Below are 103,811 nucleotides of genomic sequence, written 5' to 3'. Positions count from 1 at the left end.
TTCTATCTAAAGCTTAAACAAGAAATTACTTAAAGCCTAAATATATTACTTAAACAGATTCCGCATCGCGGCTATCACCTTGCACGGAATGGGAGAAAAGATCTCTCGTCACTGCGTTTCCCTCGAGATGACAAGCTAATGGCTAAATACGCACTACAATAGTGCAAATTATTAAATAAACGCACTACCTAAGTGCAAATAATTTATATGAATAAATAACAATGGATAGCTTATTTTAATATTCAATTAGAATCATTCCCCTTAGCACCACATCGGGGATCACTCTCGACCATCTGACTACAGACTACCAACTTCCAACTATCCTACTACACCATTACACCACTAGACGAATACACGAATACACGAAAACACCACTCCACCATTACTCCACTCCACCATCACACGAATACACGAAAACATTTTAAATTTTGAGATAGTAAATTTGAGATTTGAATTTTGAAATAATTCCCCTTAGCAGCACATTGAGATCACCCTAGACCACTTGACTAATGACTCTTCGACTCTCCAACTACACCATTACACCACTCCACCATTACACCAATATACAATTACACGAAAAATAACTCCCAAAACCTTTGGTTTTATTTAAGAAACTCACCTACTTTGTAATTGCAAAATCTATGGATAGCCTTAACGAGAAAACTCATCCTATTTCCTCTATATCAATCCTGTGCTAAACTGCCTAAATTATTGGATGAGTAAACTCTTGTGAGCGTATCTTAGAGGTTTTAAAACGCGCTGCGGTGACCTTACTATGGGACTCACCACGGCGAAGCCGTTTCTAATCCTTAAGTTGGTTAGCGGGTTGTCGAGTTGGCGGGTTCTCATGTTGGCGGGTTGACGCGTTCCGCGTTGGCGAGTTGGCGAGTTCTCGAGTTGGCGAGTTGGCGAGTTCCGAGTTAGCGGGTTCCGAGTTGACGCGTTCCGAGTTAGCGGGTTCCGAGTTAGCGAGTTGACGGGTTCCGCGTTGACGGGTTCCGCGTTTGCGAGTTGGCGGGTTGGTGGGTTGGCGAGTTTCGAGTTAGCGGGTTCCACGTTAGCGAGTTGACAAACCCGGAATAAAATAACCCGTAACCCGGAATAACAAAACCCGAAATAACAAAACCCGAAACCCGAAATAGTACAACCCGAAATAAAAAAACCCGTAACCCGGAATAAAATAACCCGAAATAGAACAACCCGAAATAACAAACCCCGAAATGGTAAACCCGAAATAAAACAACCCGAAATAACAAAACCCAAAAGAAATGGCAACAATCACAACCTTCGAGGATCTTAAAGTTTGGCAGGCCAGTAGAAGTTTAAACAAAAGGATGTTTGAAATTTTATCAAAACGACAAGATCAGAACAGAGGCTTTCTTATAAATCACTTGTTTAAGACAAGCGGGAGTATTATGGATAATATTGCGGAAGGTTTTGAACGCGACGGGAACAAGGAGTTTAAAAATTTTCTATCCTATTCTAAAGGCAGTGCAGGTGAGCTCATTTCACAACTGTATCGCGCTTTAGATATCGAAATAATTAATCAAAATGAATTTAACGAGCTAAAAGAAAAGACCAATACAATAGCTAATCAACTAGGGGCTTTGATGAATTACTTGAAAACCTCGCCTTACAAAGGGAAAAAGTTCACTGAACCACCGAGTAAATATAGTTCTTAGGTTTGCGGGTTTGCGGGTTTGCGAGTTCAAAGTTGGCGGGTTCTGCGTTGGCGGGTTGACGCGTTCCGCGTTGGCGAGTTGGCGGGTTGGCGGGTTCCGAGCTGGCGGGTTGACGCGTTCCGAGTTTAGGGGTTCCGAGTTGGCGGGTTCCGAGTTGGCGGGTTCCGAGTTAGCGGGTTCCGAGTTGGCGGGTTCTCAAGTTGGCGGGTTGGCGGGTTCCACGTTGGCAAGTTGACAAACCCGAAATAAAAAACCCGAAACCCGGAATAATACAACCCGAAATGGTAAACCCGAAATAGAACAACTCGAAATAGAGAACCCGAAATAAAAAACCCGAAATAAAAAAACCCGCAACCCGAAATAACAAAACCCGAAATAAAACAACCCGAAATAAAAAAACCCGAAATAAAAAACCCGGAATAATACAACCCGGAATAAAAAACCCCGTAACCCGAAATAAAAAACCCGGAATAACAAAACCCGCAACCCGAAATAAAAAACCCGAAATAAAAAACCCCGTAACCCGAAATAGAACAACCCGAAATAAAAAAACCCGCAACCCGAAATGGTAAACCCAAAATAACAAAACCAAAACAATGAACATCACACTTATCGCTGGGGCGAGACCCAATTTCATGAAAATCGCGCCCATCCTTCATGCTATTCAAAAGTCAAAGAGTTCCATCACTTGTCGTTTAGTGCATACAGGTCAGCATTATGATGAGAAGATGAGTGAGACTTTTTTAGACAACTTAATATCCCGCATCCCGACGTTAACTTGGAGTGTGGAGGGGGTTCTCAAGCCGAGCAAACCGCTTCGATTATGTTGGCCTTCGAAAAGGAGTTACTAGCCCATCCTACCGATTTGGTGATGGTGGTGGGCGATGTCACCTCTACCATGGCTTGTAGTATTGTGGCCAAAAAGTTAGGCGTAAACGTAGCTCACGTCGAAGCCGGTATCCGGTCTTGGGATAGAAGCATGCCCGAGGAAATAAACCGCATGCTCACCGATAGCATTACCGACTATTTCTTTACGACCTCCACTTTGGCGGGAGATAACCTTTTACGAGAAGGACACCGCCAGGAACAGATTTTCTTTACGGGGAATGTGATGATCGATACCTTACGCGCTAACGAAAGCCGACTTCAACAACCCGAGGTTTGGAAGGAGCTGGGTTTAAAAGAAAAAAACTATCTGGTGATGACCATGCACCGACCAGCCAACGTAGATGAGGAACATAAACTAAAGGAATTTATCCAAAGCATAGACGATAACACGCAAGGGATGCCGGTGGTGTTTCCCATCCATCCCCGGACCAAGGGCATTTTGGAAAAAGCAGGAATCCTTATGAAAAACATTCATCTGGTAGAACCATTAGGCTACCTAGAATTTAATTACTTGGTAAAGCATGCCAAAGGCGTGTTAACCGACTCTGGCGGGATTACCGAAGAAACCACGGTGATGAACGTCCCCTGCATCACGCTACGGGACAACACCGAGCGCCCAGAAACGATAGATATAGGCACCAATGAGCTCATTGGCACGGCCCCTAAAAGGATAAAACCCGCTTTAGAAAAACTCTTCGCTGGTCATTGGAAGCAAGGCCAAATCCCCGAAAAATGGGATGGTAAAGCCGCTGAACGGATTGTGGAGGTGTTGAGTGGTATGCTCAAATAAACTCACATTAAAGCATTCTTATATAAACTTAAGTCTATGATTTATCCATAAAAAGATGGCAGAAACTGTTAAGCTAATAAATTTACCAAAAATTGAAGATGATAGAGGAAACTTGACTTTTCTTCAGGAGAATACGCATATTCCTTTTAAAGTTGAGCGTGTGTTTTGGACTTACGATGTGCCTGGAGGCCAACAAAGAGGTGGGCATGCCTATAAGACACAAGAAGAAATTATTATCGCTTTGTCTGGAAGTTTCGATGTGGTGATTACACATAAAGATGGTGAGAAAGAAACATATCAACTTAACCGATCTTACAATGCCATATATATATCTTCCAAAACATGGCGTCATATAGAAAATCACTCAACTAATGCAGTATCCTTACATCTTTCAAGCAAAAAATATGACGGCGATGACTACATTAGAAATATCGAAAGTTTAACATGAAAACCACGAAAACAAACGATTGCAAATTAATCACTATCGACCAAATTGGAGATAGACGAGGACATATCTCTGTTGTAGAAAATAATAAAGAAGTCCCATTTGAAGTCAAGCGTATCTATTATTTATACGATGTACCAAGTGGTGAAGAAAGAGGCGGCCATGCTCATAAAGATTTAAAACAATTAATTATCGCTGTATGCGGAAGTTTTGATGTTATTGTAGGTGATGGTGAAACCGAAAAAACGTTCTCACTTAATCGACCCAATAAAGGGTTGTATTTTACATCGGGTTTATGGAGAAAAATAAATAACTTTTCATCTGGAGCAATATGTTTGGTTTTAGCTTCTCATAAGTATGATGAAAAAGATTATATCAGAAATTATAATGAATTTTTAAGCTATAAAAAATGATACATAAGTTAGCCGAAGTAAAGTCTAAAACTATTGGCCATAATACTAATGTTTGGCAATTTACAATCATTTTAGAAAATGCTGTTCTTGGTGAAAATTGTAACATCAATTGTCACGTTTTTATTGAAAATGATGTTATCATAGGGGATCGAGTAACTATAAAGCCAGGGGTTCAAATTTGGGATGGTTTAAGAATTGCAAGCGACGTATTCGTTGGTCCAAATGTTACTTTTGTTAATGATAAAACGCCTCGATCCAAAGTTTATCCTAGTTCATTTCAAAAAACAATAGTCAAGAATTATGCGTCTATAGGTGCGAATGCAACTATATTAGGTGGAATAGAAATTGGGAAATATGCAATGATAGGCGCTGGAAGTGTCGTGACCAAAAATGTACCAGACCGAGCTTTAGTTATAGGAAGCCCTGCAAGAATTTCGTCGTGGTTAAATGATGATGGTTCTAAAATGGTGTTGATAGGTAAGAACAGCTATAGAGATAGCGAGAATAACTTATGGAAAATCAAGGAAAATAAATTAGTAAGAGATAATGAATAAAATACCTTTTCTAAATTTTCAACCTATGCACGAACAAATTCGTTCTGAAATGCATCAAGCTTTTAGCGATGTTTACGATAGCTATTGGTACATTATGGGAGAAAAGCTTCAAACTTTTGAAGCCAGTTATGCCAAATACAATCAAACCAAGTATTGCGTAGGGGTAAGTAATGGTTTAGACGCTTTAATTCTTGCTTTACAAGCATTGAATATTGGAAAAGGTGATGAAGTGATAGTACCTTCAAATACCTATATAGCCAGTGTAATAGCCATTACAACCGTTGGGGCAACCCCTGTATTTGTTGAGCCAAGAATAGATACTTACAATATCAACCCAGAACTTATAGAGCAAAAGATAACAAAAAGAACCAAGGCTATTATGCCTGTTCATTTATACGGTCAAGCTTGTGAAATGGACTATATTATGAAGCTCGCGGAAGCTTATGATTTGTATGTGGTAGAAGATAATGCGCAAGCCCATGGTTCTAGTTATAATGGAAAACTGACAGGAAGTTTTGGTCATGCCAATGGTGTTAGTTTCTACCCTGGAAAAAATTTAGGGGCGCTTGGAGATGCTGGTGCTGTTACCACAAATAAGGAAGAGATTGCTGAAAAGATTAAAGCCTTAAGGAATTATGGCAGCCACAAAAAATACCATAATAATTATGTGGGTCTCAATAGACGACTAGACGAGTTACAAGCTGCTCTTTTATCGGTTAAACTTCAATATCTCAACGACTGGACTCAAGAACGAAAGGAAATTGCTGAAACTTATAATGAAATTTTAGTAGGGTCTAATTTAATATTGCCAAAACTCGCATCCAATGCAGATCATGTCTATCATTTATATGTGGTAAGAACAAGCAAACGAGAGGAACTACAGGAACATTTAAACAATAAAGGGGTAGGGACTTTAATACATTATCCTATTCCACCACATCTACAAAAAGCTTACAAGTACCTTGGCTATAAAAAAGGAGATTTTCCCATTGCAGAAGAACTCGCCAATACATCAATTAGTTTACCATTGTGGGTTGGATTAAATACTAGACAAATAAATTCAATAACTTCTATAATTAATGAATAAACTCTACGTTCACATAGGTCCGCCAAAAACTGCTACTACTTCTTTTCAATATTATTTTATTGAAAATAAAATAGAAAATTTAACCTATCAAGGAGTAAAACAACCAAGGGTGACAAATGATGATTCGATATGTAAAATACTTTATAATGATGTTATAAATAAAACTTATGATATTGACGTTAATTTTATTGAAAAAACGTTGAAAAAAAGTAACGTTCTAATATCTGAAGAAATGTTTTTAGTTGAACAAAATCAACTTTCTTGGAAGGATAAACTAAAATATCTATCCAATTTATTAGGTCAATTCGATCCTGTGATTCTAATTGTTTTGAGAAATCCAATTGACTCGATTAGATCATATTATCAAGAATTGTTTTATAATCTTGATAAAAGTAAAATAAAATCTATAAATGATTTTGCCTTAAGTGAGTATTGTAGTATTTATGACTATTCTTATTTAATAAGCTTTATATACCAACAAGGGTTTAACAATATTGAATTATTAAAATATGAAAGGCTAATTAAAGGGAAGTATAAATTAAATGAAGTTTTTAATTTAGTGTCGGATGAAATTATGATATTGAGTCATCAAAACAAGTCCATAAAAAATAAAGGAAAATTTTATGCTAAAAATAATAATTTAAGAAAGACTTTAATCCATTACACTCCCTCCATATTTAGAAATAAATTTTCTGCTTCACTTAAAAAAAAGATAATTGGTTTTATCCCGAATTTAGATTTTAAAAAAGGAAAAGAAATTGATAAAGAGATTAATAGTGAAATTTCGATTGAATTTTTGAAAAAGTATAATTTTATTTTAAAATCTAAATATCTAGTTGAGTAGCTCTAAATCCATACTGAAGTCAACTTCTATCATTGGGGGGTCATCTGTAATTACAATACTATTAAATATAGCAAGATCTAAAGTGATTGCTTTACTCCTAGGGCCTTCAGGCACTGGTTTAATTGGTGCTTTGCAATCGTCAACTTCTTTTATTCAAAGTTTATCAAGTTTGGGTATAGATAACTCTGCGGTAAGAGATATTGCGCAAGCTAATTCAAAAGGTAATCAAGAAAAATTAAGCCTCGTTGTAAAGAGTCTTAGAAAAATTGTGGTTTTTACAGGGTTTGCAGGTTTATTACTCACCGTCATTTTTGCTCAACCTTTATCTCAATTTACCTTTGATACTTCAGAATATACGTTTGAAATAAGGTTACTCTCCATTGCTGTGTTTTTTAATTTAATTCAGGCTGGGCAAAGTGCTTTGATCCAAGGTATGCGGCGCATAAAAGATTTAGCTCGCATGTCTATTCTTTCTAGCTTAATGGGGACAATTTTAAGTTTGCCATTGATTTATTTCTTTAATTTTGATGGCATTAGTTATTATTTAGTAGTCTTAGCAACGGGACAGTTTCTGGTTTCGTTTTATTACGCTAGGAAAATTAAAATACAGAGTATAAAAGTCAGCTGGCAAGACGCTTTTGAGGAGTCTAGAGGCATGATTAAGCTCGGATTTTCGTTTATGGGAGGTGCTCTCGCTGCTATTCTTTCAGCATATTTGATTAGAGTTATCATAATTAGAGACCTTAGCTTGGCTGATGCAGGAATCTATCAGGCAGCTTTTGCCTTAAGCGGATTATATATAGGTGTCATTTTGCAGGCTATGGGAAAAGATTTTTACCCAAGACTTACCGCTGTAGCTTTTGATTCTAAAAAAGAAATTCAATTGATTAACGAACAGACTCAGGTGGGTATGATGCTGGCTGCACCTGGTCTTATGTTTACGATGGCAATTGCTCCATTAGCCATACGTCTATTGTATTCCCGAGAATACCTAGATGCCTTTCCCATTTTACAGTGGATGATTTTAGGAGTATTTTTAAGAACAATTTCCTGGCCAATGGGTTATCTATTTATTGCTAGAGCAAAAGGAAAAAAATTTCTTTTAACTCAAGTTTTATCAAATGTCATTCTACTTGTGTTTACTTATTTTTTTATCACTTACTTCGGACTGGAAGGTGCGGGTATTGCTTTTTTTGGTTTATATATTTTACATGTTATTTATATGTATTTTTTTATTAGAACAGAGAACAATTTTAAATGGAATGGTGGGGTGATCAAACGTATGATTTTGTTGTCCACATCTTTTATTATTGCTTTTACAGCAATCCAATACCTTTCCTCTTTTTGGGGAAGTATAACTTCTGCAGTTATTGGTGTTTTATTGAGTTTTTTTGCCTTAAAAGAAATTAGCAATATTTTAGAAATTAAAAGCTTAAAACAATTAATGGATTTAATTAAAAATAGAAAGAAGTGAAAGCAGAACAACCACTAGTGAGTATTGTAGTAATCACTTATAATTCCTCGAAGTATGTGCTAGAGACCCTAGAAAGTTGTAAAGCACAAACTTATAAAAATATAGAGTTGATCATCAGTGATGACGGCTCTACTGATGAAACCATAGTAATATGCCAAGAGTGGCTTGATAGAAGTCAAAGTGAATTTGTAAATACAAAATTAATAACTGTAAAAAATAACTCGGGGATTCCTGCCAATTGTAATCGTGGAGTTAAAGCTTCTGAGGGTGAATGGATAAAGTTGATTGCTGGGGACGATGTTTTATTAAAGGATTGTATAAAAATAAATACTGATGCTACTAAAAAATCAAATTTGCCGCTTTATTTTAGTAATATGGTTGTTTTTAATCAAAAAGGTGAATTAAATGAAATAACTAATAACTATAATATTGTCGCAAAATGGTTTGGTAGTAAAGATAAAAATTCTAAAAAAAAGAGCTATTTTAGATATCCAATTATGCTCAATATTCCTACTTTATTTATAAAAAAAAGTATTATAAAAAGTTTGGAAGGTTTTGACGAGAGATTTAAATTATTGGAAGATCAGCCCTTTTTGTTAAAACTTTTTAAAAATGATTATGATATTGAACATATCAATAAGGCTACAGTCAAGTACAGATCTCATTTTGAAAGTGTAATGAATAATCAATCTGAATTATTTAGTAACAATCTGCGTGACTCTTATCAACTTTTTTCTAGACCTTATTTGAGTAATTATAATTTAAAAGATTTAATATTTAAAACTTATAGAGACATAAGCTTTTATTTAATTTTAAAAAATTATCATACAAATCGTATTGCTAAATTTTTTTTAAGACTAAAAAATTTAATATATAAATTAAGTTAGTTATATGATACGAAAAATACTTTTCATTTCATGGGATGGCCCGCAAACAACATACTTGGAAAGTCTATTTTTTCCTATTTTTAACCAAATACAAAAGCATGGGGCATATGAATTTCATGTGATGCAATTTACTTGGGCAGATAAAGAAAAAAAAGAGGTAATTGAGGCTTCTGCTAAAAAAGCAGAGATTAAATACACATCAGAAAAAGTCTACCGTAAGCCCTTAACTAGTGCTGGCAGTTTGTTTACTATTTTTAAAGGTATTAAAATTTTAAAACATTATATAAATTTTCATAAGATTGATATCCTCATGCCTCGCAGTTCATTACCTGCAATGATGGTAAACCGTTTAAATATAAAAGGGTTGAAAGTAATTTTTGATGCTGACGGGATGCCATTAATGGAAAGGATAGAATTTTCTGGCCTACCCATATCAAGTATACAATACAAAATTCTAAAGAAAGAAGAATCTAAATTAATTAATTCTGCAAATGCAGTTATAGTTCGTTCTAATGAAGCGATAAATATGCATACTAAGCAACACCATTTAAAGACCAAGATTAATTTTTTTGTTGTTTTAAATGGAAGGGATCAATCAAAATTTATTTTTAATAAAAAGGATAGAGAACGTATTCGGAAAGATCTCGGTTATCAAGAAAATGAAAAAGTTTTTGTTTATTGTGGCTCTTTAGATGGAAATAAGTACGATTTAAAATTAATGATTAAGTTCTTTATTGCTTATAAAATCAAAAACTCTAGAGGTAAATTGTTGATTTTATCGTCGTCGTACATAAATAATGAAGACTTACCAGCTAATTATATTGAGGACATCAATATAATGGAAGTTAAGCCTTACGAAGTTCCTTTTTATTTATCGGCTGCAGATATTGCTTTAGGCTTTATAAAACCAACAAGAAGTATGAAAGCTGTATCTGCAATAAAACTAGGTGAATATCTATTAATGGGCTTACCAGTAATTTTTTCAAAGGGAATCGGCAATAGTGGGAAAATTCTAAATAATTTAACAACGGCTTATTTATATGATTATAAAAATCCTAATTCTATAAAAGAGGCTACTATATTTGCCGAAAACATTAAAGGCTACAATTTAGATACATTAAGGGACATAGGTATTAATTATTTTTCCCTTGAGAAAAGTTCAGAAAGTTACCTTAAAGTACTTGATCAATTGTGAAAATACTTTATTTTACAAAATACTCACGATTAGGCGCTAGTAGTCGATTGCGTAGTTTTCAATATTTTCCTTACTTAGAAGCAGCTGGTTACACTATTGAGGTTTATCCGTTATTTTCGGATACCTACTTGGAAAAATTGTATGATGGTCATTCTTCAAAATTTTTAATTCTTAGGTCTTATGTGAAGAGATTTTTTTATTTATTGAAAATTTCAAAGCATAACCACCTAATAATTGAAAAAGAACTCTTCCCCTATATGCCTGCTTGGGTAGAAATTATTCTATTCTATTTAGGTATAAAATACATAGTTGATTATGATGATGCTATATTTCATAATTATGATAAGCATCCAAATAAAATAATTCGCCAACTTTTAAAATATAAAATTGATAAAGTGATGAGATATAGTTCTTTTGTTGTCGCAGGTAACTCATATCTGGCTGAAAGAGCTATACAAGCTGGCGCAAAACATATAGATATTATTCCAACTGTAATTGATTTAAATAGATATAATAAATCGATAATTAAAAGAAACAAAAAGCAAGTAATAGGTTGGATTGGTTCACCTTCCACTTTTAGATATGTCAAAAATATTGAGAGTGTTTTAGAAAAAATTACTTTAAAATATGACGTTTATCTTCATATTATAGGTTCTGGAGCAGAAAGGCTAAGCTTTGAGAAAAATGTGAAATATATCAGCTGGCGTGAAGATTCAGAAGTTGATGAAATATTAAAATTTGATGTCGGGATAATGCCACTAGAAGATTCTGGGTGGGAAAAAGGAAAGTGTGCATATAAATTAATACAATATATGGGATGCAAAAAACCTGTGATTGCTTCTGCGGTAGGTATGAATATGCAAGTTGTAGAAGATAATGTTAATGGGTTTTTAGTTAATTCAATTAGAGGATGGTATGAAAAACTTTCTTTCTATTTAAATGATACTGGAATATCTCGTAAACATGGTTTAAACGGTTATGATAAAGTTATAGATACTTACAATGTAGAGAAAGCATCAGACCGATTAATTTCAATTATAAGGTCTTAAATGAATTTTTTTTACACGCTTTTATTAATAATAATTGGATTTATTTTTATAAATAGATTTAAAAATAATCTCTCAAAAACCGAACTATTAGTTTTAAGAAAAATCTGGATTTTTCACATTTTAGTATCTGTAGGTTTTTATTTTTTTACTAGAAATGGCGGCGGAGATGCATGGTATTATTTCATTACGTCCCAAAAAATGAACTTTATTGAGTTCTGGAATTACATATTAAATAAAAAAGGGACCTATTTCGTTTTTGCTTTAAATTATATGCCTTTAAAAATTTTAGATTTAAATTTTTTCAACAATACTTTACTTTTCAGTTTTGTAGGTTTTGTTGGTATGGTATATTTTTATTTGACAGCTTTAGAAACGATCCCCCACAATACTAAAATTGGAAAATTTTTCATTTTCCCTTTAATATTTTTTCTACCCAATTTGCATTTTTGGTCCTCTGGCGTGGGGAAAGATAGCTTGTTGTTCTTATGTATCGGGATGTTTACTTACGCTTTGTTATCTATAAAGAAGCGCTTATTTTTAATTGTCATTTCATTGGGGCTGTCTTTTTTTATAAGACCACATATGGTTTTATTTCTTTTAATTTCATTTGGCTTAGCCTACTTATTTCACACAAAAATTGGAGGTGTAAAGCGATTTTTTCTTGCTGGGATTCTTATTGTCGGAAGTATAATCATCTTACCTTCCGTATTAGAGTTTGTGAAAGTAGAAGAAATATCGACTGAAAGTATTGTGAAATTTTCTGAAGATAAATCAGCTTTATTAAGTAGAGAAGAAACTGGTTCTCGATTAAGCCAATCTTCCTCTTTTCCGGCAAAACTTTTTGCTTTTTATTTTCGTCCTTTCTTTTTTGATGTTAATGGATTACCTGCTCTAATCGCTTCCTTTGAAAATTTATTATTAGTCCTACTTAGTCTTAAAGTGTTAAGAAACAAACCTTATTTAGCATTTAAAAAAGCGCCCTTTGTAATAAAAGGACTTATTCTATTTATGCTTATTGGGTCTATAGCTTTTTCATTTAGTCTTGGCAATGTGGGAATCATGATTAGAATGAGAAATATGTTTTTACCTGGTTTTATAATTTTTATGATGTGGACGCTTTCTTATGCTCACGAAAGAAAACTTAAATCTCAAAATAAACATAGTTAACAATACAATTTGAAGTCAAGCTATTTTTTATTTTTATTTCACGTTATAGTAGGTTATTTTACTTATACATATGTTATTACTAATACTTCAGACTCCACGTTATACTGGTTTCTCAACTACGATATTCATCAATACAATTGGCTAGATTTTTTTAGGGTGGGTACACCCTTTATGCTTTTTCTAAACTATCCGTTCTTAAAGTTGGATTTACCTTTTTGGTTTGGGAATCTTATTTACGCTTGTATTGGTTTTTGGGGGATTTACCTTTTTAGTAAATGGGCTTATAAGGTCTTAAACATTAAGTCTTCTGGTAACCTCTTAATTTTTATACTACTAGGTTTTATTTTAATTCAACCTAATCTGCACGTGTGGAATTCTTTAATAAGTAAAGAAGTAATTGTCTTTTGGAGTATTTCTGCTATCTTTTATTCTAGTTTGTCTATTGCCAAGAGATGGTATCAAGGAAGTATTGGTGTTTTCTTACTCGTCATGTTACGTCCTCACGTGGCTTTTATGTTACTCACTTCTGCTATCATCGTTTTTATTTTAGATAGGAAATTATCACATAAGTTGAGACTTTTAGTCTTTAGTGGAGCAGTTTTGTCTTGCACTGGATTGTTTTTTCTAATGCTAAAAATATCTAAGATAAGATATTTTGATTGGTCCAGGATTCAACATTATAATGAGTTTTCGGTCCTATCCTTAAAGGAAACTTCCGGATATGTCCCTATGTTAGATTACAATTATGTTTATAAGCTATTCTCTCTCAACTTTAGACCCTTATTTTTTGATGCCTATAACGCTTTTACTCTGTTAGCAAGTTTAGAAAATATAATCAGCTTGCTGTTCGTGTTATTTGGTTTGTTACTAGTGTTCAAAAATTTCAAAACCCTTGCTTTTTCAAGGTGGATGAAGGTGTCTTTTTTATTTTTTATCATAGCCTCCGCGTTGTACATAGAACGATATTCCAACTTGGGTTTATTTATGAGAACCAAAATGATGTATATGCCGTTTCTGTTTGTAGCCATAACAGCTGTTATTTCTCAAAGCATGAAAATGAATTCTTTAAACCATAAACTCATTCGCCTTACCACCGTTCCGCTTTCTTTACAATACTTGTTAAAAGGTCAGCCAAGGTATATGAGTGCTTTTTTTGAAGTTTTATGTGTGTCTTCAGGATCAACTAAAGACTTGGAAGAGGTAGCTAATCGGGAAGGAGTCAAGGTGCAGGAGGTCGAGATGACACGCCAGATTACCCCCTTTAAAGATTTAAAATCAGTTTGGAAACTATACAAGCTATTTAAAAAGGAAAAACCGGCAATTGTCCATACTCATACGCCTAAAGCTGGTATTGTAGGGATGTTGGCGGCTAATCTTGCTGGGGTTCCTTTTCGCTTGCATACCGTAGCTGGATTGCCTCTGATGGAAGCTCAAGGGATTAAACGCTTTGTTCTCGATACGGTAGAGAAATTAACTTACTCCTTTGCCACCAAAGTTTATCCCAATAGTAAGGGCTTGGAAGAGTTTATACTTAGTCATCGCTTTACAAACAAATCCAAGGTGAAGATGATTGGCAATGGAAGTTCCAACGGTATCGACACTACTTTTTTTAACCCTAGCTTATATACAAAAAATTCAAAACAGGAACTTAGAGCTCAACTAGGCCTAGGCGAAAAAGACTTTGTGTTTGTGTTCGTCGGTCGCCTGGTTAGTGATAAAGGAGTTAATGAATTGGTAAATGCCTTTAAGGGGTTAACCAGTCAACTAGTTAACCAGTCAACTCACTACAAATTACTTCTCGTCGGTCCTTTAGAAACTGAACTCGACCCTTTACAAGACCAAACGCTCAACGAGATCGAAAGCAACCTCACTATTATCACCACAGGTTTTCAACCCGATGTCCGTCCTTATTTCGCCATCAGTAATGCCCTAGTCTTCCCAAGCTACCGGGAAGGCTTCCCTAATGTGGTTATGCAAGCGGGAGCCATGGGTTTGCCTTCTATTGTAACTGATATTAATGGGTGTAATGAAATCATTGAAGACGGTAAAAATGGATTAATTATCCCACCTAAAAACACAAAAGCCTTGCAAGAAAAAATGCTGAGATTGGTGGAAGATGAGCAATTGTATAAACACTTAGCCTCTAACTCCCGTGAAATGATCACCTCACGGTATGAGCAGAAATTGGTGTGGGAGGCTCTGTTGGAGGAGTATAAGCGGTTGCTAGTGAATAGTGGGCAGTGAATTGTGAGTAGTAATCAGTGAGCGGTGAATTGTGAATAGTAATGAGCTTTATATCATAAAAAAGATCCTGAACCAATTTTTGTCATCCTGAATTTATTTCAGGATCTAACACGCATCATCAGAAAATAAGCAATGCCTAAGCGAAACCACCATAACTATTCCGTTTACATTCTCACTAATAAACCTAAAGGTAGTTTATACATAGGTGTTACAGGTGGGCTGGATGATAGAATGGAGCGCCATCTTAAAGGCTGCGGCAGTAAATTTACGTCAACATATAAACTAAAACGGCTCGTTTATTTTGAAGAATTTCAATATATAGAAGATGCTATAACTAGAGAAAAACAATTAAAAAACTGGCATCGGCAATGGAAGATCAATTTGATAGAACAAGATAACCCTGAATGGGAAGATTTGTATAAACCATTAGACTAAGGCCTAGATCCTGAAACAAGTTCAGGATGACACTCGTTGCTTGTCATGCTATCCCGATAGCTCTCTGGATTAGCATTTTACAAGTAATCAACATATACAAAAAAAATGTATAAAACAACCATAAAACCCTTCCTAGATTTCCTCGCCGCTCTTATCGGTTTAATCCTGTTGAGCCCAATTTTTATTATAGTTACACTACTGTTAGCCATCGCCAATAACGGAAAGCCTTTTTTCTTTCAAACCCGTCCGGGGGAAAACGAGCGATTGTTTAGTATCATCAAGTTTAAAACGATGACTGATAATAAAGACAAAAACGGCAACTTACTGCCGGATGCAGAACGACTGACGGCAGTAGGGAGCTTTGTGCGTAAAACCTCGCTAGATGAAATTCCACAACTCTTGAATGTTTTAAAAGGGGATATGAGTTTAGTTGGGCCAAGACCCTTATTGCCCGAATACTTGCCTTTGTACACTCTAGAGCAAAAAAGGCGACATGAGGTAAAACCTGGAATCACAGGCTGGGCTCAGGTGAATGGAAGAAATGCGCTCTCTTGGAGCGATAAGTTTAAAAGGGATGTGGAGTATGTAGAGCAGCAAAGTTTTGTACTAGACTGTAAAATTCTATTTTTGACCCTTAAAAAAGTGCTGGTGTCTGAGGGGATTTCTCAAAACGGGCAAGTGGGCATGTCAAAATTTGAAGGAAATGAGTAAAGTGTCTTTATACGGAGCAAGCGGTCATGCTAAAGTTATTTTGGATATCATTAGATCCATAGAGGGCCTGGAGATAGGTTTTATTTTTGACGATAACCCATCAGTCACTCAGTTACTGAATCATAAGGTCTTAAAGCCTTCAGACTTTCCCGAACAATTTCAGCGCTATCCTTTATTCTTGAGTATTGGTAATAACTCCACACGCGAGCATTTAATGCAACGTCTCAATTCAAGTTCGTTTTCTAGAGCTCTAGTACATTCCTCTGCCCATATTTCAGAAGAAACAAAACTGCAGAAAGGAAGTGTCATTATGCCAATGGCTGTGGTGAATGCCTTTACTAAAATCGGTGAACACTGTATTGTGAATACAGGGGCGGTTATAGAACACGATTGCAGCCTCGAAGATTTTGTCCACGTGTCTCCCAATGCTACTGTTTGTGGTGGAGTGACTATTGGGAAAGGGACACATGTTGGGGCGGGTGCGATTATTATCCCTGAGATTAAAATTGGTGAGCACTGTGTAATTGGTGCGGGGACAGTGGTGATAGATCATATACCAAGTCATTCCAAAGTCGTTGGGAATCCAGGTCGTATCATTTAATGAGACTCAAACTATTTTTATTTTACCTTTTTTAAAGACGTCATGGCATTTTCTTAAAAAAACATAGCAATTTTATCCCAACTAAAGCAACTCAGAAACAAAAGTTAATATTTTTTAGATAATTAGCCTATAAAAGTGAATTTTCGATTAAATTCTACAAGCTATTTAACACGGAGACTATATATTTGTTTTTATAAAATCAATATTATGAAAAAAATTACTTTATTAGGCTTTGTTTTTGCAGCCTTCACGTTAAGTACCTACGCGCAAGAAAGCTCAAGTTTAATTCCAGACTATAACAGATTTTCTATTGATATAGGAGCTGGCGTTGCCAAAGCTTCTTCACCAATTACACCTGCCTCGGAAGGGGTGTTTTTTGATACAAAACTGCAGGATTTAGCCTTTGAAGTAGGGGCTAGATATATGTTCAATGATAAATTTGGTCTTAAAGTGAGTGGATTATACTTTGAAAGTACCAATACTGGCGATCCTGCTTTTGATATGGACACCGAATTTTTTCGGGCTAACTTAGAAGGGGTGGCTAACCTTGGTAATATTTTAGGCTTTAGAGAGTTCACACAACGTTTCAATCTTTTATTTCACGCTGGAGCGGGGATGAGTCATATTTCCTTACCAGAAAATGCAGTCTTAGCAAATGAAAGTGAAACACTAGTCAACTTTATGGCAGGAATTACACCACAAATCAAAATAACCGATCGTTTTTCTTTTAACTTAGACTTGTCTGTGATTGGGAATTTAGGTCAAGATTTAACTTATGATGGTCGTCAAAACAACCAAACTCGAAACTTTGATGGAATGGTCGTTTCAGCAACCGCAGGAGTATCCATCTACTTAGGTGATAATGAAAAGCATGCAGACTGGTTAGATAATTCACCTAAAAAGCTGTTTGGAGAACGCGTAGAAGAATTAGAAAACGAATTGGCTAAAATACAACGTGATATGCAAGACACCGATAAAGACGGCGTTGCAGATTACCTAGACAGAGAGCCAAATACAACCTCTGGAGTGGCGGTGAATACCAAAGGAGAGTCAATCGACTTAAACCAAAACGGGGTTCCAGACGAAATAGAAAAGTCTCTACAGAAAATGTACGTGACCAAAGAATTTGCTAGCGAAACCTATTTTGCAGGTGGTGTAGAAGGCGTTAAGCCAGATGCCAATGATGATCTTATCAATGTGTACTTTAGATTTGATAGTACTCAGCCAGAATATTACTCTCTAAATGCCATCAATCAAATCGTAAAATACATGAGAGCACATCCAGAAGCTGAGGCAATGTTAACAGGTTATGCAGATCAAATTGGAAATACAGAATACAACAATACACTCTCTGAAAACCGTGCTAAAAAAGTGTTTGACATTGTGATTGCTTCAGGTATTGAAGCATCTCGTTTAAGCTATAGAGGTGGAGGAGTAGATAGTTCAGTAGATAAAAATTCTGAAGAAGCTAGACAAATTGTAAGACGTGTGTCTTTCGAATTGAGATAAATCTAGTTTTAACTTATAAATTAAACTCCGCAAGAGCAATCTTGCGGAGTTTCTTCGTTCCTCCCATTCCGTGTAAGGCGATAGCCGCGATACGGAATCTCTCCATTCCGTGCAAGCGACAGCGGGATGCGGAATCTCTCCCATTCCGTGAAAGGCGATAGCCGCGATACGGAATCTGTTTAAGTGATGTATTTAGGCTTTAAGTAATTTCTTATTTAAGCTCTAGATAAAATTATTGCTTTCATTACTTTTTACCATCGCCGTAAAAAGTAACCAAAAAGGGCTAGGCTGTTTGAAAAAAACTAGAAAATCCTACGGAACCCCCAGCCACAGATGAAAAATAACTCATCACGCAAAAGCGTGACTCAAACAGATTTTCATCTCTTCTCCCAAGCTGCTTCCTTGATTTTCAAATTTTTTTCAATAGGCCGTTTTCTTTGTGTCGTGGAACTTGAAGCCTCGAGGCTGTCACTTCGAGTGATTTTCGATAGAAAATTGTATCTAGAAGTGCTTTGAAGTTATTAGCTTAGTCGAGTTCTCGATACAAATTTCACTTTTTTCAAAAGCAAAATTCACTCGAACTGACATATATTCAAACTCACCTTTCATCTCTCAAGACTATTCACTGTTCATCATTTGTTATTCAGTGTTCACTATTCGATAGTCTACCAGTCTACAAGTTCTAGGCTGTCACTTCGAGCCTGCCTGCTTTCCTTGAAAGGCAGGTGATTTTCGATAGAAAATTGTATCGAGAAGTAGTTTTAAGTCAGGAGCTTAGTCGATGTCTCTATATCATTTACTCTCTCTTTCTTTTTTGCATCGCCCAAAAAAGAAACAAAAAAGACTAGGCTGTTTGAAAAAAACTAGAAAATTCTACGGAATCCCCAGCCACAGATGAAAAATAACTCATCACGCAAAAGCGTGACTCAAACAGATTTTCATCTCTTCTCCCAAGCTGCTTCCTTGATTTTCAAATTTTTTTCAATAGGCCATTTTTCTTTGTATCGAGAGACTTGTCACCTTGAACGTACAATTGTCATCTTGAGGGAAACGCAGTGACGAGAGATTTCAGCCACTAGTCTACCAGTTCACCTCTCAAGACTCACCACTCACTTGTCACTTCGAGTGATTTTCGATAGAAAATTGTATCGAGAAGTGTAATAAAGTTAATGAAGATGCTGAAATGATCCCGAGACTTCGGGGCAGCATGACAAAGCTTACCACTCACCACTAATACCTCCCTTGGGCTTAGTCGAGTTCTCGATACAATGGTTTTGGTCTGTCGCCACAAACCCATTACTCGAACTGACATGTATTCAATTCAAATTATTTAAACTCACCACTCACCACTCACCACTCACCACCCACCACTAATAGCTTCATTAAAATTTGAATTGTCAATTTTGAAATTTTAAATATGAAATATAGGTCGTCAATCACTTCAAGGCTGTCACTTCGAGTGATTTTCGATAGAAAATTGTATCGAGAAGTAGTTTGAAATTATGAGATTAATCCAGCTTTCTATATCATTTACTTTCTTTTCTTTTTTGCTTCGCCCAAAAAAGAAACAAAAAAGACTAGGCTTATTTTTATGTCTTAGAAAACTACAAAAGCGGCTCCACCACGCAAAGCAAACCGTTTCACTAGTGCTTTGTTCCATTATCCTTTCTTCACCACTTTTTTGTTTTCCAAATTCCATAAAAAGTAGGCCATTTTTCTTTGTATCGAGAAACTTGTCACTTCAAGGCTGTCACTTCGAGTGATTTTCGATAGAAAATTGTATCGAGAAGTGCTTTGAAGTCAGGTGTTTAATCGAGTTCTCGATACAAATTTCACTTTTTTCAAAAGTAAAATTTACCTGCCTACCAAGGAACGCAGGCAGGCTCGAACTGACATTTTTTCAATTAAAAATTCACAATTATAAATTAATAATTATTCAAACCCACCTCTCACCTCTAAAGACTATTCACTGTTCATCATTCGTTATTTTTTATTCGTTATTCGATAGCCACCACTCACAACTCACTTCTCACGACTCACCACTCACAACTCACCACTCACGACTCACAACCCACCACTCACCACTCACCACTCACAACTCACAACTCACTTCTCACCACTACACCATTACACCGTTCTGCCTCTCACAAAAACCAGTGCCCCCATTAACTTAATCATTTCATAACAGTAAATACATGACTTAAATCGAAGAAAAGCAGGACTTTTGCGGTTGATTTTTTGGAATGGAAACGCTGTATATTTCCCTTATTGTTCTCTTATTTCTCTTAGCCATCGCCGATTTGGTGGTAGGGGTCAGTAATGATGCGGTAAATTTCCTAAATTCTGCCATTGGCTCCAAAGCTGTTCCCATGCGTACAATTCTGATTGTAGCAGGTCTAGGGGTTTTGGTTGGAGCCGTGTTTTCCTCAGGGCTTATGGAAGTGGCTAGGAAAGGTATCTTTAATCCTGAACTCTTCTTTTTTGATGAAATCATCATCATTTTTTTAGCGGTCCTTATTACCGATATTCTTTTGCTGGATTTCTTCAATTCTATTGGAATTCCTACGTCGACAACCGTTTCTGTGGTGTTCGAATTGTTGGGTGCTGCCGTAGTGATTTCATTGCTTAAGCTATATGAAACTGGCGAAGGCATCGGAGGCCTTGAGCAGTTCATCAATGTCCAAAAAGCCTCTGAAATTAGCTTTGGCATCTTGATTTCGGTTTTCATCGCTTTTGGGGTTGGCGCTGTGGTTCAGTTTGTTTCCAGACTGATTTTCACTTTTGACTACCATAGAAAATTGAAATACATTGGCGCTCTTTACGGGGGCGTTTCCCTGTCGGCAATTACTTATTTTATACTTCTGAAAGGAACCAATTCCATTACTTTTTTAGACCAAAATATCATTGAGAGTGTCTTAGATAATAAACTCTTAATTATTGGCTTTAGTTTTGTGTTCTGGGCGGCCATCTCCCAACTTCTCATTCAAGTTTTTCGTTGTCATATTCTGAAGGTGATTGTGGTTATAGGTACTTTTGCATTAGCCCTGGCTTTTGCAGGAAACGATTTGGTCAACTTTATTGGAGTGAGCATCGCCGCTTGGCAATCCTTTATCTTATGGCAAGAGGCGTTTCTAGCCTCGGGGGTATTGCCTTCAGAATTTCTGATGGATGGCTTATCGGGCGAAGTCCAAACGCCTGTATTCTTATTGGTAATTGCAGGAGCAATTATGGTGGTGACCCTTTGGTTTTCTAGTAAAGCTCAGTATGTTGTTCAAACGGGAGTGAACCTAGGTCGTCAAGGAGAGGGCCAGGAACGCTTTAAACCTAACTTCTTATCCAGAACCGTGGTGAGGTATTCTGTTTTTGTGGGTCAGACGTTTTCTCAAGTATTACCAGATTCTATTCAAAATAAAATCAACAGTAGGTTTATCTATCCTGAAAAGGCTTTTGGTTATAAAAAAGGAGTTGCTAAACCAGCATTTGATTTATTGAGAGCATCCGTTAATTTAGTTTTAGCGAGTATTCTAATTTCTTTGGGGACGAGTTATACTTTGCCTTTATCAACCACTTACGTCACGTTTATGGTAGCTATGGGAACTTCCTTTGGAGATCGAGCTTGGGGGAGAGAAAGCGCTGTATATCGGGTTGCGGGGGTGTTTAATGTGATTGGTAGTTGGATTGCCACAGCAGCGATCGCCTTTACCGCAGCGGGACTATTATCGCTTATTATTTGGTTTGGCTCTTATTATGCGATTGCAATTTTATTGGTTTTTGCCTTAGTGTCTATTATTAAAAGCGCTGTAAAACACTCCAAACGGGTTAAGTTTGAACGAGATCATAAGAAATTTAATAAAACCGATATCATTACGATTAATGAAATCACCAAAGAATCTTCTGAAAACATTGTAAAGGTGATTTCAGGAGTGAACAATTTGCTTTTAGACGTTGTGAATAACTTGGGCTACCACGATTTAAGTCGACTTAAAAAGAGCTTGAAAAGCCAGGAGGAGTTAGATGTTGTGATAGATGAATTGAAGGATAATGTTTTTTACTACATCAAGTCTTTAGAAGATACTAATGTAGAAGCCTCCAAGTTTTATGTGCTGACTTTAGATTATCTTCAGGATATGGTTCAGTCTCTGGCTTATATCACCAGGAGTAGTCATACTCACGTGAGCAATAATCACAAGAATCTGTTATTCAATCAAATTCGGGATTTAAAAGGCGTTCAAAGAGATCTTGATGAGGTATACGGCCATCTTGTCAAAGCCTTCCAATCACAAGAATTCGATAGCATTCAACAGCTCATCACCGACGAGCGTAAAGTATTAGAGAAGATTTCCAATTTGTTACAGAAGCAAATTGAAAGAATTCGGGATACTGAAAATAGTCCTAAAAACTCTAAGCTTTACTTTGGAATCTTACTTGAAACCAAAAACTTGACAAAAACCTCTATTGCTTTACTGGAATTGTTCAGGGAGTATTACGAAGAAGCTAAGCAGGAGTTTTAATGCGTTTATAGTTGACAGTTTTTGGTTAATTGTTTCTAGGTAGGCTAGGGGTCTTTAATGTTATTGTCATCTTGAGGGAAACGCAGTGACGAAAGATCTTTTCTCTCATTCCGTGCAAGGCGATAGCCGAGATGCGGAATCTGTTTAAGTGATGTTCTGCGGCTTAAGACGCAATGTCACTTCGAGTGATTTTCGATAGAAAATTGTATCGAGAAGTAGTCTTAAGTCAGGAGCTAAAAAGAGTTCTCGATACAATGGTTTTGGTCTATCGCCACAAACCCATTACTCGAACTAACAGATGATCCCGAGACTTCGGTGCAGCATGACAAAGCTTACCACTCACAACTATTCACTGTTCATCATTCGTTATTCTGTATTCATTATTATTTATTCAATGTTCCTTAATTCTGCGTTCAGCAAACCTTATTCTTTATTCAATATTCAGTATCCACCACTCACGACTCACAACTCACTTGTCACTTCGAGTGATTTTCGATAGAAAATTGTATCGAGAAGTAGTTTGAAGTCCGAAGCTTAGTCGAGTTCTCGATACAATGGTTTTGGTCTATCGCCACAAACCCATTACTCGAACTGACAGATGATCCCGAGACTTCGGGGCAGCATGACAAAGCTCACCACTCACAACTATTCACTGTTCATCATTCGTTATTCTGTATTCATTATTATTTATTAAATGTTCCTTATTCTGCGTTCAGCAAACCTTATTCTTTATTCGGTATTCAATATTCAGTATCCACCACTCACCACTCACGACTCACTTGTCACTTCGAGTGATTTTCGATAGAAAATTGTATCGAGAAGTAGTTTTAAGTTATTAGTTTAGTCGATGTCTCTATATCATTTACTGTCTCCTTTCTTTTTTGCATCGCCCAAAAAAGAAACAAAAAAGACTAGGCTTTTTGAAAAAAAATAGAAAATCCTACGGAACCCCCAGCCACAGATGAAAAATAACTCATCATGCAAAAGCATGACTCAAACAGATTTTCATCTCTTTTCCCAAGCTGCTTCCTTGATTTTTAACTTTTTTTCAATAGGCCGGTTTTCTTTGTATCGTGGAACTTGAAGCCTTGAATTCACTATTGTCATCTCGAGGGAAACGCAGTGACGAAAGATCTTTGTCACTTTTTGTATAATTAGTCACCTTGAAAATTTGAATTGTCAATTTTGAAATTTTAAATATGAAATATAGGTCGTCAATCACTTCAAGGCTGTCACTTCGAGTGATTTTCGATAGAAAATTGTATCGAGAAGTGTAATAAAGTTAATGAAGATGCTGAAATAAATTCAGCATGACAAAGCTTACCACTCACGACTATTCACTGTTCATCATTCGGTATTCAATATTCAGTATTCACCACTCACCACTCACCACTCACCACTAATAGCTCCATTAAAATTTGAATTGTCAATTTTTAAATTTTAAATATGAAATATAATCCACCTCTTACTACTCACCAAAAATCCACTACACCACTTTACTATTACACCATTATACTAACCACCACTCACCATTCATTATTTTACCGAGCGAGTTAGCGAGTTGGGAAGTTCCGGGTTGAATAGTTCCGGGTTATTGCATAGCCGAATGATAGAATGGATGCGTAATTTCAAATACCTCTAATTCACCACTCACCACTCACCAAAAATCCATTATACCACTACACCACTATACTATTACACCAGTCTACCACTCACCACTCACCACTCACGACTAATAGCTCCATTAAAATTTGAACTATCAATTTTGTAATTTTAAATATGAAATGAAATAGGATCAATTTTTTAAATTACTAATTCATCTACAGGTCTTCTTTTACTCTTCATATCTTTATCTTTGAAAAAAATTGAGATCTAATGAAAATATATACTAAAACTGGAGATAAAGGCACTACTTCGCTGTTCGGTGGAAAACGGGTTGCTAAACACAATATCCGTATCGATAGCTATGGAACTGTAGATGAGCTAAATGCAAACCTTGGCTTGGTCCGTGATCAGGATCTAGATGCAGATTCTAAAACGGGTTTAATCACCATACAGGAAAAGCTATTTACTGTTGGCGCCATTTTGGCTTCAGATCCGGGGAAAGCATCCAATGCAAGTAAAATTCCAAAGCTTAAAGAAGAAGACATTCTCTTTTTGGAGAATGAAATCGACAGGATGAACGAAGATTTACCAGAAATGACTCATTTTGTGTTGCCAGGTGGACATCCAGCAGTGTCTCATTGCCATGTCGCCAGAACAGTGTGCCGACGTGCAGAGCGTATTTGTACTGCCTTGTTCAATTTAGAACCTTTCGATGAGAAGGTACTTCAGTATTTGAATCGACTTTCAGATTACCTTTTTGTGTTAGCAAGATGTATTGCCAAGCAGAAAAATGCCGATGAGGTAAAGTGGATTCCTGATACTTCTAGCTAGTTGCGAGTTGGAGGGTTGCGGGTTCTGGGGTTTTGAGTTGGAGGGTTGCGGGTTCTGGGGTTCCGAGTTGGAGAGTTCCGAGTTATTGCATAGCCGAATGATAGAATGGATGCGTAATTTCAAATACCTCTAATTCACTATTCACCACTCACGACTCACTACTCACGACTCACTTGTCACTTCGAGTGATTTTCGATAGAAAATTGTATCGAGAAGTAGTTTTAAGTCAGGAGCTTAGTCGATGTCTCTATATCATTTACTGTCTCCTTTCTTTTTTGCATCGCCCAAAAAAGAAACAAAAAAGACTAGGCTGTTTGAAAAAAACTAGAAAATCCTACGGAACCCCCAGCCACAGATGAAAAATAACTCATCACGTAAAAGCGTGACTCAAACAGATTTTCATCTCTTTTCCCAAGCTGCTTCCTTGATTTTTAACTTTTTTTCAATAGGCCGGTTTTTTATGTATCGTGGAACTTGAAGCCTTGAATTCACTATTGTCATCTCGAGGGAAACGCAGTGACGAAAGATCTTTGTCACTAGTCGTGTATTCGAATAATAAGTCATTATTAAAATTTGAATTTTCAATTTTGAAATTTTAAATATGAAATGACATTTCTCAACCTGGCTTCGATACACCCCGCTACAAAAAGCGGGTCACTCAGCCACCACTCACCATTTCACGACTCACGACTCACCATTTCACCACTCACCAAAATCCACTACACCACTATACTATTACACCATTATACTACCCACCACTCACCACTCACCATTTCACCACTCACGACTTACTACTCACAGCTATTAGACCTTTAAATTATGCTACAGATAGACTTACTTTCTTTTCTTTTTTGCATCGCCCAAAAAAGAAACAAATCCCCAAAGCTTTGGGGACTAGGCTTTTTGAAAAAAAATAGAAAATCCTACGGAACCCCCAGCCACAGATGAAAAATAACTCACCATTTCACCAATCACCACTCACCATTCATTATTTTACCGAGCGAGTTAGCGAGTTGGAGGGTTGCGGGTTCTGGGGTTCCGAGTTGAATAGTTCCGAGTTATTACATAGCCGAATGATAAAACAAGAGTATAATTTTAAATTCCTCTAATTCACCTCTCACCACTCACGGCTAACCAAAATCCACTACACCATTATACTATCACACCAGTCTACCACTCACCTCTCACTACTCCCTTAGGCTTAATCGAGTTCTCGATACAAATTTCACTTTTTTCAAAAGCAAAATTTACCTGCCTACCAAGGAACGCAGGCAGGCTCGAACTGACATGTATTTAATTAAAAATTCTTAATTAATAATTCAAAATTATTTTAACTCACCACTCACGACTATTCACTGTTCATCATTCGTTATTCTGTATTCATTATTATTTATTGACTATTCTTTATTCGGTATTCAATATTTACCACTCACGGCTCACCAAAATCCACTACACCAGTATACTATTACACCATTATACTACTACACCACTATACTAACCCACCACTCACCACTAATAGCTCCATTAAAATTTGAATTGTCAATTTTGAAATTTTAAATATGAAATATAGGTCGTCAATCACTTCAAGGCTGTCACTTCGAGTGATTTTCGATAGAAAATTGTATCGAGAAGTGCTTTGAAGTCAGGTGTTTAATCGAGTTCTCGATACAAATTTCACTTTTTTCAAAAGTAAAATTTACCTGCCTACCAAGGAACGCAGGCAGGCTCGAACTGACATGTATTTAATTAAAAATTCTTAATTAATAATTCAAAATTATTTTAACTCACCACTCACCACTCACCACTCACCACTCACCACCAAATTCAAAAGCAATTTGAAATCAGAGGCTTAGCTGAAGTTTAGGTTGAAATAATTCTTAAAAATGTTGACTGTTACGCTAAAAAAATTACATTTGCAAAAATTAAAATATCCTTGCAATGTATTGGACTTTAGAACTTGCTTCCTACCTAAGTGATGCGCCTTGGCCAGCAACCAAAGACGAATTGATTGATTATGCCATACGAACGGGGGCCCCACTTGAAGTTGTAGAAAACTTACAATCCATAGAAGATGAAGGCGACACCTACGACTCTATAGAGGAAATCTGGCCAGATTATCCTACAGATGACGATTATCTTTGGAACGAAGACGAATATTAACTTTTCTGTTCCCAAATTCACTCTAAAAGTCTCGTAAAGAGACTTTTTTTTTCGTTACCTTTGAATCACTAAATTAATAAAGCCACTTATGGGTGTTTTAGATTCCGTATTAAAAGTATTTGTAGGCGATAAGACCAAGAAAGATCTTAAAGCTATTACTCCAATTGTTGATCAAATCAAAAGTTTCGAAAGTCAGTTTGAAGCGCTAAGCATAGACGAACTCCGTCAAAATACCTCTCGTTTTAAGACGACGATTAAAGAGGCCACCGCAGACTTGCAGTCGCAGATCGATGCGCTGGAAGAGAAGGCTGAACATGAGCCAGATATTGATGTGAAAGAGAACTTTTATGGTGAAATTGACGATCTAAAGGCCGAAATTTATAAAACGACCGAAGAGGTGCTTAATGATATTCTTCCGGAAGCTTTTGCAACGGTGAAAGAAACTGCCAAGCGTTTTTTCCACAATACAAGTTTAGAAGTCAGTGCTACAGAATTTGACAGAACGCTTTCGGCTTCCAAAGACTATGTAAACCTAAACGGCGACAAAGCCATTTGGAACAACTCGTGGGATGCAGCGGGTAAGCCAATTACTTGGGACATGATTCATTATGATGTCCAATTGATTGGGGGTATTGCAATGCACCAGGGGATAATTGCTGAAATGCAAACGGGGGAAGGTAAAACCTTGGTGGCGACCTTGCCGATGTACCTAAACGCTTTAAGTGGTGATGGCGTTCACTTAGTTACAGTCAACGATTATCTGGCCAAAAGGGATAGTGCTTGGATGGCGCCTATGTTTGAATTTCATGGGTTAAGCGTGGATTGTATAGACTACTATAAGCCTAATTCTGAAGCTAGACGTAAAGCTTATAATGCGGATATTACCTACGGAACCAACAACGAGTTTGGTTTTGATTATTTAAGAGATAACATGAGTCACTCTCCAGATGATCTCGTCCAGCGTCCACACCATTATGCGATTGTGGATGAGGTGGATTCGGTGTTGATTGATGATGCTAGAACACCACTTATTATTTCTGGACCTGTTCCTAAAGGCGATGTGCATGAGTTTGAAAACTTAAAGCCGCAAATCGCTCAAATTGTTGAAGTTCAACGTAAACAATTAACTGGTGTTTTGGCGGAAGCTAAAAAACTGATCAAAGAAGGCGAAACCAAAGAAGGGGGATTACAACTGTTGAGAGTATTCCGTGGCTTGCCAAAAAATAAGGCCTTAATTAAATTTTTAAGTGAAGAAGGGGTGAAGCAATTGCTCCAGAAAACTGAAAATTTCTATATGCAAGACAACAATAAGGAAATGCCTAAGGTAGATGCCGAATTGTATTTTACTATTGAAGAGAAAAGCAACCAAATAGACCTCACCGATAAAGGAATCGATTTCCTTTCTGGAGAGGATAACAAAGATTTCTTTGTAATGCCTGAAATTGGGGTGGAAATTGCCCAAATCGAAAAATTAGGCTTACCTAAAGAAGAAGAAGCAGAGAAAAAAGAAGAGTTATATAGAGATTTTAGCATTAAAAGTGAGCGAATTCACACGCTAAGACAATTGCTGAAAGCCTATACGTTGTTTGAAAAAGACACCGAATATGTGGTGATGGAAAACAAGGTGAAGATTGTAGATGAGCAAACCGGTAGGATCATGGACGGGCGTCGTTATTCTGATGGTCTCCATCAGGCGATTGAAGCCAAAGAAAATGTAAAGATTGAAGATGCCACTCAAACATTTGCGACGGTAACGCTTCAGAATTACTTTAGAATGTACAATAAGTTGTCTGGGATGACGGGTACAGCGATGACAGAAGCTGGAGAATTCTGGGAGATCTATAAGTTAGATGTCATGGAAATTCCAACTAATAAGCGCATCTCTAGAGACGATAAACAAGACAAGGTCTTTAAGACTAAGCGTGAAAAATACAATGCCATTATCGACGAAGTGGCACAACTTTCTGCAAAAGGCAGACCTATATTAATAGGAACTACTTCTGTAGAAATTTCAGAATTACTGAGTCGTATGTTGAAATTACGCTCAGTTCCCCATAATGTATTGAACGCCAAATTGCACAAACGCGAAGCAGATATTGTTGCTGAAGCGGGTAAAGGAGGTATTGTTACTATAGCCACCAATATGGCTGGCCGTGGTACGGATATTAAATTGTCTAAAGACGTAAAAGACGCTGGTGGTTTAGCTATCATCGGTACAGAGCGCCACGATTCTAGACGTGTCGATAGGCAGTTGAGAGGACGTGCTGGTCGTCAAGGAGATCCAGGAAGCTCACAGTTTTATGTGTCTTTAGAAGATAATTTGATGCGTTTATTTGGTAGTGAGAAAATTGCCAAATTGATGGATAGAATGGGCTTGGAAGAGGGAGAAGTGATCCAGCATTCTATGATTTCAAAATCCATAGAGCGCGCTCAGAAGAAAGTAGAAGAGAACAACTTCGGTATTCGTAAGCGTTTGCTGGAGTATGATGATGTGATGAACGCTCAAAGAGAAGTTATCTATAAGAGACGTTATAACGCACTATATGGTGAACGATTGAGAATCGATATTGCCAATATGATTTTTGATACCGCCGAGGTGATCACAGATTTCAATAATGCCAATACTGACTTTGAAAACTTTGAGTTTGAGTTGATTCGTTTCTTCTCGATGAACTCTCCAGTATCTAAAGCACAATTTGAAAAGCAAGCTGTTCAAAAAACGGCGGGAATTGTTTACAAACAAGCTTATGAGAACTATAAAGCTAAAATGATAAACAATGCTGAAGAGGCTTTTCCAGTGATCAAACAAGTGTTTGAAAAGCAGGGAGAAAAATTTGAACGTATTGCAGTTCCCTTTACCGATGGCCAAAAGACACTTCAAGTCGTTACAAACTTGAAGAGGGCCTATGAAACTGAAGGAAAAGACTTGATTACCGACTTTGAAAAGAACATTTCTCTAGCCATTATCGATGAAGCTTGGAAAAACCACCTTCGTAAGATGGATGAGTTAAAGCAAAGTGTTCAATTGGCTGTTCACGAGCAGAAAGATCCTTTATTGATCTATAAGTTTGAAGCTTTTGAACTGTTTAAAGTCATGATTGAAGAGGTGAATAAAGAGGTGATTTCTTTCTTATTCAAAGGAGAGTTACCACAGCGTGAACCAGATCAAATTACTGAAGCTAGACAACTAAAGTCCAAAGAGCAGTTACAAACTCAAAAAGAAGAGATCCAAAACTTAGATGAGCGCGCAGCCCAATCTAGAAAAGCTGGGGCTCAGGCTAGTCAACAACAACAGGTTGTTGAAACCATCGTTAGAGATCAGCCAAAAATTGGTAGAAACGATAAAGTGACCATCAAGCATGTGGGTTCTGGTGAAGAAAAATCCATGAAGTACAAGCAAGCGATCCCTTTAATTGATAAAGGAGAGTGGGTACTGATGAACCATTAACATCAAGATTCAAGGATGAAGAAATTTGAAATTGAATTAAAGTGGGCTTCCGTATATACAGCTATAAGCATCGCTTGGGTCTATTTTGAAAAATACTTAGGCTACCACGATGAACACGTGAGTAGCCAAGCTATATTTTCGTTTTGGCTCATGATCCCTCAAATTTTGGTGTATGTGTTAGCAATTCGAGAAAAACGAGAGCTTTACTACAAAGGTGAAATCACTTGGCAAAAAGCCTTTATTTCTGGAGTAGTTCTTTCAGCAGTAATTGGAGGCTTGTCTCCAGCAGCCATTTACATCATGGCAGAATTTGTGACTCCAGAATTCTTTTCAAATATTGTGGAGGTAAGAGCAGCACAAGGCATTCCTAGGGAAGGCTTAGAACAGATTTATAATCTCAACAGCTATATCAGTCAAGCGATTTTTAATAACCTAGGATCTGGAGTTTTCTTTTCGGCAATCATCGCGTTAGTTCTAAAGAATAAAAACCCTTGATGTATCAGAATGGAAAGATTGCTTGAAACCTGAATCGGTTTCCGGTTTCTTCAATGCTATTAGATAGTCTGGCATAGTCAGAATCCCAGTTATTAGTGAAGATGTTTATGTCGTAACTTAGTTGAAATCTAACAAATTCCTCATTCTCATCAGACGTGAATATAGAATAACCAATGCTTGGGCCAATATGGAATTGATAAAGGTCGAGCTTTGCAACATCTCCAAAACTTCCTGGTTCATTTAAATCGATTGTTTCATTTTTATTGAAAAACTCTAGCTCTGATGTCATGTAATTAATGGCTAAACCAGCATAAATTCGATCTTCATTTTCAAACTGTAGAACATTCCTAAGATATCTCAGTGAAAGCGTACCTGAGGTTAATTGATGTTCGAAATTATCACGTTCTCGCTCTTGATTGTAAAACCCGAAATCTAGATCAATTCGATTTTTACCAAAATCACCTACCAGACCAAACGAAAATTCAAAAGGAAATCTCCTTACTGTCGGAACATTACTTTCGCTTAGAAAAGGATTGATGTTGAGAGCATCTGAGTAAATCATTCCAAAGCCGATGTAATAATTAACGTCAAAAATAGTCTTATCCGTAGGTGTGATCTGGTCTTCTTGAGCAAAACTTATTTCCGTAAACAGTATTAAACAGAGACTTAAGATCAAATATAATTTTTTCATTTTATTAGGTTTTAATTATTTGTTTTCAATTTCGGAAATCAATTCATCGGTAATCTTTAAGGTATGATAGACGTTTTGGACGTCGTCATCCTCTTCAAACTTATCGATGAGATTCAAGATTTGCATCGCCTCTTCCAAAGGGAGCTCAGTTGTGTTTAAAGGAATACGTTGGACTTCCGCGTTTTTAGGTTCGATATGGAGCGTTTCAAGTTTTGACGCCATTTTACCAAAATCAGTGAATTCTGTATAGACGGTTATGAGGTCTTTCTCTTTTTCCAGATCCAAAGCTCCTCCGTCTATCAATTCTAGTTCTAAGTCTTCAGAATTGAGTTCTACGTGGTCTTGGTCCAGAATAAACACTCCTTTTCTATCAAAGAGAAATTCCAAGGAGCCATTGGTGCCTAAACCTCCTCCGTTTTTACTAAAAATAGAACGGATGGAAGCGACAGTTCTGTTGGTATTATCGGTAGTGCATTCCACGTAAATGGCAATGCCATGAGGACCATAACCTTCAAAAGTGACCATCTCATAAGTATCCGCATCGGCGCCAGAAGCTTTCTTGATGGCTCGTTCTATGGTATCTTTCGGCATGTTTACGCCTTTCGCGTTTGAAATCGCATTGCGTAGAGTGGAATTAGTTTCTGGATCATCTCCGCCGCCTTCCTTCACCGCTACTGTAATTTCCTTGATCGCTCTCGTAAATTGCTTAGCTCGCTTTTTATCTTGAGCCCCTTTTCTGTGTTTAATATTTGCCCATTTGCTATGTCCAGCCATACGTTTACTATATTAAAAACTTAGCGTTAATATAATGAAATAGGAAGTCATTGTCAACTCTTCCTTACCAGTAAAGTTCGGAGGCGATAGCGGCAGCAGTTTCCCGCTTAAGACGCTTACGGTTTTCGAAAGTGAGTTCAAGGCCTTTGGTATGGATTAAAGGGTGAACAACAGCTCTCAAAACCCCTGGACTTCCTGAGGTGAAGCCATAACGAAATCTTTTTTTGCTATCTGGAAATGAAATGGGCACAATAGGTATGTGATGTTCTATGGAGAGTCGAAAGGCTCCATCTTTAAATTCATCCAAAACCTTTGTAATATCGTTGGGGACGCCGCCTTCAGGAAAAATACAAATACTGACGCCATCTTTTAAGCGTCTTTGGGCTTCCATAAAAGCATTTTTTCTACTTTTTGCATTCCTTCTGTCTACCAAAATACAAGAGCGTCTATAAATTAATCCAAAAACAGGAAGTTTGGCTAGCTCCCGTTTCCCGATGAATACAAAAGGGGTTTTGGAGACATAAATCATCATCATAATATCGATCATACTCGAGTGGTTGGCAGTTAGCATATAGCTTTTTCGCTTATCGAGATGCGTGTTGTAAGTGACTTTCGGAAAAAAGCCCATGCCGTATAAAACTATGGATGCCCAAAGTTTACCAATACGGAAAGTACCGGGATACCATTTTTCTTTGGACGTGGTGATGAGTAAAAAGGGCAATAGAATGACAAGAGGAGTAATGACAATGATGTAAAACCAAATTCTCCAAACGACTATCAAAATGTTCTTAATCCATACCATAGGCGGCAAATTTAATAAATTGAATGGGTTCGGTTGAACAAAACATTTATCTTTGACTCAATTTGTAATATATCCATTTTTATGTCTAGAATATTAACGGGTGTCCAGAGCACTGGGACTCCACATTTGGGAAATTTATTAGGGGCAATTATCCCTGCTATCGAATTGGCTAATTCTCCAAAGAATGAGTCGTTTCTATTTATTGCTAATCTACATTCTCTTACCCAAATAAAGGACGCTGAAGTCTTAAAAGAAAATACCTACGCCACTGCTGCCACCTGGCTTGCATTTGGGTTAGATGTCGAAAAATCGACCTTTTATAGACAAAGTGATGTCCCACAAGTAACTGAACTCATGTGGTACTTAAACTGTATGTTTCCATACCAACGTCTAACTTTAGCCCATTCGTTTAAAGATAAAGCAGATCGGTTGAGCGATGTTAATGCGGGCTTATTTAGCTATCCTATGTTGATGGCCGCGGATATTTTGCTCTATGATGCTGAATTTATTCCCGTTGGTAAAGATCAATTACAACATATTGAAATGACCAGGGATGTGGCCGAACGCTTCCACGCTCAATATGGCGACACCTTTGTGTTGCCTGAAGCCAAATTATCTGAATCTTCCAAATACGTCCCAGGAACCGATGGTGCTAAAATGAGTAAGTCTAAAGGCAATACCATAAATATTTTCCAGACCGATAAGAAATTGCGCAAGCAAATTATGCAAATCGAAACGGACAGTACGCCCTTAGAAGATCCTAAAGATCCTGAAACCTGTAATGTATTTCAGATTTATAAATTGATTGGCTCTAAAACTCAAGTTGAAGCCTTAAAGTCAAATTACCTAGCTGGAGGGTTTGGGTATGGTCATGCGAAGCAAGCCTTGTTCGATTTGATTCTCACTACTTATTCTGAAGAACGGGAAAGGTTCGATTATTTTATGAACAATAAAGCAGAGATCGATAACCTGTTAAGCATAGGAGCTAGTAAAGCAAAAGAGGTTGCTGGAGGAGTCTTGAGTCGGGTGAGGCATAAACTTGGTTATTAACAATAAAATAATTACAGATGTATACGTCTAAACTTATACAAGGATGTATGACGTGGGGCAGGTGGGGAAAGCAAATGTCTACCAACCAAATGGCCAGTCAAATTGAAGACTGCCTCAGCCTTGGTGTCACCACCTTCGATCATGCTGATATTTACGGAGATTATACCACAGAAGCTGAGTTTGGTAAAGCGTTTACAGAAAGTAAAATTGAACGAGACTCCATTCAGTTAATCTCTAAATGTGGGATACAATTGCCAAATTCCGCTCGAGATAATCGAGTGAAGCATTATCAATATGATTCAGAGTATATCATAGCACAAGCAGAGCAATCTATTTCTAATTTGAATTGTGGCTATTTAGATGCGTTTTTACTCCATAGGCCAAGTCCATTGATGGATCTGCAAGAGATTGCTAAATCTATAATTTATTTGAAAGAACAAGGTAAAATTAAACACTTTGGCGTGTCTAATTTTACAACACAGCAAATGGATTTATTAAGCGCGTATGTAGAAGTAGAAGGACACCAGTTGCAATGTTCTTTAAACCATCCACAGCCTTTTACAAATGATATTCTTCAGCACCATCTTTGTAAATACATTCTAACCATGGCTTGGAGTCCTTTGGGAGGTATAAATACTTTACACCAGGACAATCCTATTCTAGATAAAACCCTAGAAGAAATGGCAACAAAGTATGAGTGTGAAAAAGCTCAACTTGCCATTGCCTTTTTAAATGTGCATCCCATCGGGATTAGACCTGTTGTTGGGACTACCCAAATGACAAGACTGAAAGTATTGAAAGCCGCTTTAGCTATAGACTTAAGTTTACAGGATTGGTTTTCAATATTGGAGGCTTCACGGGGTCATGAAGTTGACTAATTCTTAACGCGAAATACATTTCATTTTTTTAGGCTCATGTTTTGTGTCAAAGATATTTGCAATTTCTACAGGATAAAAGTCAAAATTTATCCAGTAAACTTTTTTTTATTTTTGTAAACTAGAGATCTGTATGGTATTATGACTTAAGATATCCTACAATTGACTTTACCCTTAGCGAATTTATTGTCAATTCTGTCTATGTTCTTCTGAAGGGGCCTTATGCCAATTTAAACCTATACTGTCGCAATACATCGTTTTACCAAAACGGATTCGGCACAGGCTTTTTTTGCCTGCTTTTTATCAAAAATAAATACCGTAACTAAGGCTATGCTAATTATTTTTAACTTCAATCCATCAAAAAACCTGTGCTGAGCTACGTCGTAGTGTAATTCAATTTATTTCTACGACATTATAAATTCAATTTGATATTAATCGTATGTCCGGTTTAAGATATTCGCTTTTCTGATAAAGCTTCTGCTTTTTTCTAGATCGGTTTTAGTTATAAAACTAAAGCCCACGTATAAAATCAGTGAAATGGAAATGCCGATTAAGGCTTGTGTAACCGAGGCTATTTCCCAGGCAACGGGTAAGGGAGCGCCAAGAGCTACCAGGAGATTATAGCTAGAAAATACCAACCCAAATAACATAGAAATTGTAGCAGCTGTAGCTGTTCCCCTTGCCCATAAGAAGCCCAAGATTAAGGGTATGAATGCTCCACTGGTCAGAAAATCAGACCCTATCCAGGCGATGGTTAATACCGATTTTATTTCTAAAGCTATTAGCAAAGCGATGGCACCAATAATAAAGGTGGAGATTCTGCCTATGGTAACGTTATGAGCAGCACTTGCCCTAGGGTTTATATATTCTTTATAAATATCTAAAGTTAAAGAAAGTGCCCCGGTATTGATAAGAGAATCCATGGTAGACATAATCGCCGCACTTAGCCCCACAAAAAGAAGAGCGCTAATTAACGGATTTGAAATATTGCTAATCATATTGGGAACAATTCCACTTTTGGGAACGCTTTCATAAAATACAGAAGCAAACATGCCTGTATAAGTCACCATAAGATAGAGCGGAATAAAAGCGAGGAAACTAATAATCATCATTTTTCTGGCGTCTGTAGATTTTTTTGCTGCAGAAATGCGTTGCCAAATATTTGCCTGAATCATCCACGAGGTACCAAAAGTAATAACATAGGCCAAATTATCAGAAACGTCACTAAAAAAGGACGTGTAACCACTTTTATTATTGGCAAGGGCTGTCATTTTTACAGCTTCCATGCCGCCCGACTGGGTGTAGGCAGTGTAGAACAAAAATACGGCAGTAAATAAAAAGAATAGAAACTGAAGTAAATCGGTGAGCACCACGCCTTTAAAGCCACCAAATAAGGAATAGGTCAACACGATTAGCGTACCTATAATCGCACCGGTTTGATAGCTGAGATCAAAAAATGCCTGGAAGAATTTACCTACGACAATGACCTGAACTGTTGCGGCAATGACCATAAAAATGATAATAAAAACAGTAAGTAGTAGTGAAACTGTGCTGTTGTAGCGTTGTTCCATAAGTTGTGGTTGCGAAATAGACCCTATATTTCTAATTCCTCTAGCAAATAGAAACAAAAGGGCAGTCGCTATTAATACAGGCACCCCATAAATCCAAAAAGAGCTAATGCCATTTCTGTGAGCATGATCTACAAGATCTATAGCAGAACCACCGCCCCACCAAGAGGCTATAAAAGTAACGGCCAATAACCAAGCAGGGAGTTTTCTGGAAGCCAGAAAGAAATCTTCACTGCTTTCACTCTTTCTATTCCAGATACCTACGGCTATAATTCCCGCAACGTAAATTATTAAAAATAGGATGCTAATATTTGTACTTTGCATATTAATTTGCTGCGATATAACTTAGGTTCTTAATCATTTTTGAAATAAAATTGTGCAATATAGTTTTCTTGCTTCCAATTTCGTTCAATCTGTATCAAAATTCATCAAAATATCCATTGATATAAAAAGGACTTACTTAGGAATAAGTGATCCTGCTTCAAGATTTGACTTTTTCCTGTGCTTATTTATTGTCAATTTGATGTAGTTGAAATACTTAAACCTTTTATTCTTTTTTAGTTCGCTCTTGTATTCGCTGTTTTAAGTGTTTGTGAATCTCGTTCCTCGATTTGCATCGCCCATTCTGAAGGATCTGGAAAAACAAACCTACCTGCATATCCGAATTTAGGCAGGAAAGACTAGCCTTTCTTTTAATATCTTTGAATTTACTTTTGGCAAATTCTAACCAATAAACTTCTAATTCCGCTTTGGAAGTATTGTCTCTAAATCCATTTTATTCAAATTGACCTGATTATTAATTTTAAGGATTTTTCGTTACGCCGACTTCAGTTGACCTAACAACATCACTTGAATTTTAGTCCTTTATTTTTCCTGAATTTCAGCATCCTATCTAGGTGATTTCTTAGCTATAAAGCTCATTAACTTTGCCTATTATTGCTTAACTTACGGCAAATTCAGAAGAAAAAAGAATGATGAAAAATGTATTGGGTACAGAATTACAAGCCTGTTCTTACGATCCTATGACGGGGGCTTTTCGAGATGGGTTTTGCAAATATTCCGACCAAGATCCCGGTCTCCATATTGTTGCGGCAAAAGTGACCGAGGGATTTTTGGAATGGAACAAAGCTAGAGGGAACGATCTGGTGAGTCCTAAACCGCAATGGAGTTTTCCAGGGTTGAAACCAGGTGATTGGTGGTGTATTTGTATGGGAGTGTGGTTGAAAAGTAAGGAAGCTGGGCATCCTCTTCACTTGCGACTAGAATCTTGCCATGAAAAAATGCTCGAGTATATCTCGCTGGAGACCCTGAAAGCATGGGAATATAAGGAGTAAAAAAAAATCCCCTTTTGAAATCATTTCAAAAGGGGATTGAACTTATATTAAACTAATTTTTATTTAGTTTTTTAAAGATTGCATGTCAATGACAAATCTGTATTTGACGTCTGAATTAACCACTCTTTCAAAGGCAGTATTGATATTTTGCATATCGATCATCTCCACATCGGAAACAATATTATGCTCACCACAGAAATCCAACATTTCTTGAGTTTCTTTGATCCCTCCAATAAGAGAACCAGCTAGTCGCTTTCTTTTTACAATCAACGCTCCGCCGTTTACTCCTTTAAGAGGTTCTATGGCGCCAACCAAACACATGGTTTTGTCTCGCTTAAGTAAGTTTAAATAAGGATTCACATCATGACCTACCGGGACAGTGTTCAATATAAAGTCGAAAGAATTGGCATGTTTCTTCATGTCTTCTTCATTTTTAGAAACCAATACTTCATCTGCTCCAAGGCGTTCTGCATCTTCACTTTTACTTGGGGAAGTTGTAATCATAACCACATGAGCCCCTAGCGCATGAGCGAATTTAATTCCCATATGTCCAAGGCCTCCAAGACCCACAACTCCTACTTTATCTCCTTTCTGCACGTTCCATTGTTTTAGTGGTGACCAAGTTGTGATACCAGCACATAATAAAGGGGGCACACCTTTTATATCTAATTTTTCTGGGACATTCAATACAAATTTCTCGTCTACTACGATTTCTTCTGAATAGCCTCCGAAAGTCTGTCCTCCTAAATGTTCATCGGGACTATTGTAAGTGGCTGTCATTCCGTTTTCACAGAATTGCTCTAGGCCTTCATCACAAGCTTCGCAGTTTTGGCAAGAATCTACCATACAACCAACACCCACTTTTTGGCCTTCTTTAAATTTGGTAACGTCTTTTCCAATAGCTACAACATGTCCTATAATCTCATGACCTGGAATAACGGGATATTTAGAATTCTTCCAATCGTTTCTAACTTGGTGTATATCACTATGGCAAACACCACAATAATCTATTTCTATATGTATATCATTAGGAAGAAGTTCTCTTCTTTTGATATCTAATTGTTTTAAATCTGCATCGCTGGCTTTAGCGCCATAAGCTTTTACTTGACTCATAATTTCTAATTTTATTAAATATAAGAGGTATTGGGTAGCTTTTAAAATTTTTGACTTCGATTTAACCTAAATACTAAACTTTTTTTAATCTTTCAATTTTTTGTTATGCCATCTAGAACTTAAATTACCTGTTTAGAAGTGTAAGTTGTTTTTGAGCTCTCTTATAATTTAATCTACTCTTTCGCTAAAGAGATTTAGACTCAAAGCAGCTAGCCGTTATTTTCTGACTGCTAGATCAGATTGCTCTAAAAATGTATATTCTCTAATCCTTTTATTTTTGAATTATTAACTTCGACCGCAGTAGTGTTTAATTTTGAACCCATACAAAACTTCAAAAAATCTCTATCGATATAGTGATGTATATTTGAAATATGTTTTCTATTTTGCTGTGCAAAAAATAATTGATGAAGTCTAAAACGTTTTTATTGCTCATTACATCCGTATCTGCACTAGGCGGATTCTTGTTTGGTTATGATACTGGTGTGATTAATGGTGCTCAATACTATCTGAGTCAGCACTTTGACTTAGATCCAGCTTTAAAAGGTTGGGTAGTTGGGTCGGCCTTAATAGGTTGTCTTCTAGGGGCGTTGAGTGCGGGTTACCTGAGCATGAAAATTGGAAGAAAGTATTCATTGATAATTTCTGCCGCTTTATTTACAATTTCCGCATGGGGCTCTGGCTTGCCTTCTTTTTTACCTGAGTCCGTTAGTTTATTGGTCGTTTTTAGGATTATAGGGGGTCTTGGTATAGGTATAGCCTCTATGTCTGCTCCCATGTATATTGCTGAAATTGCCCCGTCACACAAGCGTGGAACTTTAGTTACCTTTTATCAATTGGCTATTGTTATTGGGTTTTTTGTAGTGTTTTTGGTGACTTACTTTATTGGCGATAAGTTAACTGTCGCCGAGAATATTGCCTTTGGCTGGCGGCGGATGTTTTGGTCGGAGTTAATTCCCAGTGGCTTGTTTTTGGTTCTGTTGTTTTTTGTTCCTAAAAGTCCAAGGTGGTTATACTTGATGCAGAGACCTGAAGAAGGTTATGGCACTCTTTTAAAAATCCATGGAAGCGAATTGGCCAAGAAAGAGGCTCATCAAATTCAGGAATCGATAGATCAAAATCTAGAAAAGCCTAAAGTCAACTTTTTTTCGAAAGCCATTCTAGGAATTATATGTATAGGGACTATATTTTCCATGCTACAACAATTTACTGGGATAAACGCCGTGTTGTACTATGGCTCAGATATTTTTGAAAAAGCCCTAGGCTTTGGTAAAGAGGATGTTTTATTACAACAAATCCTTTTAGCTTTTATCAATTTAATTTTCACTTTTATCGCCATGTTCTCCGTGGATAAATTCGGAAGAAAACCGCTGATTTATATAGGAAGCGTCGGAATGATCATTGGATTTTCTCTACTCGGTATTAGTCTTCAGCAACAAAGTGTTGGTTTGGTTTCTTTAATAGGTGTATTGCTTTTTATAGCGTCGTTTGCGATGTCAATGGGACCTGTCGTTTGGGTTTTGCTCTCCGAGATGTTCCCCAATCGAATCCGAAGTGCTGCCATGTCTATTGCTGTAGCAGCCCAATGGGCATCGAATTACGTAGTGTCGCAATTTTTTCCAGTCGTTTCTGAAAGTGAAACCAATATGAATAGCTTTTGGAATGGATCACTGCCTTATTTTATATTTATAGGGTTTATACTATTTATCATAGTGTTCACCTACAAATTTATACCAGAAACTAAAAACAAATCACTTGAAGAGCTTGAAGATATTTGGGATTAAGAGTTACAAACTCAATAATATAATGTTTCGTGTAAGTTTACACGTTTGTTTGTTCTTTTGCTTTTTAGGAAGTAGTTACTCACAGGAATTACCTCCTGTTTTAAGTTTTTCGCCTAAAGACTATCAAGCCGACAACCAGAACTGGTCCATTACACAAGGAGAAAACAAGCACATCTACATTGCCAATAATAAGGGATTATTGGAGTATGACGGGGAAGCCTGGACGCTATATCCATCTCCTAACCAAACCATTCTTCGCTCCGTTTTTTTTCATGATGATAAAATATACTCGGGGAGTTATCGTGAATTTGGATATTGGGAAAAACAATCTACAGGTGAGCTTGACTATAATTCACTATCTCTCGATATTATTGATTCTATTGGTACAGATGAACAATTCTGGACTATTGAACGTCTTGAAGACTGGATCATTTTCCAATCTTTAGATCATTTATATACCTATCATACCGATGATAAGTCCGTCAATAAAATTTCTATTGAAGGCTCCATTTCAAAAATGTTTAAGTTAGAGTCCGATCTTTATTTTCAAATTGTGAATAAAGGGCTCTTCAAAATTGAAGACGGAACTCCTTCTCTGGTCTCAAACCACGATTTCTTTACAACCAATCTTATAACCAATCTTTATACCTACAAGAATCAAATCTTGGTGCAAACTGAAACAGAAGGGATTTATACATTAGAGGAGGCACCTCAATTATGGCCTTCCAATTTTACTCGCCTTAATACCTTCAATGTATATGCAAGTTTACAAAAAACGGATGGAGGCCTTGTTTTAGGGACTATTTCTCAAGGGGCTATTTTTCTTACTCCCGAAGGTCGCATTATAAATCAAATTTCACAGCAGGAGAGCCTTACCAACAATACTGTTTTATCTGTCTTTGAGGATATAGACAGGAATGTTTGGCTTGGACTCGATAATGGTATTGATTGTGTTAATATAAATTCGTCTATCAGTGTTTTTAATGACGATAAAGGAATTTTGGGCACCATATATACTTCTATCGTTCACAATAATCGTCTCTATTTGGGAACAAATCAAGGCCTTTTCTATAGAACAGTTGAAAGCCCTGGCGAGGACTTTAAACTTGTGGAAGGATCCAAAGGACAAGTATGGACTCTTAAAAGCATTGATGATACTTTATTTTGCGGCCATAACAACGGGACGTTTGTGGTGGGAGATAACGATTTTGAGCAACTCTCGGACTTACTAGGCACCTGGTGCTTTAAGACAGTCCCAAATCAACCAAGCCTTATTCTACAGGGTAATTATTCAGGTTTGAGTGTTTTAGAGAAGGTGAGCGGTCAATGGCAGTTTCGTAATAAAATTAAAAACTTTGACGTGTCCTCAAAATTTGTTGAATTCATATCACCCAATGAAGTTTTAATTGATCATGAATACAAAGGCGTTTATCGGATAAGCTTAGACAAAGATTTCACTCAAGTTTCTAAAATCTACCAATACTTAGATCTAGAAAAAGGCCTATACTCTAGTTTGGCTAAATTTAAAGGCCAAGTGTATTACGCCCACCAAAAAGGCATTTGGAAATTTCAGATGGATGACAATACTTTTCAAAAAGACAGTTTACTAAGCCAGATGTATTCAGAAGAGACTTACTCCTCTGGAAAATTAGCAGTAACTGATGGAGAAATCGGCCTGTGGAGTTTCAATAAAAACAGTATAGATTTCACCTTACAAGGGAAAGTAAATGATAGTTACAGGCTAGCTTCCATTCCAATTACATCTGACTCTAGAGGAACGATGGCGGGTTATGAAAACATTCTTCAGTTAAACGACGATGAATATTTATTGGGCCTTACACAAGGCTATATGGTCATCAATTACAATAAATTTTCTAAATCAAAAATAGACCAACCTCTTAATCTCACTTCCGTACAGTATTGGGAAAATGGAAAAGAACCGGTATCATTGACCACAGACCAACCAGCAGTATTGAAGAACAAGTTCAATAACATTCATTTTAGTTTTAGTGTCCCGCACTTTGAAAAATACTTTTCTCCCGAATATCAATTTCGCCTCAAAGGGTTTTTAGAAGACTGGACTGCTTGGGGGTCAAAAAACGAAATGACATATAGCAACCTGTCTTATGGAGACTATGAATTTCAGGTGAGAGCACGAATTGGGGAGCGGTACCAAACCAGTCCCAAATCGTTTGTATATACTGTAGAGCGTCCTTTTGCTTTTTCAAACCTTATGCTTATGGTTTATCTTTTAATTTCAATTGTTTTCTTTTCAGTGGTTCACACTTTCTATAGACGCTATTATAAGAAGCAAAAAATTGAATTAAAGCGAAAAGCTAACCAGGAATTGGAGCTTAAAGAGCTTGAAAACGAACAAGAACTTATGCAAGTTAAAAATGAACAGCTCAAACAAGATATAGAAAGCAAGAATAGAGAGTTGGCTGTATCTACGATGAGCTTAATTAAGAAAAATGAATTTCTAAATTCAATAAAAGAGGAACTCCAAAAATCTAAACCTTTACAAGCCTCTTCTAAGAAAGTGATTAAGATTATCGATAAAAACATCAACAATTCAGACGATTGGAAGATCTTCGAAGAAGCCTTTAATAATGCGGATAAAGACTTTTTGAAAAAGATGAAATCTAAACATAACTCCTTAACGCCAAATGATTTAAGACTAAGCGCTTACTTGCGTTTGAACTTATCGTCGAAAGAGATCGCTCCGCTTTTCAATATATCTACAAAAAGTGTAGAAGTGAAACGATATCGTTTGCGTAAAAAAATGGACTTACCCCGTGAAATTGGCCTAACCGATTATATTTTGGAAATATAGAACCAATACAATTGCCACTTTCTACTCTACATTACCACTACAAACGGACTAAAATACTGAAATACAACGTTGTAGTTAAAAATTTAACAAGTCTATTCAGCTCACTATAAATAGGCGACGAGATACTATTATGTCTCAAAAATCCTATATTTTAACAACTTGTAGTTTTTTTGTAATTCATAAAAAACTCATTGTGATGTACTTAGTGTTAGATTTACGTTAAACAAACAATAGATATGATTAAAAATATTTTGTTAACGACGTTTTGCTTTTTCTCGCTTTGCCTGTTTTCGCAGGAGAGAGATATAGAAGGCAGTGTGGCAGATAAAGAATCTGGGATGCCTTTACTAGGAGTGAATGTCATCGTAGAGGGCACTACACAAGGGACAACCACAGATTTTGACGGTAACTTTATATTGCCTTCGGTCCAAGAGAGCGCAACTTTAGTATTTTCCTATTTAGGGTTTAAAACCTTGAAGATAAAAGTTGCAGGGCGAACCCAATTTGATGTTCAGCTAGAGGCCGATACTGAGTCTTTGGATGATGTAGTGGTGATTGGATACGGTTCTAGTAGTAAACGAAAAATCACGGGCTCTGTTTCTACTGTTAATTCTGAATCTATTCAGGATCTTGAACCCATCAATGCTGCTACTGCATTACAGGGAACTTCTGCAGGGGTAAGTGTAACTCCTCAATCTGGTGCGCCTGGGGCAGAATCCAATATTAGAATTAGAGGAGTATCCACCAATGGAAATAGTTCACCATTAATTATCTTAAATGGTGCTCAGTACGACGGTGGTTTAAATTCTATTAATCCTCAAGATATTGAGTCCATAACAGTCCTAAAAGATGCACAAGCTGCTATTTATGGTTCCATAGGAGCAAATGGGGTTGTTCTTATCGAAACCAAAAGAGGAAAAAGAAATCAGTCTGCAGTGGTGTCTTATAATACTTACGTTGGTCTGCAGGAAACAACAAGAAAATTGCCTTTATTAAACGCCAACGAATATGTGTTACTGACCAATGAAAAATATGCTAACGCAGGTCAAGATTTGCCATTTACTAATCTATCTCAAATTAACAATAATACAGATTGGCAAGATCAAGTTTTTGAAACTCCCACAGTCATCAGCAATAATGTATCTATAAGAGGTGGGTCCGAGAATACCGATTATTCCTTTAGCGCATCTCATCTAGACCAAGGTGGTATTGTTGCTCCCGATAAATCTAACTTTAAGAGAACAACAGCCAGCATTTCCCTAAACACAGATGTGAGAGATTTTTTAAATGTGAGTGCTAATGTGTTCTTCACCAACAATAGATCTCAAGGCATAAATTCATTTGGGTTGGGTTCGGTTCTTTTCAACGCCATCAATATTGCTCCAGTCATCAATCGGAGCCAAAATAATTTGGATGGCACTATAGATTTGGGCAACGAAGTGGTTAACCCACTTGCGCAAATCAATAATACCTTCAACGATTTTGAGAGTAATCGACTAAGTGGATCCTTTCAAGCTGAGCTAGAGTATATCAAGGATTTTAAATTAACCGCCAGATATGGATTCAATTCTTCTAAATTAAATAATAGAGAATTTTTCCCAGAGTTTAATTTCGGAACGGGAAAAGTATTTAATAGACCTGTCAATCAAGTCGATCTGGATCAGCAAGATTTTTATGATTACACATTTGACTTGTTCAATACCATAGAAAAAACATTTTTTGGTGAATTGGACGTCACAAACACAACAGGTTTAACCGTGTTTAGGTCTCATGGAGAAGGTTTATTTGGTTCTAGAACAGGCGTTCTAAGGAATAGCTATGACTTTGCTGACTTAGGTTCTGCTACTGGTGTTGGAGAAGGAAATCAAACTAATGGATCATTTGTAAGCGAGTTTAGAAGATTATCTTACTTCACAAGATTTGAATTTGATTATCAAGATAAATATTTGTTTTCGGCCATATTAAGAAGGGATACTTCATCTCGATTTGGACCTAATAATTCTACTGGATGGTTTCCTTCAGTAACAGCCGGATGGTTATTGACTGAAGAGGATTTTATTGGAACTAATGATATTTTAAATTTTGCTAAGCTAAGAGCAAGTTACGGTGAACTTGGAAATGACCAGATTGGAGATTTTCTCTTTTTATCTGTTCTGAGTGGTGAAGCAGAGTACTTATTTGGTCCAGACCAAGGTCTGACTACTGGACAAGCTCTAGGTCCCTTAGCTAATCCAAGCGTGAAGTGGGAAACCGCTAAGAAATTGGATATAGGTCTAGATCTTCAATTATTCAATAATGACCTGGACATAACATTAGATTATTACGATAACACAAGGGAAGATCTACTGATACCAGGAATACCAACCTCAGGTATATTTGGAATAGCAGCTCCAGGGAGCTCTGCTCCAACCATCAACGCAGGTACAGTTAAAAACACTGGTTTTGAAGCCACATTGGGATATAGTAAAGATTTTAGTGATGACTTTTCATTCTCTATCAATTATAACGTAAGTACTATCGATAACGAGGTTACTCAAATTAACGGTGCAGAGTTCCTAGAAGGTGGCCAGTTTAGTGTAGGTCAGCAACCTCCATCCAGAATGGAAGTAGGATTACCTTTAGGATATTTTTACGGTCTTAAGACTGATGGAATATTCCAGTCTCAAGCTGAAGTAGAGGCACATCCTTCTCAATCTCAACTTGCAGGTGTTGAAGCTAGTCCTGGTGATTTAAGGTTTGTAGATACGAACGGAGATGGTGTTATAAGTCAAGATGATAGAACGTATATTGGTGACCCAATACCAGATGTAACCATGGGTCTGAATTTATCTTTTACTTACAAAAACTTCGACTTTAGCGCTTATTCTTTTGCTAACTTAGGCAATGAAATTGTAAGAAATTTTGAAAGAGATCAGATCAACGTTAATATGTTAAGTAGACGATTAAATCGTTGGACAGGTCCTGGGACCTCTTCTACAGAGCCTCGAGTGACAACTGGAGCTACAGCCAATAAATTATTTTCAGACTATTTTGTTGAGGACGGTTCCTTTTTAAGAATACAAACCATTTCTCTGGGTTATAATGTTCCCGTTGAAAACTTAAAGGCTTTTGGTATCAATGGAGTTAAAATTTATGCTAAAGTTGATAACGCATTTACCTTTACAGAATACTCCGGATACGATCCTACAGCCTCCACAGGAGCTCCAATTGGAGGAGGAATTGATCTTGGATTCTATCCGCTGCCAAGAACCTATACACTTGGACTAAATGTTAAACTTTAAACGAATGAAAATGGCAAAGACAATATATAACCAATGGTTCATGATTTTAATGGCATTAGCCTTAGTATCATGCTCAGACGATTTTGTGGAACTAGAACCACCTTACCGACTTACCTCAGAAAACTTTTTTGAGGATGAAGAAGACTTTCAAAACGCATTGATTGGCTCCTATGATATTTTGCAGTCTACTTATGTTAATGTTATTCTTGGAGAAATTGCTTCAGACAATACGCATGCCGGAGGAGAAAGTGCAACCGACGTTGTAGGATGGCAGCAGGTAGATAGAATGGCTCATACCCCAGATAACAATAATCTGGATGATATTTGGGATTTCAATTTCGCTGGTGTTTACAGAGCATCTTATATCCTTGAAAATGCTGATAAGATAGATTTTGAAGGTAAGGAGCAAATTATTGCTGAAGCACGTTTTTTAAGAGCTTATTTCAATTTTGAACTAGTAAAATGGTTCGGGGCTATACCTATTAAGCCAGAAGGTAAATTTGAACTAGGTGAAGAAACATCTCTGCCCAGAACATCGATTGATTTAGTATACCAATATATCGAGAATGATCTTTCTCTGGCCATACCGAATATGTCTTCCCAGGCTTTAGAAATAGGACGAGCTTCCAAAGCTTCTGCCCAGGCACTTCTTGGTAAGGTGCACTTGTACCAAGATGAATTTAATCTAGCGGCCCCTTTGTTTGATGCTGTTATTGGTTCACAACAGTTTCATTTGTATGGAACAGAAGGCGATGAAGAATACGAAGACCTTTTTGAATTTGAAGCTGAAAATAGTGCAGAATCTGTTTTTGAAATTCAATATTCCGGTCAAGCCCAAGGAGCTAGTTTTGATTGTTTACAATGTAGTGAAGGTAATGTCATGGTAGGATTTAGTGGTGTAAGAGGCTACAACGGTCCTGTCTTTGAATCTGGATTTGGCTTTAATTTACCTACTGAAGAAACTTATAATGCCTTTGATTTAGACGACTTAAGAAGAGATGTTTCTATCTTGAACATTGAAGCTTGGGCTGCAGACACAGGAGCAACTTTTACCATAGGAAACCAAGACCCTACAACAGGTCATACCGGGTATTACAATAGAAAGTATATCCCTAGACAAAATGATAATTTAGGGGATGCTAATTTGACACAGCCAAACAATTACAGAGCTATCCGTTATGCTGATGTTCTATTGATGGCAGCTGAAGCTTTAAATAGAGGAGGTATCAACGATCAATTAGCATTAGATTATGTGAACGAAGTTCGTGAAAGAGCAGGATTAGATGATGTGAATTTATCAGGAGGCCAGTTAACTGAAGAGATATATACTCAAAGACGACTAGAGCTTGTAGGTGAAGGACACCGTTTCTTTGATTTAGTGAGAACTGGAAGAGCAGCCAACGTGATTGATGGATTTACTCCAAACAAAAATGAAGTTTTCCCTGTACCACTTGAAGAAATTCAATTTTCTCAAGGAAATTGGGAACAAAACGCAAACTACTAATACATAACAGAGATGAAAAAGCAATTTTTAATATTATACCTACTCATGATTGCAGTGTTTACTGTATCATGTTCTGATGATGAGGGTCTTCAAGATATACCAATTGGGGCTCCTTCCAATATTGATGCTAAGATCAGTTTTACTCAAGATAATTCAGGACTGGTGACTATCCTGCCTAAAGCTGAAAATGTGAACCTTTTTTATGCTGATTTTGGCGATGGAAGTGAACTTTCAGATACCATCAGTGTTGGAGAATCACTTTCGCACATTTATGCGGAAGGCACTTTTGATTTAACTCTTGTAGCCATGAATGCGGCTGATAAGCAAACAGAGTCAGTTCAACCTATAGAAGTGTCCTTCAATGCACCCGAAAATCTTGAAGTTACCATCGAAAATGATGGAGTTGAATCCAATACTGTAAATGTTTCTGTAACTGCTGACTTTGCGACAAGCTTTGAAGTTGATTTTGGTGAAGAGGGTGTTGAGTCTGTAGTTAGTGGTTCAATCGAAGAAACATTATCTTACACGTATCAACAATCTGGAGCATATACGATTTCAGTTGAAGTTATGGGTGCTGCATCACAAACCACAACTTATGTAGAAGAAGACTTTTTTGTAGAAGAGATTTTAGTGCCAGTTGTTGCTGCACCAAGACCAGCGGAACCTTCTCCAAATGTTATTGCTATCTATAGTGATAGATATACACCAATCACGGTTACGGAATTACCAACAGAGTGGTCGGACACTAACTTTGAAGAAGTTATAATTGAGGGTGATAATACTATTAAGTATTCTAATCTTGCTTTTACCGGTATTGTAACGGACTATGGAAATCCAACTGACTTAACTGATATGGACTATGTGCATTTTGACTACTGGACTCCCGATGCTTCTGCACTAGGTTTTAAATTAGTTAATACTGTCATTGGTGAAGAAGATATAGAATTTGTAGAACCTATTACTTCAGGCCAGTGGGTGAGCGTAAAATTTCCTCTAGCAGATTATGCTATGGATAGATCCCAAGTGACTCAGTTATTGTTTGATACCGCAGGAAACCCTGCTACTGTTTATATCGATAACTTATACTTTTCAAAAGATGTAGCACAACAGCCAACTGCATCAGCTCCAGTTCCTACGCAAGACGCTTCAAACGTAATTTCAATCTATAGTGATGCATATACATCCATTACTGTAAGTGAACTACCAACTGTATGGTCTGGTTCAGGCTATGAGGAGGTTGCAGTAGATGGAAATAATGCCATGTTATTTACAAACTTTGATTTCTTAGGAATTGTTACAGATTATGGTAATCCTACTGATTTAACAAGTATGACACATGTCCATTTTGACTATTGGTCCCCAAATGCAGAAAGTTTAGGACTTAAGCTAGTGAATACTGCTTTAGACCCAGTACAGGAGGACTTAGCAAATGCTGGAGCTTTAACTTTAGGAGAATGGGTAAGTGTGGATATCCCACTTGCGGATTTTGATATGGATCTTTCTGCTGTTACTCAGTTAATTTTTGATAACCTAGTTGAAGCAGATGCAGACGATACAGTGTATATCGATAACTTCTATTTTTACAATTAAATTTTTAGACAATGAAAAAATATAATCACATAATTCTAAGTCTTCTTGTACTGCTTGTTATAGTAAGTTGCCAGGATGATGATCAACAATTTGGGGAAATTAATGCCCCATCAAATATTGATATTACTGCAGAAATCATTGGTGCCGATAGCGAAAATCCTAATGGCGATGGCTCTGGAGAAGTTATTTTTACAGCCAAAGCAGACAATGCAATCTCTTATGGTTTTGTTTACCAATCCAATAAAAAGAATGCCCCATCAGGATCAGCATCTTTTATATTTTCCACTTTAGGTGTTAATTCTTATACTATTTCCGTTATAGCTTACGGTAAAGGTGGTGTTTCTTCATCTGAAACATTTGATGTTGAGGTTTTAGCAACTTATGAACCGCCTGTAGAATTAAAGGCTAAGCTCTATGATTTTGATCCCAATAATCCTGATGCTGTCACTTCAAAAACATGGAGAATTAAATCTTCAGTGCCAGGTCATTTTGGTCTAGGTCCTGTTGGTGGGAATATACCTGTTGAATTTTTCGGTGTAGCTCCTGAAGAAAAAGTTGGTGTAGGAATGTATGATGATCGCTATATTTTTGATTCAGACGGAACCTTCAAGCTTATTACAAACGTCAATAACGATGATACTTCAGGGACTGTATTTGGACGAGGTGCTTATGTAGATCAATTGGGCAGCTCCGGCGGAACGCCTAATGGTGATGATATAGAAAATTTACCTCTTGAAGATTTTCAAACTACCTGGCAACTCATCAATCCTGGTGGTGCAGAAACTATTAGTCTATCAGGACTAGGGTTTATAGGTTACTATACGGGTACACACAATTATCAAATATTTGATCGTTCTGAGCCTAATGAAATGACTTTAAAGATAACTGATGGTAATTCTGAGTTTGACTGGTGGTTTATAATTACTTCAGAAGAATAGGCATAATATCATAAGTTTCTTATCAATATCAAAAAAGAGGATTCAAACATCCTCTTTTTGATATTATTGCTTTAAATAAGTCTGATTTGATTTGTCAAACGTTCTTTTATGAATACTATTTTTAAACAAGTATTTGTAAAATCTAATTAATCATTCGAATAAGTAAACCGCACAATAAACAACACATGAATTTTAAACATTTTATTTATATGAGTATTGCTATACTCATTTTATCTTGTCAGCAAAACCCTGCAAATATAAATTCCTCCAAAACTATCGACGCCCAAGTGCAAGAGCTTTTGGCTAAAATGACTCTGGAAGAGAAAATTGGCCAGATGAACCAGTACAGTGGGTTTATGGACTTTACGGGGCCTCAACCCAATGAAGGCAGAGCGGCCAATAAGCTAGAACAGATTAAAAAAGGCTTGGTTGGTTCCATGCTAAACGTTCATGGAGTAGAAAACATCAAGGCTGTTCAAAAACTAGCAGTAGAAGAAAGCAGATTGGGGATCCCGCTAATTTTTGGCTTCGATGTAATTCATGGATATAAGACTATAAGCCCTATTCCACTTGCCGAAGCCGCAAGTTGGGATCTAAAAGCCATCCAAAGATCTGCAGAAGTCGCTGCTGAAGAAGCTTCTGCGGCCGGCATCAATTGGACGTTTGCACCAATGGTTGATATTTCTAGAGACGCTCGTTGGGGTCGTGTTATGGAAGGAGCTGGTGAAGATCCTTTTTTGGGAAGCGAAATTGCTAAAGCTAGAATACGAGGGTTTCAAGGCGATGATTTATCTGCGGTGAACACGGTTGCCGCTACTGCAAAACATTTTGCAGCCTACGGGTTTGCAGAGGCAGGTCGAGAATACAATACAGTAGATATTGGAACTTCAACTCTTTACAATGTGGTGTTCCCCCCTTTTCGAGCTTCTTTAGACGCAGAGGTAAAGACGGTGATGAACGCCTTTAATGTGGTTAACGGGATTCCTTCTACTGGAGATAAATTTCTGCTAAGAGATATTTTAAAAGAGAAATGGGACTTTCAGGGTTTTGTGGTTTCAGACTGGGATTCTGTAGGTGAAATGGTTGCACATGGTCTTGCAAAAAATGGCCGTGAAGCAGCTAAGTCAGGAGTTATTGCAGGATCCGATATGGACATGGAATCCTACCATTATGTAGAGCAATTGGTGAGTCTTGTGAAAGATGGTGAAGTCGATGAAGCACTTATCACTGATGCCGCACGTCGTATTCTGAAAGTTAAATTCGAATTAGGTCTTTTTGAAGATCCCTATAAGTATTGTTCAATAGAAAGGGAAAAGGAAACAATTTACAATCCAAAGTTCAAAAAAGATGTTTTGGATATGGCCAAAAAATCGATTGTTCTCTTAAAAAATGAGAACAATACGTTACCTCTAAAATCTTCAGGACAAAACATTGCAGTGATTGGAGCTTTAGCAGATGATAAAACGTCTCCTTTAGGGAGTTGGAGAATCGCTGCGGATGATGGCACTGCTGTTTCTGTTTTAGAAGGTCTAAATGCGTACACTAAAAATAACTATAGTTATTCTAAGGGTGCAGATGTGGTCACGGGGAAAAAGCAATTTACACAAGAGCTAACTATAAATAACACCGATAAAAGTGGTTTTCCTGAGGCTATTGCTACAGCCAAATCTGCGGATGTAGTCATCATGGTGTTAGGGGAGCATGGTTTACAGAGCGGAGAAGGTCGAAGCAGAACTCGATTGGATTTGCCAGGAGTACAACAAGACCTCTTAGAGCAAGTGTATAAGGTAAACCCCAACATTGTCTTGGTTTTACAAAATGGAAGACCTCTAGCTATACCTTGGGCAGATGAGCACATCCCCGCGATAGTAGAAGCATGGCATTTAGGATCTGAAAGTGGTAACGCGATCGCTGAAATCCTTTATGGGGATTACAATCCTAGTGGAAAATTACCGATGACGTTTCCACGTCATGTCGGGCAAGTTCCTATTTATTACAACCATAAATCGACCGGAAGACCTAAACTCCCATCTCCTGGAGAGGTATTTTGGTCTCACTACACCGATGAAAAGCACACGCCCTTATATCCTTTTGGCTTTGGGTTAAGTTATACTACTTTCGATTTTGAGGAGTTAACAATTGATAATTCATATACCGAAAACAAGACTGTGAGTGTCTCTGTAAGGGTGACAAACACAGGCCAAAAATCTGGAAAAGTCACTACACAACTTTATCTGCAGGATGAATTTGCAAGTGTCACTAGACCCGTTAGAGAATTAAAAGCTTTTGAACAGGTGGAGCTTAACACAGGAGAAAGCAGGGTTTTAAGCTTTCAACTTCAAGATAAACAGCTTGGATTTTATAACAACGACGGTGAATTTTTAATAGAAGAGGGAAGTTTTCAGGTTTATGTTGGTGAAGATTCTCAAGCTCAACTTTCAAGCTCTTTTGAACTCTAAAAGTTTTGAAGGGAGTTGTCTCAATCACTACTGGTTTTGATCGCTCAAAATTATGTGATTGGGAGGCCAAGGCTATTAACTCTATTAGGCTAATAGTCAGGTAAAAGATGGTTTAAAATCTATTAAATTAGTAAAAAAATAAATTTAAAGACTTATTAAAATAGCGTATGTTTGATCATATTAAGGATACGCTAATCTGTTATGATCACTCTAAAAGAACTTGCCAAGCAACTAAACGTCTCTGTCTCAACAGTGTCTAAGGCACTTCACGATGCTAAAGATATTAGTGAAGGCACCAAAAAGCGAATCAAAGAAGCAGCTGAACTTTATAATTATAGACCCAATAAAACAGCTCTTGCACTTAAAGTAAATAAAACCAATACGATAGGGGTGATTATCCCTGATATCCTCAATCCTTTTTTCGCTCAAGTACTTCATGGCATAGAAGACTATGCGGCGGAACATAATTACGATACCATCGTCTGCGTAAGTCACGACCAGTTGAAAAAAGAGGCGCAAAGTCTTGATTTATTGATGCAAGGACGAGTAGATGGTTTTATTCTTTCGTTATCTTCAGAAAGTCTAGCTCAGGATGATTTTAAACATATAGACCAAATTGCACTGAATAAAAAAGGATTAGTGTTGTTTGATCGGACTACAGATCAAGTTGACTGCGATAAGGTGGTGATTGATGATAAGAAATCGGTTTATGATGCCACGCGAATTTTAATTTCTAAAGGCAAAACTAAAATTGCTTTTGTAAGCAATATCGAGGACCTAAACTTAGGTCAGTTGAGAAAAGAAGGTTATGAAAACGCTCTTAGGGATAAGGGCATAGAAGTCAACCACAGTCTAAGTTTAGACCTTACGGCATCTTCAGACCCTCATGGGCTCATTAAAGCCTTTTTATCTATGCAGGAGATCGATGGTGTCATTTCAGCAGATAATACCTCTTCCCTCATGTTTAAGAGTATTTTAAAATCAGAAAAGCCTAATACCAGTTCTGAAATCCCGCTGATTGGATTTTCAGACGAGAAAAACTCACTTTTGAGCTATCCAAGAATCGACTATATAGATCAAAATGCAATGAAAATTGGATCTAAAGCTGCAGAATTACTCATTAACAGACTGGAGTCTAAAGACCTTACCTCCAAGCCTATTACTTTTGAAATGCCTACCGAAATTCATCTTTCTTAAAGACTTAACTTTTTCAGTTTAAATTAAAATTACTTTCAGATGAAAATCATTAAAGAATTTAAAGAATTCGCTATTAAGGGGAATATGTTCGATATGGCAATCGGTATCATTATCGGGACCGCCTTTAGCAAAATTGTGACCTCCTTGGTGGATGATGTCGTGATGCCACTTTTGGGTATTGTAATAGGAAATGTCAATTTTAAAGAGCTTAGCCTAGTCTTAAGAGAGGAAATTATACAAAATGGCGTCATCACTCATGAGGCTATGCAATTAACCTACGGTAACTTTTTCCAAACGTCCATAGACTTTTTGATCATTGCCTTATCTATTTTTGCAGTCATCAAGATCATAAATAGATTAAGAACAAAGTCTGAGGATGAAACCAATCCGGCTGAAACTACTCCCAAAAACATTGAACTTTTAGCTGAAATACGTGACTTACTTAAGGAACAAAATAAGTCTAAAATTTAAAATTCACATTAAGCAAGATAATTCTTGGGAGAAGTCTATAGCTAGTTGTACTTGTAGAAATATCTGTAATATTGAAGTTCCTAAAGGTTCGAGTGTCAAAAAGGTTTTTGGCACTTAAGCCAAAATTGAGTTTTTTGTTTTTAGTAATGTACATAGCAGATAAGTCTGAAAAATAATAGTCGTTATCGCTTTCCAGATTTCCAAAGTAATAATACTCTGTATTCAGCGACATATTAAATCGGTCTGAAAACACATAACTTAAATCTAAAAAAGTAAAGTTATCCGTATTGCTGAAGGTGTTGCTGAAATTGTTCTGTAAGGTCTTTACTTCAGAAGTTCTAAATTCTGTCCCTACATGGTAATTAAACCCCGATAGGAAACCCGATCTTAACTCCAGTCCATAACTATAACTCTGGTTTTTGATTTCACGTTGTCCAGACTGATTCACAAAGTTGATAAAGTTGGTCTGGCTATAATTCAATTTCAACTTCAGGTTAGACGAAATAGCTTTTATATAGCGGTCAACAGTGGTATTTGCAGAAAACAATTCCTGATTTTCAATTAATATCTTCTCATTGATTTGAAATTCTTGCTGAATGAAAGAACGGTTGGAGAAAAAATCATGATTTTGGATATAATTGACACTCGCATTTGCAAAGAATTTATCCCCAAAGTTACCTAGTCTATAGTTTAGGATATAATTGCTCGAATTAAGTTGTGTAGGCTTCCCAAAGCCAAGAATAAATCCCCTGAAGTTGGTCAAAATATTATTTGGATATACATCGATGATAGAAGCATTATTGGTAGAGTAGGTATAACTGCCTAAAAGAGTATTTTGGTCATTCAACTTCCAACGTATGCCTAACTGGGGTTGCAAATAAAAAAAGTCTTGGTTTTGATTTACCTGATTGATATTTTCCAGACTATTCATCAATTGATGTGCTTCAATTTTCCCGGTTAGGTTGAGGTTTTCTCCTAATTTATAAAGGTAATCTCCTTTGGCATAAAAGTCTAAAACTTCGTAATTCGTTAGATTTTGAAAGTCTTCAGGTTCAATGCGGATTTCATTTTCGTCTATTAATTGAAAAGTAGATTCTAATTGGTCTTTACGGTAAGTTGCTCCTACGACCACTTCAATTAAATTTTTGTTCTCTTTACGATTTTTATATTCAATTTCGGTACCATAAAAATCCATGGTGTTTTGACTGAATTGACCCACATTCTCAATATTATTTTCATCCTCAAATAGATCAGCAAATAGAAATTGATTGTTGACATAAGTTTGAGGACTTTTATCATTGATGTATCTTCCGCTCAACAAAAGTACTTCTTTCTCATTGAGTTTATGGGTGTACAACAATTTTTGGTCTATCTGTTGATTATCATCTTGCAAGCTTTCTAGAGTAGAATTTCCATTGAAAATCAAGTTGCTGTCAGAATTTATATCACTACTATTGAAACTTCCCGTATATTCTAGCATTTGGTTGTCTGAAATATCATAGGTGTAATCCATTTTTCCAAAACCTAAAAACTTGTTTTTTGTGAGGGAAAAATCTTCTGTATTGGTAAAGTTTTTATCGTTGAGTAAAAACTGAGTTGCAGTGTTTCTGAAAAATTCATTTTTGTCCCAATTGAAAAATCCAAGTGTTCGCAGTTTCATATCCTCACTCAGATTATGAATCGCATTTAAGGAAACCAGTCTGGAGTCATTAAAATTGGTACGCTCTCGTTTTAATTGAGGTACATTTGTATAAAGACTGATTAAAGAACTGGCACGTTCGCCATCCCCAACACTTCCTGGTTGATTAAACCGCATTGGCCTAATCATTTGGCTCACATCTCCAATAGCGTCTTCGCCTATATTATTAGAATTACCTAAGAAGTAGTACTTACTTTTTTTACCAAAAGACATCAGGTTTACTCTGTTTTTTTGGTATAATTTATCCAAACCTCCAATACCAACATCTGCATTTCCAAACCACTGTTGGTTGTAGTCGTCTTTTAGTTTAATATTCATAGCAACCCGGTCACTCTCCTCAATGCCTTTGAGTAGCTTGTTACTTGAATACTTATCATAGATTTCAATTTTATCTACGGCATCCGAAGTCATATTCTTACTCAAGACTTTGTAGCCTTTTTCAAACAAATCGTCGCCATCTACCATGAGTCGTTCAATTTCACGATCACCTACTTTTATGGTGCCATCGCCGTCGACTTGCACACCAGGCAGATTTTTGAGTAAATCTTCAACCACTACTTCACTACCACGTCTAAAACTATCCGCATCGAATATTATAGTGTCCTTTTTTATAGAAATGGGTCGTTCTCCCTCAATATTAACATTCTCTAATAGCATTTCTTCTTCAAAAAGGACGGCATTAACTTCAATGGACTCTTGACCGTTGAGGTTGATTATGATTTCTTTTTTGGAATAGCCTAAAGAGACAAATACTACTTTCAACTCACCTATTTTGTTAACGTTGAGTTGATAATTGCCATCTTGTTGAGTAGCGGTATAAGCCAAAATTCTGCTGCTCTCAACTGGCTGAAGTAATACGTTCACGTAGCCTATAGGATTTCCTAAGCTGTCTTGTATAGTTCCTTCAATTTGGGTTTGGGAATAACTAAACATTCCTATCAAAACAAATAGGAATGGTAGTATATGTTTTAATATGGATAGTTTATTCAATGTTTACTTAATTTTCTTCCCATTCATATTTTCTTTCCAAATCTTGGTCTCTATGTCGAACAGTCCTAAAGTTTCCCCCTCTTCCACCTAATTTTGTATTGATTCGTTTTTGTTTTTCATCATAAGCTTTTCTAGACATATTTAGGCCCTCTTGATAAGTCATTTCTTTAGCTTCATCGCTAATTTGAGGCTCAAGACTATCTTCTGTTAGCTCTGCATTAAGATTAAGTTTGGTAACTGTCCAAGTAAATTTTCGATCTTCGTCATACATCTTCAGAATCAAGCCTGGGAGTCCATTGATCTTCCAAGGGCCAAAACTTATAGGAATCGCTGGAGCGAACCAAGCGATTAAAGCTCTACCCCTAAAATAGGTAGTTGCTTTTATCACTTGATAGTTTCCAACGCTATCAACTTCATCAGTAATTTCCCAATCATAGTCTAGACCTGTATCATAAACAATATAATTGGTATTGGAGTTTACTACAGATTTTACAATATCTTTTGTTGAAGCTTTATAATACCACACATTATTAAAATCGCTCGGTTTTTCTATGATAGAAATACTCCCATCCTCCTTTAAGCTTGCGCCATACTCATTTTCCTCATTAAGTTGAGATTTAAAATGTACTTGCTTGGCCTTTTCATTACTTGCATATAGCACTATCCGCTTAGACATTTTAGCATTAGATGTTTCAGACGTATGTAAATATTCAGCCATAATAGTGTTTTGTCCAAACACAAAAAAAGGAAAAATAATAAGGATATTTGATAAAATTGATTTCATAACTGATTTAATTATTTGTTACTAGTCTGCGTATAAGGCTAAGTATCTATCAGCTCTCATTTGACAATCTAAATTGCCGAAACCATTATTTGCAACCTCACCAAGATAATGATAAGATGTACTTGTTTCTTGTTGACCAAACATATTAGTTGTAGTTGTCGTTATAGCTATTGTACAACTTCTAAAAATTTCAATATCATTGAAATTAAGCTTATTGTCTGCAAAAGTAACATTTCCAATTAACAACAATATTAGGGTAAAAAATAAATTTTTCATTTTCGTAAATTTTAAATATATAGTTATACTCAGTTTTATAACATAAGTAGGTTAATTATTACTTAACAAGGCTAATTTATCTTAATAAGCAGATTGGAGTTCTCATGTAAAACCCTATCTTTTTTTCGAAATACGATGTAGTTTAAACATGTCAATTTACTGGGAGTGCTTCTACCTTGTAGAAACATTCTCCTTTTTCAAATTTTGATTTTAATCTTATACTTTAATTTTTATAAAGATAAAACTTACTATCCTCTTATAATTACGGTTTGACCGTACATTTATTACGGTTTAACCGTAAATTTTAAATTTCGTAGTAAAGTGCTATACACTTGTCCTTTAATAGATTAAGAACAAGGTCTGAGGATGAAACCAATCCGGCTGAAACTACTCCTAAAAACATTGAACTTTTAGCTGAAATACGTGATTTACTTGAGGAACAAAATAAGTCTAAAAAATAATATCCATCAATGATTTATAAAGCAAAACAATCCTAAACGAATTATTAATCTTTAGTATCTTTACTTTTAAATCAATTTATCTATGGGTTTTATTACTGCGAGTGAAATTGCAAATGGTCTCAATTTATCCAAATTTGGGATACTTGGCAATGTAATGGGTAACTTCATTATGCAGACGACTAGGATTTCAGAACTCAATGACATTTACGATGAATATGCTCACTTGGAGGGGCTTGAATTTATAGATGCCGTTCTTTTGCATCTCGATGTAGAGTTCGAAATTCCCGAAAAAGACCTCAAGCGTATTCCTAAAACAGGACCTTTTGTTACGATTTCTAATCATCCTTTAGGAGCTGTAGATGGCTTAATCCTTATTAAATTATTTTTAGAACACCGACCTGACTTTAAGGTAGTCGCCAATTTTTTGCTCCATCGGTTACTGCCTTTAAAGCCCTACATCATGCCTGTAAACCCGTTTGAAACTAGAAAAGAGGTAAAGTCGAGCCTTTCTGGGTTAAAGCAAGCTCTAGCTCATATACAGTCTGGAAGTCCTTTTGGGGTTTTTCCTGCCGGAGAAGTGTCGACCTATCAGGAAGGGCGAAGGGTGGTAGATAAACCCTGGTCCGACGAGGCGATGAAGTTGATTAAAAAAGTAGAAGTCCCTGTGATTCCAGTATATTTTCACGCTAGGAATTCCGCTTCATTTTATCGCTTATCCAAGCTGAATGATGCGCTTAGAACTGCAAAGCTCCCTAGCGAAACGCTTAATCAAGGACATAGACCTATTCGGGTAAGGATAGGAAATCCAATTTCGGTAGCAGATCAAAATGACCTAACAGACTTGGATAACTACTCCAGTTTTTTAAGGCAAAAAACCTATTTCTTAGCAAATTCATACGAAAAGAAAACGCTATTAGAAAATTTACCTAAGCAGATTAAATTCCCTATAAAACGACCCCCTAAGACCATCGCCAACGAAATAGCTTGCGAGGCCTTAGAAGGAGAAGTACAAGCTTGCAGAGACCAATCAAGACGGCTTCTGGTGAGCAATAATTACGAGGTTTTTATTGCAGAGCGAAAGTACATCCCAAATATAGTCTTAGAAATAGGCAGGCTAAGGGAAATCACCTTTAGGTCTGTGGGTGAGGGGACTAATAAATCTGTAGACCTAGACCATTACGATGACTTCTATCAGCACATGTTTTTGTGGGATAACCAAGCCAAGAAATTGGTGGGAGCTTATAGAATGGGTCTAGGAAAGGATATTTATAAAAAACACGGAATTGATGGTTTCTATCTCAATGAGCTTTTCCGATTTGAACCCGAATTGCATAAAATGTTGAGCGAGTCCATAGAAATGGGTCGGGCGTTCATAACCGCCGAGTACCAACAAAAGCCAATGCCCCTTTTTTTACTCTGGAAAGGAATTGTACATTGTACGCTGAGGTATCCAGAACATAAATACCTTATTGGTGGAGTGAGCATCAGTAATAAATTCTCTAACTTTTCAAAATCTATGATGATTGAATTTATGAAATCCAATTATTACGATCCCTACGTGGCTCAATTTGTAAGACCCAAAAAAGAGTTTAAAGTGAAGCTAAAAGATGCCGACAAGGATTTTATTTTTGATTCTACTAAGGCTAATTTGAATAAATTTGATAAAATTATAGATGAAATTGAACCTGGTAACCTCAGGCTTCCAGTTCTCATCAAAAAGTATATTAAGCAAAATGCTAAAGTTGTTGCTTTTAATGTGGATCCACTCTTCAATAATTCTGTAGATGGGCTCATGTATATCCGGATAGAAGATATTCCTGAAAGCACTGTAAAACCGGTTATGGAAGAATTTCAGGTCGAACTGGAGCAGCGTAACTCTAATTAAACAGAAACCTATGTCAACATTATTTTCTAAAATTATTTCAGGAGACATACCCTCCTATAAAGTAGCAGAAAACGATGACTTTATCGCTTTTCTGGATATAAACCCCAATGCTAAGGGCCATACTCTTTGCGTTCCCAAGGTGGAAGTCGATAAGATTTTTGATCTAGGCGATGAGACCTATTTGAAGCTTATGGCCTTTTCCAAGAAAGTCGCCCATGGTCTCGAGTCTGTTGTTAATTGCAAACGAATTGGTATGGCTGTAGTGGGTCTTGAAGTCCCACACGTCCACGTGCACCTTATTCCGTTACAAACGATGGATGACATGCGTTTTGAAAAGAAAGTGTCTTTAACAGAAGATGAGTTTCAAGAATTAGCAAAATCGATTAGAGAAAAGATTATTATTTGATGCAAGAGATTGAACGTAAATTCCTAGTCCATTCCGATGCTTATAAGCGGGAAGCTTTCAAAAGCTTAAGAATTGCTCAGGGCTTTCTCAATTCTGAAAAGTCCAGAACAGTGAGGGTTCGTATGACAGATAAAAAAGGCTTCCTGACGGTCAAAGGGCTAAGCTCAGCTTCTGGATTATCTAGATTTGAGTGGGAAACTGAAGTTTCTTATGAAGAGGCAAAAGCCTTGCTTAAATTATGTGAGCCTGGTCAAATTGAAAAGAGGCGCTATTACGTTAATGTGGGACAGCATATTTTTGAAGTCGACGAATTTTATGGAGAAAACCAAGGGTTAACCATCGCTGAAATTGAACTTTCGGCGGAGGATGAAACTTTCGAGACGCCTGCTTGGTTAGGGCCTGAAGTAACTGGCGAACCCAAATATTACAACTCTATGCTTTCTAAAAACCCCTACAAACAGTGGGTATATAAAACTCCCTAACTGGGAGTTTTTTACTTTTTATTCACTTTAGGTAAAACTCTAAATTTATTATTGTTTGTTTTTGGCCTCTATGCTCAAGGTGGCATGCGGGACTAAGATTAAACGTTCTTTACGAATCAACTTTCCAGTCACACGGCAGATTCCATATGTTTTATTTTCAATACGGATGAGTGCATTTTTCAAATCACGGATAAATTTACCTTGGCGAATAGCCAATTGAGAATTGGCCTCTTTACTTAAGGTGTTACTCCCGTCGTCAAAGGATTTAAAGGTTGGAGCAGTATCTTCTGTATCGTTGCTGCTTCCGTTCTTGTAAGCATCTTCGTATAACTGTAGTTGCTTTTGAGCTTTTTCAATTTTGTCGAGAATCAGTTTTTTGAATTCTGCTAGGTCGTTATCGGAATAATATTCCTTTTGTTTACTTTGTTCTATCATTTTACGTTTGTTTTTCAATAGCTAAAACGGTGACTACATCATCAAATTCTATCTGTAATCCGTTTTCAACTTTCTCTGTTAGATTTATAGTATTGGTTAGGGTTTCTGTTTTTATATAGTCTAAGTTATCGTGAACAGCTTTAGAAAGATGGTTTCCGTCTTGAAGGTTGATAACGATTCTATCGGTCACTTCAAGGCCAGAATCTTTTCTTAGGTTTTGAATCCTGTTGACCAGTTCTCTAGCAATTCCCTCATTTACGAGTTCCTCGTTAAGGGTCACATCCAGTGCTACTGTCAATCCATTTCCACTAGCAACCAGCCATCCTTCAATATCTTGAGAAAGGATTTCAACTTCTTCTAGGCTGATCATGGTCGCCTCTCCATTTACCTGTAGTTCAATTGCTTTTTGGCGTTCAAGGTGAGCGATAGCCTTCGCATCCATCTTTTGGATAGCTTGTGCTACATGCTTCATATTCTTTCCAAATCGAGGGCCTAATACTTTAAAGTTAGGCTTGATATCTTTCACGAGAATACCCGAGGTGTCGTCTATAAACTCTATGGTTTTCACATTAATTTCAGATTTAATAAGCTCAGCCACTTCAGCGATTTGTTCTTTAATAGTAGGATCCAAAACTGGAATCATTATCCTTTTTAAAGGTTGCCTTACTTTTATCATTTCCTTCTTTCTCAAGGATAGGGCAAGCGATGAGATAGCCTGTGCCATCTGCATCTTGTGCTCTAATTCTTTGTCGATAAGGGAAAGATCTTGTTTTGGAAATTCGGCCAAATGTACGCTCTCTTTGTGATCCCCAATAGTACTTGATGTTAAATCTTTGTACAGCCTATCAGAAAAGAAAGGAGCTACTGGAGCAGAGAGCTGTGCAATGGTCTTTAAACACGTAAACAGGGTTTGGTAGGCTGAAATTTTATCGCTTTTGTACTCTCCTTTCCAGAAGCGTCTTCGACTTAATCTCACATACCAATTACTCATATTTTCTTGAACAAATTCTGAAATTGCTCGCGTGGCCTTTGTAGGTTCATAACTCGCATATAGCCCATCAACGGTTTGTATAAGCGTGTTTAATTCTGAAAGTATCCAGCGGTCAATTTCAGGCCGCTTAGCCAATTCAATATCGTCTTCTTTGTACTCAAAATGATCCAAATTGGCATACATAGAGAAGAAGGAATAGGTGTTGTAGAGTGTTCCAAAAAATTTACGCTGAACCTCTCCAATACCATCTAAATCAAACTTCAAATTATCCCAAGGGTTTGCATTGGTTATCATATACCAGCGAGTAGCATCTGGGCCGTAGGTTTTCAAAGTTTCAAAAGGATCGGCAGCATTCCCTAAACGCTTGGACATTTTTTGTCCGTTTTTATCTAAAACCAGTCCGTTGGAGACGACATTTTTATAGGCTACATCATCAAAAATCATCGTAGCAATAGCATGTAAGGTATAAAACCAACCTCGGGTTTGGTCTACACCTTCAGCGATAAAGTCTGCAGATCGCCAGGTGTTTTCGACTTTTTCTTTATTTTCAAAAGGATAATGCCACTGAGCATAAGGCATAGATCCAGAATCGAACCACACATCTATAAGGTCTGCTTCTCTCTTCATGGGGTGTCCAGAAGGAGATACTAAGGTGATTTGGTCAACGATATTTTTATGTAAATCTACAGTTTCGTAGTTCTCATCACTCAGATCGTTGATATCGAATTTTTCAAAAGGATCGGACTCCATTATCCCAGCGTCTATGGCTTTTTGTATTTCTTCTTTAAGCTCTTTTATAGACCCAATGATAATTTCTTCTTTGCCTTCTTCGGTTCTCCAGATGGGGAGAGGAATTCCCCAATATCTTGAGCGAGATAGGTTCCAATCGTTGGCATTTGCCAACCAGTTCCCAAAACGACCTTCGCCAGTAGAAGCGGGCTTCCAATTGATTGTTTTGTTGAGGTCGTGCATCCTATCTTTAAAGTCAGTTACTTTAATAAACCAGGAATCCAAAGGATAATAGAGGATAGGCTTATCGGTTCTCCAACAATTTGGATAAGAGTGAACGTATTTTTCTACTAAAAAGGCTTTATTTTCTTCCTTCAACTGAATGGCGATTTCTACATCTACAGATTTCTCAGGAGCTTCTCCATCCTCGTAGTATTCGTTTTTGACATACTTACCTGCAAGATGTCCAACTTCCGATCGGAATCTCCCTTTCAGATCGACGAGAGGAACTAGGTTATCATTTTCATCCTTCACGAGCATTCCCGGAACTTCTGGTTGAGTTTGTTTACAAACCATCGCATCATCTGCACCAAAAGTGGGAGCGGTATGCACTATACCTGTTCCGTCTTCAGTAGTAACAAAGTCTCCTGCGATAACTCTAAATGCGTTTTCTGGAGTGTAATACGGCTGAGCAAACTTCATTAATTGCTCATATCTGGATTCTACTAGATCTTTTCCTTTAACAGCTTTCGAAATTAAGTAAGGAATTTTTTTATCGCTTTCTTTATAGCTATGAAGTTCTTCTTCTGAGTCGACTTTCACAAACTTCTTTTTGAAAAGTGAAGAGACGAGGTCTTTGGCAGCTATGACATTGGTAGGTTCGAAAGTGTATTGGTTGTAAGATTTTACAACAACATAATCAATTTTTTTTCCTACGGTAAGTGCTGTATTACTTGGCAGTGTCCAAGGGGTTGTGGTCCAGGCTAAGAAGTAAATCTCCCCTTCTATATCTTGTAAGTCTTTTGGTAATGTAGATTTAATAGCTTTGAACTGAGCTGTTACCGTTGTGTCGGTCACATCTTGATAGGTTCCTGGCTGATTAAGCTCATGAGAACTTAAGCCAGTTCCTGCTTTTGGTGAATAAGGCTGTATAGTGTAGCCTTTGTAAATCAGGCCTTTTTTATAAATCTCGGATAATAGCCACCATACGGTTTCCATGTATTTGGACTTGTAGCTCACATATGGATTTTCCATATCTACCCAATAACCAATCTTCTTGGTTAAGTCGTTCCATACGTCGGTATAACGCATTACAGCTTCCTTACAGGCTTTGTTGTAATCTTCTACCGAAATTTTGGTTCCTATGTCTTCTTTAGAAATTCCAAGTTCTTTTTCAACTTTAAGTTCTACGGGTAAGCCATGCGTATCCCAGCCTGCCTTACGTTTAACTTGAAATCCTTTTTGGGTTTTGTATCTGCAAAAAATGTCTTTAATGCTTCGAGCCATCACGTGATGTATCCCAGGCATTCCATTGGCAGATGGTGGGCCTTCAAAGAAAATGAATGGTTCTGCACCTTCTCGCTCGTCTACACTTTTCTTAAAAATAGCATTTTCATCCCAAAAAGTGATGATATCATCTGCGATTCTTGGAAGGTCAAGTCCTTTATACTCAGGAAATTTGTTGCTCATTTTTGCTCGATTTCTAATAGTTCGCAAAAATAAGGATTTTATCCAAATGACACTGCTGTAATTGGAAAATCTAAAAATGAACTTTATTTTAAATTTTCACGCCGAGGATAAAGCTAAAAACTATGGCTTTATAGTTTACAAAATCCTGAAACGAACTTAAGACTTCAGGATAAAACTATCATATTTTATCCCTATCCAAGTGCTTCAGAAGTTTCAATTCAACTTAACTTCAGTTTTTCTTTACGATGTCTAGACGCAAGATTGAAGCTTACATTAAGTTGAGGTAAGTATCTAGGCTTTTAAACTTGCTGCATTAAATTCCGAAGAAAAAAGCATTGAAGAAAATTTTTTAAAATAAAACATCGACGACGTCTTCAATTTTGGCGACACGGAGGATATTGATTTTATAATCGGTTTTTGGGAGTTTACTCTGTTTCGCAATTAATATGGAAGCAAAACCAAGTTTTTCTGCTTCTATAACCCGCTGTTCTACGCGAGTAACCGGCCTTATTTCTCCTGCTAAACCGACTTCGGCAGCAAAGCAAATGTCTTTTGAAATAGAAACATCTTCGTTGGAAGATAAAATAGCGGCGACGACGGCCAAGTCTATGGCGGGGTCGTCTATACTAATACCTCCTGTGATGTTTAGAAACACGTCTTTGGCCCCTAGTCGAAATCCTGCTCTCTTCTCTAAAACTGCCAAAATCATGTTGAGCCGTTTAAGGTTATAACCCGTTGCAGATCGTTGAGGAGTGCCATAAACAGCAGAGCTCACCAGCGCTTGGATTTCAATCATCATAGGCCTCATTCCTTCGAGAGTTGCAGCAATGGCTGTTCCACTTAGGTGAGTTTCAGTTTTTGAGATAAGTATGTCAGAAGGATTGGAAACTTCTACCAGACCCCCTGCTTGCATTTCATAAATACCCAATTCGTGGGTGGATCCAAATCGATTTTTGTGAGCTCTTAGGATTCGGTAAGCGTAGTTTTTATCTCCCTCAAACTGAAGAACAGTATCTACCATATGTTCCAAAACCTTGGGTCCTGCAATGCTTCCTTCTTTGTTGATATGCCCTATCAAAATGACGGGGACATTGGTTTCTTTGGCGTATTTTATAAGCTCGGCGGTACATTCTCTTACTTGAGAAACGCTACCTGGTGAACTTTCTACATAATCGGTATGTAGGGTTTGTATAGAATCTATGATTAAAATTTCTGGCTCTAAAGTTTCTATTTGAGAGAAAATAAGTTGGGTTTTGGTCTCAGAAAGAATAAAACAGTTGGACTCCTGTTTATTGATTCGCTCTGCTCGCATCTTAATCTGCTGTTGACTTTCCTCCCCTGACACATAGAGGACTTTTTGTTTGAAGCTCAAGGATAGCTGAAGCAACAATGTACTTTTACCAACCCCGGGTTCACCTCCTAGTAGGGTGATGCTGCCGGGGACTATCCCTCCTCCTAAAACCCTATTGAACTCTTGATTGGAAGTCGGAATTCTTATTTCTTTTCCAATCTTGATGTCATTGATGCGTTGTGGTTTCGAAATCCTTTTGGGAGAATTGGAGGTGTAGGGTTTCCAGGTTTTCTCAGGTTTCTTTTCTACCACTTCTTCTGCCAGCGTATTCCATTCTTTACAAGCGTTACATTGTCCTTGCCATCTGGCATATTGAGCCCCGCAGTTTTGACAGAAATAGGTGGTTTTGGTTTTTGCCATAAAATTAATATCCAAATGTTTGTATAAGTGCATCTGCCTTTCCTAACAGAACATCACTGTTGAGGTATCCAGCACTTTCTAGGCCATAAGCCGCTTGATATTCCTTGATGGCTCTTTTTGGCTGGCCAGCTTTCTCAAAATAGCGCCCTTGAAAATAGTGGTGTAAAACAGTACCCGAAACTTCCTTTTTGGCAAGTTTACTCAAGTTTTGGTAATCATCCCAAAGTTCTTTTTCTTCTATAGCATCTGCTGTTTTAAGAAAATCCACCACTCTTACAGGAATTTCTAAAGCATATAATTCTTGGATTGTAAAGTATTTATCTTCTAGGTAAGTGGAAGGAGATGAAGAGGTAAGTAATTTAGATTGATATTCTAAGTCTGATATAGGACCATAGGTTTCGAAAATGGAGGTCAAGGCTTTTGGAATCGCATCTGCTACAAAGCTAAAATGATCTTTATCTTCAAAAGTCTCAAAGCGATAATTGACATTAGGATTTTTACAAATTGCTAAGTAGGAATCCAAGGTTTTTATTTTATTTTTTAATTCAGGGATATCATTTTCTGCCGTTCCCAAGTAATACCAAATCTTATTGTCAATTTTATCCAATTTTCTTTTAAGCCGTTCTGGTAATAGTGGGGTAACGTCTGGACTGAAATTGATATAACCGCTGAAAAGAGGGTTTTGCTTTAGAAGATAAAAGTTTGAAAAGTTGGCCATATAGTCCAAACCTGCAATGATAGCAAATGGAGTAGTTCTGTAATTATCGTCTAGATATTTTAAAACTTCTAAACCAATAAACTCATAGAAATCTGCTCCAGTGGAGGTAGGCAACTCATCCACTTCGTCTAGAAGTCCATCTTCACGGCGGTGTCCAGCTTGATTGATCCCTACAACGATGGCTTCTGGAATGATTTCCCAGTAACTCAAATAGTCGACATTGCCTGCAAAGGGTTCGAATAAATAATCACCATCCAAGACAATAAGAATAGGATACTCTTTTTCACTTGAGTTGTAATTTCTGGGTAATTGAAGTTTGATTTGTCGGGACTCCTTCAGAATAGATGAATTGACTTCTATGTATTCGGTTTGGGAAAAAACTTCAGAATGTTGAAAAAAAAAGCAAATAAATAGAAGTAAAATTAGCTTCATAGTTGTTGGTTTGGACTGCTAATGTACTAAAATTATCGTCTATTTAATAGGGGCAAAATTATAAAGGAAAGCCCTCCTAAGACAATGACTAGGGCAGTTTGTGTTCCCCACATCACCCATCCAAAGGCTTCTCCTGTGGCGTTGGAAACACCAAAAGCGTTGAATGCTATACCTATGGCGATAGGATACAAGCCTATACCACCATTGGTGATAGACATTGCAAAGGCTCCAAAGATGAAAGCGACCAAAGTGGCCTGTATTCCTAAGTCCTGTGTATCTGGAAAAGCAAATTTTAAGACGTAAAACATACCGACATAAAGTCCCCAAATAAAAAACGTATGTAGTAAAAACTGCTTTTTTTTCTTCATTGAAAAGACACTTTTCATTCCTTTAAAGAGTTCTTCAATGAAACTTTTGAGCTTTTGGACCAAGGTATTTTTGCTATTTTTTATAATTCTAAAGCCGATGATTAGCATTAAAATCATGGAAACAATGATGATTCCTCCAAAAAAAGGATTGATATTTTGACTTTTAAAAAAACTAAAAATTTTATCGCTTTGTGAGAGGGAGGCTATTCCCACAATAGAAAGCAGCATTATGAGATCCACCAGCCTTTCGGTAATGATAGTCCCGAAGGTTTTTTCGAACTTGACCTCTTCATAAGAGGCTAAAGTAGCACCTCTTAAAACTTCACCAGATCTGGGGATGCCCAAATTCGCCAAATACCCTAGCATCAAGGACAGGAAACAATTGTAGAACTTTGGAAAGATTTGAACAGGTTCCAGTAAAAATCTCCAGCGATATGCCCTAGACAAATGAGAAGCAATACCCATGACTAAGGAAAAAGCAACCCAGGTGATGTCTACATTTTTAATGTTAAACCACAATTGACCGAGCTCTTCCGAGGTGAATTTGGACAAGGAAAACCATATAAAAAACAGGCCTAATGCCATTGGGCCAACTGTTCTCACCCATTTTTTGATGGCTTTTTTCATAATGGTTATTTCAATAGATTTTTCTCATTAGGGAAAACCAACTTAGGTTGAAATGTTTTCGCTTCTTCTGGAGTCATCATGGCATAAGCCATCAAGATAAGAATATCTCCAGGCGATACTTTTCGAGCAGCAGCACCATTTAAAGTGATTTCACCACTTCCTCTTTCCCCAGGTATTGCATAAGTTTCAAGTCGTTCGCCATTAGAATTGTTAACGACTTGTATTTTTTCTCCTTCCACTAGGTTGGCAGCATCCATAAGATCTTCATCTATAGTAATACTTCCAATATAATTGAGGTCTGCACCAGTGACAGTCACTCGGTGGATTTTAGATTTAACGAGGTGTATTTGCATATTAAAATTAGTTGAGAGCCATATTATCTATTAGTCTTACGTCGCCAAGGAATGCGGCTATAAATCCTCTGTAGGCTTCTTTTGGTTCTTTGGTTGTTGTTGGGATAAGGTCTTTCGTTTTTACAATCGAAAAGTACTCCAGCTCCAGTGCGCTTTGTTGAAATCTCTTCTTGACTTCTTTTTCAATGTCTAGAATACTGTAATCATCGAACATACTTCTGGCCTGAGTTAATGCTTCAAAAATCAATTCAGCCTGTTTGAGCTGAGTGTCGTTAAGCCTGAAGTTTCGAGAACTTTGTGCGAGACCAAATTCATTTCTGTTGGTTGGACATCCTATGATTTCGACCTTCTGACCGGTGATGGTTACTAGCTTTTTGACTGCCATGAGCTGTTGATAATCTTTTTCGCCAAAAAAGGCTTTGTCTGGATCAACAATAGTGAATAACCTTTTTAAAACACTACCAACCCCATCAAAATGACCAGCTCTAAACTCGCCTTCCATGAAGTCTACTATACTGCCAAAGTTATAGGACTCAGATTTAAGGCCATCTGCATACACCTCTTCAACATTTGGAGTGAAAACTAGAGTTTTAGAGTTGTGTTTTTTTAAAAAAGCAGCATCTTTTTCTATATGTCTAGGGTATTTTTCCAAATCTGAGGCATTATTGAACTGCGTTGGATTTACAAAAATACTAACGACAACGACATCACAAAATTTATAGGCGAAGCTTATGAGGGCTAGGTGCCCGTCGTGAAGAGCCCCCATTGTGGGTACTAGCCCAATAGTCTCTCCTTTGTTTTTATTGATCTCCAAAGTTTTATGAAGGAATTCTTTCGATTTTATTACCACAAGTAGTGTATCTGTTTTGGATCTGCAATATTAATATTTTAACGGGAAACCGCATAAATTTTTGTAAATTTGCAATCTTTTTGACATTAATCCGTAATGTAAATATTTTATGAAAGATAAACGCATTTTATACGTTTCATCCGAGGTTGTACCTTATTTGCCAGAAAATGATATTTCTTCAACTGCTTTTGAAGCTCCAAAACTGATAAACGCCGCTGGTGGTCAAACGCGTATTTTTATGCCAAGGTTTGGTAATATCAATGAGAGGAGGCATCAACTTCATGAGGTCATCCGCTTGTCTGGAATGAATTTGGTAATCAATGATTTGGATATGCCCCTGATCATAAAAGTGGCTTCCATCCCAAAAGAAAGAATGCAAGTTTATTTTATCGATAATGAAGACTACTTCAAGAGGAAAGCTACGTTTTCTGATGAAGATGGTGTGTTATTTGAAGATAACGATGAGCGCGCCATTTTCTTTGCAAAAGGGGTCATAGAAACCGTGAAGAAATTGAACTGGTCTCCAGATATTATCCACGTTCATGGTTGGATGTCTTCTTTACTTCCCATGTATTTGAGACATTATTATGGAAATGAGCCTTTATTTTCTGAATCTAAAATTGTGACGTCTATATACAATCAAAGTTTTGATGGTGCGTTAGATGAAGATATGAAAAAGAAAGTTTTGTTTGATGGAATTGAAGATGATGCTATTGCTCATTTGGATAATCCAACTTACAGCAATATACTGAAAGTTGCGATAGACAATTCTGATGGTTTGGTGATTGGGAGCGAGGAAATCTCTGAAGACCTGAAGGCCTATATCGAAAAGCTAGATCTTCCTACTTTGCCTTACACAAAACGAGAAGAAATGGCAAATGCTTATCAAACCTACTACTTGAAAGATATTTTAAATGAAGAAGAAGATTAATTCTATGTATAAAGTTGCCTTAAGAAGTTTAGCCTCAGTTTTTGCTTTAGTGTTGTTATTGTCCTGTGAGAATGAATATTCAGAAGTCGGTACAGACTTTATTAATAGTTTAGAAGTTCCTCCACCTTACGAATTAGACAATATAGTGGCTTACAGCGAGAAATATACTTCGGTACAAACCAATGGATTTAATAATTACTTTTTAGGAGGATACGTAGATCCGGTATTTGGTATCTCCGAAACTAAAATCCTTACCCAAGTCAGTTTATCACAAACGAGACCTGATTTTGGAGAAAATCCTATAATAGATTCAGTAGTATTTACTCTTCCTTTTTTTAGTAGAGAGATAGAATCTGGGGTTTATGAATTGGATTCTATTTACGGAGAGGGGAGTTTCAAAATTAATATTTACGAGTCCAATCAGTTTCTTAGAGACTTAGATCCTGGTGAAAATGGAGAGTTTGAAGAGAATCAAATTTACTACTCAGATCAAGGGGATGAATTCAGCCCAAATATAGAAAATACGCCTTTGGTGACTTCAGACGTGATAAAGCCAACAGATTTAACAAACAGCGTTATTCTTTTTGAGCAAACTACCACAGACCTTATAGATACTTTAAATCTTTCACCTAGAATTCGTATTAAAATGCCAACTCAGTATTTTCAAGAAAAAATACTCGCTCCTGAAAATTCTCAATTTTTAGTTAGTAATAATGCATTCAGAAACTATTTGAGAGGGTTTTTAATTGAAGCGGAGCAACAACAGCCAGTGTATTCCATGTCAATGTTCAATCTTGCGAATGCGGATGCGAATATTACAATTTATTATAACAATGAAACTCAGGTTGAGGAAGAGGATGGAACGACTACAACTGACACCCTTTATAGTCAATACGCTTTGAATTTTGGTGGAAATAAGTTGAATTTATACGATAATAATTTCAATGTAGATTTATCTAACCAGAATATAGAAGAAGGAGAAGAAAATATTTATTTGAAAGGAGGAGAAGGCTCTTCTGCAGTGATAGAACTTTTTACAGGGCCAGATACAGATGGAAATGGCGTGTCTGATGAGTTAGATCAATTAAGAGAAAACAACTGGTTGATTAATGAGGCCAACTTGAATCTTTATTTAAATGAAGAGGTAGCGCCATCTAATAAAAATAGGATTAATAGAGTTTTCTTGACAAATTTAGACGATCAAAGAGTTCTTGAAGATTATAGAAGAGATCCTACAGCTGCTGATAATCCTAATTTATCAAGACAAGTTCATCTAGGTCCTTTAAGGTTAGATGAAAACGGTGAGCCTTTTTATAAAATAAGATTAACATCTTACATCAGCAATATTTTAAATAACGATTCAACTAATGTGCGACTAGGTCTTTATGTTTCTTCCAACGTGAATCAAACCAGTTTGGTTAACACTAGGAATTCTCAATCAGAGGCTTTTGAGTTTGTTCCAAGAAGCATGGTAGAGACTCCAAGGGGTATTGTAATTCACGGTAACCGATCTGCTGTAGAAGCTAAAAAACTCAAGTTGAACATATTTTATACAGAAACTAACTAATACAATATTATGTGCGGAATTGTAGGATATATAGGAAAAGAGCAAGCTTATCCCATTATTTTAAAAGGCTTAAAGCGTCTTGAATATAGAGGATACGACAGCGCCGGCATAGCTATTTACGATGGAAACGACCTTAATATTTGTAAAACAAAAGGCAAAGTAGCAGATTTACAGCATAAATGTGAATCTGAAATTGCGCTTAAAGGAACCGTTGGAATAGGTCATACCCGTTGGGCTACCCACGGGGAGCCTAATGATGTGAACTCACATCCTCATTGTTCTAATTCAGGTAAACTGGCGATTATTCATAATGGAATTATTGAAAATTATGAATCTCTAAAAACAGAATTACAAAACAGAGGATATATATTTTCATCAGACACAGATACTGAAGTGTTGGTCAATTTGATAGAAGATATCATGATCAATGAGAAAGTAAAGCTCGGTAAAGCAGTACAAATTGCCCTTAACCAAACCATAGGCGCTTATGCCATAGCTGTTTTTGACAGAACCAAACCCAATGAGATTGTCGTGGCTAGACTTGGTAGCCCTTTAGCTATTGGTGTAGGTGACGACGAATATTATATAGCTTCCGACGCTTCCCCTTTTATTGAATATACCAAAAAGGCCATTTATCTTGAAGATGGCGAAATGGCTGTTGTGAGATTAGGGAAGAAGATTAAAGTTAGAAAAATTAAGGATGATTCTTTAGTAGACCCTTATGTTCAAAAGCTTCAATTGAACCTTGATCAAATAGAGAAAGCAGGGTATGAACATTTCATGCTGAAAGAAATTTATGAGCAGCCTAGCGCCATAAAAGACACCTACAGAGGTAGAATGCTTGCAGACCGTGGAATCATAAGGATGGCTGGTGTTGATGATAACTTAGAAAAATTTTTAAACGCTAAGCGAATTATAGTCGTGGCTTGCGGAACCTCTTGGCATGCTGGCTTGGTCTCCGAATATATTTTTGAAGACTTGGCTAGAATCCCAGTCGAAGTTGAATATGCCTCAGAATTTAGGTATCGTAATCCTGTGATCAACAAAGACGATGTCGTGATTGCAATTTCTCAAAGTGGTGAAACCGCAGATACGATGGCGGCTATCAAGCTAGCCAAAGAGAACGGAGCTTTTGTTTTTGGAGTTTGTAATGTTGTAGGGTCTTCAATATCTAGGGAAACCCATGCAGGTGCTTATACCCATGCGGGCCCAGAAATAGGTGTAGCCTCGACAAAAGCCTTTACCACTCAAATTACTATTTTGAGTTTAATGGCACTAAAACTAGGAAAAGCTAAAGGGTCGATTTCCAATTCAGATTATCACATGTATTTGAATGAAATGGAGCAAATACCTTCAAAAATAGAGAAAGCTTTACAGTCCAACGATCATATTATGAAAGTTGCCGCTGTTTATAAAAATGCTAAAAATTGCCTATACCTTGGTAGAGGTTATAATTTCCCTGTTGCGCTTGAAGGGGCACTTAAGCTTAAAGAAATTTCATACATCCATGCAGAAGGTTACCCAGCTGCAGAGATGAAACATGGCCCAATCGCTCTTATAGATGAACATATGCCTGTAGTTGTTATTGCTACTAAAAAAGGGCATTACGAAAAGGTAGTGAGTAATATCCAAGAAATTAAATCTCGAAAGGGTAAAATTATAGCGGTTGTCACTGAAGGGGATACGTCTGTGAAGAACATCGCAGACCACGTCATAGAGGTTCCTGAAACTTTTGAAGCTCTTACTCCCTTGCTAACGACTATTCCTTTGCAACTTTTCTCCTACCATATTGCAGTTATGCTCGGTAAGAACGTCGATCAACCCAGGAATCTTGCGAAATCTGTAACCGTAGAATAGAATCAATCATTTTTTATAAAATAGGTCTTTGTTATAAAAGATTTATTTAAATAATATATATTTGCAAAAATTTTAAATACGGCTTTTTTAGAAAAGCCATCAAATAAAATCCTTAGATAATGTCTAAAGTTAAAGGTAAAATCAATAAAATTATAGGTCCGGTTATCGATGTAGAATTCGAAAACACTAAAGACTTGCCAAGAATCTATGATTCATTGGAGGTTAAACGTGAAAACAAATCTGACTTAATTCTTGAAGTTCAATCTCATATTGGTGAAAACACTGTGAGAACCATTGCGATGGATTCTGCAGATGGATTAAGCCGTGGAGTAGAAGTCTTGAGTACGGGATATCCCATACAAATGCCAATAGGTAAAGATATCTATGGCCGTTTGTTTAATGTCACAGGAGATGCTATTGATGGATTAGGAGATCTTCCAAAAACTGGAAAAGATGGAATGTCTATCCATAGAGATGCGCCTAAGTTTGAGGACTTAGCGGTCTCTACAGAAGTGCTTTTAACCGGGATTAAAGTTATCGATTTGATTGAACCTTACTCAAAAGGGGGTAAGATTGGATTGTTTGGTGGTGCTGGTGTTGGTAAAACCGTTCTTATTCAAGAATTGATTAATAACATCGCTAAAGGTCACGGTGGTCTTTCTGTATTTGCTGGCGTTGGAGAACGAACAAGAGAAGGAAATGATCTGTTGAGAGAGATGCTTGAATCTGGTATTATCAAATACGGAGATGATTTTATGCATTCTATGGAAGAAGGCGGATGGGACTTGGAAAAAGTGGACAAAGCTGGAATGAAAGAATCAAAAGCGACTTTCGTTTTTGGACAAATGAACGAACCTCCTGGAGCTCGTGCTCGTGTGGCTTTATCGGGCTTAACGATCGCAGAATATTTCCGTGATGGTGCAGGGGAGGCACAGGGAAAAGACGTTCTTTTCTTCGTGGATAATATCTTTAGGTTTACTCAAGCAGGTTCAGAAGTATCTGCATTGCTTGGACGTATGCCTTCTGCCGTTGGTTACCAACCAACCTTAGCGACAGAGATGGGAGCTATGCAAGAGCGAATTACATCGACCAAAAAAGGATCTATTACTTCCGTACAAGCGGTTTATGTTCCTGCAGATGATTTAACCGATCCAGCTCCAGCAACAACATTCTCTCACTTGGACGCTACTACAGTATTGTCTAGAAAAATTGCAGAACTTGGTATTTATCCAGCAGTAGATCCATTGGATTCTACCTCTAGAATTTTAACCAGAGAAATTCTTGGAGATGACCATTACGACTGTGCACAACGAGTTAAGGAACTATTACAAAAATATAAAGAATTACAAGATATTATCGCCATTTTAGGTATGGAAGAATTATCTGAAGAAGATAAACTTTCTGTGTCTAGAGCACGTCGTGTACAACGATTCCTTTCACAGCCTTTCCACGTTGCTGAGCAATTTACTGGTCTTAAAGGAGTGTTGGTAGATATTAAAGAGACCATTAAAGGATTCAATATGATTATGGATGGTGAATTAGATCATATTCCAGAAGCTGCTTTCAACTTGAAAGGCTCTATTGAAGAGGCGATTGAAGCAGGTGAGAAAATGTTGAACGAAAACTAGTCTGAAACTTAAACACATGCATTTAGAAATAGTAAGTCCAGAGCAAATAATTCTAAGCGATGAGGTAAAATCCGTCAGCGTTCCAGGAATTAATGGAGAGTTCCAGATGTTGGACAATCACGCTCCCGTGGTGTCCGTCTTAAAGAGTGGATCTATCAAGCTAGACTCTTCTGTAAACTTACCTAAGGGTTCAAAAGATAAGTTTTATCAAGAAGATTCAAAAATGTGTTTTGATATTTCTGGAGGTGTTATTGAATTGAACGATAATAAAGTTGTTATTCTTATAGACTAATTAACCTCGGTTTCATAAAAAAATAAAAGCGCTAATCTTAAGGTTAGCGCTTTTTAGTTTTTATGAAGTATAAGGCTTATAATTTCATTTCAGGAATGTCTCCTTCTACGATTAAATCTCCTTCGGTTGCTTGTTGAATAGCTTCTACACTTACTCCTGGAGCTCTTTCCAAAAGTCTGAATTTTTTATCTACAATATCGAGGACGGCCAAATTGGTTACTATTTTAGTAACGCATTCAACTCCCGTTAACGGTAAAGAACAGGTCTTTAAAAGCTTAGAGTCTCCAGCTTTATTGGTGTGCATCATCGCTACAATTATGTTTTTTGCAGAGCCTACAAGATCCATAGCGCCGCCCATTCCTTTCACCATCTTACCTGGGATTTTCCAATTGGCGATATTTCCATTTTGAGCGACTTCCATCGCCCCTAAAATGGTTAAGTCAACGTGTTGACCGCGAATCATGCCAAAGCTGAGAGCTGAGTCGAAAAAACTAGCGCTGGGTAATGCAGTAATCGTTTGTTTTCCGGCGTTAATGAGGTCTGCATCTACATCTTCTTCCCTCGGGAAAGGCCCCATTCCCAAAATTCCATTTTCGCTTTGGAATTCTAATTCAATGTCGTCTCTCACATAATTGGCTACGAGAGTAGGTATACCAATGCCCAGATTTACGTAAAAGCCATCTTGGACTTCTTGGGCAATCCGTTTTGCAATTCCATTTTTATCTAACATAAGTCTTTGGTTTCAAAAGTTGATTTTTAAGATTGTGTGGTTCTCTGTTCAATTCGCTTTTCGTACTTCTCTCCTTGAAAAATGCGCTGAACAAAAATACCTGGGATATGGATGAAATTAGGATCGAGTTCTCCTGGTTTTACAAGTTGTTCGACTTCCACCACAGTAACTTTGGCTGCTCCACACATTAATGGATTGAAGTTTCTAGCGGTACCTTTAAAAATAAGATTTCCAGCTTCATCTCCTTTCCATGCTTTTACAAATGCAAAGTCAGCCTTGAAAGCCTCTTCCATGATATGCGGTTTTCCATCAAAATCTCTAACTTCCTTTCCTTCGGCGACTTCGGTACCATAACCGGCAGGGGTATAAAAGGCAGGAATACCATTTTGCGCAGCTCTACATCGTTCGGCTAAAGTGCCTTGTGGAATTAAATCTACTTCCAATTCTCCGCTGAGCATTTGTCTCTCAAATTCAGCGTTTTCTCCTACATAGGAAGAGATCATTTTTTTGATTTGTTTTTTCTTCAGAAGCAAGCCTAGTCCAAAATCGTCAACACCGGCATTGTTTGAGATGCAAGTCACGTCTTTCACATTGCGTTTCACAAGTTCTTGAATACAATTTTCGGGAATACCGCTAAGGCCGAAGCCTCCAAGCATAAAGGTCATTCCATCGTGAATGCCCTCTAAAGCTTCGGTAACATTATTTACAGTTTTATTGATCATGAGTTTATTAATTTAGGTTGAAAATACAGAATTTTAAAACGCTTTCCAATTTTATAGGGCTTCGTTGAGTGAACTTAACTCAATCAGGTTAAGTTTTAAAATTATCAGTTTTAAGATGGTTTTAGATTTTGAAGGCAGTAATAAAATGTAATTTTGATAAAAAACTTACCTTATGTCTGGATTCAAAAATGATCTTCAATTTGCTTCAAGTCCCTATTTATTGCAACATGCAGAGAATCCTGTGAATTGGGAGGAATGGAGTCCTGAAGTTTTGGAGCGTGCGCAGCAGGAAAACAAGCCTATTTTGATTAGTGTAGGCTATGCCGCTTGCCATTGGTGTCACGTTATGGCTCATGAATCTTTTGAGGATACTGGAGTAGCCGAGCTCATGAATACCCACTTCATTTGTATTAAAATTGATAGGGAAGAGCGCCCAGATATTGATCATATTTATATGGAGGCGGCTCAAATGCTAACAGGTCGTGGAGGCTGGCCGCTCAATGCCTTTGCCTTACCAGACGGTAGACCTTTTTATGCAGCCACTTATTTTCCTAAAGAAAACTGGAAAAAAGTGTTGTCAAACATCGCTAAAGCCTATTCTCGAGATTATAAGTCTCTTCTGGACACTGCAGAAAAGTTAACAGACGGTATACAGTTGGCTCAAGAATTGAGTCCAGCAGAGGAAGGAGACATTCAATTTTCCAAATCAGAATACCAAGACCTAATGGTGAACTGGCAAAAAATAGTAGATGGAGATCGCGGAGGTTTTAAGGGGGCGCCTAAATTTCCAATGGCCAACTCTTGGCAGTTTTTACTTCAATACTATGATTTTACCAAAGAGCATTCGGTTCTAGAGATGGTAACGAAAACATTAGATGAAATGGCTCTGGGAGGTATTTATGATCAAATTGGCGGTGGATTCTCAAGATATTCTGTGGATGCTGATTGGTTTTCGCCACATTTTGAAAAAATGCTTTACGATAATGCTTTGTCGATTAGTTTGTACGCGAACACCCAAAAGTTGGCGCCCAAGCCCATATACAAACAAGTGATTACAGACACTATTGATTTCGTGAGCAAAGAGCTCATGAGCAAGGATTATGGGTTTTATGCTTCTCTAGATGCCGATAGTGAAGGGGAAGAAGGAAAGTATTACGTGTGGTCTTATAAAGAACTTTCTGAGGTGTTAACCGAAGAAGAATTAAACCTAGCTCAAAGCTTTTATAATGTAACTGAGCGAGGTAACTGGGAATCGCCCAGGAATATTTTGTTTAGTCAACAAACACCAGACTCTTATGCAAAAGCTAAAAATTTAAATCCTGAAAAATTCCAAAGTGATCTCAATCAACTGAAGCACAAATTATATCAGATTCGATGGGAAAGGCCCCATCCTCCGCTAGATCATAAAATTATCACCTCGTGGAATGCGATGATGATTACGGGATTGGTGGATGCGTATACAGCCTTGAAAGAACCAGAATACTTAGACTTAGCAGAAAAGAATGCCCAGTTTTTATTAGCGTCTATGATGACTGAAAATGGAAAATTACTACGAACCAAAAGTTCAGACTCTAAGTTTATATATGGTTTTTTGGATGACTATGCTTTTTTGGTGGAGGCGCTTATTAAGGTATACCAAGTGAGTTTTAATATACTTTATTTAAACACAGCTAAAGATTTGGTGAACATTTGTCTAGAAGACTTCTTGGACTCTTCAACAGGACTATTTTATTACTCATCGACCAAAGGAGAGCAGCTTATTTCAAAAACCTTTGAAATTAATGATAATGTGATTCCTGCCTCCAACTCGTCTTTAGCTAAATCTTTGTTTTTGATGGGGCACTTTTTTGACGACTCAATTTATACCAAAGCATCAGAGAAAATGTGGAACCAAGTCAGATCAAAACTTCATAAATCGGGGCCTTACTATGCCAATTGGCAAATCCTGTCCGGGTGGTTTTCACATCCCTTCTATGAAGTGGCTATCATGGGGAAAGAGGCTAAGCAAAAAGCATTGGAACTTCAGCATAGCTTCTGTCAAAATTCTATTTTCTTGGGCGGACATGAAGAAAACTTGGCACTTTTAAAAGGAAAATTACCTCGAGAACTTTCAGAAACTAAAATATATGTCTGTGAACACAAAACGTGTCAGCAGCCTACAATAGATGTTGATGTTGCCAAGGAACAACTAGAAATCAAAGGTTAAGGTTAGTCCTCGTACATTTTAATAATGGTTTCACCTTTCATGGTTTTAGACGCTCTAAACATTCCTGGAGTATTGAATTCCATGACCATTTTTCCTTCATTATCAATACCTATGATGCCGCCTGTTCCCCCCATATCGGTAAGTTTCTTTTGGATCACTCGTTTTGCTGCTTGCTCTAGACTGATGCCTTGGTATTCCATAAGTGCAGAAATATCGTAAGCAACCACCCCTCTAATAAAGTATTCGCCATGACCCGTTGCAGAAATTGCACAGGTTTTATTATTGGCATAAGTACCAGCGCCAATGATAGGCGAGTCTCCAATTCTTCCATATTTTTTGTTGGTCATTCCACCAGTAGAGGTGCCTGCGGCTAAGTTGCCTTCCTGGTCTAAAGCAGCACAGCCAACAGTCCCAAATTTTTCATTGCTCAAGAAAAACTTATTTCCATTAGAGACTCCTTGCTCTTTTGCTTTTGAAGCTTCCAGTGCTTTTTTTCTATTGTCTGTTATAAAATATGAGTTTTCTACAAATTCTAGTCCATTTAGCTTGGCAAAATCTTCAGCACCTGCAGCACTTAGCATCACATGATCGGATTCTTCCATGACTTTAAAAGCGAGGTTAATAGGGTTTTTGATATGTTGTACACCAGAAATAGCTCCTGCATTTCTGGTTTTTCCATCCATTATCGAGGCATCTAGTTCGGCAATACCATCTGCATTCAACACTGCTCCTTTTCCAGAATTGAACAGAGGAGAATCTTCCATGATATTAATGGTTCTTTGGACCGCTTCCAAAGCAGTGCCTCCTTCAGAAAGGATGGTATGTCCCACTTCTATAGCTTCTTTTAATTTGTCCTCATAAGCTTTTTGCAAAGAGTCTGTCATAAATTCTTTTTTGATAACACCAGCGCCACCATGAATAACAATACCGAATTTTGCGGGTTTAGGGACATTTTTTTCTTTACTAAGCTTTGGGCTATCGTGACAAGCGATAAGTAATATACTGGCAAGTAATAAAAGATAATTTTTCATAAGGTTATAAGGTTATAAGTTTAATAAGTAATCCAATGCTGATTTTTCTATTGTTATTAAGTCAGATTCTGGTAAGCGTTTTAAGAGGCGTTGCCATCGTTTATCATTCATGAACAGACGTTCAAAAATAGGAATAGACATCTTGACTTGATTTGAATTCACTAGTGCAACTGCCTTCCAAAATTTAATTTCCTCATTATTGGGAAGCAACTTTTCGGCAGAATTGTAAGCTTTCAGGGCAGCTTCGGCATCTTTATTCTCCATGGCAACATCTCCACTAGCCATAAACTCATAGGCTCTATGGCTATTGAGTAAACGCGATAATTCTTCTACGGGCGTTTTGTGATCATCTACCCGTAGATCTATCTTTTTGTCTAACCAGGGGTGTTCTGCGGGGTCCTTGCCAACAAGGATGAGTGCAGAAGATTGTTTCCCACGAATATCTCCGCCACTGTTTTGAGCAGCCTCCATAGCAGCGACGATACGTTCTGCTAGGTCTAAATCATCATTTTCCTCAAAGGCCTGTCTCATAGCATAAACCACGTTTTTGTCTTCCATCATATTGGCTTGGATGCTGTAGTGATCTCCAATAAGGTGCAATGCGGCTTCAACACATTTTTCACCTGTAAAGGCGGCAATAGTTCCGTCTCTGGAAAGCATAGCGACTTGTCTATAGTGAACACCGGCATCTTCTTTTTTGAGTTTTTCCATAGCTTCCTTAGCATTGAGTCCCTTTTGCATCAGTTCCAAGCCTTCGTGTCCGTAGCGTTCATTCACAAAAGATTGAGTGGCAACAACTCCCACTCCAGATTTTCCCCAAGGGACAGCAGTTCCTACAGAAAACCAATGGCTTTGCACACCTACAGCCATATCGCCAGTAACAGGATCTTGAGCGATGATAGAGAATGTATGAGCAAACTTATCTGAATTGGCTGGCTTTTGACCATAACTCTTCCAACAAGCTATAACACAGAATATTATAAGATACCTTAAGTCCATTGTAATTATTTTTTCGTTAAATTTATGTAATAATAACGAGTTTTATATTTGAGATCTTCAATTTTTTTGTTGATTTAATATGTATATAGCTGTAGAATTTACACTTAATCAATACTATTAATATATGTCCGAGGAGTTTATTGAATTAAAGCAGATACTGGATTATTTTGAATCTCCGGCATTTTTGGTAAGAAGTTCTAAAAAAGGCCTTGAAGCAGCGGGGTGTAGCCAAAAATTTAAAATATTTTTTGATTGCTTGAGTCATAAAGATTCCAGAGTAAGTTTGGCTTCGTTTTTAAAAGAAACACTGCGAATTGACGAAAAATCTTCAAAATTCATTGCATCTCAATTAGAGTCCCTTTCAAAAAAACCTAAATCGTCATCAATAGCAGAGTTCCAACTGAGTTTCAATCACAAGGATTTCAATTTCAAATGTGAACGCGTTGGCATTAAAGAGACACCATATTTCTTTGTTATGGTCACTCAAAGCTATAAGGAGAAATCTCGCTTCAATAATATCAACAAAACTTTAGATACTGCTTTTTTTCAAAGAATTTTTGAATCTCTTCCCTTAGGTATTGCTGTCAATAAAATAGACGATAATACCACGGTTTACATCAACAAAAAGTTTGAAAACATCTATGGCAGGAAAGCTGAAGAGCTTCAAAATGTATCAGAATTTTTTGAAAAAGTATATCCAGAGGTTAATTATAGGAAAGAGATTTCGGAAAGAATCTTAAGTGATATCGCCTCTCGAAATCCTGAAAAAATGCAGTGGCAAAATTTAAGGATCACCACAAAATCAAATCAGGTAAAAATTATTGATGCTAAAAATATCCCTTTGTATGATCAGAATCTTATGATTTCTACAGTGACAGATGTCACTGAAAGTTATTATGCTAGGGAAGAACTAGAGCAAGCAAAAAGCAGGTTCGATTTTGCTTCTCAAGCTACCTCGGATGCTGTATGGGAATGTGATTTAAAAAGCGATAAATTGTACTGGGGGGAAGGCTATGAGCGACTTTTTGGATACAAAAAAGAGGGCAATATAGTTTCAAAGTCTTTCTGGGAGTCTAAGATCCATCCTAATGACGTCCGCTCTTTTTTGAATAGTTTAAAACTAGCAAAAGAAGATAAAGACTTAAAGAAATGGACGTTCGACTATAGATTTTTGAAAAAGGATGGATCCTATGCCAATGTAAGAGAGAACGTAATCATCATCAGAAATAAGGAAGGAGAAGCTACTCGACTTGTTGGAGCTCTGCAAGACATCACTAAAGCGGTAAAGCGAGAAGACCATCTGGGTCTTTTAGAAAAATTGGTAGCAGGAGCAAAAGATTCCATTTTGATGGCCAAAGTCCACAACGATAATTTTCTAGACTCAGAGATTATTTATGCCAATTCTAGCTTCCAAGACTTATTTGGTTATGATAGCTCAGACATCATCGGTAAAACCCCACTCGAGTTTTATGTGACCGATAAAAACAAAGCAGCATTTACAGATTTAAATAAAAAATTGAAAAATTGGGATCCAGTAGAAATTGACCTTTTAAATTTTACAAAACAAAACCTAGAGTTTTGGAACAATCTATCCATCACTCCCATCATGGATAATCAAGGCTGGTATACACACTGGGTAGTGATCAATAGAGATATTAATGACCTGAAGAATAGTATAACAAAGCGTCAGCTTCTCTCTCAGACTCATAAAATTTTTGCGGAATATATACCTTTAGACACCTTATTAGTAAAGGTCCTGCAAGAGATAGAAAATCAATTAGGGTCTTATGTGAATGAGATTTGGCTTTTCGATTCCTATTCCAAAAAAATAACCAAATCTGTAGAGCTTAGGGGAGGAAAAGTTGTCGATTTGGAAAGCCACGGCACTAGCATATTCTACAAAAGTGTTGTGGAGAAAATAATTAAAACGAATGAACCGCTCATCACGATTCATGAAGATGATATACATTTGGAGGAAGGCACAAATATAAAATTGAGTTATGCCTTTCCAATTCAGTCTCACGGTTCTATTTTGGGAGTAGTGCTACTAGGCTTTACTCATACTTATTCTCGAGAGGAAAGCCTTCGTTCTATTTTTGATGATTTTTCTATACAATTGGCCAATGAAATTTCTAGAAAACAAGCTGAAAATGAATTGACCAGCTTCTTTGAATATGCTCCAGATTTTATGTGCATCACTGGAAAAGACGGCTATTTAAAGAAGGTGAATAAACACGCTTCCGATTTTCTTGGCATCAGCAAAGATGAGTTTTTGTCGACGCCCTTCCTAGAGTTTATCCATAATGAAGATCGGAACGAAGCTCAAGAAACACTTTTTGCTGCCAGCCAACTGCCTGGAAATCACTATACCGATATACGCTTAAATTCTCAAAATAACACTATGTTATATGTTTCTTGGAGGGTGTTTAGCTTAAAAGGAAGTGACGATGTTTATTGTGTAGGAAGGGATATTACAGAGAAAATTAAGTTAGAGGAGTTACTCGAAAAAACTAATATACTCTCTAAAACGGGAACTTGGGAACTTGATTTAGAAAATGATAAAACGTATTTAAGTGAAAATGCAAAATTCATGCTTGGTCAAAAAGAGTCTTTTGTTGGTAGGATATCTGAACTAAATTCACTGTTAAATTTGAATCACGACCTAGCTAAGCTAAGATCTTCAAAAATTGAAACGAAACAAATTGAGGAGTTTGACACCCAGATTGCCCTTCCTGATGGTACAAAGAATTGGTTTCGAATTGTTGTAGAACAAGAATTTGAGAATAACATTCTAGTCAAGTTGTTTGGATCTTTACAAAATATACAAGGCTATAAGGAGTCTGAATTGAAAGAGAAGAAACTCCTTCAGGAAAAGAATCAGATTCTAGATAATATTACCGATGGTTTTTTTGTGGTTGATGAACAATGGATTGTTAAATATTGGAATAAAAGTGCTGAGGAAATTTTATCTGTAAAGAAATCAGAAATTCTAGGAAAACATTTATGGGAGGTTTTTGATGACTTTAATGGAAATACACTCGATATAAAGTATAGGGAATCTATGGAGAAACAAGAAAGCATTCATTTTGAAAGCTATTTTGAAAATTTAAAAAAATGGTTTGAGGTGAGTGCTTATCCTTCTAAGAAGCTACTTTCAATCTATTTTAGAGACACAACAGATAAGAAGGCGATTGTTGAAGATCTAAGAACACAAATTGAAAAGTTTGAAATTCTCTCAGAAACCGTTATAGATGCCGTTTGGGATCTTGATATTCAAAACAATTCTTTATCCTGGGGTCTTGGTCTTAAAAAACTTTTTGGATATGATCCCAAAGAGTTTAGAGACAGTGAAGTAATGTGGTTAAACAAAATCCATCCCGAAGAAAGAGAAAGGATTCAAATTTCTTTTGAAGCTTCTCTCAAAGATTCAACTGCCGATCATTGGAAGGAATCCTACCGTCTTATGAAAAGTGATGGGACTTATACTTCTGTTTTGGATAGAGGAACTATCATTAGAGATGATCGGGGAAAGGCCTTAAGAATGGTTGGAAGCTTGCAAGATATCTCCAATATAAAAGAGTAGAAACCCAAAATCACATCTAAAATTTTTGAGTGGGATTTCCCTCAAAAAGGATTCCTGTAAAAACACTTTTAATTGCTTTGTTTTGAGAAAATATGCCTAATTTAGACGAATGAAATTAACTTCAATTTAAAAGTTGATGACGGGAGGATTTCAACAAAAAGATTCCCTAAAAGTCACATTTATATGAAAAAGCCGCCGATTCCAGATAATGAAGTAGAACGCTTAAAAGCTTTACAAAGCCACCAGTTACTTGAAAATCTTTCAGATGAAGATTATGATTTAATTACAAAACTAGCTTCAGACATTTGTGGTACTTCCATATCACTTATCACACTAATTGATTCCAAAAAGCAAGTCTTTAAATCTAGTCAAGGAATAGATTTGAAGGAAACTTCAAGAGATACGGCCTTTTGCGCACATGCTATTAATACTCCAGAAAAACTACTTATTGTCAATGATGCTACTTTAGATGACAGATTTAAAGAAAACCCCTTAGTTACAAAAGACCCGAAAATTGCTTTTTATGCGGGCATGCCTCTTATGAGTAAGGACGGCTATGCCTTAGGTACCCTGTGTGTTATCGATAACAAGCCTAAAGTCTTATCTACATCACAAATACAGGCTCTTAAATCTCTAGCAAAACTTGTAGAACGCCTTTTTGAGTCTCGTAAGAAATCTTTAGAGTTAGAAAAAGTCTATTCTCAATTGGAAGCTCAAAAGAATCAAACCGAAGAAATTGCATATGCTATAGCTCACGATCTTAAAAACCCTTTAGATAGCATTCAAGGATTTTTAGAACTATTGCAAAGAGAAACAGGAACAAGCCTTGGTGAAGAGGCTTTGCAATACATCAACTACGCCACACAAAGCACTCATAAAATGACAGCGCTTATCTATGAGATACTTGCTTTTGCCAAATTGACCTCTCAGAAAAATGTCATTGAAAACGTAGATGTAGAGCCGATTATAGAAAGTATTATAGATCTTAATTTACCAATTATCAAATCTAATACTATTGCCATAAACTATTCTGAACTTCCTAAAATTCAGACCTCTAAAACCCTATTTTCAATAGTCTTACGGAATTTAATAGGTAATGCTATAAAGTACAGATCTAAAGAAAAATCCTTAGTCATTGAAATAAAGATTGATGATGAAACTGATCAATGGGTTGTTCATATTTCTGATAATGGGTTGGGTATAAAAGACTCAAACCTAGTCAAAATCTTTAGACCCTTTTACAAGGAAGATTCCCAAAGCGATGCTGGAGTAGGGATGGGGCTAGCAGTTTGTAAAAAAATCATCTTAAACCTAGGAGGTGACATCTGGGTAACTTCTGAATCAGGCTCCGGAAGTACGTTTAGTTTTAATCTTCCTAAACAAGACTTATAAGCCAAAAAAATCTTTAATTTATGAGTACCTTACTTAAAACTCAATAAAAATAAACGCATGAAATTAGAAGTTTTAAATGTGGACGATGACAAAATGGTCCTTTTCATCCATGAGAAAATGATGAATCATGCGGGATTTTCTAGTCATCCTAAGTCGTTCTTAAACGGATATGAGACTTTAGATTATATTTCAGAATACAAGAATGAGGATACAAAGTTTTTGATTTTTCTAGATGTAAATATGCCAAACCTTGATGGCTGGCAATTTATGGATGAACTCAAAACTCACGGATTAACCAAATACTGTTATGTTTTGGTTGTTACCTCTTCAATAGATCTTTCCGATAAAGAAAAATCTGACACCTATCCAGTCGTTATCGATTTTGTAGAAAAACCTATTAATGTTGAAAAACTCAAGGACTTGAAACAGCTTAAAGAGCTTCAGCCCTTTTTTGAAAATTAAGAGTTGGATCTAATCCTCTATTTCCTCCTCCTCATCCCCAGTATAAGCTTCGTATTCTGGATATAAGAAGTTGTTATATGGAAAACGGGTGATGTGAATCTTTCTAACGGTTTCGTAGACTTTCTTTCTAAACTCTTCAATATTTTCTTTCTCTGTTGCTGAGATAAATAAAACATTATCGCCTTCCCGCTGCATCCAAGTTTTTTTCCACTCCTCAAGAGTGTAATGTTGATAAGATTTTTCAACCATCAAATCATCTTTTTCGATCACTTCAGGCTCGTAATTGTCAATCTTATTAAAGACCATGATACAAGGTTTATCTTTAGCATTAATATCGTCTAAAATACTATTTACAGACTCGATGTGATCTTCGAAATTTTCATGAGAGATATCGACTACATGCAAAAGCAAGTCGGCCTCTCTGACTTCATCTAAGGTGGATTTGAAAGACTCCACAAGTTGAGTGGGTAACTTTCTTATAAAGCCTACTGTATCGGTAAGCAAGAAGGGAAGATTACGAATCACTACTTTTCTTACCGTGGTATCTAAGGTAGCGAACAACTTATTTTCTGCAAAAACTTCACTTTTGCTTATCACATTCATCAGCGTAGATTTACCAACATTGGTATAGCCTACGAGAGCAACTCTTACAAGGCTTCCTCTGTTCCCGCGTTGAACAGCCATCTGCTTGTCTATGGTTTTTAGCTTTTTCTTAAGCAAAGTGATTTTATCTCTTACAATCCGTCTATCGGTTTCAATTTCAGTTTCACCAGGGCCTCGCATACCAATACCACCACGTTGTCTCTCCAAGTGAGTCCAAAGACCGGCCAGCCTTGGTAATAAATATTCGTACTGTGCGAGTTCTACTTGAGTGCTTGCGTTACTTGTTTTTGCCCGTTGAGCGAAAATATCGAGAATGAGGTAGGTTCTATCGACTACTTTGCACTTGAGTATTTTTTCGATACTCCTTTGTTGACCAGGAGATAATTCGTCATCAAAAATAGCAGTACCTACTTGATGTTCTTCCACATAATCTCTTACCTGTTCTAATTTTCCTTTTCCTATAAAAGTTTTAGGATTTGGAACCTCCAATTTTTGTTGAAAACGTTTCAAAACTTCTCCACCAGCAGTATAGGTAAGGAATTCTAATTCGTCTAGATATTCCTTGGATTTTTCTTCATCTTGAAACTGATTAACAATCCCAATAAGGACTGCTGTTTCATAGGTTGTATTTTGAGCGTCTATCATGGTTTATTTTATAAAACAAAATTATGAAAAATACTTCAGTTCACTTCTCACTTTAAGATTTTGGAAATTTAAAGAAATGGAGGTGGCCTTTTATTTTTCTTTTAACTTTATTGACTAAATTTAGACTTTAAATACTAAAAATTTCCTTAATTCGTTTATTATAAATAATCAAACTTTATGAATTTCAAAACCTACCTTATTATTTTCTCCTGCTTAATTTTAGCTTCTTCGTGTAGCTCAGATGATTCAGATGAACTTAATGCCAATCAAAATGAATGTAAAATTTCTAAGGGAATTTCTCCAAATGAAGATGGGCTTAATGATAATTTTGATTTGTCTTGTCTTGCAGACCGAACTGGAATTGCCACTTTAGAAATTTTCGACAGAAATGGTCGAAAGATTTACGAGAAAGACAACTATAGAGACGAATTTATCGGAGATTCCGATAACGGAAATAGCTTGGTGACAGGGACTTATTTTTATGATATTACTTTCGAAACCGAAGATCCCGAATACGGTTTCAATACAAAAGGAGACCTGTACATTAATGTAGAACAATAAGTCTTTATAGCTTAGTTGAAGAAAACCCTATCCATGAAAAAAATATATATACCTCTTTTCGCCATCTTGTGTTTGTTTACTATCACCACTGTTACAGCGCAGCAAGATCCTCAGTATACGCAATACATGTATAATATGAACGTCATTAACCCAGCTTATGCGGGCTCTAAAGAAAGCCTTTCTATTGGTGCTTTGTACAGAGAGCAGTGGTCTGGAATAGAGGGCGCTCCCCAAACATTCACCTTTAATGCCCATACCCCTTTAGGAAACGGTCTTGGCGTTGGATTATCAGCTATTAGTGATCAAATAGGTCCTGTAGATGAAACCAATCTTTACGCAGATATATCTTATACTATAGATGTTGGGGCTAATAGCAAGTTGGCTTTTGGTATAAAAGCTGGAGCAACACTGCAAAGTAGTAACTTTACAGACTTGTATTTCCAAGATGAAATGGATCCTGCTTTTCAAGAGGATATTAGTGGAACCTATCCTAGTGTAGGTGCTGGGGTTTTATATTATACAGACAAATTTTATGTAGGTCTTTCTATGCCAAATTTCTTAAGTTCTACTCACTTAGAGGTGGATGGAAGAGATTTTGGTTCAGAAAAACAACACTATTTCGTTACAGCAGGTTATGTGTTTGATGTCAATGATTTTATCAAATTCAAACCCTCTACTTTAGTGAAATCTGAATTGAGTTCAGCAGTCTCTTTTGATTTGAATGCCAATTTTTTATTCTACGACAAGTTTGAAGTAGGCGCTTCCTACAGATATGAAGATGCAATTAGTGCTTTAGCCAGCGTTAGAGCTACAGACTGGATACAAGTTGGTTTTGCTTATGATGCTACTACTTCAAACCTAAAAGAACCTTCTTACGAGGCCTTTATTATTTTCGATATTTTCTTCAATAAGAAAACTTACGTTTCTCCTCGTTATTTTTAAACTGAAATCCACATGATTATGAAAAACCTATATATATTGAGTATTTTCTGTTGCTTGGCATCAACCATGCTTTGGTCACAGAACAGCGATACCCAAAAAGCAGATAAATACTTCGACCGCTTTGCCTATGTCGATGCGATTGAAGCTTACGAAAAATTAATTCAAAAGGGAAAAGCAAATGCTTACGTTTATAAACAATTGGCAATAGCAAATATGAAGACTTCCAACTTCGAGGCGTCTGAGCGATTATTCAAGCGTTATCTTAGAAGTACTAGGAATCCAGATGCAATAGATTATTTTAATTACGCTCAAACTCTTTTGATTAACGAAGAGTACGATGATTTCAAAAAAGCAATGCTCGATTTTGCCGAAAAAGCGCCAAGAGATGAAAGGGCAAAGGCCTTTTTAGAAAATCCAGACTACCTGATGGACTTACAATCGATGACCCCAAGATTTGAATTGAATAAACTCAGTTTAAGCTCGGATTTCTCAGATTTTGGAGCTTACCAGTTTGATGGAAAACTTTATTTCGTTTCCGCAAGGAACGAATCTCGCAAAACCTACGGATGGGATAACGAACCTTCTCTAGATATTTTTGTGGCTGAAAATATTGGGGGGACGTTCAAAAATCCAATTGAAATCACAGGAGATATCAATACCAAATACCACGAAGGCTCTATTGCTATCACTAAGGATAGATCGACTTTATACTTTACCAGAAACGACTTTTTAGAGGAAAAGTATAGAAAAGATGACAATGGAGTGAACCACCTTAAAATTTATAAAGCAAGCCTTGTTAACGGAATGTTTCAAGATATCCAAGACTTGCCTTTTAATGATATTTCATTTTCCAATGCAAACCCAGCGTTAAGCCCAGACGGGAGTCAGCTTTATTTTTCAAGTGATAGAGCCGGAGGTTATGGATCTTCAGATCTCTATGTTGTGGATATTAATGCCGATGGAACTTACGGATCTCCGCAGAACTTAGGCCCCACTGTCAATACAGAGGGAAGAGAAAACTTTCCATTTGTCGATGAAGAGGATATGCTGTATTTCTCAAGCGATGGACATCTAGGTCTTGGTGGTTTGGATGTTTTCTATTCTAAAAAAGATTCTGGAGACTTTACACCTCCTCAAAACTTAGGTCTGCCGTTAAACAGTAATGCCGATGATTTTGCGTTTACTTATAACGGCAACGTAGAGTTGGGCTTTGTGTCTTCTAATAGGACCAGCACTAAAAAAGAAGAACGAACCGATAATATATATGGGGCGAAATTGGTAAGCCCACTAGAACAAACTTCTGTATTGGTTGAAGTTGTGGATGCTCATACTGAAGTTCATATCCAAGATGCACAACTTATTTTCTACGATACTACCCAAAACGAATATTCTAGGAGCAGAACCGATGCTAGTGGGAATAGCAACAACTTTTTACCAACCGGAAAGAAATTTGATTTGCAAGTGAATGCTGAAGGCTATGAGAGTCAATCCAATTCTTTTGAAGTTCCTCAATTACAAATGGTGATGAGAGTCGCTTTAGTGCCAGAGATGACCTCTACTGAAGCGGAGATTCTTATTCTTCAGGGACGCATCTTTTTTGATTACGACAAAGCTGATATTCGACCTGAAGCCGCTTTGGAATTGGATAAGCTAATTGAAATTCTTAAAGAAAATGGAGACATTAACATTCAAGTGGTGAGCCATACCGATGAAAGAGGTTCTGAAGCTTACAACATGAAATTATCTCAAGACAGAGCTAAAAGTACAGTAGACTACTTAACCGATAACGGAGTTGATCCCGAAAGATTATCCTCTGAAGGTAAAGGGAAAACTGAGCCAATAAACGATTGTACTTCTGGATGTAGTGACGAAGAACACGAAGAAAATCGACGTTCAGAATTTAAAATTGTAGACTAGGTCTTGACAGTAAGTCTTCCAATCCCTCAATATAACTATTGAGGGATTTTTTTATATTTACCATGCACTTAACCCCTTAAGCTATGGAAAAACCCAAATGCCTCTCCTGTGAGGAACCGCTGTCGGGAAGAATCGACAAAAAGTTCTGTTCCGATTATTGTAGGAGTACCTACAATAATAGGCTGAATAGTGAGTCTAGGAAGATAGTAAGGAACGTCAACAATAAGCTTAAAAAAAATTACAGAATTTTACAAAGCATCAATACAGATCAAAAAACGAAAACCACTCGAGACAAACTCTTAGAAAAAGGCTTTAATTTTACCTATTTCACGAATCTCTACACCACAAAATCTGGTCGGGTGTATTACTTCATTTATGACCAAGGTTATCTACCTTTGGAGGAGGATTATTATGCTTTGGTAAAAAGGGACTAATGAGAAAAAAAGATTATAAAGCCATTATAAGTTTACTTGTGATCGTTACTGCCGTTTGGTATGTCTTTTACGACCTTTATCCTTCAGAAATCACCGATTTATCCACTCAATCTAAAGATTTTTCAACCTTAAGGGCTTTTGAGCACGTCAAAAATATTGGTGACGAACCCCACTACATAGGTTCTGACGCCCATAATTCCAAACGAAATTATATTGTAAATGAACTTGAAAAAATGGATCTTCAAGTTCAAACTCAGCAAGGCTTTGTGCTCTCCAAGAAGGGGGTACTCACCGCTCCAGAAAATATTATTACAAGGCTAGAAGCCACCGATCCATTGCCAAACTCTAAGGCTTTATTACTCCTTTCTCACTACGATTCTGCCGTTCATTCCTCGCCCGGAGCTAGCGATGCAGCTTCTGGAGTAGCTGCCATACTAGAAGCAGTAAGAGCTTTTAAAGCGAGCAAGCCTTCTTTTCAAAATGACATTATTATTCTTTTTTCCGATGGTGAAGAAGTAGGCCTTTCTGGGGCAGAATTATTTGCCAAAGAGCACCCATGGATCAATGAGGTGGGTTTGGTTCTGAATTTTGAATCTCGAGGAAGTGGAGGCCCAAGTAATATGATTGTGGAGACCAATTATGGGAATTCTAAACTGATTGACCTTTTTGGAGAATCCCAAGGCCAACATCCGCTCGCCAACTCTCTTATGTATAGCGTGTATAAACTTCTACCCAACGACACAGACTCTACAGTATTTAGAGAAATTGCAGATGTCCCCAGCTTTTTCTTTGCCTTTATAGACGATCATTTCGATTACCATACCGCCTTGGATACACCAAGTCGGCTGGACAAAGGTTCTTTATCCCATCAAGGGGATTACCTGATGTCTTCACTAAAAGCCTTTTCCAATACAGATCTTTCAGACTTAACCTCCCAGCAGGATCAAGTCTATTTTACAGTAACAGGTTTGGGACTTTTTCATTATCCATTTTCATGGGTGTGGATCATTTATGCTGTTGCTTTTGCGATCTTCATCTTTATCTTAATTTATGGACTAAAAACCAAGTCGTTGACCAGAAAAGAAATTTTCTTAGGTTTTGTCCCTTGGTTGCTCAGTTTATTTTTATCTGGATTCCTCATCTATTTTGCCTGGCCATTATTGCTACAGATTTATCCAGAGTACTCCACCATTTTACAGGGATTCCCCTATAATGGGCATGATTATATCGTTGTTTTTGTAGCCTTTTCTTTGTTCTTGGTGTTTAGTATCTATCAGTTTTTCGACCATAGGTTAAACCCTAAAAACGCTATGATTGCTCCTCTTCTAACCTGGTTTATAGTTTTGTTTTTATTGAATATATTTCTTAAAGGAGCAGCCTTTTTTATTATCCCCTTACTTTTTACGCTCTTTGCTTTTTTCTTAATGGTAAGGCTTCAAGTGCCGTCTTATCTTTTTCTTCTGATTTTGATACTGCCTTCCTTAAGCATTATAGCTCCATTTATTCAATTTTTCCCCGTGGGATTAGGTCTTAAAATGGGAGTGGTGAGTGCTGTTTTCACCGTTTTGTTATTTGGTAACTTATTGCCCATCTTTGGCTATTTTTCTATTAAAAAAGGGGTTGCCACTTTAGCTTTACTGGTGGCGATAGGTTTTTTTATAAAAGCGCATCTTGGGTCTGGTTTTTCTGAAACGCAGCCGCTTCCTAATAGCTTAGTCTATGCTTTAGACTCTAGTACCGATACAGCCCATTGGTTCACTTACGACGATGAGTTAGACTCGTGGACTTCCCCTTATTTTAAAGAAGCCAAGGACTTAACCGCTTCACTAGATTACCAGAGTAAATACAATTCGGCCTATACCAAATCGTCAATAGCAGACTTGAAAGCCATCCCTAGTTCTCAAATTCAAGTGGATACCTTAGAACCTTCAAGCCCAAGGTTTAAAAAATTCAGAATACAAGTAGATTTTCAACGAAATTTAAATAGAATTGTAGTGTCAGAAGCTACAAGAGCCAATTTTAAATCATTCACAGTTAATGGAGTCACCGCCGATTTTTATGAAGCAAATGATGAAGAAAGTGCCCATGTGCACACCAATCGGTTTCAGAAAAACATCATCGACTATTATGTAGTGAACCAAGTTCCATTGTCATTTGAATTTGAAGTGGACAAAACACAACCTGTTGAGTTTACCTTTAATGAAATCAGTTTTGATTTGTTGAGTCATCCTTTATTTTCAGTAAAAAAACGCCCTGTAGAAATGATCCCCAAACCATTTATCGTGAACGATGCTATTATAACCCAACAAAAATTGAATTTATAATGTCCACACAGATTTCTATTTTAGGATGTGGTTGGTTAGGAATACCATTGGCAAAATCCTTGATTGAAAAAGGATATACTATCAAAGGCTCTTCGACTTCTGAAGATAAATTAGAAGTGCTTAAGTCAGCAGGGATTCAGCCTTTCAAAATTGAATTGAAGGAGGAGAAAATCCTTGGCGATATCGCTAGCTTTCTTGAAGGTTCTGAAATTTTGATTATCGATATTCCACCAGGCTTAAGGCGAAATCCCAACTCCAATTATATCGCTAAGGTCAAGCCTTTGTTACAGGCTATTTCAGCTTCATCACTTTCAAAAGTTTTATACATCAGTTCTACCGGTGTTTTTGAAGATCATGAAAGTATTCCTGACTATAGCGAGCAGTATGTATTTAGCTCTTCAGAAATCAAGGCGAATCCCCTTGTAGAGGCAGAACAACTTATCCTGAATTTGAGCCCGGCCAAAGCTAGTGTGTTAAGATTTGGAGGTTTGGTGGGAGAAGGCAGGCATCCTATTCACTTTCTCGCAGGAAGAAAAGGCTTGCAAAATCCAGAAGGGCCAGTGAATTTGATTCATTTATCCAACTGTATTCGATTGATTTTAGAAGTGATAAGTCAAGATCAATTTGGAGAGATTTTTCATGGTGTAGAAATCATTCAACTTTCTAAGCAGGCTTATTATGCTAAAAAAGCTAAAGAGTATGATCTTGTTCCTCCAGAATTTGAATATACACAAACCACCAAAGGCAAAACTATACGAATGGATGGGACGTCAAAAACCCTTGGTATTGAATTAGAGAACAAGGTTTAAGGTATCGATTCAGGCTGAGGTAAAATCCAATCGTTATGAGAAAAATAGTTCCAAGTGATGGTCGTCAAATCTAATTTAGGATCTATAAGAAATTGAGGCTGTCTTCCATTAATACCCACTTTTATACGAGCGTATATTTCTATAGGAATTTCCTTTGCGGCATACTCTTCTTTAAGGTGTTGGGTAAATTGCCAAATCCCATCGGGTTTAATAAGTTGTCGTCTTTGCTTTTGAGTTAAATACTGCTCAAGTTCAACGTAATTGGTTTCGCCGGTGGTGAGGTTTTTTATCCTAAAGCTCGAGTAACCTGTTTTTGACCTTAGCATCATTCTCCAGCTCATTCTATGGCCTTCTTCGGTCCATAGAACCTCTCCTTTTATGAAATGATGACGTAGTGGCAAGAGCAGCTGGAGTATAAACCACACTGCAAAAAAAGTTTTGATTAATGGAGCTGATTTTGGAGAATCGTAGGCGTCTTTACTGTAAAATGGCTTGGATTTAAGAAACGTCTGTTGGATATACTGCTTTGGGAAAAAGAATACCGTAAATGCCAGCGACATGTAGGGGAAAATTCCAATCTGAAACACGATGCTGTTGAAGAGATGGAAGAATACACTGATCCAGAACACAGTTACCCGTGTTCTCTTCCATAAGAGTAGAGGAACGACGAGTAAATCGAATAAAATGCCAAAATAAGTGATGCCCACATGCGTCCATTGGTGTTGGAGGAGGTCTCCAATGAGCCAATAATGTGCTCGACCTTTCATTAAAAGTTCTGGAAAAGTCCCGTCTAACCAGTCTGGATAAAATTTGGCCAGACTTGCATAGGTATACACAATCCAGACTTGAGCTATTAAAAATAGAACGACCCAGTTGGGCATTTTTATAGACCTCAGATTCGGATTTTTTCTAGCATCATAAGACAAGTAAGTATGTGCAGGAACAATACACATAAAGATAAGGAGAAGGATAAGAAGGTAATAGTGATTATTGTAGGAAGTTTTTTGCATTAAGTACACGCAAGTCCACAACACGGTATAGGCAATAACGCTCAATCTATATTTGACTCCAAGCATGATTAAGATGCCAAAGGACCCCATGAGTCCAAAGTAGATATACATTCCTGGTTCTGGAATAGGCTGCAAAAAATCGAATCCTATAAAGTTGAAGGTAAACTTAGGTTCGACTAAAGTTCTGCGAACCCAACCTGTAGCTATAGCTCCCCAAGCCTCCAAGGCAATAAGCAAACCAAAAATAATTCTAAACACGATGAGTGGAGAATTATCAACTTGCTTAAAGAGGAGTTTATTCATTATTGAAGACCTTTATGTAGTTTTTCGCAAAGACCTCATCGGCTCTCATGGCTTCAACTAAGGCGTCTAAACCATCGAATTTCACTTCACTTCGTATGCGTTTCAGCAATTGGATATGAAGGTGTTGCCCGTATAAATCCTTGTCCAAGTCAAAGAAATAGGTTTCTATGCTGCGGTTTTGTCCGCCAACGGTGGGATTGGTCCCTATATTCATCATACCAAAGTGCTTATCGCCGTTTATCACAGACGCGACCACATACACCCCTTCTTTGGGGATGAGTTTATAGGACTCTTCTATGTCCATATTGGCGGTGGGATATCCCATATTTTTTCCAAGGCCTTTACCTCTTACGATTTCTCCAGAGAGGAAAAAGGGGAGGGAAAGGTATTTATTGGCAGTCTCCAGATCGCCATCTTCCAAAGATCGGCGTATTTTGGTAGAGCTCACCGCTACATCTTCGATATCTTGTTTCGAGATTTCAAGAACTTCAAAATTGAACTCTTTACCAAATTCCTTAAGGTCTTCGATATTTGCGGTTCTATTTCTTCCAAAGTGATGATCGTAGCCAATCACTATTTTTTTGGCATTCAAGGATTTCACTAAAATCTCTTCGACATATTCTCGGGCAGATAACCTTGAAAAATCCATAGTAAAGGGATGCACGATGAGGTGTTCCAAGCCAGTTTCCTCCAAGATTAATTTTCGTTCCTCAATGGTATTGATCAATTTTAAGTCTTCGCTTTGTTGCAAGACCATCCTAGGATGAGGGTAGAAGGTGAGTAGGGCGGTTTGTAAGTGACCTTTTTCTGTAGAATCAATAAGGCGTTTTATGATCTTTCTGTGGCCCAAATGCACTCCGTCGAAGGTTCCAATGGTCACTACCGTTGGAATACTAGAATCGAATTCTGAAACATTATTGTAAATTTTCACGCGTATCTATTTTCCATTAAAGGCGTTCATAGTATTATGGATTCCTGCGGTTCCAAAAGATAAAATTAGCTCTGCAGAGGCGTCCAATCGTTCTTTGAGTTGGTTTTTTTCTTCGTCACTCCATTCGCTTAGGACATAATCAATTTGTCTTCCTTTGGAAAACTCATCACTTATTCCAAACCGGAATCGCGGGTATTGAGTAGTTTGGAGTATGCTTTGGATATGTTTAAGACCATTATGTCCACCGTCGCTTCCTTTTGCCTTGAGGCGAAAAATCCCAAAGTTGAGGTTCAGGTCATCGGTGACCACCATAAGGTTGTCTATGGCGATGTTTTCTTTATCGAGCCAATATCTTACGGCTTTACCACTCAGGTTCATAAATGTACTGGGTTTTATGAGAATAAACTTACGACCTTTAAAAGACACTTCGGCTTTATCCCCATAGCGATCTGGTTCAAAACTCACTTCTTTTTTTTCTGCCAAGGCATCCAGAATCTTAAAACCGATGTTGTGTCGGGTATTTTCATATTTTGGGCCAGGGTTACCTAGACCAACAATCAAAAATTTCTTCATAGGGTTTTCCTCTTCTTTTTTATCCTTGGTTAGAAGTCTGGCAAAAAAAGCTCTCATTCGATTTTTTGTAAAAATAAAAAAGCATCCTGAAAAAACAGGATGCTTTTAATAAATTATAAGCTTCAGATTTATTCTTTGCTATCTTCAGAAGAGTTTCCCTCTCCTTCAGCAGCATTTTCTTCACCTTCTGCTCCTTCTTCGTTTTCATCGTCTTCGTCTTCATCAACGCCGATAAGCGATACATTTCTAGAGGTTCTCACTTGACAAATTAATGTATTGTCTGGGTGCATGATTTTATAATCTTCACTTGCAACCGCCGTGACATACATTTTTTGTCCAATTTTAAGCGGAGTTACATCTGCTAAGATAAAATCTGGTAGGTTTTTTGCAAGACCTCTTACCATCATACGTCTTAAGTTAAATCTCAATACCCCACCATTTTTCACTCCTTTAGGAACACCTTCAGAATGAACAGGAATTTCCATAGTGATTTCCTGTCCTTCGTGGAATTCGTAGAAATCAATGTGCAGAATGTCATCTGTCACAGGGTGGAATTGAATATCTTGAAGTACAGCATTCGTATTGGTGCCATCTAGGGCAACTACTACGGTGTGTACATCTGGCGTGTAAATCAACTTATTGAAAGACACTTCTGACGCAGAAAAATGCACGATATTATCCCCCCCGTAAATAACGCAAGGGACCTCTCCAGCATTACGTAAGGCTTTCGTAGCTTTTTTGCCTACGCTTTCTCTTTTAGATCCATTGATCGTAATCGATTTCATAAAAATTAAATTAAATTAAACTACATTAAAAACTTACCGCTGATGGATTTGTTATAATGGACGGCTTTCATCACATCTGCAAACAAATCTGCACAGCTCAGTACTTTTATTTTTGGACTGTCTTTTTTCAACGGAATACTATCCGTGACAATCAATTCTTCTAATTTGGATTCTTCTAGCTTTTCATAAGCATTTCCAGACAATACAGGGTGTGAGCATACTGCTCTTACACTTTTAGCACCTCTTTCTATCATCAAATTGGCAGCATGGGTCAAAGTTCCTGCGGTATCTACCATATCATCGACTAGCACTACATTCTTACCAGTCACGTCACCAATCAATTCCATATGCAAAATCTTATTGGCTTTTGCCCGCTGTTTGTAACAGATAACGACATCACTTTCTAAAAATTTGGAATAGGCATAAGCTCTTTTAGATCCGCCCATATCGGGAGAAGCTATTGTAAGATCACTTAAGTTGAGGCTTCTGAGATAGGGTAAAAAGACAGTAGACGCATACAGGTGATCCACAGGTTTTTCAAAAAAGCCTTGGATCTGGTCTGCGTGAAGGTCCATAGTTATAATACGGGTTGCTCCAGCGGTTTCTAGCATTTTGGCCACCATTTTGGCAGCAATAGGAACTCTTGGCTTATCTTTTCTATCTTGGCGAGCCCAACCAAAATAGGGGAGGACTGCGGTAATGTGCCTTGCAGAAGAGCGCTTTGCAGCATCCAACATCAAGAGCATCTCCATCAAGTTGTCTGCGTTAGGATTGGTAGAGCCAATAATAAATACTCGAGAGCCTCTTACGCTTTCCTCGAATGAAGGCTGAAACTCTCCATCGCTAAAATGCATCGTATTGATATTCCCTAATGGAATACCATAGGATTCTGCGATGGATTTTGCTAGAGTTTCGCTTTGTGAACAAGCGAAAATTTTTGCTACTTTTTCTACGTCTGCCATAACTAATTGACCTTTTGGAGGATATCCGATTTTATGGATTGCAAATTTAGATAAATAATTGAAGTTGGGGATAAATAACAGCACTATTTTCGATGAGAAAAGAAATATTTTCATATTTTTACCATTCCAATTGCCTAGGTGGCGGAATTGGTAGACGCGCTGGATTCAAAACCCAGTATCTTACGATGTGCGGGTTCGATTCCCGCCCTAGGTACAAAGCCTTCCTTTATTGGAAGGCTTTTTTGTTTTAAGTACTTTCTGTTTCTTTCTTTATTTTGAATTTACTCTAGTTTGCTTTCATTTCTTTAGATACATTTCTTAAAGTTTTTTCTCAACTTTATTATCCAAAGCGATAGAGATTTATATCTTGAAGAAGCTTGAATTGAGATGAGTAGCTTAAAAGTTCTGAGGATTTATTTACATACTTTAAAGCACCATCTAATCCTAAAGTCTTTAATCTAACGTTCTTCAAAGATCTCAAACCCATCAAAAGAGACTTAACAAATCGACAAAGCTTAGGCTCCTTTTTTGCTGATTTATACTGAAGAATGTGTGGATAGAAAAGAAGCTAGGAGAAGAGAAAAGTATTGGAAAGGAGGAAGTGGCAAAAGAAAATTGAAATTACTAAAGTCAAAATTCATGTAAGTGGTCCGACCTGCCTTCCAAGGCACGTAAGCTTGTTCTCGCTCAGGGACATTACAAACTATCTACTTTAAGAGTTTTTTTGATTCTGACTTATGCATTTAAACTTCTTTAATCTATCCTAGAGGTTGGCGGGAGTTTTTTTTCTTGATTGCTGAGAAACTAGCTAAGCGTTCTAAAGTATTTATTTTCTCATATACTCTTGCCATTGTACAATAAGGTATTTGTCCTTCCCTGACTTTTTAAGGTCTAAAAATCCATAATCGTAAACGAAAAGATAGATATCTCCTTTGCTATTTTTCCAGTAGTGCGTGAAAAAATTAGGATCAAACCCATCGTTGATAAGCAATTCTTTCCGCACAGTAGTAAATCCCCTAAAATTATATGTTTTTAAAACTTTCCGATTCGTTTTCAATCGTCGGTCTACTTCCAAATAGAAGGCTTCTTTTTCCTGCCGAGTTTCGTACTGGTGAATCGACTTGCATTTTGTAGAGCAAAACTTCTTATCTGATCTTCCTTTGAGGGGAGATTCACAAACTGGACAGATTTTATGATCAATCATTGTTAAACGTATATTATACGGCTAATATACTTTTTATTAGTTAAAACTAATGTAGTATTGAATTATGAATATGCTCAAGAACATTACTCTCTATCATTTGATGATCAACAATAAAAAAATGATAGGCATCAAGTTTACACCCGATAAGGTTTTACAGGCGCTTATAAAAAGTCTGGATAATCCTAAATGGAGTGCGCATTATAATATGGCCTATGTTTTAAATACCAAAAACAACCTGTCTACTATTTACACTACTTTCAAAGGAGTCGCTTGGATTAATTATAATCGATTTCTGACCAATAGACCTATTCATACGACTAATGAAGAGGTAGATATTGACTGGTACAGAAGGCGAAAAGTCACAGAACAGCACCGTCGTTGTCCAGAAGAATACTTATTAAAACTAGAGCTTAAACGCTATGCAAATAGCACGATACGCACTTATGTTCATTTTTTTGAACACTTCATAAACCAGTATCCAGATATAGATTTGCACGCCATTAATGAAAGCCATATACGGGGGTATCTACAACTGCTTATTCGCCAGCATAAGTCCAACTCTTGCATTAATCAAGCCATCAACGCCATCAAATTTTATTATGAAGTTGTATTGGGTATGCCCAATCGGTTTTATGAGGTAGAAAGACCCAGAAAAGAGTTCAAGCTACCTATTATAATTTCCAAGGAAGATGTTTTGGCCCTTATCGCCCAAACCAATAACCTTAAACACAGGTGTATTGTTGAACTGCTCTACGGCTCTGGTTTACGCCGAAGCGAATTGATCAATTTAAAAATTGAAGATATAGATAGTAAACGTATGCTTGTACGGATAAAACAAGGTAAAGGGAATAAGGATAGGCTTACCTTATTATCACAAAATGCATTGTTAGATTTACGCTGCTATTATAAAGATTGGAAACCGAAAAAGTATCTGTTTGAAGGGCAGAAAGGCGGTAAATATAGTGGTCAAGCTGTTGTTAACGTAGTAAAGAAAGCGGCTTTTAAAGCTAATATTAAAATTACAGTAACGCCACATATGCTGAGGCATAGTTTTGCTACGCATCTATTAGAAGCAGGGGTTGACTTAAGACAAATACAGGTACTATTAGGGCATCAATCGACTAAAACGACAGAAATTTACACTCATGTGGCAACAAATACTTTTAAAACAATAAAAAATCCCTTAGATTAGTGCTTTGATAAAATGGATATAACACAACTTGTTGTCTTATCCGT

Annotated in this window: 79 protein-coding genes and 1 tRNA gene; 54 read left to right on the top strand and 26 right to left on the bottom strand. The window is 37.1% G+C overall.

Features of this window, described 5'->3' with window-relative positions:
• Positions 1–1,268: 1,268 nt before the first annotated feature.
• The 22 genes from PGOND44_RS10990 to PGOND44_RS10875 all read left to right on the top strand — a co-directional run bounded on the left by PGOND44_RS10990 (position 1,269) and on the right by PGOND44_RS10875 (position 31,025).
• Positions 1,269–1,682, top strand: a complete 414-nt coding sequence (locus tag PGOND44_RS10990; protein WP_003441626.1) for a four helix bundle protein — start codon at positions 1,269–1,271, stop codon at positions 1,680–1,682.
• 778 nt (positions 1,683–2,460) lie between these two features.
• The gene (gene wecB / locus PGOND44_RS10980; protein ID WP_316928553.1) at positions 2,461–3,360 is read left to right on the top strand and encodes a non-hydrolyzing UDP-N-acetylglucosamine 2-epimerase; all 900 of its coding nucleotides are present in this window, start codon (positions 2,461–2,463) and stop codon (positions 3,358–3,360) included.
• Between the two features lie 55 nt (positions 3,361–3,415).
• Positions 3,416–3,808 (top strand): sugar 3,4-ketoisomerase, encoded by a 393-nt coding sequence (locus PGOND44_RS10975; protein WP_003441621.1) that lies wholly within the window; start codon positions 3,416–3,418, stop codon positions 3,806–3,808.
• Complete coding sequence (locus PGOND44_RS10970; protein ID WP_003441618.1) at positions 3,805–4,218, top strand: sugar 3,4-ketoisomerase; 414 nt, start codon at positions 3,805–3,807, stop codon at positions 4,216–4,218. Before PGOND44_RS10975 ends, PGOND44_RS10970 begins: the two co-directional genes overlap by 4 nt.
• On the top strand, positions 4,215–4,772 hold the full coding sequence (locus PGOND44_RS10965; protein ID WP_003441616.1) for an acyltransferase: 558 nt from the start codon (positions 4,215–4,217) through the stop codon (positions 4,770–4,772). The genes PGOND44_RS10970 and PGOND44_RS10965 overlap by 4 nt, the downstream gene beginning before the upstream one ends.
• A 25-nt stretch (positions 4,773–4,797) precedes the next feature.
• Positions 4,798–5,859, top strand: a complete 1,062-nt coding sequence (locus PGOND44_RS10960) for a DegT/DnrJ/EryC1/StrS family aminotransferase (RefSeq protein ID WP_201764730.1) — start codon at positions 4,798–4,800, stop codon at positions 5,857–5,859.
• The gene (locus PGOND44_RS10955) at positions 5,852–6,703 is read left to right on the top strand and encodes a hypothetical protein (RefSeq protein ID WP_003441612.1); all 852 of its coding nucleotides are present in this window, start codon (positions 5,852–5,854) and stop codon (positions 6,701–6,703) included. The genes PGOND44_RS10960 and PGOND44_RS10955 overlap by 8 nt, the downstream gene beginning before the upstream one ends.
• Positions 6,696–8,177 (top strand): O-antigen translocase, encoded by a 1,482-nt coding sequence (locus PGOND44_RS10950; protein WP_003441610.1) that lies wholly within the window; start codon positions 6,696–6,698, stop codon positions 8,175–8,177. The genes PGOND44_RS10955 and PGOND44_RS10950 overlap by 8 nt, the downstream gene beginning before the upstream one ends.
• Positions 8,174–9,064, top strand: coding sequence for a glycosyltransferase family 2 protein (locus tag PGOND44_RS10945; protein ID WP_003441609.1), 891 nt, complete (start codon positions 8,174–8,176; stop codon positions 9,062–9,064). Before PGOND44_RS10950 ends, PGOND44_RS10945 begins: the two co-directional genes overlap by 4 nt.
• Positions 9,065–9,068: 4 nt before the next feature.
• Entirely contained in the window at positions 9,069–10,259 is a 1,191-nt protein-coding gene (locus tag PGOND44_RS10940) for a glycosyltransferase family protein (protein WP_003441606.1), read from the top strand.
• Positions 10,256–11,308, top strand: coding sequence for a glycosyltransferase family 4 protein (locus PGOND44_RS10935; protein WP_003441603.1), 1,053 nt, complete (start codon positions 10,256–10,258; stop codon positions 11,306–11,308). Before PGOND44_RS10940 ends, PGOND44_RS10935 begins: the two co-directional genes overlap by 4 nt.
• Positions 11,309–12,475, top strand: a complete 1,167-nt coding sequence (locus tag PGOND44_RS10930; RefSeq protein ID WP_003441600.1) for a hypothetical protein — start codon at positions 11,309–11,311, stop codon at positions 12,473–12,475.
• A 1,056-nt stretch (positions 12,476–13,531) separates the two neighbouring features.
• A complete protein-coding gene (locus tag PGOND44_RS10925) occupies positions 13,532–14,719 on the top strand; it encodes a glycosyltransferase family 4 protein (RefSeq protein ID WP_040556070.1) in 1,188 nt (395 codons plus the stop codon).
• Between the two features lie 132 nt (positions 14,720–14,851).
• The gene (locus PGOND44_RS10920) at positions 14,852–15,154 is read left to right on the top strand and encodes a GIY-YIG nuclease family protein (protein WP_003441595.1); all 303 of its coding nucleotides are present in this window, start codon (positions 14,852–14,854) and stop codon (positions 15,152–15,154) included.
• A gap of 105 nt (positions 15,155–15,259) precedes the next feature.
• Positions 15,260–15,865 carry a sugar transferase gene (locus tag PGOND44_RS10915; RefSeq protein ID WP_003441592.1) on the top strand — a complete coding sequence of 202 codons (606 nt, stop codon included), beginning with the start codon at positions 15,260–15,262 and terminating at the stop codon, positions 15,863–15,865.
• Positions 15,858–16,466: an acetyltransferase gene (locus PGOND44_RS10910; protein WP_003441589.1), complete on the top strand. Its 609-nt coding sequence runs from the start codon at positions 15,858–15,860 to the stop codon at positions 16,464–16,466. The genes PGOND44_RS10915 and PGOND44_RS10910 overlap by 8 nt, the downstream gene beginning before the upstream one ends.
• Before the next feature lie 207 nt (positions 16,467–16,673).
• Complete coding sequence (locus PGOND44_RS10905; protein ID WP_003441585.1) at positions 16,674–17,975, top strand: OmpA family protein; 1,302 nt, start codon at positions 16,674–16,676, stop codon at positions 17,973–17,975.
• Positions 17,976–20,218: 2,243 nt separating this feature from the next.
• Positions 20,219–22,486, top strand: a complete 2,268-nt coding sequence (locus PGOND44_RS10895) for an inorganic phosphate transporter (RefSeq protein ID WP_003441581.1) — start codon at positions 20,219–20,221, stop codon at positions 22,484–22,486.
• Positions 22,487–24,361: 1,875 nt separating this feature from the next.
• The gene (locus tag PGOND44_RS10890) at positions 24,362–24,922 is read left to right on the top strand and encodes a cob(I)yrinic acid a,c-diamide adenosyltransferase (protein WP_003441579.1); all 561 of its coding nucleotides are present in this window, start codon (positions 24,362–24,364) and stop codon (positions 24,920–24,922) included.
• A 1,938-nt stretch (positions 24,923–26,860) separates the two neighbouring features.
• A complete protein-coding gene (locus tag PGOND44_RS10885) occupies positions 26,861–27,082 on the top strand; it encodes a DUF2795 domain-containing protein (RefSeq protein WP_003441576.1) in 222 nt (73 codons plus the stop codon).
• 88 nt (positions 27,083–27,170) lie between these two features.
• Positions 27,171–30,530: a preprotein translocase subunit SecA gene (secA, locus tag PGOND44_RS10880; RefSeq protein WP_003441564.1), complete on the top strand. Its 3,360-nt coding sequence runs from the start codon at positions 27,171–27,173 to the stop codon at positions 30,528–30,530.
• Positions 30,531–30,545: 15 nt separating this feature from the next.
• On the top strand, positions 30,546–31,025 hold the full coding sequence (locus PGOND44_RS10875; RefSeq protein ID WP_003441561.1) for a DUF4199 domain-containing protein: 480 nt from the start codon (positions 30,546–30,548) through the stop codon (positions 31,023–31,025).
• A 4-nt stretch (positions 31,026–31,029) separates the two neighbouring features.
• On the opposite strand, the gene PGOND44_RS10870 is transcribed toward PGOND44_RS10875, so the two are convergent.
• The 3 genes from PGOND44_RS10870 to PGOND44_RS10860 all read right to left on the bottom strand — a co-directional run bounded on the left by PGOND44_RS10870 (position 31,030) and on the right by PGOND44_RS10860 (position 33,292).
• The gene (locus PGOND44_RS10870) at positions 31,030–31,716 is read right to left on the bottom strand and encodes a hypothetical protein (protein WP_003441559.1); all 687 of its coding nucleotides are present in this window, start codon (positions 31,714–31,716) and stop codon (positions 31,030–31,032) included.
• A gap of 15 nt (positions 31,717–31,731) precedes the next feature.
• A complete protein-coding gene (locus tag PGOND44_RS10865; RefSeq protein ID WP_003441558.1) occupies positions 31,732–32,490 on the bottom strand; it encodes a YebC/PmpR family DNA-binding transcriptional regulator in 759 nt (252 codons plus the stop codon).
• 64 nt (positions 32,491–32,554) lie between these two features.
• Positions 32,555–33,292: a lysophospholipid acyltransferase family protein gene (locus PGOND44_RS10860; protein ID WP_003441556.1), complete on the bottom strand. Its 738-nt coding sequence runs from the start codon at positions 33,290–33,292 to the stop codon at positions 32,555–32,557.
• Positions 33,293–33,373: 81 nt separating this feature from the next.
• Between PGOND44_RS10860 and trpS the strand changes: the two genes are divergently transcribed.
• Both trpS and PGOND44_RS10850 read left to right on the top strand, forming a co-directional pair.
• On the top strand, positions 33,374–34,342 hold the full coding sequence (trpS, locus tag PGOND44_RS10855; protein ID WP_003441554.1) for a tryptophan--tRNA ligase: 969 nt from the start codon (positions 33,374–33,376) through the stop codon (positions 34,340–34,342).
• A 17-nt stretch (positions 34,343–34,359) separates the two neighbouring features.
• Positions 34,360–35,220, top strand: a complete 861-nt coding sequence (locus tag PGOND44_RS10850) for an aldo/keto reductase (RefSeq protein WP_003441552.1) — start codon at positions 34,360–34,362, stop codon at positions 35,218–35,220.
• Positions 35,221–35,648: 428 nt separating this feature from the next.
• On the opposite strand, the gene PGOND44_RS10845 is transcribed toward PGOND44_RS10850, so the two are convergent.
• Positions 35,649–37,109, bottom strand: coding sequence for a sodium:solute symporter family protein (locus PGOND44_RS10845; protein WP_003441550.1), 1,461 nt, complete (start codon positions 37,107–37,109; stop codon positions 35,649–35,651).
• 647 nt (positions 37,110–37,756) lie between these two features.
• Here PGOND44_RS10845 and PGOND44_RS10840 point away from each other — a divergent pair.
• Positions 37,757–38,119: a DUF2237 family protein gene (locus PGOND44_RS10840; RefSeq protein WP_003441548.1), complete on the top strand. Its 363-nt coding sequence runs from the start codon at positions 37,757–37,759 to the stop codon at positions 38,117–38,119.
• 63 nt (positions 38,120–38,182) lie between these two features.
• Here the strand turns inward: PGOND44_RS10840 and PGOND44_RS10835 are convergent, their stop codons facing one another.
• Positions 38,183–39,232 carry an NAD(P)-dependent alcohol dehydrogenase gene (locus PGOND44_RS10835; RefSeq protein WP_003441546.1) on the bottom strand — a complete coding sequence of 350 codons (1,050 nt, stop codon included), beginning with the start codon at positions 39,230–39,232 and terminating at the stop codon, positions 38,183–38,185.
• A 404-nt stretch (positions 39,233–39,636) separates the two neighbouring features.
• Here PGOND44_RS10835 and PGOND44_RS10830 point away from each other — a divergent pair, with 404 nt between their 5' ends.
• The 9 genes from PGOND44_RS10830 to mscL all read left to right on the top strand — a co-directional run bounded on the left by PGOND44_RS10830 (position 39,637) and on the right by mscL (position 55,286).
• The gene (locus PGOND44_RS10830) at positions 39,637–41,013 is read left to right on the top strand and encodes a sugar porter family MFS transporter (RefSeq protein ID WP_003441545.1); all 1,377 of its coding nucleotides are present in this window, start codon (positions 39,637–39,639) and stop codon (positions 41,011–41,013) included.
• Positions 40,985–43,846 carry a triple tyrosine motif-containing protein gene (locus tag PGOND44_RS10825; RefSeq protein ID WP_081606526.1) on the top strand — a complete coding sequence of 954 codons (2,862 nt, stop codon included), beginning with the start codon at positions 40,985–40,987 and terminating at the stop codon, positions 43,844–43,846. Before PGOND44_RS10830 ends, PGOND44_RS10825 begins: the two co-directional genes overlap by 29 nt.
• Before the next feature lie 236 nt (positions 43,847–44,082).
• A complete protein-coding gene (locus PGOND44_RS10820; RefSeq protein ID WP_003441543.1) occupies positions 44,083–47,127 on the top strand; it encodes a SusC/RagA family TonB-linked outer membrane protein in 3,045 nt (1,014 codons plus the stop codon).
• A gap of 10 nt (positions 47,128–47,137) precedes the next feature.
• Positions 47,138–48,631, top strand: a complete 1,494-nt coding sequence (locus tag PGOND44_RS10815; RefSeq protein WP_040556068.1) for a RagB/SusD family nutrient uptake outer membrane protein — start codon at positions 47,138–47,140, stop codon at positions 48,629–48,631.
• 12 nt (positions 48,632–48,643) lie between these two features.
• Positions 48,644–50,221, top strand: coding sequence for a hypothetical protein (locus PGOND44_RS10810; RefSeq protein WP_003441538.1), 1,578 nt, complete (start codon positions 48,644–48,646; stop codon positions 50,219–50,221).
• Positions 50,222–50,232: 11 nt separating this feature from the next.
• On the top strand, positions 50,233–51,159 hold the full coding sequence (locus PGOND44_RS10805) for a hypothetical protein (RefSeq protein WP_003441536.1): 927 nt from the start codon (positions 50,233–50,235) through the stop codon (positions 51,157–51,159).
• A 185-nt stretch (positions 51,160–51,344) separates the two neighbouring features.
• Entirely contained in the window at positions 51,345–53,618 is a 2,274-nt protein-coding gene (gene bglX, locus PGOND44_RS10800) for a beta-glucosidase BglX (protein ID WP_003441534.1), read from the top strand.
• A gap of 201 nt (positions 53,619–53,819) precedes the next feature.
• Positions 53,820–54,815, top strand: a complete 996-nt coding sequence (locus PGOND44_RS10795; RefSeq protein WP_003441532.1) for a LacI family DNA-binding transcriptional regulator — start codon at positions 53,820–53,822, stop codon at positions 54,813–54,815.
• A 39-nt stretch (positions 54,816–54,854) separates the two neighbouring features.
• Complete coding sequence (gene mscL, locus PGOND44_RS10790) at positions 54,855–55,286, top strand: large-conductance mechanosensitive channel protein MscL (RefSeq protein WP_003441531.1); 432 nt, start codon at positions 54,855–54,857, stop codon at positions 55,284–55,286.
• Here the strand turns inward: mscL and PGOND44_RS10785 are convergent.
• From PGOND44_RS10785 to PGOND44_RS10775, 3 genes are read right to left on the bottom strand one after another with little or no spacing between them, the layout of a single operon-like run.
• Positions 55,276–57,975, bottom strand: coding sequence for a carboxypeptidase-like regulatory domain-containing protein (locus PGOND44_RS10785; protein ID WP_147227060.1), 2,700 nt, complete (start codon positions 57,973–57,975; stop codon positions 55,276–55,278). The two genes, mscL and PGOND44_RS10785, sit on opposite strands and share 11 nt — an antisense overlap.
• 7 nt (positions 57,976–57,982) lie before the next feature.
• The gene (locus tag PGOND44_RS15030; RefSeq protein ID WP_003441527.1) at positions 57,983–58,759 is read right to left on the bottom strand and encodes a GLPGLI family protein; all 777 of its coding nucleotides are present in this window, start codon (positions 58,757–58,759) and stop codon (positions 57,983–57,985) included.
• A 21-nt stretch (positions 58,760–58,780) separates the two neighbouring features.
• Positions 58,781–59,035: a hypothetical protein gene (locus PGOND44_RS10775; RefSeq protein ID WP_003441525.1), complete on the bottom strand. Its 255-nt coding sequence runs from the start codon at positions 59,033–59,035 to the stop codon at positions 58,781–58,783.
• 543 nt (positions 59,036–59,578) lie between these two features.
• On the opposite strand from PGOND44_RS10775, the gene PGOND44_RS10770 reads away from it, so the two are divergent.
• From PGOND44_RS10770 to PGOND44_RS10760, 3 genes are read left to right on the top strand one after another with little or no spacing between them, the layout of a single operon-like run.
• Positions 59,579–61,381: a GNAT family N-acyltransferase gene (locus tag PGOND44_RS10770; RefSeq protein ID WP_003441522.1), complete on the top strand. Its 1,803-nt coding sequence runs from the start codon at positions 59,579–59,581 to the stop codon at positions 61,379–61,381.
• A gap of 10 nt (positions 61,382–61,391) precedes the next feature.
• Positions 61,392–61,787 (top strand): HIT family protein, encoded by a 396-nt coding sequence (locus PGOND44_RS10765; RefSeq protein ID WP_003441520.1) that lies wholly within the window; start codon positions 61,392–61,394, stop codon positions 61,785–61,787.
• Positions 61,787–62,269 carry a CYTH domain-containing protein gene (locus tag PGOND44_RS10760; protein ID WP_003441517.1) on the top strand — a complete coding sequence of 161 codons (483 nt, stop codon included), beginning with the start codon at positions 61,787–61,789 and terminating at the stop codon, positions 62,267–62,269. Before PGOND44_RS10765 ends, PGOND44_RS10760 begins: the two co-directional genes overlap by 1 nt.
• Before the next feature lie 48 nt (positions 62,270–62,317).
• On the opposite strand, the gene PGOND44_RS10755 is transcribed toward PGOND44_RS10760, so the two are convergent.
• From PGOND44_RS10755 to panC, 7 genes are all read right to left on the bottom strand, one after another.
• Positions 62,318–62,704 carry a TraR/DksA family transcriptional regulator gene (locus tag PGOND44_RS10755; RefSeq protein ID WP_003441514.1) on the bottom strand — a complete coding sequence of 129 codons (387 nt, stop codon included), beginning with the start codon at positions 62,702–62,704 and terminating at the stop codon, positions 62,318–62,320.
• Between the two features lies 1 nt (position 62,705).
• Positions 62,706–66,113 carry an isoleucine--tRNA ligase gene (ileS, locus tag PGOND44_RS10750; protein WP_003441511.1) on the bottom strand — a complete coding sequence of 1,136 codons (3,408 nt, stop codon included), beginning with the start codon at positions 66,111–66,113 and terminating at the stop codon, positions 62,706–62,708.
• A gap of 349 nt (positions 66,114–66,462) precedes the next feature.
• Positions 66,463–67,824, bottom strand: a complete 1,362-nt coding sequence (gene radA / locus PGOND44_RS10745) for a DNA repair protein RadA (protein ID WP_003441509.1) — start codon at positions 67,822–67,824, stop codon at positions 66,463–66,465.
• Between the two features lie 4 nt (positions 67,825–67,828).
• Positions 67,829–68,974 (bottom strand): alpha/beta hydrolase, encoded by a 1,146-nt coding sequence (locus PGOND44_RS10740; RefSeq protein ID WP_003441506.1) that lies wholly within the window; start codon positions 68,972–68,974, stop codon positions 67,829–67,831.
• Between the two features lie 32 nt (positions 68,975–69,006).
• The gene (locus PGOND44_RS10735; RefSeq protein ID WP_003441502.1) at positions 69,007–69,969 is read right to left on the bottom strand and encodes a lysylphosphatidylglycerol synthase transmembrane domain-containing protein; all 963 of its coding nucleotides are present in this window, start codon (positions 69,967–69,969) and stop codon (positions 69,007–69,009) included.
• Positions 69,970–69,974: 5 nt separating this feature from the next.
• Positions 69,975–70,322, bottom strand: coding sequence for an aspartate 1-decarboxylase (gene panD / locus PGOND44_RS10730; RefSeq protein WP_003441499.1), 348 nt, complete (start codon positions 70,320–70,322; stop codon positions 69,975–69,977).
• A gap of 7 nt (positions 70,323–70,329) precedes the next feature.
• Complete coding sequence (gene panC / locus PGOND44_RS10725) at positions 70,330–71,172, bottom strand: pantoate--beta-alanine ligase (protein ID WP_040556060.1); 843 nt, start codon at positions 71,170–71,172, stop codon at positions 70,330–70,332.
• 109 nt (positions 71,173–71,281) lie between these two features.
• Between panC and PGOND44_RS10720 the strand changes: the two genes are divergently transcribed.
• From PGOND44_RS10720 to PGOND44_RS10700, 5 genes are all read left to right on the top strand, one after another.
• Positions 71,282–72,103 carry a glycogen/starch synthase gene (locus PGOND44_RS10720; protein ID WP_003441492.1) on the top strand — a complete coding sequence of 274 codons (822 nt, stop codon included), beginning with the start codon at positions 71,282–71,284 and terminating at the stop codon, positions 72,101–72,103.
• Complete coding sequence (locus tag PGOND44_RS10715; RefSeq protein ID WP_003441489.1) at positions 72,087–73,670, top strand: DUF4270 domain-containing protein; 1,584 nt, start codon at positions 72,087–72,089, stop codon at positions 73,668–73,670. Before PGOND44_RS10720 ends, PGOND44_RS10715 begins: the two co-directional genes overlap by 17 nt.
• A gap of 9 nt (positions 73,671–73,679) precedes the next feature.
• Positions 73,680–75,527, top strand: a complete 1,848-nt coding sequence (glmS, locus tag PGOND44_RS10710; RefSeq protein ID WP_003441487.1) for a glutamine--fructose-6-phosphate transaminase (isomerizing) — start codon at positions 73,680–73,682, stop codon at positions 75,525–75,527.
• 119 nt (positions 75,528–75,646) lie between these two features.
• Positions 75,647–77,155, top strand: a complete 1,509-nt coding sequence (gene atpD, locus PGOND44_RS10705) for a F0F1 ATP synthase subunit beta (protein WP_003441482.1) — start codon at positions 75,647–75,649, stop codon at positions 77,153–77,155.
• A gap of 16 nt (positions 77,156–77,171) precedes the next feature.
• Positions 77,172–77,447 carry a F0F1 ATP synthase subunit epsilon gene (locus PGOND44_RS10700; RefSeq protein ID WP_003441478.1) on the top strand — a complete coding sequence of 92 codons (276 nt, stop codon included), beginning with the start codon at positions 77,172–77,174 and terminating at the stop codon, positions 77,445–77,447.
• A gap of 76 nt (positions 77,448–77,523) precedes the next feature.
• Here the strand turns inward: PGOND44_RS10700 and PGOND44_RS10695 are convergent, their stop codons facing one another.
• Both PGOND44_RS10695 and PGOND44_RS10690 read right to left on the bottom strand, forming a co-directional pair.
• The gene (locus PGOND44_RS10695) at positions 77,524–78,177 is read right to left on the bottom strand and encodes a 3-oxoacid CoA-transferase subunit B (protein ID WP_003441475.1); all 654 of its coding nucleotides are present in this window, start codon (positions 78,175–78,177) and stop codon (positions 77,524–77,526) included.
• 26 nt (positions 78,178–78,203) lie between these two features.
• Positions 78,204–78,899, bottom strand: coding sequence for a CoA transferase subunit A (locus PGOND44_RS10690; protein ID WP_003441472.1), 696 nt, complete (start codon positions 78,897–78,899; stop codon positions 78,204–78,206).
• A gap of 172 nt (positions 78,900–79,071) precedes the next feature.
• Here PGOND44_RS10690 and PGOND44_RS10685 point away from each other — a divergent pair, with 172 nt between their 5' ends.
• Positions 79,072–81,105, top strand: coding sequence for a thioredoxin domain-containing protein (locus tag PGOND44_RS10685; protein ID WP_003441470.1), 2,034 nt, complete (start codon positions 79,072–79,074; stop codon positions 81,103–81,105).
• Between the two features lie 2 nt (positions 81,106–81,107).
• Here the strand turns inward: PGOND44_RS10685 and PGOND44_RS10680 are convergent, their stop codons facing one another.
• Entirely contained in the window at positions 81,108–82,136 is a 1,029-nt protein-coding gene (locus PGOND44_RS10680) for an isoaspartyl peptidase/L-asparaginase family protein (protein ID WP_003441467.1), read from the bottom strand.
• 12 nt (positions 82,137–82,148) lie between these two features.
• Positions 82,149–83,135 (bottom strand): DUF1028 domain-containing protein, encoded by a 987-nt coding sequence (locus PGOND44_RS10675; protein WP_003441464.1) that lies wholly within the window; start codon positions 83,133–83,135, stop codon positions 82,149–82,151.
• 124 nt (positions 83,136–83,259) lie between these two features.
• Between PGOND44_RS10675 and PGOND44_RS10670 the strand changes: the two genes are divergently transcribed.
• The 3 genes from PGOND44_RS10670 to PGOND44_RS10660 all read left to right on the top strand — a co-directional run bounded on the left by PGOND44_RS10670 (position 83,260) and on the right by PGOND44_RS10660 (position 88,572).
• Entirely contained in the window at positions 83,260–86,718 is a 3,459-nt protein-coding gene (locus PGOND44_RS10670) for a PAS domain S-box protein (RefSeq protein ID WP_003441462.1), read from the top strand.
• A 183-nt stretch (positions 86,719–86,901) separates the two neighbouring features.
• Positions 86,902–88,110 (top strand): sensor histidine kinase, encoded by a 1,209-nt coding sequence (locus PGOND44_RS10665; protein ID WP_003441460.1) that lies wholly within the window; start codon positions 86,902–86,904, stop codon positions 88,108–88,110.
• A 57-nt stretch (positions 88,111–88,167) separates the two neighbouring features.
• A complete protein-coding gene (locus tag PGOND44_RS10660) occupies positions 88,168–88,572 on the top strand; it encodes a response regulator (RefSeq protein ID WP_003441456.1) in 405 nt (134 codons plus the stop codon).
• A 9-nt stretch (positions 88,573–88,581) separates the two neighbouring features.
• Here PGOND44_RS10660 and hflX read toward each other — a convergent pair whose 3' ends face one another.
• Positions 88,582–89,820, bottom strand: coding sequence for a GTPase HflX (gene hflX, locus PGOND44_RS10655; RefSeq protein ID WP_003441453.1), 1,239 nt, complete (start codon positions 89,818–89,820; stop codon positions 88,582–88,584).
• 177 nt (positions 89,821–89,997) lie between these two features.
• On the opposite strand from hflX, the gene PGOND44_RS10650 reads away from it, so the two are divergent.
• The 6 genes from PGOND44_RS10650 to PGOND44_RS10625 all read left to right on the top strand — a co-directional run bounded on the left by PGOND44_RS10650 (position 89,998) and on the right by PGOND44_RS10625 (position 96,807).
• Positions 89,998–90,381, top strand: coding sequence for a T9SS C-terminal target domain-containing protein (locus PGOND44_RS10650; RefSeq protein ID WP_040556059.1), 384 nt, complete (start codon positions 89,998–90,000; stop codon positions 90,379–90,381).
• Between the two features lie 33 nt (positions 90,382–90,414).
• A complete protein-coding gene (locus tag PGOND44_RS10645; RefSeq protein WP_003441451.1) occupies positions 90,415–91,323 on the top strand; it encodes a PorP/SprF family type IX secretion system membrane protein in 909 nt (302 codons plus the stop codon).
• A gap of 18 nt (positions 91,324–91,341) precedes the next feature.
• The gene (locus PGOND44_RS10640) at positions 91,342–93,240 is read left to right on the top strand and encodes an OmpA family protein (RefSeq protein WP_236611987.1); all 1,899 of its coding nucleotides are present in this window, start codon (positions 91,342–91,344) and stop codon (positions 93,238–93,240) included.
• 83 nt (positions 93,241–93,323) lie between these two features.
• Positions 93,324–93,674: a hypothetical protein gene (locus PGOND44_RS10635; RefSeq protein ID WP_003441447.1), complete on the top strand. Its 351-nt coding sequence runs from the start codon at positions 93,324–93,326 to the stop codon at positions 93,672–93,674.
• Positions 93,674–95,998: a M20/M25/M40 family metallo-hydrolase gene (locus PGOND44_RS10630; RefSeq protein WP_003441446.1), complete on the top strand. Its 2,325-nt coding sequence runs from the start codon at positions 93,674–93,676 to the stop codon at positions 95,996–95,998. The genes PGOND44_RS10635 and PGOND44_RS10630 overlap by 1 nt, the downstream gene beginning before the upstream one ends.
• Positions 95,998–96,807, top strand: coding sequence for a Rossmann-fold NAD(P)-binding domain-containing protein (locus tag PGOND44_RS10625; RefSeq protein ID WP_003441444.1), 810 nt, complete (start codon positions 95,998–96,000; stop codon positions 96,805–96,807). The genes PGOND44_RS10630 and PGOND44_RS10625 overlap by 1 nt, the downstream gene beginning before the upstream one ends.
• Here PGOND44_RS10625 and PGOND44_RS10620 read toward each other — a convergent pair.
• From PGOND44_RS10620 to PGOND44_RS10600, 5 genes are all read right to left on the bottom strand, one after another.
• Positions 96,804–98,120, bottom strand: a complete 1,317-nt coding sequence (locus PGOND44_RS10620; protein WP_003441443.1) for an HTTM domain-containing protein — start codon at positions 98,118–98,120, stop codon at positions 96,804–96,806. The two genes, PGOND44_RS10625 and PGOND44_RS10620, sit on opposite strands and share 4 nt — an antisense overlap.
• Positions 98,113–99,051, bottom strand: a complete 939-nt coding sequence (locus PGOND44_RS10615) for a bifunctional riboflavin kinase/FAD synthetase (RefSeq protein WP_003441441.1) — start codon at positions 99,049–99,051, stop codon at positions 98,113–98,115. The genes PGOND44_RS10620 and PGOND44_RS10615 overlap by 8 nt, the downstream gene beginning before the upstream one ends.
• Positions 99,052–99,057: 6 nt before the next feature.
• Entirely contained in the window at positions 99,058–99,681 is a 624-nt protein-coding gene (gene pth, locus PGOND44_RS10610) for an aminoacyl-tRNA hydrolase (RefSeq protein ID WP_003441439.1), read from the bottom strand.
• Positions 99,682–99,752: 71 nt separating this feature from the next.
• On the bottom strand, positions 99,753–100,409 hold the full coding sequence (locus PGOND44_RS10605) for a 50S ribosomal protein L25/general stress protein Ctc (RefSeq protein ID WP_003441436.1): 657 nt from the start codon (positions 100,407–100,409) through the stop codon (positions 99,753–99,755).
• Between the two features lie 20 nt (positions 100,410–100,429).
• On the bottom strand, positions 100,430–101,371 hold the full coding sequence (locus tag PGOND44_RS10600) for a ribose-phosphate pyrophosphokinase (protein ID WP_003441435.1): 942 nt from the start codon (positions 101,369–101,371) through the stop codon (positions 100,430–100,432).
• Positions 101,372–101,503: 132 nt separating this feature from the next.
• On the opposite strand from PGOND44_RS10600, the gene PGOND44_RS10595 reads away from it, so the two are divergent.
• Positions 101,504–101,585: transfer RNA gene (locus PGOND44_RS10595), tRNA-Leu, on the top strand.
• A 612-nt stretch (positions 101,586–102,197) separates the two neighbouring features.
• Here the strand turns inward: PGOND44_RS10595 and PGOND44_RS10590 are convergent.
• Complete coding sequence (locus PGOND44_RS10590; protein ID WP_003441434.1) at positions 102,198–102,575, bottom strand: hypothetical protein; 378 nt, start codon at positions 102,573–102,575, stop codon at positions 102,198–102,200.
• A gap of 64 nt (positions 102,576–102,639) precedes the next feature.
• On the opposite strand from PGOND44_RS10590, the gene xerA reads away from it, so the two are divergent.
• Complete coding sequence (xerA, locus tag PGOND44_RS10585) at positions 102,640–103,767, top strand: site-specific tyrosine recombinase/integron integrase (protein ID WP_003441433.1); 1,128 nt, start codon at positions 102,640–102,642, stop codon at positions 103,765–103,767.
• Positions 103,768–103,811: the final 44 nt, after the last annotated feature.

Origin of the sequence: Psychroflexus gondwanensis ACAM 44 (genome assembly GCF_000355905.1) — a bacterium.
GTDB classification, from domain to species: domain Bacteria; phylum Bacteroidota; class Bacteroidia; order Flavobacteriales; family Flavobacteriaceae; genus Psychroflexus; species Psychroflexus gondwanensis.
This window is presented reverse-complemented; position numbering and strand designations above follow the sequence as displayed.

Excerpts from the sequence above, each read along its gene's own strand:
- PGOND44_RS10990 (WP_003441626.1), top strand. The coding sequence starts at position 1,269 with ATGGCAACAATCACAACCTTCGAGGATCTTAAAGTTTGGCAGGCCAGT.
- PGOND44_RS10975 (WP_003441621.1), top strand. The coding sequence starts at position 3,416 with ATGGCAGAAACTGTTAAGCTAATAAATTTACCAAAAATTGAAGATGAT.
- PGOND44_RS10970 (WP_003441618.1), top strand. The coding sequence starts at position 3,805 with ATGAAAACCACGAAAACAAACGATTGCAAATTAATCACTATCGACCAA.
- PGOND44_RS10965 (WP_003441616.1), top strand. The coding sequence starts at position 4,215 with ATGATACATAAGTTAGCCGAAGTAAAGTCTAAAACTATTGGCCATAAT.
- PGOND44_RS10960 (WP_201764730.1), top strand. The coding sequence starts at position 4,798 with ATGCACGAACAAATTCGTTCTGAAATGCATCAAGCTTTTAGCGATGTT.
- PGOND44_RS10955 (WP_003441612.1), top strand. The coding sequence starts at position 5,852 with ATGAATAAACTCTACGTTCACATAGGTCCGCCAAAAACTGCTACTACT.
- PGOND44_RS10940 (WP_003441606.1), top strand. The coding sequence starts at position 9,069 with ATGATACGAAAAATACTTTTCATTTCATGGGATGGCCCGCAAACAACA.
- PGOND44_RS10930 (WP_003441600.1), top strand. The coding sequence starts at position 11,309 with ATGAATTTTTTTTACACGCTTTTATTAATAATAATTGGATTTATTTTT.
- PGOND44_RS10925 (WP_040556070.1), top strand. The coding sequence starts at position 13,532 with ATGAATTCTTTAAACCATAAACTCATTCGCCTTACCACCGTTCCGCTT.
- PGOND44_RS10920 (WP_003441595.1), top strand. The coding sequence starts at position 14,852 with ATGCCTAAGCGAAACCACCATAACTATTCCGTTTACATTCTCACTAAT.
- PGOND44_RS10915 (WP_003441592.1), top strand. The coding sequence starts at position 15,260 with ATGTATAAAACAACCATAAAACCCTTCCTAGATTTCCTCGCCGCTCTT.
- PGOND44_RS10910 (WP_003441589.1), top strand. The coding sequence starts at position 15,858 with ATGAGTAAAGTGTCTTTATACGGAGCAAGCGGTCATGCTAAAGTTATT.
- PGOND44_RS10905 (WP_003441585.1), top strand. The coding sequence starts at position 16,674 with ATGAAAAAAATTACTTTATTAGGCTTTGTTTTTGCAGCCTTCACGTTA.
- PGOND44_RS10895 (WP_003441581.1), top strand. The coding sequence starts at position 20,219 with ATGGAAACGCTGTATATTTCCCTTATTGTTCTCTTATTTCTCTTAGCC.
- PGOND44_RS10890 (WP_003441579.1), top strand. The coding sequence starts at position 24,362 with ATGAAAATATATACTAAAACTGGAGATAAAGGCACTACTTCGCTGTTC.
- PGOND44_RS10885 (WP_003441576.1), top strand. The coding sequence starts at position 26,861 with ATGTATTGGACTTTAGAACTTGCTTCCTACCTAAGTGATGCGCCTTGG.
- secA (WP_003441564.1), top strand. The coding sequence starts at position 27,171 with ATGGGTGTTTTAGATTCCGTATTAAAAGTATTTGTAGGCGATAAGACC.
- PGOND44_RS10875 (WP_003441561.1), top strand. The coding sequence starts at position 30,546 with ATGAAGAAATTTGAAATTGAATTAAAGTGGGCTTCCGTATATACAGCT.
- PGOND44_RS10870 (WP_003441559.1), bottom strand. The coding sequence starts at position 31,716 with ATGAAAAAATTATATTTGATCTTAAGTCTCTGTTTAATACTGTTTACG.
- PGOND44_RS10865 (WP_003441558.1), bottom strand. The coding sequence starts at position 32,490 with ATGGCTGGACATAGCAAATGGGCAAATATTAAACACAGAAAAGGGGCT.
- PGOND44_RS10860 (WP_003441556.1), bottom strand. The coding sequence starts at position 33,292 with ATGGTATGGATTAAGAACATTTTGATAGTCGTTTGGAGAATTTGGTTT.
- trpS (WP_003441554.1), top strand. The coding sequence starts at position 33,374 with ATGTCTAGAATATTAACGGGTGTCCAGAGCACTGGGACTCCACATTTG.
- PGOND44_RS10850 (WP_003441552.1), top strand. The coding sequence starts at position 34,360 with ATGTATACGTCTAAACTTATACAAGGATGTATGACGTGGGGCAGGTGG.
- PGOND44_RS10845 (WP_003441550.1), bottom strand. The coding sequence starts at position 37,109 with ATGCAAAGTACAAATATTAGCATCCTATTTTTAATAATTTACGTTGCG.
- PGOND44_RS10840 (WP_003441548.1), top strand. The coding sequence starts at position 37,757 with ATGATGAAAAATGTATTGGGTACAGAATTACAAGCCTGTTCTTACGAT.
- PGOND44_RS10835 (WP_003441546.1), bottom strand. The coding sequence starts at position 39,232 with ATGAGTCAAGTAAAAGCTTATGGCGCTAAAGCCAGCGATGCAGATTTA.
- PGOND44_RS10830 (WP_003441545.1), top strand. The coding sequence starts at position 39,637 with ATGAAGTCTAAAACGTTTTTATTGCTCATTACATCCGTATCTGCACTA.
- PGOND44_RS10820 (WP_003441543.1), top strand. The coding sequence starts at position 44,083 with ATGATTAAAAATATTTTGTTAACGACGTTTTGCTTTTTCTCGCTTTGC.
- PGOND44_RS10815 (WP_040556068.1), top strand. The coding sequence starts at position 47,138 with ATGGCAAAGACAATATATAACCAATGGTTCATGATTTTAATGGCATTA.
- PGOND44_RS10810 (WP_003441538.1), top strand. The coding sequence starts at position 48,644 with ATGAAAAAGCAATTTTTAATATTATACCTACTCATGATTGCAGTGTTT.
- PGOND44_RS10805 (WP_003441536.1), top strand. The coding sequence starts at position 50,233 with ATGAAAAAATATAATCACATAATTCTAAGTCTTCTTGTACTGCTTGTT.
- bglX (WP_003441534.1), top strand. The coding sequence starts at position 51,345 with ATGAATTTTAAACATTTTATTTATATGAGTATTGCTATACTCATTTTA.
- PGOND44_RS10795 (WP_003441532.1), top strand. The coding sequence starts at position 53,820 with ATGATCACTCTAAAAGAACTTGCCAAGCAACTAAACGTCTCTGTCTCA.
- mscL (WP_003441531.1), top strand. The coding sequence starts at position 54,855 with ATGAAAATCATTAAAGAATTTAAAGAATTCGCTATTAAGGGGAATATG.
- PGOND44_RS15030 (WP_003441527.1), bottom strand. The coding sequence starts at position 58,759 with ATGAAATCAATTTTATCAAATATCCTTATTATTTTTCCTTTTTTTGTG.
- PGOND44_RS10775 (WP_003441525.1), bottom strand. The coding sequence starts at position 59,035 with ATGAAAAATTTATTTTTTACCCTAATATTGTTGTTAATTGGAAATGTT.
- PGOND44_RS10770 (WP_003441522.1), top strand. The coding sequence starts at position 59,579 with ATGGGTTTTATTACTGCGAGTGAAATTGCAAATGGTCTCAATTTATCC.
- PGOND44_RS10765 (WP_003441520.1), top strand. The coding sequence starts at position 61,392 with ATGTCAACATTATTTTCTAAAATTATTTCAGGAGACATACCCTCCTAT.
- PGOND44_RS10760 (WP_003441517.1), top strand. The coding sequence starts at position 61,787 with ATGCAAGAGATTGAACGTAAATTCCTAGTCCATTCCGATGCTTATAAG.
- PGOND44_RS10755 (WP_003441514.1), bottom strand. The coding sequence starts at position 62,704 with ATGATAGAACAAAGTAAACAAAAGGAATATTATTCCGATAACGACCTA.
- ileS (WP_003441511.1), bottom strand. The coding sequence starts at position 66,113 with ATGAGCAACAAATTTCCTGAGTATAAAGGACTTGACCTTCCAAGAATC.
- radA (WP_003441509.1), bottom strand. The coding sequence starts at position 67,824 with ATGGCAAAAACCAAAACCACCTATTTCTGTCAAAACTGCGGGGCTCAA.
- PGOND44_RS10740 (WP_003441506.1), bottom strand. The coding sequence starts at position 68,974 with ATGAAGCTAATTTTACTTCTATTTATTTGCTTTTTTTTTCAACATTCT.
- PGOND44_RS10735 (WP_003441502.1), bottom strand. The coding sequence starts at position 69,969 with ATGAAAAAAGCCATCAAAAAATGGGTGAGAACAGTTGGCCCAATGGCA.
- panD (WP_003441499.1), bottom strand. The coding sequence starts at position 70,322 with ATGCAAATACACCTCGTTAAATCTAAAATCCACCGAGTGACTGTCACT.
- PGOND44_RS10720 (WP_003441492.1), top strand. The coding sequence starts at position 71,282 with ATGAAAGATAAACGCATTTTATACGTTTCATCCGAGGTTGTACCTTAT.
- PGOND44_RS10715 (WP_003441489.1), top strand. The coding sequence starts at position 72,087 with ATGAAGAAGAAGATTAATTCTATGTATAAAGTTGCCTTAAGAAGTTTA.
- glmS (WP_003441487.1), top strand. The coding sequence starts at position 73,680 with ATGTGCGGAATTGTAGGATATATAGGAAAAGAGCAAGCTTATCCCATT.
- atpD (WP_003441482.1), top strand. The coding sequence starts at position 75,647 with ATGTCTAAAGTTAAAGGTAAAATCAATAAAATTATAGGTCCGGTTATC.
- PGOND44_RS10700 (WP_003441478.1), top strand. The coding sequence starts at position 77,172 with ATGCATTTAGAAATAGTAAGTCCAGAGCAAATAATTCTAAGCGATGAG.
- PGOND44_RS10695 (WP_003441475.1), bottom strand. The coding sequence starts at position 78,177 with ATGTTAGATAAAAATGGAATTGCAAAACGGATTGCCCAAGAAGTCCAA.
- PGOND44_RS10690 (WP_003441472.1), bottom strand. The coding sequence starts at position 78,899 with ATGATCAATAAAACTGTAAATAATGTTACCGAAGCTTTAGAGGGCATT.
- PGOND44_RS10685 (WP_003441470.1), top strand. The coding sequence starts at position 79,072 with ATGTCTGGATTCAAAAATGATCTTCAATTTGCTTCAAGTCCCTATTTA.
- PGOND44_RS10680 (WP_003441467.1), bottom strand. The coding sequence starts at position 82,136 with ATGAAAAATTATCTTTTATTACTTGCCAGTATATTACTTATCGCTTGT.
- PGOND44_RS10675 (WP_003441464.1), bottom strand. The coding sequence starts at position 83,135 with ATGGACTTAAGGTATCTTATAATATTCTGTGTTATAGCTTGTTGGAAG.
- PGOND44_RS10670 (WP_003441462.1), top strand. The coding sequence starts at position 83,260 with ATGTCCGAGGAGTTTATTGAATTAAAGCAGATACTGGATTATTTTGAA.
- PGOND44_RS10665 (WP_003441460.1), top strand. The coding sequence starts at position 86,902 with ATGAAAAAGCCGCCGATTCCAGATAATGAAGTAGAACGCTTAAAAGCT.
- PGOND44_RS10660 (WP_003441456.1), top strand. The coding sequence starts at position 88,168 with ATGAAATTAGAAGTTTTAAATGTGGACGATGACAAAATGGTCCTTTTC.
- hflX (WP_003441453.1), bottom strand. The coding sequence starts at position 89,820 with ATGATAGACGCTCAAAATACAACCTATGAAACAGCAGTCCTTATTGGG.
- PGOND44_RS10650 (WP_040556059.1), top strand. The coding sequence starts at position 89,998 with ATGAATTTCAAAACCTACCTTATTATTTTCTCCTGCTTAATTTTAGCT.
- PGOND44_RS10645 (WP_003441451.1), top strand. The coding sequence starts at position 90,415 with ATGAAAAAAATATATATACCTCTTTTCGCCATCTTGTGTTTGTTTACT.
- PGOND44_RS10640 (WP_236611987.1), top strand. The coding sequence starts at position 91,342 with ATGAAAAACCTATATATATTGAGTATTTTCTGTTGCTTGGCATCAACC.
- PGOND44_RS10635 (WP_003441447.1), top strand. The coding sequence starts at position 93,324 with ATGGAAAAACCCAAATGCCTCTCCTGTGAGGAACCGCTGTCGGGAAGA.
- PGOND44_RS10630 (WP_003441446.1), top strand. The coding sequence starts at position 93,674 with ATGAGAAAAAAAGATTATAAAGCCATTATAAGTTTACTTGTGATCGTT.
- PGOND44_RS10625 (WP_003441444.1), top strand. The coding sequence starts at position 95,998 with ATGTCCACACAGATTTCTATTTTAGGATGTGGTTGGTTAGGAATACCA.
- PGOND44_RS10620 (WP_003441443.1), bottom strand. The coding sequence starts at position 98,120 with ATGAATAAACTCCTCTTTAAGCAAGTTGATAATTCTCCACTCATCGTG.
- pth (WP_003441439.1), bottom strand. The coding sequence starts at position 99,681 with ATGAGAGCTTTTTTTGCCAGACTTCTAACCAAGGATAAAAAAGAAGAG.
- PGOND44_RS10605 (WP_003441436.1), bottom strand. The coding sequence starts at position 100,409 with ATGAAATCGATTACGATCAATGGATCTAAAAGAGAAAGCGTAGGCAAA.
- PGOND44_RS10600 (WP_003441435.1), bottom strand. The coding sequence starts at position 101,371 with ATGGCAGACGTAGAAAAAGTAGCAAAAATTTTCGCTTGTTCACAAAGC.
- PGOND44_RS10590 (WP_003441434.1), bottom strand. The coding sequence starts at position 102,575 with ATGATTGATCATAAAATCTGTCCAGTTTGTGAATCTCCCCTCAAAGGA.
- xerA (WP_003441433.1), top strand. The coding sequence starts at position 102,640 with ATGAATATGCTCAAGAACATTACTCTCTATCATTTGATGATCAACAAT.